The following is a 115,343-nucleotide window of genomic DNA, read 5'->3' on the forward strand; positions in this document are numbered from 1 at the left end:
AAAAGACATAAAAGAATATATTGACTACTACAATAGAGAAAGAATCAAACTCAATTTAAACGGGATGAGCCCGATAAATTATCGGGCTCATCATTACAATTAATTTTTAAATTCGTCCAACTTTTGGGGTTCAGTCCAAAATATAGGGCTCTTTTTATTGCGCCTGATTATTAGGTTGGTTTTCGTTTGAAATTAGCGTATGACTAAAAATAAAGCGAAATTTAAAAAGGCAAAGTAAGCAACCCATAATTCAATATTGCATATGAACGTACAAGAGCAAATCGAAGAGTATATTACCGGCCAGCCTGAACCAAAACGAAGTGATATGCAAGAGCTGCACCACCACATACTTCAAGTTTTACCGGATTGCAAATTATGGTTTGACAGTGGCAAAAACAGCGAAAATAAAACGGTTAGCAACCCTAACATAGGCTATGGATTTTACACCATAAAATATGCTGATGGAAAGACCAGGGACTTTTTTCAAATTGGGTTGAGCGCAAACACAACCGGAATCTCCGTTTATATCCTCGGCATCAAGGATAAGACCTATTTAGCCCGAACGTATGGAAAAGAACTGGGTAAGGCAAGCGTGACCGGTTATTGCATTAAGTTCAAAAATTTAAATGATATAAACATTAATATACTTGAAGCGGCAATACGTTATGGGGTTGGGGTTACAAGTGAAAATTAAATTTCAAGCTGAGACACTACCGATTATTGAAAATTATCGAAATTTAATCCATAAACTTGCAGGCCCAATAATTACGCAAGCTAATAAATCATGATCATCTTAGTTTTTTTTCTGTGCCACTGGTTCCTGTCGCTTTTTTTCCAGACGTTCTTTCAGCACAGGTACGCATCGCACAAAATGTTTAAGATGGGTCACTTCTGGGAGAAAACATTTTACTTCTGCACCTTTATTTTCCAGGGGTCTTCATTTCTAAATCCCCGCGCATATGCCATTATGCACCGTATGCATCACGCCTATAGTGATACAGAAAAAGACCCGCATTCGCCGCATTTCATTAAAGATGTGTTTGGCTTGATGATGAAAACCAAGAATATCTATCTCGAATACCAAAGATATAAAACGGAGCCCGAGCCGCAATTCCGCGACCGCTATCCTACATGGAGCTTTGTAGATAACATTGGCGACCATTGGCTGACCCGCATCTCATTCGGGGTATTATATACCTTATTCTATGTAATTTATGCAACACATTGGTGGATGGTTCTGCTATTGCCTATACATTATCTGATGGGGCCGATACACGGCGCAATAGTTAACTGGTGCGGGCATAAATACGGTTACTCTAATTTTAACAATCACGACCACAGCAAAAATACCCTGCCGTTTGACTTCCTGATGATGGGAGAATTGTTCCAGAATAATCATCACAAGAAACCAAATGATGCGAACTTTGCCAAGCGTTGGTTTGAATTTGATCCATCGTATCCGATCATCAAACTAATGCATGCTTTGAAAATTATTAAACTGAGAAAGACTTAAGACCTCTATTTAATCAGGGATAATGCTTTTTGCAGGTCGCGATCTCTTTTGCTGATGATATCCTCAGGACTATAGTCAACCTCGCTATCAGGTACAATACCTCGCCCGAAAGTTGATTTTTTTGCTGCAGAAACTACACGCATCCATGGGAAATCGATAACGATTTTTGTATTGGGTAAAGTTAGTTTTTGAATGGTCATCCCGTTGCAACCTTCCTCTGCACCGGCAGTTTCACGACCAATGAACTTTACATTCCTGCGCTGCGCTTTAAGAGCTGAGGTAAAAAGCGCTCCAGACGAAAAAGTAGCACCATCGATCAAAACGAATAGATTACCTTCAAAGTGGTCTGTTTTGGAAAGCGGCAACGACCCGTATACTTTTCCGAAAACAGGCTTCGTATCGACATGATACCATGTTCCTTCCTTATTTCCCGCCTGAAAACCCTGGTTAAAGCCTCCTGTTCGGGACGTATCAAAATACTTTGCAAAATGATTCAGTGCCGGATTGGGAATCCTCGATTTCGCATCATTTATGATATTGTATGGGGCATCGGCCAGGTATGATAATAATTGGATAGCAATCCGGATATCGCCGCCGGTATTATGCCTGATGTCAATTATCAGATTTTTTATCACCTTGTGGCGAATTTGCCTAAATGCTTCTTTATAAATAAGCGTATCTCCGTATTCAAATGTCTTCACTGTAAATAACGCTGTAGACGAATTATTCAGAAAACGCAGTGGTAAACGGCCGGTATTTTTCGCTTCGGTCCAATCAGCATAATTATCAATTTGTTTGACGGCTTGAGTTTGTGAAGAGTTGCCGGTTATCGGATTTGCAGTGATCGCTTTTACTTCGCCTTGTTTTGTGCGCAATGTAATTTGATAAGGGCCGGTCCAATGGTAATATTTATTGCAGGCATCCTCAAAACCATCATACTCGCTCAAAAATAGCTCCTTAAAGGTTTCATTATATCCGTCGCCGCAATACAAATCATACCCGTGGCTGATCACTTCTGAAACCGGAATATTATTTATCTTAACTATTTCATCACCTGTAACAAGCTCGGGTGTTTGGCTGGTTGTTATCCATGCTCTGTGATGTTTTACCAGCACTTCAAATGGCAAGTGCGCAGCAGATACAGCCTTATAGCCGGCAGAGTGCTCTATTTGAGTATGCCCGCACCTGAGTTGACATAAGAAAGGATAAACATGATCAACAAATTCAGCCTCAGAAAGCGGAGCATTGATGGAGTTATAAGTTTTATTATAAACTTTTTGCAATGTGTCTGGCGGAGTATAAATGCCATATCCCGGATGCAGCTCTTTAATTGCCGACCAAAGGACAGAAAGGTCGTCGTGCATATCTTTAACAGCTATCTTTTGTGTAACTGTATCAGGATTTACTACTTTATTATCGATGGGAGTTTTGCAGCTCGTAATTAAAAAGGCGATCGGCGCATAAAGTGCGGCTTGAAAAATAATTCTCTTTTTTTGTTTCATTATGTATGTAATAAGATTTGAAGATTTATCTATTGCTCCCTAAACCTGCTGAAGAAGACAAATGCGGTAAAGCATAATATAAATCCGCAAACACAGCTTAGACGCAACCCCTGGTCATGCCCGGGGTCTTTGCCATATATAGTGAGAAAAGCAAACGCTGCGATACCAAATGTTTGCCCCATCTTAACAAACAGGTATTTGACGGCAAAGAACATCCCTTCGCGATTCTCGCCCGTTTCCTTCGCATCGTTTTGAGCTATTTCGGCCAAAATTGCATTTGGCAGAATGCCCAACGCCGCCAGTGGGAACGAGGTGCAAAGTACCAATGCATAGGCCTGCAAATAGGGTGATGCTGGAAATCTCCCTAAAAAATACATCGCAATAAAAATCAGGCTTTGCAAAGCGAATGCAAATAAGACCAAAGGCTTTTTTCCTATACGCCTTGACAAGTAATTGATAAGCGGATAAAAAACCAACGACAGAACCACCATTGCACCCATTAACGCTCCACCAATAGATTCGGGCAGATTGAGCAGAACCGTAACAAAATAAAGCATGCCACTTGAAATAACACTCAGCGACATATAAAATGAAAAATCTGAAATAAGATAATATTTAAAGTTGTCATTACTGAACGTCTTCCTGATCGCAGTTAAGATTGGAAGATGCGACGGCTTGCTGATAGAATATTTCTTCTCATCAATAGCTAAAACTGGTATCAACATCACTATACCTGCTAACCCAGCCAGACCCCAGATGGTGTATTGTACGGATTGGTCGCGGTTAGTTATATGGAAAACATGCTCTACTACATCTGCATAATTATTTACAGATGCTGCGATGATGATGCCCAATACAAAACCCGCCTGCTGGAAAGAGGCTAGCTTTACTTTTTCTTCGGCAGTGTCAGTTAATTCGGGCAGTAAAGCATTGTATGGGATAACATATGCCGTTACGCTCATGAAAAATAAGGTCATTGTGATAGTCAGCCATTCTGCATTTGTAATGCTCTGTTTCATCGCTAGCGGATAAAAAGTGAGACAACAGAATATTATCGCAGGGACAATGGCCCATTTCATAAACGGTATACGCCGTCCTTTAGGATTTTGGCTTTTATCGCTCAGCGAGGCAATAAGCGGGTCGAATACGGCGTCAATAAAACGCCCGGATGCTGCGATAACAGAAAGGATATTCACTACCCCGAAAAGCAACAGTTGCGGAACCAGTGGTACAAGCCCGGCATTGGAAGGAGGCAGGTAAAAATAGGGCAACATCACGATAATAAGGTTAGTCATGATACTCCAGCCCACCATTCCGCAGGCATAGGCTATCTGTTTGCTCAAAGGTAGTTTTGCAGCAGGCATTTACTGCAAGATGCGAAATATTTTTGGCTGAACGGTGGGGTTAACGCCCCAAAAATCAAATGTTTTTGCGGTAAACCACAAAGCCGGATTTCTCGGCAACCTTGTCGTAAAGAGCCATCGCAGTTGAGTTTGTTTCGTGCGTTTGCCAGTATACACGGCTTGAGCCTGCTAACCGGGCTTGTTCGTATACTTCGGTGATCAATGCTCTTGCGACACCCTTTCCACGTGCTGATTCTGTTGTAAATAAATCCTGCAAATAGCAATTGGGGCCAATAGCAATAGTCGTCCTGTGAAAAATGTAATGCGTTAAACCGATTAGTTTCCCTTCACTTTCCGCAACTAAACAATGAACAGGTTCATAACCGTCAAAAAACCGGCCCCAGGTTATTTTGGTAATTTCTTCGGATAGTGCGGTTGGCCCGGAGCGGCCATAAAAGGAGTTATAGCCTTCCCATAGCGGGAGCCATTGATAGTAATCCTCGCGGGTTACAGGACGGATGGTGAAGTTGATTGACATTTTGCAAAGAAATTTAATGCAAAATGCGAATTCTGTTTGAAATAAATTCCCTGCTTGGAATGGGGTGCGGCTGAATCGTGAAGTGGCAGGGAGGGGTTTCTACGTCTGGTAAATTCATTAGCCCCTACCTTCCCTTCCCCTAGAAGGGAATCACACTTCCCATTCCACTTTAAAATTTTCAATGCAACCTACAACCCCGAATAATAATCATACCCCTGTTCGGCCCAGTAATCGCGCGGGCGGGAATTACTGAAGGTGATAGTACCAATGCGTTTTAAGTTTTTGATGCCATATTTCACCGGGATGATTAGCCGGAGCGGTTGTCCGTGGTTGCCATTCAATAACTCATCGTTCATTTGGTATGCGAGCAAAGTTTGCGGGTGAATGGCGCTCGGCATATCAATACCGACATAGTATTGCTTGTCGGGAGTTTCAAGACCCACATAGCCCATATTCGCTTCCGCATCGAGCTGGTAATGTTTCATAAAATCGCGAAAACTCACTCCTTCCCAATGCGATATCTGGTCCCAGCCTTCCACGCATTTAAAATCGTAGGTGATCTCTGTTTTGGGCAATTTCATCAACTCATCCAGGGTGATCTGCAACGTTTCGCCGTTAGCCTTTTTTACCTGTAATTTCCAGTTTTCAGGCGGCAGTTTCCCTTCAGAGCCAATATCACTGTTATGACGTATCTTTTTAGCTGCCATTTCACGCGGATAGGTTTTTACCAGGTGATTTTCATTAAACGTCAGCCGCCTGAAAAACAGCTCAGTTTTATTTAATGCCTTCCTTAAAGGCTGATGGGCTCCGGCTGTAATGCCGGGCGTTTCATCAGGTGATTTATACAGCCAGCGCCATCCGCCATAAGCGGCCGCGGCATAGGCGCCAAAAATGGTAAACGAGATGAAATTTCTGCGCTTTATCTTTTGCTCTGTGGTCAATTCTGTCTTAGACTTTTTCATCTTCATTGCTATTATTTTCTACAACAGGTTGAGGTTGCTCATTCACCACTTCAAAACCGGAAATAACCGACCGGAAATTGTTCCACCCAGCCAGGATTACCTGTACAACATGCACCAGGAAAAATAAAACATAACCAATGGTAAGCACAAAATGCCATATACGGGCTAAATGATAGCCCCCGCACAGCCAACACAACCAGTTGAATTGCACAGGTTTATAAATCGCCAGCCCTGTAATTAGTGAACCAACGCCCATGATGATAATAGCCGTATACGCAATGCGTTGAGCCGCATTATATTTATCCTGTGGTGGTGCGGTTTTGCGGATATGAAGATCGTGCAGCAATACCAGCCATGCTTCTTTAAATGAGTGCCGGTTGGGCACCAATTGCCTCCACTCGCCCGAGATAATGGTGTATAGCACATAGAAAAATCCGTTCAGCGCAAAAAACCACATAAACAGGAAATGAAAGGCCATTCCCTCAGCTAGTCGCTGTGGTATGTGCAGCCATTGGTAATACCAATCCGGGAAGAAACGCACATAGGTATGCCCAAACAGGGTGATGCTGTACTCGTCATTTGCCCAGTAGATCAGCATACCGCTCCATATCATTATGGCCAGTATCGGGAAGTTGACCCAGTGGGTCCATCGCATTACCAAAGGGTGCTTTTCTTTGATGACTTTCATAATTTATTTAGAGTTTAGCACTAACATTGGAAGGGAACTGCGCTTTCGTTGCTCCTGTAATCTCCCCATTCGATGTATATTGTACAAATCCGATTAACTCAAATTTCTGCGGATCAAAACCATGAGGCAAAGCTATAGTTTCGGTACCAATTCCATTGTTTTTTAATGAAACGCTTTTTAGTAGGGTTACTATTTGAACATGCGCCAAAGTACGCCCGCCGTTCTCGCCGCCCTTAACTTTGCTGACCGCATTTTTTTCTATCAGGGCAATCAATAATGCGGAATTGTTGTTCGCTCCATTAGTGTGGTATTGTATAGTGGCTTTATCACCTTCAACTTTAACATTATTAAAGCTGAGCTCTGTTTTTGCAGATTTTTCTAATCCCGAGGCTATAGCATTGCGTAAACTCTTTTCATCCGACCCTAAAGATTCCGTCCGTCCGTTTACAATAACCTGCGGCGTATACACCTCTGATTTCAGCCACCTGCTGTATTGGTATTGACGGCTGGAATAATCATGGTTGCTAAAAATATCCTTCCAACCCAAACGGTTCCAGTAATCTACATGGAATGCTAAAATGTAAACCGGCTTATCAGCGCTTTCTTTTTGCACCTTGGCTACCAGGGCATCGGCAGGGGGGCAACTTGAACAGCCTTCGGAAGTAAAGAGCTCAACTACAGCAAAACCCTTTCCCGTAGCTTCAGGTCTATTGATATCCTTGTTTGTTATGGCGATAAATGCTTCCGTTAATAACCCTGTCAACCCGAGACAGATCAATGCGATAAATATTCTGAAAGATCTCATTTTTTTGTTTTTAAATTAGACTGATATCTCATTTACGCAGTTAGTCGGCATGTGATTTGGTTCCTTACAATAAATTTAAAGTTTTTTACACATACCCGACACAAAAATTTCTGCCGGACAATTGTAAGGATATAAACAGACGCACGACTAACCTGTAATAACCATCAGCATTAATGACAACCAAAATACACCAGCTTGAACCCCGGCACTGGGTAGCAGCACACGCCGATTACCTGTTTACCTATGCAATTGCCCGCATAAATGACGAGGAGCAAGCTAAAGACCTGGTGCAGGAAACCTTCTTAGCCGCACTACAAAAGGTGGCTAAATTTGAAGGGAAAAGCGCCGAACGCACCTGGCTTACTGCGATATTGAAATATAAGATTATCGATCTTTACCGAAAAAAATCATCGGGCCTGGCTATAAATGTCGATGTGCAACAGGCAGAGCAGGAGCAATCTGACTTTTTTGAACCCGAATATGGCCATTGGAACCTGGAGCGTGCACCCCAGTCATTTGGCATTGATGATCACGACCCGGTTGTGAATAAGGAATTCAACAGCATCCTGCAAAAATGTATGCAAAAACTACCTGCGTTGTGGCTGTCTGTTTTTACGATGAAGCACATGGACGACGAAACGACGGATGTGATCTGTTCTGAACTAAAAGTAACCCCGTCGAATTTCTGGGTAATTATCCATCGCGCAAAACTTAACCTGAGGGCATGCCTTCAAAAAAACTGGATCTGACTATGGAAACCTTAAAGAAAATTCAAAACAATTGCCATAAGGCTACCTTTTTGATCGAGAAGAAACTGATTGGTCGTATCACCCTGCGCGAAAAGATCGAATTAAAGATACACCTGTTTGGATGCGGAATATGCCGCACTTACCAAAAGCAAACTATTAAGATCAGCCAAATGGTACGCCGGCTGTTTAGTGACTCGGCAAATTCTGAAAAGCACCTGGACGATACCTTTAAAAAGGACCTGCAGGACAGGATTGAGAATGAACTGGATAAAAATTAAAATTCCCTGTAAGGTTTGTTTTTAGTGCCCGACTAATGGGTAAAAGTATTAGAAACCATTATTAAAACTAAAAACAACAGTATGAAAGCAATTTCGAAATTAGTTATGGCTGCGGCAGTTGCGGCTTGCTTTACCATCAGCGCTCAGGCATCAGTTAAGGGCTTACCAGTTGATACAGGTAAGATGGCCAAAATGGATCATAAAATGGACAAGAAAATGGGCAAGATGGACCACAAGATGGATAAGAAAATGGATAAGATGAAGAAGGGCAAAATGTCAAAAGATACAACCAAGATGTGAGTTGTTTTTGTTTTTTGATGAAGAGGGGGATTTATCCCCCTTATTTGTTGACCATCATGCTGAAGAAAGCCAGTTCTTCCCCGTCCCTGTAAAAATCAGCCATCCGTATCAGTCCGGCCTTTTCCAGTACTTTTTGAGAACCGGTATTACCCAGTGTGGTTACCCCTACAATTTCTTTCGCGTCAGTATGCGTCAATGCATAGCTCACCATAATAATAGCCATCTCGCTGGCAATACCTTTGCCCCAATAATTATGGCGCAGTGAATAGCCGAGTTCTATTCTCCCTTTTTCCTCGTAATAGTTCCTCAGCAGGCACATGCCGATAAAATCGCCATCAACATTGTTGAATATCCCCCAGCGGCCCAGGCTTGCATTTTGCCCGTACCCTTCAATCGCCTTTCTGAATATTTCAATCTGCTCCTTGCGGCTTCTTTTAGGCAGATGCAGGGTTACTCTCGGGTCGTCAAAAAGTGCGAGATAGGTAGCTTCTTCTTCGGGCTTAAAATCACGAATAACAAAACGTGGCGTTTGGGCTATAATGTGCATGTTCCAAATTTATAGCATTTGTCTGAACCCTGATTTCACAGATTAAAGGATTTACATGAGTATGATACATGATTGATTTATTGCAAATATGTACTTTTGCCGAATGGCATCCATCAAACCATCTGTACCCAAAGGCACCCGTGACTTCTCTCCGGCCGAAATGGCTAAGCGTAACCATATTTTTGATACCATTAAAAGCGTATTCCGCAAATATGGCTATCAGCAGATAGAAACGCCTGCTATGGAGAATTTGAGCACGCTGATGGGTAAATATGGGGATGAAGGGGATAAGTTGATATTTAAGATACTAAATAGTGGAAATTTTATTGATCAACGACGAGTACTTGCACTAATAGCAGAAATCCATAAACATATTGATCAGGGTTACTCCAATAGCGACGAGCTGGCAGAGGCGACGAAAAAAGCGCAGGAGAAACCAGAAGTTATTGAGTTAAACGCGCAAATAAGAAATCTCGTAGAGACAGAAAAAGCCCTTCGCTACGACCTCACCGTGCCTTTTGCCCGTTACGTGGTGATGCACCAGAACGAGATCACCTTCCCGTTTAAACGTTTCCAGGTGCAGCCTGTTTGGCGTGCGGACAGACCGCAGCGTGGCCGTTACCGTGAGTTTTACCAGTGCGATGCGGATGTCGTAGGTTCCGATTCATTGCTGAATGAAGCTGAATTTGTGATGATCTACGACGAAGCTTTAGGCAAATTAGGGTTGAAAGATTTCGCCATAAAAATAAATAATAGAAAAATTCTATCTGGAATAGCAGAAATTATAGATAAAAGCGATCATATAATAGATTTAACAGTTGCGATAGATAAGCTCGATAAAATTGGGCTTGATGGTGTAACTAAAGAGCTGCTGGAGAGAGGATTTACGCAAGCAGATATTGAAAAAATAAAGCCGGTAATACTGCTGCAAGGCACAAATGAGGCCAAATTAGCCAGCTTGCGCGATACCCTTGCAAAATCGGAGACAGGCTTGAAAGGCTGCGACGAAATACAGACTGTATTAGATTACATTGCCGACTTCAAACTCAAAACTGCCAAACTGGAACTCGACATCACCCTTGCACGAGGGTTGAATTATTACACCGGAGCGATCTTCGAAGTAAAGACCAACGAGGTTGCAATGGGCAGCATTGGCGGTGGTGGAAGATATGATGACCTGACAGGTATGTTTGGTTTGAAAGGCTTAACAGGTGTAGGTATATCCTTTGGCGCCGACCGCATTTATGATGTAATGGAAGAGCTGAACTTGTTCCCGGGAGCCGCAAGCCAGGGTACTCAGGTGCTTATTTGTTGCTTTGATAAGGAAGGCGAACGGTATGCCTTGCCGCTATTGCAGCAACTGAGGGAGAAGGATGTTTCTGCTGAATTGTACCCCGCAGGTGCCAAGATCAAAAAGCAGATGGAGTATGCCAACAACAAGCAGATCCCTTATACCATCCTGATCGGCAGCGAAGAAATGCAAAGCGGATTGTTAGCATTTAAAGATATGGCAAGTGGTGTCCAGGAAAAATTGCGTGCAGAAGAAATTATTAATCGCTTAAAATAAATGTCATTGCGAGCGTAGCGTGGCAATCGCATGCTATAGGGGGCGGCTATGCATTTTCGCCCTGTAAAGTTCGCGATTGCTTCTTCACCACTCAGGCCGTTCATCGCAATGACAATCTTTTTATTTTTTTTCCTTCCGAATCTACCCGGGAAAGCACGGAAAAATTTCTTCTCTGAGAGGGTGTCACACTGAGGTACTCAAAGTGCAGTGCGTAAAGCCGTTTGCCCGCATACTTCGAGAGCCTCAGTATGACACAGCCCACAAATAAATTTGCTATAACTTAAGTTTTCAGATCTAACTCCACTCCTTCATCAGCTTATCAAAAGCCTCTCTTAACTCGGCAAGCTCCTGCTCCAGTTTTGCAACACGGGCTTCTAATCCGCCACCGGATGATGCTCTCGGCGATTCCTCAAAAGCACTTTCATCACTCCAATCGGTTGAGCCGCCAAGCAGGTGTACATAGCGTTGCTCCTTTTGTCCCGGGCGTCGTGGTAATTGTTTTATAAAAGGATGCTCTCCGGATGAAAGTTCAGTGAGTAGGTCCTGTACTTCCTCGATCGATTCAAATTCATATAGCCTGCCTGAGTTGGTGTTCAGCTCACCAGGGGTTTGAGCCCCGCGTAGTATCAGCAGACAAATAATAGCCACCTGCGATGGTATCACCGGGTAAACAATGGCGAAATTGTGTTTGTACTTTACCACACGGTCAGTACCGCCGGTTGCGGTAGACACCAGGCCGCGTCTTTTCAGCGTATTAAGCGCCAAGACCACTGTTTCTTCAGTATACTGAACGACCGGGTTGCGCGATGTTTTTTGATTACACGCTGCTATCAGGCTATTAACGGTCATGGGGTAATAATCGGGCGTAGTGCGGCTTTTCTCCATTAGCGAACCGAGAACACGCAGCTCTGTATCATCCAGTGCGGGTAAGGTTTGTTGTAAATCCATTGCTAAAGATAAAAACAGCTCAACCTTTTTTCAAATAAAAAAAGCACCACCCTAACTGGATGATGCCTCACTGTAAACCTAAACTAAACCCTAATTTAAATTATTGATAGAAGAAGTATGATTTTGAAACCCCGTCTTCGTAAACGTGCATGTGTTTGGTAACTGATTGGCCTTTAGAAAATGCCTCAACGGTATAATCGCCAGCTTCAAGACTGGTGATCACATATCCTTTTTCGGCAGTGGCTTCTTTTGATACCATGTCTTTGTAAATTAAGTTGTGATCAGCATCGTAGATCATAATAAATGATTTTCCGGCTTCTTCTTTATCCACTCTTACACCGAAACCATTGTCTTTATTCAGTTGAACGAATGACAATTCTTCTGCTTTCTTATCTCCGCCTGTTTTTGGTGTTGCGGCGAAAACGCTTGTACCTAATACTACTAATAGTGCTCCTAATGCGATTGACTTTTTCATGATCTTTTTATTTTTTTATTGTAACCCCCAATATGTTCTGTTAATTGAATGACCAAAACAACAACATCTTCAGGCACTAAAAAAATGTATTAGACCATCGCCCTAAATGCATAGACCAACAGGCGCTTTAAGCAGAGGATGACATATAAATGACTAATAATTAGGCAAATACAGCGCTTATAGCGAAATTTCAGGCACTGGTAGAGCGGATTGTTCTGTTCGTCGATGATTTGAGGGGCAATTGCCGGCTCAAGGCACAAAAAAGCACCATCTTTTGACGGTGCTCAACAGGTAGCGGATCATAGCGCATTAATTAATATCTTCAATCCGTCTTGAACCGTTATTGTAGATGTAGAATCTGGTTTTTACATCATGATCCTTAGAATAAACCTCAACGGTATACTGGCCATCATCCAATTGGGTAGTCAGATACTTGGTTTCATTGAGCATACCATTCTGCAATCTCTGTTTAAAAAATACGTCCCCATTAATGTCAGAAATCATGACCATCGAACTTCCGGGCATATTCTTATCTACCATTAAGGCAAAGCCCCGACTGTGTTTTAGTGGGATAAGACTCACCTGGCCGGTGTTGCGCCTGGCTTGGTGATAAGATCTGACATGGATTGATGCGAAAGCGCCCGTGCTCAGCAGCATAAACAGGGCCATTAATTTAATTGATGTTTTCATGGCATAAATCTTTGTACCTGGTCCGGATATTATCCGAATACTAAGTACCCGGATCAAAGTAGTTGTGGTTAATACAAAAGCAACAAGCTACAATTAAAAAAGTTTCTTCTTTTTTAATATAAATTACTCATAACCAACCAGATATGTGTATACCGTACACTCTGTGACAAAAATAATTTTATAAAATACCGCACAAATCCGGTTAATTTGTAAATCCAATGGCTTTGTTTATCGCATCACTCAATTCGGGCAGCAACGGCAACTGCTATTACATCGGCAACGAGCGGGATGCGGTGTTGATCGATGCTGGCATCTCCTGCCGTGAAACCGAACGGAGGATGCTGCGGCTCGGACTATCCATGAAAAAAGTGCGGGCCATTTTTGTATCGCACGAACATAGCGACCATATCAGCGGAATTACCGTTTTATCCAAAAAATACGACCTTCCCGTTTATATTACACCCGCCACCCTGCAAAGCAGCGGACTGCACCTGGCGCATCATCTGCCCATACCATTTTCCGCACACGAACCCGTGATGATCGGCGATATTGCTGTGCTGGCCTTCCCTAAATTTCATGATGCTGCCCATGCACATAGTTTTATGGTGGAATATAATGACGTAAAGGTGGGTGTGCTTACCGACATTGGTGCCGCTTGTGAGCATGTCAAGAAACATTTCAGTCAGTGCCATGCAGCCTTTCTGGAAGCCAATTACGATGAGGAAATGCTTGAAAAAGGCAGGTACCCTTATCACCTGAAACGGCGGATACGAGGTGGGTTGGGCCACCTATCCAACACCCAGGCGCTGGAGATATTCATCAATCACCGCTCTCCACACCTGAGCCATTTGCTGCTGTCGCATCTTTCGCGGGATAATAACCGCCCCGAATTGGTTCATGAGCTATTCAGTCAGCATGCCAATGGGACAGAGATCATCGTCGCATCGCGGTATGAGGAATCTGCTGTCTATCATATCAGCGGACTTCCATTAGCTGAACAAAAACCTGTTACCATTGAAAACGGGCAGATGCAGTATAGTTTATTTTGATCCATACGCAAAAGTATTCTTCAAGAAAAGCACTTAATCTCATTGATTCTGCTGAAACAGCTTTTCTGCTTCTTTCAGGCAGTCCTTCTCAAACTCTTTACAACAACAGGCGATTTTAATTCCATCCCAGTCTTCTTCAACAATTGGATGGACATCATGGAGGGGGCATAACATATTCCGGATATGCTGCTTCAGAAATTCAGGGGTACTCATAACTTAGGAAATTATAACTCCGCAATATACTGACTAAAACGTCAGTATTATTAAGATTACTTTAATATTAAGCTGAAGCCATTCATTTCATTTTGGGATTTTAAAGCCCCATGTCATTACGACGAACGGCCAGCGCGGTGAAGAAGCAATCGCGAACTGTACAGGGCGAAGATGCTTGGCCGTTCTGTGCAGCATGCGATTGCCACACTACGATCGCAATGTCGTGGAGGACATCCCCCAATAATTTAACATACAACACGTTCTATTTATTTTTATCTTCATACACCTTTGATCTGCAATTGATTTATGACGACGCCACTTAAGAAGATCCTATTTAAAACACTGAAAATAAGCGGGATTGTCATCGGGAGTATTTTACTGCTGATGTTTTTACTGCCACTACTTTTCCCGACAACCATCACCAATAAGATAAAACAACTGGCCAATCAGAGCCTGAATGGCAAGGTGGAATTCTCCGGGACGAGCCTTTCCTTCTTCAAACGCTTTCCTGAACTGACGCTTACTCTGGAGGATTTTTCGCTAAAAGGCAGTGCGCCGTTTCAGCAGGACACGCTGGTTTCGGCAAAGGACATTTCCTTCGCACTCGATCTTACTTCATTGTTGAAAACCAAAATCCAGATCAGCAAAATATACCTGAGCAATGCCTTTATAAATATTGAGGTGGATAGTTCGGGCAAGGCTAATTACCTGGTTTATAAAGCGCCGGCACAAACCGATAAATCGAAGGCGGATACAGCCAGCGCTTCCCTCGGCATAGAACAGATCATTATTGAAAAGAGCCACCTGGTATACGATGACCTTTCCATACCGACACTGATAGACGCCCGCGACTTTAATTACAAAGGAAGCGGCGACTTCACCAAGAACATATTTGACCTCTCATCGCATTTAGAAGTAGGGTCGACGGATTTTATTTATGATAATCAAACGTATGTCAGTAATAAAGTGATCAATGCTGATCTGGTCACGAGCATCAACACTAAATCATTGGCCTTCGAGTTTCAAAAGAATGATTTAAAGATCAACAAACTACCGGTGCAGTTCAAAGGGCGCTTTGCCTTTTTAAAGGACGGATATGATATGGATTTCAGGTTCACATCGCACCAAAGCGACCTGAGCGACATTTTCACGGCGCTTCCACCTGGGTATAACAAGTGGGTGGATAACCTGGATGTGAACGGAACCGGCGTAATACAGGTTGCGCTTACTGGGCAATATATCGCCGAAAAAAACATTCATCCCGATTTTACCTTTAGCATGAAGGCAAAGAATGGCTATATCTCGAGCAACAAAACACCTTCACCGGTGCGCGACCTATACCTGGATATGAACGCCAAGGTTCCTAACCTCGACCCAAACAAACTTTCATTCAGTATTGATTCGCTGCATTTCAGGATAGACCAGGACCATTTTGATTCGAAGTTGACCATCAATGGCTTGCAGGCCCCTAAGATATTTGCACGTATAAATACAGAGATCGACCTGGAGAAATGGAACAAGGCGTTTGGTGTAAGGACCGTCGACTTGAAAGGCCGTTACGCGCTTCATTTACTGGCGGATGGCATTTATTCTACCGGATTGCAAAAACGGGGTTTAAGACATGTGGATACGGTGGTGACCAGCATCCCGAAATTTAGTTTGAAGTCGTCGTTCAAAAATGGCTATGTAAAATATGCGAAGATGACAGGGGCCATAAGCAATATCGGGTTCAATCTGGATGCCAGCTGCCCGGACAACAATATTAAGCACGCTACCATGGCACTCACTAACCTGAATGCCTCGGCATTGAGCAATTTTATTAAAGGCTATTTTAAACTGAGTAATGCTGACGGCCTGGCGATGGATGGCTCGATTCAATCTAAGTTTCATTTGGCTGATCTGAAACAATTGTACCCTATTGATAGCGCCGATGTGCGCGGCGACCTGAGCATCGACGTGAATACCAAAGGCCGCTACATTCCGGAACGGAAAATATACCCGGTTACCAAAGCCTCTATCAACCTGAGCAACGGCTATGTGCAAACCAAATATTACCCTCACCCAATAGAAGATTTGCAGATCAGCGCCAATATCATCAATACAACAGGCACATTGAATGGCATGAAGGTGTTTATTAAACCGGTATCATTGAAGTTTGAAGGGCAGCCGTTCATGGTAAAAGCTGACCTGAAAAACTTTGCCGACCTGCAATACAATATCAGTTCGCACGGCACACTGGATATTGGCAAAATTTACAAGGTATTTGCCCTGAAGGGTTATAATGTAAACGGGCTCATCACTACCAACTTTACCCTGAGAGGTAAGCAAAGCGACGCTACCGCCGGAAGATACGACCAGCTATTTAATTCAGGCACGATGAAGGTGAAAGATCTGGCCTTAACTTCCGACCTGTTCCCGAAACCGTTTATTATCAAAAGTGGCCTATTCAGCTTTAAGCAGGATAAAATGAATTTTGATGCCTTTACAGCCAATTATGGCCAGTCGGTTATTGTAATGGATGGCGCATTATCCAATGTGATCGATTATGCAATGAAACCTAACTCAGCCTTACAGGGCAACTTTAACCTCAAAAGCGGTTTGATTGTAGCAGATGATTTTATGGCTTTTGCAGATGGACCTGCTCCTTCAACAACCGCTACTGCAACCGCCACTGCTAAGGGCTCTGCCTCAGGCGTCATCCTTGTACCAACGAATCTGAATTTGAATTTTACCGCAGATGTAAAGAAGGTGAAATACAGCGGCATGGATATTAACGACGTGAAGGGGCAGATGATCATCAACAAAGGACAGATACAATTAAAACAGGCCGGCTTCAACATCATTGGCGCACCTGTAGTGATGGATGCTACCTATGGCAGCGTGAATCCGCAGAAAGCTTATTTTGATTACCATATTAACGCCCAGGAGTTCGACATCAGGAAGGCTTATAATCAGATCAAACTGTTTCATGATATGGCCTCTTCGGCTAAAAGCGCAGAAGGAGTTGTCGGGCTAGACTACCAACTGAGTGGTAAACTGAACAGTAATATGAAGCCCATCTACCCATCGTTAAAAGGCGGCGGGGTGCTGACCTTAAAGAAGATCAAAGTAAAAGGCTTCAAATTATTTGGGGCTGTAGGTAAGGAGACCGGGCACGATAGTCTGGCTAAACCATCCGATGTATCTAAAGTAGATATCAAAACCACCATCGCTAACAATATCATCACTATCCAGCGTACAAAAATGCGTATAGCCGGTTTCAGACCAAGATTTGAGGGCCAGGTAGACTTTAACGGAAACCTGAACCTCCAATTCAGGCTCGGCTTACCACCATTTGGCATATTCGGTATTCCGATGACCATCACCGGCACACAGGAAAAGCCGAATATCCACCTCGGTCATGGTAAAAAGGAGGATGAGCTGAAAGAAGAAGCAGATGAGGGGCAGTAGGGGCGTGTTGCCAATAAGCTCTTAGTTTTTTCCGAATATTCCGGGTACAAAGCGGAAGGAAGAATAAAATTCACAAAGCAGATAGTTCACCCTACCCGGCCTCCCCTGTGTTCAAGGGAGGAGCTTTTATGAGTTTTATTTATAATTCTCTCCCTAAACTTAGGGAGAGATGTCGAGCGAAGCAAAGACAGGAAGGTAGAAACAAGAGCATAATACTTACTTAACTTGTATTTGTATTTTACGCACAGTTTTTGATTTAGTATTTCACAATTAATATACTGATGACTAAATTGCTGCGATGACCCTAACTGACCGGACACGTCTTGTACAATCGATATCCGACCCTGGAAAGGTATGGGATATTATTGTGGTTGGGGGTGGAGCAACCGGTTTAGGCACCGCATTGGATGCCGCATCGCGTGGGTATCAAACACTTCTGTTAGAACAGGCTGATTTTGCCAAAGGCACTTCAAGCAGAAGCACTAAGCTGGTGCATGGCGGTGTGCGTTATTTGGCTCAGGGGGATATAGGTTTAGTACGCGAGGCCTTGTATGAGAGGGGTTTATTACTCAAAAATGCGCCTCATCTTGTAAAAAATCTTTCGTTTGTTATTCCAAATTACCGTTGGTGGGAAGGTATGTTTTATACCATTGGCCTGGCTATTTATGACCTTTTAGCCGGAAAGCTGAGTTTAGGACGAACAAAACATATTTCGAAAAAACAAATGCTGACTGATCTGCCAGGCATCAACCCAAAAGGCTTGCATGGTGGTGTGGTTTATCACGATGGTCAGTTTGATGATTCACGTCTGGCTGTCAATCTTGCCCAAACCTGCCTGGAGCAAGGAGCAACAGTATTGAACTATTTCCGGGTTATGGGGTTGATCAAAAATGATCAGCAGAAAATAACAGGTGTTAACGCCGTCGATGCTGAAACCGGGGTAACTTATCACCTTAAAGCAAAAGCGGTAGTGAATGCTACAGGTGTGTTTGTTGACGATCTGCTGCAAATGGATAAGCCCGAGGATAAGCCATTGGTACGGCCAAGCCAGGGGGTTCACCTCGTAATCGACAAATCGTTTATGCCATCGGATGAAGCATTAATGATCCCAAAAACATCCGATGGACGGGTATTATTTGTAGTTCCATGGCATGAAAAACTGGTGGTGGGTACTACGGATACACCCATCGATTCGCACAGTCTTGAACCTGTAGCCCTTGAAACGGAGATAGATTTTATATTGAATACAGCGGCAAAATATCTAACCAAAGCTCCGACAAGAAAAGATGTGTTGAGTGTATTTGCAGGACTTCGGCCGTTAGCCGCACCGCAGGATGATTCATCCAAAACAAAAGAAATATCGCGTAGCCATAAACTGATCGTATCACCTTCAGGTATGATTACCATGATTGGCGGCAAATGGACCACTTACCGCAAAATGGGTGAAGATGCGGTGGATAAAGCCATTGACGTTGGGAGTCTGAAGCCGGAAGTCAGCAAAACCAAAGATTTAGCTATTCACGGAAGTATCAGGGGCCTAAGCTGGGATGATCAACTTTATTTCTATGGCAGTGACAGGGATAAGCTGCTTTCCGCAGCGGAGGGGGCACCGGAAGGGAAGGAAAAACTTCATCCTAAATATGATTACCTGCAAGCTCAGATAATATGGGCAGTACGTAATGAGATGGCACGAACAGTGGAGGATGTGTTAGCCCGCAGGATTCGTTTATTGTTTCTGGATGCACAGGCTGCTATCGAAGCTGCACCTGTTACTGCCAGGTTAATGGCTGAAGAACTGAAAAAGGATGCAGGATGGCAGGAAGAACAAGTAAGTGCATTTACCAAATTGGCACAGGCATATTTGTTACATTGAATAGTACAACGTAGATTTATAAACCGATTATTCTTATACAGCCTAAATGGAACAATATATTCTGGCCCTTGATCAGGGCACAACCAGTTCGCGCGCTATTGTGTTTGACCACCAGGGGCAGATCAGGTCCGTGGCCCAAAAAGAATTTACACAGATATTCCCTCAACCAGGATGGGTGGAACATGATCCGAATGAGATCTGGTCGACACAAGCCGGAGTAGCCGCTGAGGCCACGGTGAAAATGGGTATCAATGGTACCAATATCAAAGCCATCGGTATCACCAATCAGCGGGAAACTACCATTGTTTGGGATAGAACTACCGGCGAACCAATTTATAATGCCATAGTTTGGCAGGACAGGCGTACGGCGAGTTTTTGTGATCAATTGAAAATCGATGGCCATGCTGATATGATCCGTTCAAAAACCGGGTTGGTTATTGATGCCTATTTTTCAGGTTCAAAAATCAGGTGGATACTGGATAATGTCCCGGGCGCAAGGGCTAAAGCCGAGGCTGGCGAAGTGGCATTTGGCACTGTAGATAGCTGGCTGGTTTGGAAGTTTACCCGGGGAAAGATTCATGCTACGGACGTAACCAATGCCAGCAGGACTATGCTTTTCAATATCCGCACACTGGAATGGGATAAGGAATTGCTCGATCTGTTCAAAATACCGTTGAGCATGTTGCCTGAAGTGAAACAAAGCAGCGAAATTTACGGAGAAACAGCTACTACCATTTTCGCATCAAAAATTCCCATTGCAGGTATAGCCGGCGATCAGCACGCGGCATTGTTTGGCCAAATGTGTATCGATAATGCAATGGTAAAAAACACCTATGGCACGGGTTGTTTTATGCTGATGAATATCGGCAACCACTTCATCGAATCAAAAAATAATCTTTTAACCACGATAGCCTGGAAGATTGACGGGCAAACCCAGTATGCATTCGAAGGAAGTATATTTATTGGCGGTGCAGTAGTGCAATGGCTACGCGATGGGTTAGGAGTGATCAAAACATCATCTGAAGTAGAACAACTGGCGCTTAGCGTGCCGGATACCGGTGGAGTTTACTTTGTTCCTGCTTTTGCCGGTTTGGGCGCACCTTACTGGGATCCGGAAGCTCGGGGAACGATTGTAGGGTTAACCCGTGGCTCCACATCAGGGCATATTGCACGGGCTGCATTGCAGTCCATCGCATATCAAACCATGGATGTGTTGAAAGCGATGGAAGCCGATGCCGGCATGCCAATTAGGGAACTGCGGGTAGACGGTGGTGCTACGGCCAATAACCTGTTGATGCAGTTCCAGGCAAATTTGTTGAATTGTAGAGTGATCAGGCCGAATGTAGTAGAAACTACAGCCCTTGGAGCTGCTTATTTAGCCGGATTGGCTGTAGGCTACTGGAAAAGCCGGGAAGAGATCCAACAGTTATGGAAAGCCGAGAAGGAGTTTGTTCCATCGGTTACGCCTGAAATTGAAAAAGGTATTAAAGGCTGGAAAAAAGCTGTCAAAGCGGCGCAAGCCTGGAGCGGGGATGGTGAATAGTGAGTGGTTGTATGGGTTGAAGACAAATAATTCACTACTGACTATTCACTATTGACCATTGACTAATGCCTTGATTCTTGTATCTTGACTCTTGATTCTCAAAAATAAACCTATATACGATGTCACCATTCATGGCCGAGCTGATCGGCACAATGCTGCTTATACTGTTAGGCGACGGTGTGGTAGCCAATGTTTTGTTAAATGATACCAAGGGCAACAATAGCGGCTGGATAGTGATCACCACCGCCTGGGGCCTGGCTGTTTTTGTAGGCGTAACCGTAGCCGGGCCGGTAAGCGGTGCCCATTTGAACCCGGCAGTTACCATTGGGTTGGCTATCACAGGCAAATTTGCATGGGCCAATGTCGGCTCTTATATTCTTGCTCAAATGTTGGGGGCCATGCTAGGCGCATTTTTAGTTTGGCTGATGTATTACGACCATTTTCAGAAAACAAATAATCCCGGGTTCGTTCTGGCGGTATTCTGTACCGGTCCGGCCGTGCGCAATTATCTGTCGAACATAATAAGTGAAATTATTGGCGCTTTTGTACTGATATTCGTCGTTTTTTACATCACCGGGGCCGAGATAACGCCTTCTAAAACGCCAATCGGTTTAGGCTCTGTCGGAGCAATCCCTGTGGCGTTTTTGGTTTGGGTGATCGGTCTTTCTCTGGGAGGCACCACAGGTTATGCCATTAACCCTGCGCGCGACTTGGGGCCGCGTATCATGCATGCTATTCTACCCATCAAAAGCAAAGGCACCAGCGATTGGGCTTATGCATGGATACCGGTTTTAGGACCGATCGCTGGAGCAGCAATAGCAGCCTTATTGTATATGAATCTGCATTATTAACTAAAGGACGTCAACGCAATTCTACAGTAATGAAAATCACTGGCTTTGAATAAAAATGGGCACCGTACCATTACTGTTTCTGATGCGTAAAAATACGCGATATTTAGCACGTGTTAATCACAATTGTTCATAATTAATGCTGTAAATGAGCGCATTACACCAATACCTTATCCAACTTTTCTTTACAATGGCCGTATCACTTGTATTGCAAGTAATCAATAAATCCTATTTTTAGTTCAAAAACCCAAAAAACCCTACTATTTATTATGGAAACTCAAGAAAGAACAGCAGTATTAACCGGAAGAGAAGGCGCGGAGATTGATATTAAAGTTGCAACCGAATGGACAAGGAATCAGCGCGAACGTAATCCCGGCGGAGTGATATCACAATTCTTTGGCCGCGAGTTATTAACCAAAATTCTTCAACAACCAGACTGTATAGGTCTTCGGTTCTATTACGCCAACAGTAAACCGGCAAGTGGCTGGCAACGTTTTGTAAATAAATGTTTCCCCAGATCTGAAGGAGAAGTACACCTGATTATTTCCGGAGTAACAAAAGAAGGTATGGACCAGCTGCCTCAACCCGATACTCATATTGAAGCATTCTCATTAAAAACAAGTTCGGCTACCTCAAGCAGCAGCTCCACTTCGGCCATCCTTGGTGAGCAGTCGGTTCCATGTCCCGGCGGCGCCGGTTGCCCTCAAAATACATTGACTGGCGCATAAATAAATTCAGGGAATGTCCATCGCTGAACTGTTAACTAATATTACCGTTGCTTCAGACTTTTTGCCGGTAGCTGCAGCTTTGTATAATTATCGTCGCCTTGATCCGATTTTAAGATTGATGGCCGTTTTTTGTATGCTTTCGGTTATCCCGGATGTCGTCGGGCTCGTTATTTCATATCTACAATTGCGCCACTACAATAATCTGTTTTTGTTCCACCTTTTTGATATGATGGCGGCAATATTCTTTACACTGATCTACCATCGGGCATTCTATAAATCCCTATTCAAGAAAATGACATTGATATTTGGCATCACCAGCGTGGCTGCTATGATATTTAATGTCATTTTTGTAGAAAGTATATGGTCGTACCCCTCTGTTTCCAATACCCTGTTATCAGTATTGCTTATCATTTTATCCCTGGTTTATTTTTATCAGCTACTGAGCCGGCAGGAATTTACCTATATTGAAAAGCAGGGCATGTTTTGGATCAACTCTGGGGTGCTTTTTTACTATGCCATCACTATTTTTTTGTTTATGCTATATAAGAAGATTAACGATGCCGACAGGTCGAATTATTATATGATGCAATCGGTGATGAATATTATAGCTAATTTACTTTATTCAATTGGATTACTTTGCAAGCCACAGAATCAGAAAACAACTTAATACCTATACTGATAACAGGTACAATTGTAGTTGTTATCCTAGTGGTCTTTTTATTCCTCTTTGTGATTATTTACCAAAGAAGAATGATAAGGAACCAGGTGGTATTGCGGCAACTGCACGACGAAAAACAAATTGACCTGTTAAATGCAGTTTTCGAAACCCAGGAGACTGAACGCAAGCGCCTGGCTGAGGACCTGCATGATAGCGTTGGCCAGGTATTGTCGGCTATAAAACTTAATCTTCACAGGCTGGACAAGATCATCGAAAACAATGACCCGAAAAGTTTGCTATCAGATACCCGTAAACTGACGGATGAGTGCATCCAGGAAATTCGCAACATCATTCATAATGTACTACCGCCGGTGCTGACTGATTTTGGATTATTAGACGCCTTGCAATCACTATGTGAGCGTTTGGAGCAAAACACTGCCATAAAGATCACATTCACAAAAGACTTGCCCAATGAGCGTTTTTCTTCTGAAATTGAAGTAACTCTTTACCGCATTGCACAGGAATTATTTGGCAATGCCGTAAAACACTCAGGTGCATCGGCCATACAATTGCAGCTTACAAGGGAAAAGAACACTTTAATGATGTCGTTCAGCGATAATGGCGTTGGATTTGACCCTGACAATGTGAAACATGGCTTCGGATTAAAAAATTTACAAAGCCGTGCGCAATTTATAAACGGCAAAATACATACTTATGCAAAACCTCATAACGGGACGCTCACTACTATTAAGGTGCCTTTACACTGATTATTAATAATATTTAACCTAATTTTAGCCTGTCTATGAAACCGATAAATCTGGCAATAGCTGATGATCACAAAATTTTCAGGAACGGCTTAAAAGCTACACTGGAAGATTGCCCCGACTTTAACCTGGTAATTGAAGCCTCTAACGGTAAAGAACTTATTGGCTTATTGGCCGACCGAAAGCCCGATATAATATTAATGGATATAAAAATGCCCGAAATGGATGGTATGCAAACTACTGCCTATGTGCATGAGCATTTTAAAGACATTAAAGTACTCGCATTGTCTATGCACAACGAGGATAAATATATCGTAGATATGATGAAAGCCGGAGCTTCGGGCTATTTGTTGAAAAATGCGGAGCCGGAAGAGATCATAGATGCTATATCGACAGTTTACAATAAAGGCTTTTATTTTAACGAGCACCTATCTGTAACGCTCATTAAACAACTGGTAGGTCCGGGCAGCCATAGTGAAAGCGGCGGGCAGCATGCGGTCGACCTGAACGACAGGGAAATAGAAATACTACGTTTAGTTTGCCAGGAATACTCCAACCAGGAAATTGCCGATAAAATATTCCTGAGTGTTCGCACTGTGGAAGGTTACCGCGCCCGGTTATTTGAAAAAACAGGATCAAAAAACCTCGTTGGCTTAGTTATTTTTGCAATCAAGAGGGGAATTATTACCGTTTGACCGATGTTTGAAGGTGGAGATCTGATGTCGGGAAAAAATATTTAGTGAAAAATCTTTAACCCTCTGGTTTCCGACTTCCGACTTCAACAGTACCTTTGCCTTATGGAAACTATCACCTGGCACGATTTTGAGAAAGTAGAGCTACGCGTCGGCACGATACTCGAAGTAATTGATTTTCCCGAAGCACGTAAACCAGCATTTAAAGTAAAGGCTGATTTCGGCCCTTTTGGTATAAAATGGTCGAGTGCACAAATCACCAAACATTATACAAAAGAGCAACTGGCGGGACAGCAGATTGTTGGCGTGATCAATTTTCCTAAAAAACAGATTGCTACTTTTATGTCCGAGTTCCTGGTTACCGGCTTTGCTGATGAAAATGGAGACATCGTTTTAACCGCCGTTAAGCACCCGGTGCCAAATGGCAGTAAATTAATATAATGCGTTATTATACATTTGACAAAGAAGAACCCGCTATATCGCCTGATGATTTTTTCATGAACGAGGCGTTAAAAGAGGCTAAACTGGCCCTGGCTGAAGACGAGATCCCCATAGGTGCGGTTGTGGTTTGTAATGGAAAGATAATAGGTCGGGGGCATAACCTTACCGAACGGTTAAATGATGTTTCTGCCCATGCCGAAATGCAGGCACTTACTGCGGCAGCTAACTTTTTAGGAGGCAAATACCTGCGCGATTGTACGCTTTATGTAACTCTTGAGCCCTGCGTAATGTGCGCAGGTGCCTGTTATTGGTTTCAGCTGAGCAGGATCGTTTTCGGAGCCTACGATACCCGAATGGGGTTCGGGCGATTGAACCAGAAAGTAACCCACCCAAAAACGTTGATCACGGGCGGAATCCGAGAAAATGAATGTGCAGAATTGGTGCGGTCCTTCTTTAAAAGCAAGCGGGCCAAATAGCCAAAACTCAACCTAAAATTGACAATATTTTAGAACAATTATCATCCTTATACCTTTATATTTGTACCTCAACGAACGTTAACCTTTAAAATAAAACATTATGGCATTCACACTACCGGCATTGGCCTATGCAACTGATGCACTGGAACCTCACATTGACAAAATGACAATGGAGATCCACCATGGAAAACACCACCAGGCTTATGTTACCAATTTGAACAAGGCACTTGAAGGAAAGCCCGAAGCAAACAGCAGTATCGACGATATCATCAAAAACATTTCAAAATTCCCGCCGGCGGTACGCAACAATGGCGGTGGTCACTACAATCACAGCTTATTCTGGACCTGGTTGTCACCAAGCGGCGGCGGCGAGCCTGCAGGCGCTCTGGGCGATGCTATAAAAAGCACTTTCGGTTCATTTGCCGATTTCAAAACTAAACTATCTGAGGCTGGTGCTACCCGTTTCGGTTCAGGTTGGGCGTGGTTGATCGTTACTGCTGATAAAAAGTTAGCTATCACATCAACTCCTAACCAGGACAACCCGTTAATGGATATTGCAGAGGTAAAAGGCACCCCGATCTTAGGTATCGACGTTTGGGAGCATGCTTACTACCTGAAATATCAGAACCGCCGTCCTGATTACTTAGCTGCTATCTGGAACGTGATCAACTGGAACCACGTATCTGAACTGTACACTAAAGCTATCGGTTAATTCCGGGCATTAAATAAATTTGAACGGCAGGATGATTATTCTGCCGTTTTTTGTTCACCCTAATTTTATTCCTATGAAAGCCGTAGTCCTTGAAGCCGCTGATAAGCCGCTCGTATATAAAGAGGTTGATACACCAAAACTGGCAGCCGACGAAGTTTTGGTGCAAATAAAAGCTGCTGCCCTTAACCGCCGCGATTACTGGATCACCGTAGGAAAATATGCAGGTATAAAATACCCGTCGATATTAGGGTCTGACGGATCGGGTGTTGTAGCGCAGATCGGAGACGATGTTGACAAATCCTGGATGAAGCAGGAAGCAATCATTAACCCCTGCCATAACTGGGGACCAAATGCCGATTATCAGAACCGTGATTTTACTATACTGGGTCTCCCTGAGAATGGCACCTTTGCTGAATATGTGAAAGTAAAAGCTGAATATTTATATCATAAACCCGCGCATCTTAACTGGGAACAAGCTGCCGCATTGCCACTTGCAGGATTGACCACATACCGGGCCTTATTCACCAAAGGGCAGGCAAAAAAGAGCGATACCGTATTGATAACAGGAATTGGAGGTGGCACAGGCACTTTCGCGCTGCAGTGGGCTCTGGCAGCAGGCTGCAGAGTCCTTGTCACTTCCGGATCAGGCGAGAAAATACAACGTGCGAAAGAACTGGGGGCATCTGCTGGAGTATGCTATAAAGCGCAGGACTGGGCGCAGGAATTGCAGCATTTCTCTGGTGGCTTTGACGTCATCATCGACAGCGCTTTGGGAAATGGTTTTGAGAAATTATTGGATTTAGCCAAGCCAGGAGGTCGTATTGTATTTTTCGGAGGAACAGCCGGAAATATTCCACCATTGAATGGCCGTAAAATATTTTGGAAACAGTTACAAATTTTAGGTACTACTATGGGTTCGCCGGATGATTTTAAGTGGATGGTTGACCTGGTTAACAAACACAAGATCGTACCAGTGATTGACGAGATATTTCCGTTGGCCAGCGCTCAAAAGGCAATTGACAAGATGGAAAATTCGTCTCAGTTTGGTAAATTGGTGTTGACTGTTTGAATCAATAATTAGTGCCTGGATTACCCCACAGGTATCAAATGCCTACAGGATAACCAGGACTTTAATTTGTTGCCAGTCGTGCGTGTGTTTTGTGATGAGCGATTTCCTTTAGTTTGGTGTTCTTTTTTGGTTTCTTACGTTTCCTTGTCCATATGATAAAGCCTGTTATGGGTAAGCTCGCACAAACCAGGCTTGCTAAAAAAGCAATGATCTTTCCCGGCAAGCCTAATATCTGCCCAACATGAATGTCGTAATTCATGTCATTTATTTTCATGCCACTGCTCTTTGGGGAATGTGGTAGTTGCTTTAATAATTTTCCGGAATAGTGATCAAAATAATATTGGTCGCTTTTATAGAAATGAAGACTTTTGGCATAAGCAGTCACTCCTATTGACTCCTTTTTTCCTACCGGATCATAAATTAAAAACATTTGTGCCTGCGGCGAATGACGCTGCGCCTCGTCAAAAGCAATATCGGTCGGACTCCCAGTTTTGTTTGGTAACATCATCGTTGTATCCGATACAGGGATAGTTTTTTCATCGGGGTGAGGATTGCCCAGATTGGCTGCTTTATAAATACCGTGTTGTACCCATTCAAATGCAATGGATAAGCCGGTTATGGCTAAAATGATTGCAATACTTGTTGCATAAAAACCAAGTACATTATGGAGGTCATAATTAACCCTTCTCCAGCGACCGTTCCATTTTATGGTAAAGCTGCGCTTGCGGTCACTTTTACGATTGGGCCACCAAAGAATGATTCCCGTGATCATCAAGGCAAGAAATATTAAAACGGATATACCCACTACCATCACCCCAATTTTTGGCGGCAGCAGCAGGTATAAATGGATATATTCTACCACCACAAAAAAATTAGACTGCAATGATTCCGAGTGAAGTTTCTTTCCATTGTATGGATTGACATAAATATATTTCAGGCCTTCTTTACCCAGGTTGGCAATTACCACCGCCGGGCGATCTTTTCCATAATAGTAAATGTAATTGGCAGTAGCTTTCGGATGATCTTGGAGTGCTATATTTTTTATTACGGAAGGTACGAGATAATCCTTTTGCTGCACTTCTACCTTACGATAGCTATAAATAGCATCTTGAATCTCATCCTGGAAACAAAAAATACAGCCTGTAATGCTCACAACAAACACTACCAGCCCGGATATAAACCCAAGCCAGCGATGTACAAATAGTATAGTTTTCTTGAAGCTCTTCACTAAAACTTATAAGTTAAGCTAAGCACTAATTGTCTCAGCATTTGCGGATTAATCGTTGTATATCCTATCCAATATTCCTTGTTGGTAAGATTGTTTACAGCGAAATTGATGCGATATTTTGGCTGTTCGTAAAATGCTGTAGCATTGAAAACTGTATATGACGGCAGGATAAATACTCCCTGCGATGCACTGTTGATGATCTTATTATCGCTGGCATAATTACCGCCAAAACCAAAGCCCAAACCTTTTAAAGAAGTTTCAGGCAAACGATAACTGGCATAAAAGTTAGCAGTATAAGGTGAAGCTGCGGTAGCAGGTCTTCTCCCTATAACATCTGCATCAGCCTGGGTATATTTTGAATCATTGTATGAAAATCCTCCAATGATATTCAAACCTTTGGCCGGGTTGGCTATTACTTCCGCCTCAATTCCACGGCTCAGTTGGGTTCCATCCTGTATCTGGGCATATTGTGCGGTATTTGTATTATCATAGCGAAGCACATTGGTTAACTGTATATCGTAGTAGCTTAGGGTGCTGCTAAGTTTGCCATCAAACAGATCCAGTTTTATACCGCCTTCAAACTGGCGGGCATTTTGCACTTTTGCGATTTGGGTAACAAAATTATTTGAATTGTTATCCCAGGCAGTGTAAGCCCCCGGATTGATGAAACCATTCTGATAGTTGGCAAATAGTGATACCTGCTTTTCAACTACCTGGTAAATCAAACCAAATTTTGGTGACAATGCAGTTTGGGAATAAGGCGCTGTTATGGCACCACCAATGTTCGATCCTTTGTTTTCAAAATGATCCACGCGTAAGGCTGCCAATGCCAGTAACTGATCAGTAATGTTCAGTTCATCGGCTGCATAGGCGCTATAGGTGTCTTTTTTAAATATATCAGGATAATTGAATAGAATACCACCCTGAGTATTATAAATAGCCTGTAAGTTCTGGTAATTGAAATTGCCATACGCATTCTTTCCAAGCGTAGTTGCTATGTTATCAAAATACCCTCCGAAGAAAAGCTGATTGGAGTTCTGATGCAGATAATCCAGGCCACCTACAAAGCGGTTACGCATATTGTCGATCTTAAAATCGCCATTAAAGTTCTGTTGTACTTCCAATATGCTGTAGGTACTGTTTTTGGTCGATTGGTCGTTTCTAGATATGGTGTCTCTCGCTAATAGGTAGAAGTAGGGATAGAAGCCATTTGAAAAACTAGAACTGTAGCTAAAATCAGTCTGGGAGGTCCATTTATCGCTGATCTTGTAATTTACACGGGCATAATAGTTATTGCTATGGGTGTTTTGGTTGAGGTTATCGTTGGAATAGGTCTGCCGATAGTCTAAATCCAATCCGTCTGCACGATTGGTCCCCAGCGAGGAGACGTTGGTTCCCGGGAAGAAGAAAATGGGCTTACCTGAATTTTTGCCATAATTCAGCTCGGCATCAAATGAGATCGATAGATTATCGTTCACCTTGTACAGCAAACTCGGGTCAATAACCGCGCTTTGACTAAAGCCATTGTTCTGGAAACTTCCCTGGTAGTTTACAGCAGCATTCAGACGGAACATTAGTTTCTTCGACCGATCAAGGGGGGTATTAATATCGGCACTCAGGCGGTTAAGGTCATAGCTGCCAACAGTATAGGTTACGCTGCCACCAAAATTATCATAAGGTTGTTTCGTGATACGATTGATAGCGCCACCGAATGAAGTTAGCGTACTGCCAAATAAGGTCGCCGACGGGCCTTTTAACACCTCAATACGGTCGATATTTACAGCATCTGTAGTATTTGTCTGCAAACCGGCCAATCCATTTCTAAGGGTGCTTTGCAGTATAAAACCACGTGAGTTATAATAACTCCCGCCATCACCACTACGACCAGTTGCATTCCACATGGTTTGCAAACCAGGGGCATTTTTCAGTGCATCATCCACTGTAAGTACCTGCTGCTCTGTAAGCAGACTGCCGGTGATGGTATTATAAACCTGCGGGTTTTCAAGATTATCCAATGGCATTTTGGCCACATCATTGCTTCTTTTCTTTGAAAATTTATTGGTTTTGTTACCCGTAATACTTACACCAGAGAGGGCGTTGGTATTAAGATGAAGAATGATCATCGGCACATCAACTGGTTTACCCTCCTTAACCACAATAGCCGTTTCCAGGGTTTTGAATCCGGTAAAGGATATAATAAGTGTGTAATTCCCGGCCGGAGCCCTGAACAGGAATTCGCCGTCTTCATCGGTAATGGTACCATATTTAGTTCCCTTTAGAGTAACTGATACATTTTCGACAGGTTTATTGTCCTCTGTTAATACTTTACCGCGAATAGAGCCGCGCGGATTATCGGTATCGGTAGCCCGGCTCACAATGGGCAGCAGGCAGATCAATAAGGGGATAAGATGTTTTAGCGATAGGATTTGTTTCATTTTTTATTTAGACTAATTATAAATAACGCCGCAAAACTAAACTCCAGGTTTTAATATTGCAAGTTATTTAGAATAATTCTAAATAATATTCTATAAAAGGGTGGCTTACAGGGTTGTTATTATGCGTAGAAAGAGAAATTAACCATTATACTAAATCCGAAATAGCAGATCTGACTTCTGGAGTCTTAGATTTCCATCACTTCTTTCTTCTTTTTGGTCTTCATTCGTTTGGGTACGAACTCCAGTATTTCATTCTTAAGTGCCTCGATCATCCGGCGTTTCAGGAAATTTTTTTGAATAACGATACTCACCTCACGTGCAGGTTCGGGCGATTTGAAGTAGCGCACTTTATCCAGTTGCTTATCGCTCAGCTCAGCCAAAGCCAGTTCAGGTAAGATGGTAGCGCCGTTGTTCTGATCCACCATTCGTTTCAAGGTCTCGACGCTGCCGGTATTATATTCAAAGTGAAGGAAGCCTTTGGTTGATTTGCGGCGTTGGCAAATGTTCAGTACTTGCTCGCGCATGCAATGACCCTCGTTCAACACCCATATCTCTTCCATGTCAATATCATCAGGGCTAATGTTTTTCTTTTTAGACAGTTTGCTATTTTTCGAGACATAAGCCACAAAATTCTCGTAGAAAACAGGGATCTCGGTCAAAGCAGCCTCACGCAGCGGCGTCGAAAGAATACCGCAATCAAGCGTGCCAAGCTTTAGCTGTTGGATGATTTCTTCTGTGGTTTCCTCCCACACAATCAGTTTTACCTGAGGGTATTTTTGAATAAAGCCGCTAATGATCTTGGGTAGAATATAAGGTGATACCGTTGGAATTATACCTACCTTCAGTTCTCCGGATAATTCCTTCTGCCTGTCAGTAATAATTTCCCTGATCTTTTCACTTTCAGCAAGCAACACTCTGGCCTGCTCAATAATCTCGGTTCCTATCTCAGTAGGGGTTACCGGCTGTTTACTACGGTCGAATATTTTTACACCAAGTGTATCTTCCAACTTTTGCACCTGCATGCTCAGTGTAGGCTGCGTAACAAAGCACTTTTCGGCAGCCACTACAAAACTCCGATAGGTATCAACTGCCACGATATATTCAAGCTGGGTAATAGTCATATAGGTAGTATTAAGCACCAAGAATCAAGAGTCAGGAACCAAGCGTTTTATTACTGGCTCGAGGCATATAGATCAAATCTATTCAAATATAACAAAATAATTGATTTTTTCTATTCCGTCAATTGTACGCTAGTAAAAAGGTCAATAGCGTTGAACTATTGACCTTTATTTTTTCTGAAATTCTTCCAAGTTTGCCACTTCCTACTCACTATTCACTGCCTCGCTATTCCACCGTTACCGATTTAGCCAGGTTTCTTGGCTGATCGACATTACAGCCGCGCATTACAGCAATATGGTAGGATATCAATTGTAGCGGAATAGTTGCGAGCAGCGGAACAAAAGCCTCATCTGTTTGTGGTATCTCGATCACGTAATCAGCCATTGCTTTTACGTCGGTATCGCCTTCTGTAACAATAGCAATTACTTTCCCTCCCCGCGCTTTCACTTCTTGTATGTTACTGATCACTTTTTCGTAGGATGAATGCTTTGTTGCTATAAACACCACCGGCATTTCTTCATCTATCAACGCAATTGGACCATGCTTCATTTCAGCGGCCGGATACCCTTCGGCATGGATATAAGAAATCTCTTTTAACTTTAATGCACCTTCCAGCGCTACTGGAAACGAACTTCCGCGACCCAGGAAAAGGCAGTTACGTGAATCCTTAAATTTAGCTGCAATTTCCTTTACGTGATCATTTGATTGCAGTGCTTTCTCAACCAATTCGGGTATTTCATTTAATTGGGTCAGCAGTTCAATCAGTTTGCTTTGCGTTATTGTTCCACGTTGTTGGGCAATATAGAAAGCGATCAGCGTAAGAACGGTTACCTGAGCAGTAAATGCTTTAGTTGAAGCCACGCCAATTTCTGGTCCGGCGTGAGTATACACACCTGCGTGGGTAATCCGCGGAATGGAGGCACCAACCACATTGCATACGCCAAAAATAGTTGCGCCCTTTTCCTTAGCCAATTCAATGGCCGCCATAGTATCGGCGGTCTCTCCTGATTGCGATATAGCAATCACCAGGTCCCTTTCGGTTATTATAGGGTTTCTGTATCTGAATTCCGACGCATACTCTACCTCAACCGGTACACGCGCATATTCTTCTATAAGGTATTCACCAACCAAACCGGCATGCCAAGATGTTCCGCAAGCTACTATCAAAATACGATCTACATTTTTCAGCTTGTCAGTATATTCTTTTATCCCCCCCAATTGAACTTTCCCGATTTTGGGGTAAATACGGCCCCTCATGCAATCCCTGATAGAACGCGGCTGCTCATATATCTCCTTCAGCATGAAGTGATCGTAGCCTCCTTTTTCGAGCATCTCCAGCTTCAGGTCAAGTTCATGGATGTACGGGGTTTGTACGGTATTGTCAATGTTCTTTATCAGCAGGTCATCCCGGCGTATATATGCTATCTCGTTATCATTAAGATAGATTACATTTTTTGTATATTCCACTATGGGGGTTGCATCCGACGCAACAAAATATTCCCCCTCTCCAACACCAATCACCAGGGGGCTACCTTTTCTTGCCGCTATCAATTGGTCGGGTTCATCTGAACTCATAATAACAATTGCGTAAGCACCTATTACCTTGTTCAGCGCTACACGTACAGCCTCGCGAATATCAAGGCCTGTTTCTTTTTGAATATCTTCAACCAAATGAATCAGCACCTCGGTATCTGTATCGCTCAGAAAAACATGACCTTTTGCTAACAAAGCTTCTTTGATCACCGCATAATTCTCGATAATTCCGTTATGTATGATAGTAAGCCTACGATCACCGGAAGAGTGCGGGTGAGAATTACGATCGCTGGGAGCACCATGTGTGGCCCAGCGTGTGTGGCCCATACCAATTGTGCCATGCAGATTAACTCCTTTGACAAATTCCTCAAGGTCGCTAACCTTGCCAGCCTTTTTATAAACTTTAATATCTTTATCAATTAGCGCGACACCTGCGCTATCGTATCCACGGTATTCTAAACGATGTAAACCCTTGATTACTATAGGATATGCATCTCTATAGCCAATATAACCAACAATACCACACATAAGTAGAAGTTTTTAAATTTAAAAAGAAACAAAAATAACCAGCTATTCGATATAATCAACACCGATCGTCATTATTAGTTGTAGTAAATAAAAAAAGGCCTCCGTGAGGCCTTTTTTTATTTGTTTACCTTGGTATATATGATATTCAACTTTATACGGGAGTCGTAAAGTGCGGAATTTTTCGCCTGAGTGCCTACTGCAATTAACCTGGCAGCTGTTTGTGTTGTGGGGGCGACATCGATAGATGATTTATTTATTGTATCAACAGGCGCCAAAAAAGTGCCGTAATCTTTTACCCGGCCATCAATCAGATCTTGTATATAACCTGTTATAACAAAATGGTATGCATTACCTTTACTTGTCTTAGCATAGTAACCGCCGAATACACCCGGTGAAATGTAACGGGGATCAGCCGTGCTTGCATCTTGTAATTCTATTATTTGCTTTGACAAATCATACCTATACATTGTTATTTTGGGCAACGGGTTTGCATAAATAGGCACAGGAAATTTCTCGCTGGGCGTAATAACCAATTCTGCTCTGTTCACAATAATTTTCCCCAGGGAGGCAGTAAGATTCTTAAGATAGGGAAACTTGATTCTGACTTTTGTCCCGGCCATACCTTGAAGGTATATGAGATTTCTTGAGCTGATGGTATCCGAAAACTCTGACCTAAGAGTCTGCGACGATGTGTTTTTTATCTGAGACGCATGTGTAGTTATCGGAAGTGTCACCATCGCAGTATCGATCGTTGTACCATTGGTTGTATGATAGTATACGTTTAGTGAGTCCGCTGAACCAAACATAATAGTGCCCCCGGCACCTGTTGATCCCGTTTTATCTAACGTGAGGTAAAGTCCCTTTACATTATTTAGAAATACTACATTAGAAGCCAGCTGTGCACTTGGCGCATTAAAGAGAATATTGTTAATAAAGTTATTATTGATACGTATCCTCAGCTCGGGCGGGACCTTTTTTACCGAATCCGGTTTTCCACGAATGATAGCAGCTATTTTGACGCTATCATGGGTAAGTGCAAGAAATGAATGAGTACCAAGAATACTACTACTTTGATAAGCAAAGGTGTTAGTGTTGTAATAAAACGCACCGCTTTTCAAACGGTTCGATAGTTGATATACATTTATTTTATACTTTGAAGTTACTGAATCTCCGTAAAAACCGTCAGCATATGGCATAACCAAAACTGCAGAATCAACTACAACAGAACCCGTCGGAAGTGAATAAGCTCCCTGGCCTGGCAAGTTTAAGGTTAGCGCCACATTAGATTCGACCGTGCCAAATACCGGATCATTAAAAAACCCGAATGGCATTTTGGTAATCCCGGACGTAACAATCGAATCCTGAGATAACGGGTTGCCTATATCGGGCAAGGTATTTACTACGATTGTACACGTATCGATCAGGGAACCATTTAGTTGTGTAGACGAATCCACTCCCAACCCAATCGTATCCTTGTTTTTGCAGCTATTCAAAATAAAAAGACTTATTAACAGGGTCAATAAGTCTAATCGGAAAAATTTCATATATGATCTCAAAACTTATGCAACATGTACCAATTCCTCATTGGTAATTTCGTCGTAAAAATTGTAATAATTTTCGAAATCAGAAGTGGAATTAAACTCTAAAACCGATTTATTGCTGTTTTTAACATTATTTAACACTTCATCGTCAATATTTTCGCTGCCCAAAACTATTCCGTCCGAATAGTGAATGGCGCCCGCATACAACGCTGAATTGGAACCTGGTTTATAAACGTCGGTGTGTTGTTCGGTCATATCGGCCATAACCGCCTTGTGTGTAAAATCAGGATTCAACTGACCATTAAAATCATTCTCATAAATAGAATAAACTATTTTCGAATTTTTAAAGGTCGGGTCGTCCTTGTAGGTAGTTTTTAAATAAGCCGGCACTAATGCGCTCATCCAGCCGTGGCAATGAATGATGTCAGGCGCCCAGCCCAATTTTTTTACTGTTTCTAATGCGCCCTTGCAAAAGAAAATAGTTCTCTCATCATTGTCAGCATAAAATTTCCCATCCTTATCAGCAAACACATGCTTACGCTGAAAATATTCTTCGTTATCTAAAAAATATACCTGCATACGCGCTGCCGGGATGGACGCAACTTTGATGATCAAAGGATTATCATTATCATTAATAATGATATTCATACCCGATAAACGTATCACCTCATGAAGCCTGTTCCTGCGCTCATTAATATTTCCGAAACGTGGCATCAGGATACGTATTTCGTAGCCTTTTTCCTGCATAGCCTGAGGCAGTTGACGCGTTATTTCGGAAATTTTAGAGAGTTCGAGGAAAGGTGACATTTCATGTGTAATGAACAGAAGCTTAGATTTACCCATCTCTAATCAGTATTAAAATTATGTAAAGAAGTCAAAAAATTTGAGTCTGCAAATATAAGCATTATCTTATGAATTATCAATCTATTATGCAAGTAAGTTTTGGTTATTTTTAATCAATTGCACAACTTTGCCCGTTTTTCACTAAATCCCCGCCAATTGAAGATTTTCACCACCAAGGAAAGCCTGACCAAATATTTGGAAGATTTGCGCAACAATGGCAAAAGCATAGGCTTTGTGCCAACTATGGGCGCTTTACACCAGGGACATTTGTCTCTGCTGGCTCAGTCACAGCAACAAACGGATCTATCTGTATGCAGCATTTTTGTGAACCCAACACAGTTTAATGATCCCAGGGACCTGGAGAAATATCCACGTCCCATTGAATCAGACATAAAAAAACTGGAACAGGCGGGGTGCGATGTTCTGTTCAATCCGGAAGTAAGTGAAATGTATGCCGGCAATGAGCAATGGCATTTGGATCTGGGCGAACTTGAACATTTGCTTGAAGGAAAATTCAGGCCGGGGCATTACCAGGGAGTAACGCAGGTGGTATTTAAACTCTTTAATATTGTAAAACCGGATATGGCATTTTTTGGCCAAAAGGATTATCAGCAGTTTATGGTAATACAAAAAATGGTCGATTTGCTGCATTTGCCGGTAAAACTGGTAATGTGTCCTATTTTGCGGGAAACGGATGGTCTGGCTATGAGCTCGAGGAATATTCATTTATCACCGGATGACCGACAGCATGCCCTTATATTATCAAAGACCCTTAACTGGCTGAAACAAAATTTTAATGCAGATGAGATAGCTTCACTATCAAAACATTGTGAGGATATGATCAAGGCTGAAGCCGACATACAACTGGAATATTTTGAAATTGCAAATGGCGAAACCTTGCATAATGCAGATCAGAAGAGCAAACAAATAGTAGCATTGGTTGCTGCTAAAGTAGGCAAGACCCGGTTGATAGATAATATGATTATTCGTTCATAGATCATCGGTAATAGTTCATAGCGATTAACTATCGGGAAACATTTTACATGGCTATGAACCATGAACTATCGACTATGATCTAAGAAACACTAACTTTGCACCATGATTATAGAGGTATTAAAATCCAAGCTTCACCGCTGTAAGGTAACACAGGCTGAACTGAATTACGTTGGCAGCATAACGATAGACGAGGATTTGATGGATGCAGCTAATATTATAGCTAACGAGAAGGTACAAATCGTAAATAATAATAACGGTGCCCGCTTTGAGACCTACGTAATAAAAGGCGAGCGCGGCACAGGTACAATATGTCTAAATGGCGCAACGGCACGCCTGGCCCAGGTTGGTGACATCGTGATTATTATGTCATACGCCTATATGGAAATGGATGAAGCGCGTAATTACAAGCCAATATTAGTATTCCCGGATGCGGATAATAAATTGATAAAATAAAATTTCTATTTGGGTGCCGGGTAAGCTGCAAGTCCCAATACCACATGTACACTTGCATCCGTTTTCGAGGCGTTGCGTACTTTATAAGTCATTCGTACCCGTATCTGCGGCTCGCGGACCAACTCATCAAGCATGTTTGAATTATCGATGTCCAGCACTACATCATTACCTACATTAGCGCCGATATCGCTGCGCGATGCTACCATAACCTCATCCTGACCTTCATGATTAGAAAGATATATTCTAACTTCAGACAGGTTGCCAAGATTGTAATCCGAAGGTTCAGTCGACATAAGCCTGGCTGAAACAATCCTCACCATTTTGATGCGGTCGGCGTTATTTTTCCCAAAGTTTTGATCAAAGCTCGTTGCCGTGCTGATTGCCGACCCTATGCTTCCCGGTTTTGATGATGCCGGTACCACAAGTGTGGAAGTGTATGGGAAAGACGATTTAACGGCAGACTGGAACATAGCGCAGCCGCTAAGGGCAATAAATACCCCTGCGAAAATCAGCAGTCGTTTATTCGTAAAATACATGGCGTTGGTTTATGTAAAGCAATTTAATAAATTTTATTGTTAGTTGTCACTATTTATATCCATTACAACGCAACCATATTAAAGTTTTTCGATATCAAAAGCTGCCAAATATTTACAATGAAAAAATGCTTTAAAGCCATCTAAATATTGCGTTTTGACCCCGTCCACAAGGCTTAGATACTATTTTAAAATAATCAAAAAAAAATCCTTTTCAAACTCTATCTTTGCATCCCGACACTGAGGTCGGGATTTCCACTTTCAGTGCATAGTTTTCAAGTCCTTAGCCGACAGATTTAGCCGTTTAAAGGGTGCGGTCAAGACGTGGGACTCAACATTTAAGATTCAAAAAAGACTATGCCCAAAAATACTTCCATCAAATCCGTTCTAATTATTGGTTCAGGCCCTATTATTATTGGCCAGGCGTGTGAATTTGATTACTCTGGTTCGCAGGCTGCCCTGTCTTTAAAAGAAGAAGGGATCACCGTTTCAATTATCAACAGCAATCCGGCTACCATCATGACGGATAAAGTGATCGCAGATCATGTTTATCTGTGGCCCTTGGATTGTGACAGTATAGAGAAAATACTTCAGGAGCAGAATATTGATGCTGTGTTGCCTACAATGGGCGGCCAAACTGCGCTGAACCTGTGCAAGGAGGCTGAAGAACGCGGAATTTGGGAGAAATACAATGTGCGCGTAATAGGTGTAGATACTGCTGCTATTGAAAAGACCGAGAACCGCGAGGCTTTCCGCCAGTTGATGGTGGATATTGGTGTTGACGTGGCAAAATCAAAGATCGCTAATTCTTTCCTTGAAGGAAAAGAGGCTGCGCAAGACATCGGTTTCCCGTTGGTTATCCGCCCCAGCTACACCTTAGGCGGTAAAGGTGCTGGCTTTGTACATAAAAAAGAAGATTTTGACCAGGCATTAAGCCGCGGTTTGCAAGCCTCGCCAACACATGAGGTTTTGGTAGAGCAGGCTGTATTTGGTTGGAAGGAATATGAGCTGGAGTTGCTGCGCGACAACCGGGACAATGTGATCATCATTTGCTCGATAGAGAATTTCGATCCGATGGGTATCCATACCGGCGACTCGATCACCGTAGCGCCGATGATGACGCTGAGTGACCGTTGCTACCAGGAAATGCGTAACCAGGCCATTAAGATGATGCGCGCCATAGGCAACTTTGCCGGCGGTTGTAATGTGCAGTTTGCGGTAAACCCGGCGGACGAACAGATCATCGCAATTGAGATTAACCCTCGCGTATCGCGTTCATCAGCACTGGCATCCAAAGCAACCGGGTATCCAATCGCAAAAATAGCCGCCAAACTGGCTATAGGATATAATCTTGACGAAATAGAAAACCAGATCACCAAAACCACCTCGGCTTATTTTGAGCCAACGCTGGATTACGTGATCGTAAAAGTACCGCGCTGGAACTTTGATAAGTTCAAGGGCGCAAATAAACAGCTCGGCCTGCAGATGAAATCAGTAGGCGAGGTGATGGCCATTGGCCGCAGCTTTATTGAGGCTTTGCAGAAGGCCTGCCAGAGCCTGGAAATTGGCCGCGCCGGCTTAGGTGCCGACGGCCGCCAGAGCCGCAACCTCGACGAGATCATGAACAGCCTGGAAAACCCAAGCTGGGACAGGTTGTTCCACATTTACGATGCGTTAAGCCTGGGCGTTCCGATCGAATCAGTAAGAAAAGCTACAAAAATTGATCGCTGGTTCCTTAATCAAATACAGGAAATAGTGAATCTGGAAACAGAGCTGCGTCGTTACTCGTTAAATAACATTCCCGAAGAGTTCCTTTACACTCTCAAACAAAAAGGGTTCTCGGATGTGCAGATTGCACACGTGCTGGGTAATGTGAGTGAGGAAGATGTATATCAGCGTCGTCAGCGCCTGGGCATTCGCCGGGTATACAAGATGGTGGACACTTGTGCAGCTGAGTTCCCTGCTAAAACGCCTTACTATTACTCTACTTACGAAGGAGAGAACGAATCAAAAGTATCGGACAAGAAAAAGATTATTGTATTAGGCTCTGGCCCTAATCGTATCGGACAAGGCATTGAGTTCGACTATAGCTGTGTTCACGGCTTATTGGCCGCAAAAGAAGCCGGATACGAAGCGATTATGATCAATTGCAATCCGGAAACAGTATCCACTGACTTCAACATGGCCGATAAGCTTTACTTCGAGCCGGTATTCTGGGAGCATGTTCGCGAAATCATAGACCTGGAACAACCCGAAGGGGTTATCGTTCAGTTAGGCGGTCAAACCGCCTTGAAGATGGCTGAAAAACTGAATGAACATGGTATCAGGATCATCGGAACCTCTTTCGATGACATGGACATCGCTGAAGACCGTGGCCGTTTCTCAGATCTGCTGAAAGATTTAGATATTCCATATCCAAAATATGGCGTAGCTGAAAATGCGGAAGAAGCTATTGAAGTAGCACATAAGGTAGGTTATCCGGTACTTGTTCGTCCAAGTTATGTATTAGGTGGACAAGGCATGAGTATCGTAATCAATGATGAGGACCTGGAAAAAGCAGTAGTGAGCCTGTTGCGTAACCTTCCAGGTAACAGGGTGTTGATCGACCACTTCCTCGACCGCGCTGAAGAAGCCGAGTCAGATTCAATCCATGATGGTGAAGATGTTCATATCATTGGCTTGATGGAACACATCGAACCTGCAGGTATCCACTCAGGGGATTCAAGCGCTGTATTGCCACCATTCAACCTATCGGCGAACGTGATCAAACAGATGGAAGATCATACCATAAAGATTGCCAGAGCCCTGAACGTGCGTGGTTTGCTGAATATCCAGTTCGCAATCAAAGACGAAAAGGTATATGTCATCGAAGCTAACCCGCGTGCGTCACGTACAGTTCCGTTCATTGCTAAAGCTTATGACGTACCTTACATCAACATCGCGGCCAAAGTGATGCTGGGTGTAAATAAACTGAAAGACTTTAAAATCGAGCGCAAGTTATCAGGATATGCCATCAAAGAACCGGTGTTCTCATTCGATAAATTCCCTGAAGTAAACAAGGAGCTTGGCCCGGAAATGAAATCAACAGGCGAAGCTATCCGCTTTATACCAAACCTGGAAGATCCATACTTCAGGCACCTGTATAAAGAGAAATCAATGTATTTGAGCAAGTAAATTCGGAATTGGCATAGAAAGTGCCTTATTACAGGCACAAAGCGACATGGATAAGGAATTTATTAATTTCAGAAACGTTGATTTATCGGATATATGCGACGTTTTAACAAAAATTGAAAAATCTTTCAATATCAAACTAGATAACCAGGGCCTGGAAAAAGCAAATACTTTTAAGGGTCTGTGTGAATTGGTTATCAGCAAAATTGACCTTGAGCATGAAGAAACCTGCACCACGCAGCACGCTTTTTACATGTTGCGTAACGCTATCGCCAATGCGAGTGGCATTAACAAATACGATATTTCAACCCATACTAAGCTTTGTAAGCTATTTCCAAAAGAAGGTCGTTTAGAGGCAATTTCAAAGGTTGAAGATGAACTTGGGTTCAGAATCAACTTGCTTAAACCCAGGCAATGGGTCGTAACTATTTTTTCACTTACGCTTATCGCATCCGGTATCGTTTGTTTCTTTAATTTATTTGCCGGTCTGGCAGGGCTTTTGTCATCGGCTATCGCCCTAAAACTAGCGGGGAAATTTGGGAAAGAAATGCATCTGAAAACTGTTGGCGATCTGGCCTGCAAAATTTCGCGTGAAAGTTATTTAAAAGTACGCCGTAACAATACTATAAATAAAACGGAGGTGGAACAAAAACTACGTGAGTTGTTTGTGAACGATTTGGAATTGGAACCTGTCACGTTAACCCGCAGAACGAGCTTCTGATCTTACACCTACTCCACCATTAAGCCGGTCACTTCGATGCTCAGTTTGTTGGTGGTTTTATCACTGGCTTGTTTCTCTCCGGCAAGAGGCTGTTGACTGGTCAATGCTGATTGCCTTTGCACAATGCCTTCAACAACAACAGTACACCCCTTAAGGCCAGCTGGTATTTCTACATCATATTTTGCAAAGTGTGCAGCTATGGTTTTCCCGTTGCCCGCATCAATCGTAAACCATCCTCCTTTTTCCTTTACCACATTGAGTACTTTTCCTTTTATGGTCGTTTCTTTGCGTGACCTCTCTCCGAGATAAGATTCGAGCTTATCGGCATCTACAATGGCAGCGCCCGGCTTGTTTCCATATACTTTTCCATGCAAAGGTTTATCCTGTGCAGACAGCGAAAAAGAAAATAAAAATAGCAACAGTAATAAATAGATCGTTTTCATCGTAATGGCTATTATATCTGTAACAACCTTTTTTTTGTAATGGTTTTACCCATGCCTGGTTTGTTAATATTTGTTAAATCCGTTTAGAAAGTAACTTTTTTGAATTACTATTGAAATCTGTTAGACATTAGGCTGATTTAAACTAAGTTTGCAGAAAATATAAAATCGGAATCCATGGATAGTGAAGGAGGTTTCGGTTGCATTAAAAAAAACAAAAATTATTAAATGAAAACACCCCTACTTGCTGTAATTCTTTTTCTATCTGTTGCTGTTTTAAATACGGGATGTAAAAAAACCCACACCGACACCAATAATTCAGCTCCCACGGTTACAACCAATGATGTAATATTGGATGTGACCTCTACTACAGCGCAAAGCGGAGGCACTATTACTTCTATCGGCACATCAGTTATTACAGAAAATGGCGTATGCTACAGCACATCGAACCAAACCCCCACTATAAGCGATACGAAGAAAGCTTCAGCTCTTATTTCCACTTCATATTCGTTTACAAATGATTTAACTGGTTTAACGCCAAACACAACATACTATTTGAGAGCCTATGCAACCAATCAATATGGAACGAGTTACGGAAGTGTAGTGACATTTACAACGAGCTCAACTTTGTCATCAGTAAATGGTTCAGTTACTACGTTTGCAGGAAGCACCAATGGTGGTTATGGTGATGGCCTGGGAACAGCCGCACTTTTCAGTAATCCTGCGGGTATAGCTTCTGATGCAAGTGGCAATCTTTATATATCGGATTCATTTAACAACAGGATTCGCAAAATAGCTCCCGATGGCACGGTAACTACTGTTGCAGGTAACGGCAACGCAGGATATAATACCACAGACACGCCGGCAGCGGATGCAGAGTTCTATGGCCCACAAGGTTTAGCTGTGGATGCGCAGGGAAATATTTTCGTAGCAGACTTTGGTAACAATGTTATCAGGGAAATCACTACCGCAGGTGTCGTAAAAACTGTTGCGGGTAGCGGAATTGCTGGCTATGCCGACGGTGCCGCCCTTACAGCTGCTAAATTCAGAAGTCCGGTGGCTGTTGCCGTTGATCAGAGCGGAAACCTATTTGTGGCCGACCGTGATAACAATATGATACGCAAAATCACTTCAGCGGGAGTGGTTAGCACGATTGCCGGCACCAAAACGCCGGGGTACGTAAATGGCACGGTAAATACAACAAACGGAACTTATGCATCATTCAGAGATCCAAGCGGATTAGTAGTAGATGCCCAGGGTAATATTTATGTTGCCGATTTGGGCAACAGCGCAATCAGAAAAATCACTCCGGCAGCGGTAGTTACTACCATAGCTGGCGGCCCGGGCCAAGCCAGCCTGGTAGGTAGTCCTACAGGAATATCGATGGATTCGCAAGGTAATTTCTTTATCACAGACGAGTCGGGCAGAATCATCGAACTGACCTCAGCTAAGGTTCTTTACGACCTGGCGGGTTCAGCAAATGTGACAGGCTTCGCAGATGGATCTGGCACAGCAGCCAAGTTTAACACGCCGCTAGGTATTTGTGTTACTCCGGCGGGCGGTATCTTTGTAGCTGACTTTAATAATAACAGCATAAGAAAGGTAGTTGTTGTTAGTACCAACTGATTGTAAAATCAAATAACTAACAAAAATCCCTGTAGAATAATATTCTGCAGGGATTTTTACTTTAACCGAATAACATACTAAATACTTCTTCGATGCTTCCTACCGTTTTTATCTCGATTTTATAACGGGACAGGTCTATACGCTTTTTATCCTTTCCGCCCGATGCCAGGTTGTACTTGGAAATAAAAATTTGTTCAAATCCTAATTTCTGTGCTTCGGCTATGCGTTGTTCAATGCGATTTACCGCCCGTACTTCACCTGATAACCCTAATTCCCCTGCAAAACAGGTTTTGAAAGGTATGGGTATATCCTCGTGCGATGAAATAATGGCAGCAGCCAGGCCAAGATCGATAGCCGGGTCTTCTACCCGTATACCGCCGGTAATATTCAGGAATACATCTTTTGCTCCAAGTCTGAAACCACAACGTTTTTCGAGTACAGCCAGCAGCATGTTCATACGACGTGTATCAAAGCCAGTAGCTGTACGTTGAGGTGTCCCGTAGGCTGATGTACTTACCAGAGCCTGTGTCTCAATCAGCATAGGGCGCAGACCTTCTAACGTGGCCGATATTGTAACGCCACTCAAGGGTTCGTCCCGTTGTGAAAGTAATATTTCAGAAGGATTGGATACTTCTCTTAAGCCTTCGCCCATCATTTCATAGATGCCTAATTCGGATGCTGAGCCAAACCGGTTCTTCACTGCCCTTAGAATACGGTAAACGTGGTGCCTGTCGCCTTCAAACTGCAAAACAGTATCAACCATATGTTCCAGTATCTTGGGGCCTGCAATCATGCCGTCTTTGGTTATATGACCGATCAGGAATACCGGCGTAGATGATTCCTTGGCAAAGCGCAGCAATTCGGCCGTGCACTCCCTCACCTGGGATACACTACCAGGCGTAGATTCTATATGAGAAGAATAAAGCGTTTGTATCGAATCGATCACCACCAAATTAGGCTCCAGTTGTTCAATTTGCTTAAAAATGTTTTGTGTCGAAGTTTCCGTCAAAATAAAACATCCGCTTCCGACTTCCGACTTCTGACCTCCGATTTCCGAAAGTCGCTCCGCTCTCATTTTGATCTGCCGCTCACTTTCTTCACCCGAGACATACAGCACCTTCATTTGAGGCATGTTTAACGCTAATTGCAACATCAAGGTCGATTTGCCTATACCCGGCTCACCACCAATCAATACTAGTGATCCTGCTACAATACCGCCGCCTAAGACGCGGTTAAATTCCTTATCAGGAGTGAGCGTGCGTTGCTCTTCATCAAAAGTAATTTCTGATACCTGTACCGGCTTGTTGGAACGCTGTGTTGAGGTTGAATTACTTTTCCAGGTCGGAACGGCAACATTTACCTTCTCGATGATCTCCTCAACAAACGTATTCCATTGCTGGCACGACGGGCATTTACCCAGCCACTTAGGAGATTCGAAGCCACAGCTCTGGCAGAAATATGCAACTTTAGATTTAGCCAATTTAATTTACGATTTATGAGGTACGATTTACGATTTTTTTACCAAATGCTAAAATTAATAGCAAAATAAAACAGATTTACGACTGACCCATAAGTGAATCAATCGTAAATCTAAATTCGTAAATCGTAATTAAAGTTTTATTTCTTCGTCTTTAGATGAGAAGAAGTGGAATTCGGTAATCTGGTAGGATGGGTTGGTTTTCACCTTTATCCACTGGCCGTATTTAAAATACCATTTCCATTGACGGTTAACTAACCCTTTTTTGATATAGGCCTCTATGTAGGGGTGTACTATTAGGGTAATGTTTTTTTCGTTCTGTTCAACCAGGATATAGTTGAAGTTGTTTTCGATATCATCCAGCAAAAGGATAGTCGGCCTTATGGTTCCTGTACCGTGGCAGGTAGGGCACACTTCGCTGGTTACAATGTTCATCTCAGGGCGCACACGCTGACGGGTAATCTGCACCAAACCAAACTTACTAGGTGGTAATATGGTATGCTTCGCCCTGTCGTGCGACATCTCATTTCTCAGAAAATCAAAGAGATCCTTACGATTGTTCGGCTTGTGCATATCAATAAAATCGATCACCACAATACCGCCCATATCGCGTAAGCGCAATTGCCTTGCAATCTCGCGTGCAGCCTCTTTATTTACCTGGAAGGCGTTCTCCTCCTGGTTTTCTTTATTGGCTGTACGGTTACCACTGTTTACGTCTATTACGTGCAGCGCTTCGGTGTGTTCAATGACCAGGTAAGCGCCGCCGGCAAGATTGACTGTCTTTCCAAAGGCCCCTTTTATCTGCTTATCTACACCATAGTGTTCGAAAATAGGGTCCTTATGCTTATGCAGGCGAACTATATTTTCCAGGTCAGGTGATATCTGGTGCACATAACTGCGTATCTCTTCGTAAATGGAATTGTCATTTACATAGATATGCTGAAAATCAGGGTTAAGGATGTCACGCAATAACGTCGAGGTACGATCAATCTCGCCTAAGGCTTTTTTTGAAGGCTCGATAGCTGGCAAACGGGTAATAAAAGTTTCCCATTTCGAGATCAGGTCAAGCAGATCCTGCTGCATTTCGATAACGCCCTTACCTTCTGAAACGGTACGGATGATTACACCAAAATGCTTCGGCTTAATGCTCTCAACAATTTTACGAAGACGGTTGCGCTCGGTATTGCTCTTGATCTTTTTAGATATAGAGATGGCCTCTGAGAAAGGCACCAAAACAACATACCGGCCTGCAATCGACAGGTCGGAACTCAGGCGTGGTCCTTTTGTTGATATCGGTTCTTTGGCAATTTGTACCGGTATAAGCTGATTTTTGGTTAATACTTCCGATATCTTACCGGATTTATTAATATCAGCCTCCAGTTTAAAATTGTCCAACAACTTCGACTGGTAACCACCGCTGCGCACTTGTTTGGTCAGCTTCAGCAGGCTCTGCACCTGCGGACCAAGGTCCAGGTAATGCAAAAATGCATCCTTCTCGTATCCCACATCAACAAATGCAGCATTTAAACCAGGCATAATCTTTTTGATCCGGCCCAAATAAATGTCACCAACAGTATAATTGTTAGTCGCCTGCTCTTTATGAAGTTCTACAAGTTGTTTATCCTGTAATAACGCAATGGTAGCCCCGTTCGGGGTTGAATCGATAATTAATTCTTTTATCAACTGCTACTCCATTTCTTAAAGCGGCATATAAAAGCCGCTTATCATAAGAGGTAAAACAATAACTAAGTATAGTTAAATGGTTGATTACGTCAGAATAGGCCGATTGGTTATCTAAAAACAATAACTTAATCAACCATTCACATAATCAACCAAATCACTTACTTCTTCTTATGTCTGTTTTTTCTCAAACGTTTTTTACGTTTGTGGGTAGCCATTTTGTGTCTTTTACGTTTCTTACCGCTTGGCATAATGATAATTTTTTAAATGTGCGTTTACTTAATTCTGTAATTCCTTAATATATTGGTCCATCTTCTGTTGCACGACAGGCTCAGAAACCATGTTTTTGCATTTTTGATAAGCTGCAATTGCTTCCTTTTTCATACCCAACTGGCGGTAACATTCTGCCAAATAAAAGTTTGGCTCAAGTTCGTCCTTTTGGGCTATCATGTTTTTAAACCTGGCAACCGCTTTCTCAAACTGTCCGGATTTCATCGCGAACATGCCGAGATTCAGGTTTGCGTTCCAGTTTTTGGGGTCTTGTTTCACCACATCAAGCAGCAGCATAATACCTTGCATCGGCGAACCGCCGTTAGGGTCGGTAATGCCCAGACTTGTCTGGTTAACGTAAGCTACACCTAAACCTGTTTTTGCATCCAGGTCCTCTGGTTTCAGTTTGACCGCGTTCTTGTACGCATCAATCGCATTTTCAACAAAAGTGGGCTGCACCGCCGTGTCAGTGGCGCTTTTGTAAGCTTCATTGAAATGATTACCTGCATTCATCCAGTTTTCAAAAGTATTCTCTTTTTGAGCTACTGCCTGGTAGTAGAATGCTGATGGAGCGGGCTGATTGTCATCGTCCCATTGTTTTGCCAGTTGCTTTTGCAAGCTTAGCTTAGCTGCATCGGAACCGGCGGTTTTTAACTGGCCTTCCAGATCGTTTATTCTTGCAGCTAATGCCGCTCCGATTGCTGTTTTAGCCGGGACGGATACATCTTCAACAGTTACATTATTTGCAACTGCGGGTCGCGATCCTGAAACAACACCCGAGGTAGCTTTCGCCACCTTGGGCTTTATTAAACCTTTAACAGGCAAGGAATACAAATAACCGGAAATAGCCAAAACTATCAGAATAACGATTATCTGCTTCCCCTTCATGTTATAAAATTATTTTACGGCTTTTGTCGCTTTGTTACCAGTTTTAACTTTCTCAACAAAAGTTTTAGCTGGTTTAAAGCTTGGTACAAAGTGCTCAGGGATAATTATAGCGGTATTCTTTGAAATGTTACGCGCCGTTTTTTTCGCTCTCTTTTTAACAACGAAGCTACCGAAGCCTCTTACGTAAACATTCTCGCCACTAACCATTGAGGTTTTCACAACCTTGAAGAATGCCTCTACAGTTTCTTGAACGTCAACTTTCTCGATACCTGTTTTAGATGAGATCTCAGCTATAATTTCTGCCTTAGTCATATCAGATTTTATTTATTTTTTTTTGTAAATACTTAACTGTTTTGGGGTTGCAAAAGTATTTGTTTCTAACCAAAGATTAAAATAATTGGCCGATTTTTTTTTGTTAACCCATAATTAATACATAAACGTTACAAATCTCATGTAATTGCACACGCTTAAAACTACATTTGAGGCACATGAACTTTTCTGACGAACTGATACAGTGGTACTTTAAAAACAAACGCGACCTGCCCTGGCGCAATACAACCAACGCCTACACTATTTGGCTTTCGGAGATCATTTTACAACAAACAAGGGTAGAGCAGGGCATGCCTTATTTTCACCGCTTTCTTGAAAAATACCCTAACGTAAGGGCTTTTGCCGCTGCTGACGAGGATGATATACTAAACCTTTGGCAAGGACTTGGTTATTACTCCCGCGGACGTAACATGCTGAAAACAGCACGTCAGGTAGTAAAAGAGTTTAATGGAGAATTTCCGGCGGTGTATGACCAATTGATCCACTTGAAGGGCATAGGCGAGTATACCGCTTCAGCAATCTCTTCTTTTTCAACCAATCAGGCTAAGGCCGTTGTAGACGGGAACGTTTTCAGGGTCCTGGCGCGATATTTTGGCATCAGCGAACCCATCAATATCACCAAAGGGAAAAAGTTGTTCCAGGACATTGCTAATGACATCCTGAACAAAGATAACCCAGGGTTGCACAACCAGGCTATGATGGAATTTGGTGCGATGCTTTGCAAGCCCAAAAATCCCGATTGTGAAATATGCCCGGTAAGATCGGGCTGCTATGCCTTCAACAATGATGCAATTGCCGATCTGCCTAAAAAACTTAAAAAGACCAAAATAAGAGAGCGTTTTTTAAACTATATCGTGGTGACTGATGGTGATACTATACTAATGAATAAGCGGGATGATAAAGATATCTGGGCCAATATGTACGATTTTCCATTATTTGAAAGTACGCACAGACTAACCACGGAACAGGTCTTATCACTTCCTGAATTCAAAAGTTATTTTGGAGAAAACAGCCGGGTTATCAATACTTACCCTATAAAAAAGCATGTATTAACCCACCAGCATTTGCATGCGCAGTTTATTCATATCAGCAACAAGCCAATTAAATTAGAACAAAAATGGTTTTACAATTATGTAAATAACTTAGAAAAAATAGCTATGCCAAAAATCATTTTTATATTTATAAATAATTTATTTAATTTGTAAATAAAAATCTGTTTTAGTTTAAACTATGTCTGGTATTAATAAAGTGATTTTGATCGGCCACTTAGGCAAGGATCCCGAGATGCGTTATTTGGAGGGTGGCGTATCTGTAACGAGCTTCCCTTTGGCAACCTCGGAAACATTTAATAAAGATGGTCAGAAGATGGAGCAAACCGAGTGGCACAACATTGTAATGTGGCGCGGTCTGGCCGATGTGGCCGGGAAATTTTTGCAAAAAGGGAAACTGGTATATATCGAGGGTAAATTAAGAACCAGATCCTTCGAAGACAAAGAGGGTATAAAAAAATATACGACCGAAGTAGTGGCCGAAAACTTTACCATGCTTGGTCGGAAAAGTGACTTTGAAGAAAATGGAAACCGTCAGCCGGGGAAAAGTGCTCAGGCCAATAATACTATTGGCGGTGAAAGCACCGCTGACGATCTTCCTTTCTAAAACCTAAGTCTTATAAAGATGAAAGCCTCCTGATCGTTAATCGGAGGCTTTCATCTTTATAATCGAAACCGAATCTTATCTGCCCCCGGGTGGACAATGCTCCTTCAGGTATTTGGTAAACAATGTACGCAGGTGTAAGGTGGTACCCTCGCCTTCATATATGCCGTGCGAGCGGTTTGGATATGACATCAGTTGGAACTGTCTATTGTATTTTATCAGTTCGTTGATCAGCAATTCTGCATTCCTGTAATGTACATTATCATCGCCTGTACCGTGGATGTATAATAAATTACCACGCAGATTTTTTGCATAAGTAACCGGCGATCCTTTGATGAAAGGCTCTCTGCCCGCTTCATCTGTAGGCACACCCATATAACGTTCCTGGTAGATGTTGTCATAGGATAACTGCCATCCCACCGCTGCTACGGCAATACCGGTTTTATAAATATCAGGATATTGGAACAGCAGGTTAAGGGTCGTTGAACCGCCGCCACTCCAGCCATGCACCGCTATGCGGGTCGAATCGACAAATGGCCATTTCAGTATTTCTTTGGCAGCCATTGCCTGGTCACGGATGTTGATGATACCGATATTCTTGTAAATTGCCTTGCGCCATGCAGCACCTTTTGGAGCCGGTGCGCCACGCCCCTCAACCGCCATGTAGATGTAACCATCATCAGCCATACTGCCTACATATAAGCCGTTGTGGCCTGCACCATAGCTATCTACTACAGTCTGTCCGGCAGGTTCAGCATAAACAGTAAATACTACCGGGTATTTCTTGTTCGGATCAAAATTGGTTGGTTTTACCATCCATCCGTCCATTTCTATCCCATCGGCAGTTTTAACTTTAAAGAATTCAGGTTTGTTCTTGACCTCCTTATTGATAGCCAGGGTTACACCGCTAATGTGCTTATTATCGGGCAAAGTGATTGTTTCGGTTTGTGGCTGTGTATAGCTGTTTGAGAAATTATGAATCGCAATTTTAGCGCTTGGAGAAATATCATAATTATGTGTACCCGGAAGATCATTTGGTGTTAAACGCTCAGGCACTTTACTCGATCCGTTCAGCTTTACACGAAAAAGATATTTTTGAGTAGCATTATCAGGTGATGCAGTAAAATAAACGTAACCCCCCACTTCGTCAATACAATTCAATTTAATGATGTCATACTTGCCCCTGGTGATCAAGGTTTCCTTACCATTTTCCCCTATGCGGTAAATGTGGCGCCATCCGTCTTTCTCGCTTACCCAGATAAACTCCTTACCATTTTTAAGCCAATCCCATCCAACAGGATTGCCATCGTTCCAACGCGCTTTGCCGTCTATCCAGGCGTTATCCGTTTCGGTGTGAATCACACGAGTAGTGCCGTTAGACGCATTCCCCACAAATATTTTGCTCTCGTTCTGTGCACGGTTCAGTTGCTCCAGAATAATCTCATTTGAATTGGTGGTCCATTCCATACGCGGTATATAATGCTGAACATTATCGCCCGGTATATCTATCCAGGTAGTTTTTGCATCACCAATGTTTACTACACCTATTTTACATGAGCTTGGGTCTTCGCCTGCAACAGGATATTCAACCGGAATGGTGTATGGATAAATAGAATCTGTAGTGTTCAGCATCAGATAGTTCTTGATCTTGCGGGCATCGATCTGCCAGTAAGCGATAAGCTTGCTATCCGGCGACCAGCGGAAACCGTCGCGGCAATCAAATTCTTCCTCGTAGGCCCAGTCAAAAGTACCATTGATCAGCCTGGTAGTGCCATCAGTTGTCATCGGTTTGATTTCACCGCTTGCCAGGTCTTCTACATAAATATTGTGGCCGCTTACATAGGCTGCTTTGGTGCCATCCGGAGATATTTTTGCAAACATCAGGGATGATTCAGGTTTACCACGGCCCAGTTGTTTCAAAGTTTTAGCGGTTATGTCATACACCCAATAATCGCCCCGGGTATTGTAACGCCATACACGTTTGGTATTGGTAAAGATCAATACCTTATTACCATCATCCGAAAAAGAAAAACCTCTTATTGCCAGCGGGGCCTTGCCCTGTGGTGTAAGCATGTCTTTGGTTACGATGATTGTCTTTTTGCTGGCGTCACGGGCATCCAGCTCGTCGATACCGCTCCCGTCTACTTTGTAATATTGATAGCCGTCTTTGGCCCAAATGGTTCCGCTGCGTTGCGCATATACTTTTCCCTGGAAAGAAAGCAATAAAAAAATGGTCAGGATAGCAAACCCTGAGTGGTAAAACCTGGTTTTCATTTAATCAATTTTAGTGTTCAGTAATTTGAGATTTTGCACTCAATCGTTAACTTTTGCGTTATTTTAGCACGAGATAATGCCCCGCAAATTAATAATTCCTTATGAAAAAGCTATATCTGCTACTAACTGGTCTCATAATCGTTACGTCTGTTGCCCGGGCGCAAAAAACAGACCGCAGCAAGTTTATTTCTGACAGCCTGGATATCTATATCAACCGGGCCCTGACTAACTGGCGCATACCGGGGGCTGCAGTTTGTATCGTTAAAGACAACAAAATTGTTTTGATGAAAGGCTATGGCATTAAGGAACTAGGGCTGAACAACAAGGTGGACGAAAATACCCTGTTTATGATAGGCAGCAATACCAAGGCCTTTACGGCCACCGCGTTGGCTATGCTGCAAACACAAGGGAAGCTTGCATTAGATGATAAGGTAACCAAATATCTGCCTGAGTTTAAGCTGGAAAATAGGTTTGCGGGAGAGGAGGCTGTTATCCGCGACTTGCTGTGTCACCGCATTGGCTTCCGCACTTTCCAGGGCGATTTTACATTTTATAATACTGATCTGACCCGCGAGCAGGTGATCCAGAAAATGAGCCTGGTCAAAGCGGCATACCCGTTCCGGACCAAATGGGGATATACGAACTCGGCATTTTTAACAGCCGGGCAGATCATTCCAAAGGTTACGGGCAAGCCGTGGGAGGTTTATTTAAGGGAAAACATCTTTGCACCACTTGGTATGATGAATACCCTGGCATTAAGCGCCGACATTCCTAAGTCATTGAACCGCTCCGTTCCGCATACTCTTGTTAATGGCCAGCTTACTGCTATCCCTTATTGCCAGATAGATGGCATCGCTCCGTGTGGTTCTATCAGCTCATCGGTAAATGATATGAGCAAATGGGTGCTTGCCCAGTTAAATGATGGTAAGGTTGGCCAAAGACAGATAATACCGTCCTCCGCTATTGAAATAACCCGTCAACCCCAGGATTATGTGGGTAGCATAACCTACCTGAGTGGCGAAATGAGCTATGAGTTATACGGACTAGGCTGGTTTTTGCAGACTTATGATAACCGGCAGATCGTGTCGCACACCGGCGGCGTAAACGGTTATGTATCATCGGTGACTTTGGTGCCAAAAGAACATTTGGGCATCGTCATCCTAACCAATACTGACGCGAATAACTTTTATGAGGCGATGAAGTGGGACATCATTGATGTTTATTTAAAGCAGCCTTTCAGAGATTACAACCAGAGATATCTGAACTATTTTAAAGCCAATCAGCAAAAAGAAGGCTCCGATGATAAAAAACTTCGCGATAGCGTAGCATTAAACCGTCTGCCTGCATTACCTGCGGCACAGTATACCGGTAAATACGCAAATGAATTGTATGGCACTATGACAGTTACGCAAGGCATGGGCAACGATCTGGAAATGCGTTTTGAACATCACCCCAAAATGTATGCGCACTTGCAACCGCTTGGCGGCAACCGCTTTTATGTGACTTTTTCAGACCCGGTATTGGGTAAGGCTATTTTCCCTTTTGCAGTGATTAATGGTAAGGTCACAGGAGTGCGTGTAAAGGTGGCTGATTTTGTAGAATATGACCCATATGACTTCAAAAAGGTGGAATAAAAAAAGCCCCCTCTCACTCGCTGATTGGGGACTTTTACCTAAACCTTATCACATTGTAACAATGATGTTACTTTGTAAAAGCAAATATACAAAAAATATTAATTTTTCAAGCCATTGCGTGCATCAGACACAAATATTTTTTTTATTTCTTACTAATAATAAATTAGTTATGAATAATTTCCCGCTTTTCAGGGGTAATAGGGCGGTTTATTATTTTATAAAAAAATATTCCACCGGTCAGATACAGAATTACATCCAACCCATCCCCTGTGTAGGTCCTAGAGTAATTAGGCAGAGCTAGTTCAAATAATACGGAAACATAGACAACAATAAATGCTACATGCCAGGGTGATAATACATAATAATTATTCCGGATAACGAATGTTCTTTGGAACCATAAACCCAGGTTGGCAATCACCGGTATGGCTACCAAATCGTCGATATATCCGTTTAATACAGGTAAGGGGTGCCCACTTCTTCGCATAATGGCCACTACAAACCATATTAAACACCCGCCAATAAACCATTTGTTGAGCAACGTTTTCATTTATGCGGCCATAAAGGCGAGTAAGACCAATAATGTGGTGATGAAAATAAAAAATGCTATCTCGAAATAATAAACCAGCCAGCGGAATGAATTGAAAAAAATTTTGACTTCACGCTTAAAACGCCCATCTGTTGGTTTTAAAGCGAAGTAATCGTTTTCCCTTTTTACCTGCGTAACAATTTTCTTTTCTATATCGCGCGAAAAGCGCTGTGGCTCCAGGAAGGAATCGCAATAAAGGCACCGATCGTCCATCTCACCTTTCCAAAGGGTCCAGTTGCCGCAATTCGGGCACTTTATTTCGCAAACCTGGCTCATTTCTAAACAATAATATATCTATCCGCCATCCTGAGAGGCTGCAGAGAACCGCGACATATGTTTTTGAAACAGGGGAATTACAGGGCTATCAGGCCAATTATAAAAATTATAGCTGCCATGATCAGGAAAAACAACATCACCGAATAATACGCACTCCAGCGTATTGCGTTTGCAAAGATCTTATAGATCTGGGTGAGCTGTTCATCATTTTCACTTATCGTTAAGTAATAACCTTGATTTCGGGATTCTGCAAGCTTTACTTCTTCATAATGTGCTACACGTTCCGGTTCAAGCAGAGCGCCACATTTCACACACTTCGCGTCAACCATTCCAGTCGACGGACTCCATGCCCCGCAGTGAGGGCATTTAATTTCACTAACTAGACTCATAATAGACGGTTTATACCCAAATTTAATTAAAAAAGAGCGGATATTATCAAACTAACAAATGTTTATTTTAAAGGTAGTCTGCTAAACTGATTCTCAATATTTCTATTAATTCAGGGTCCTCAAACTGGTAATCATCGGGGACTTCCAACACAACGACCGGCTGATTTGAAATGATATAACGTTCTCTGATGATATCGCGGTGCTTGCGCTCCATCACGAACAGCACATCTGCCCAGTCGATCATTTTCTGGTTAACACGAACACGGGCATTGTTGTTTGTTCCGGCAGAGCGAGCCGAATGAAGAGGATGATTTTTAAACAGCAACTCAGCAGTGGGACTGCGCCATTGATTTTTACTACAAATGAAAAGGAGGTTAGGCAATACTTACATTCCTTTCCTGGCCACCCACACCTGGCTTTTGATGAGCCAATGACCGTTTACTAAACGGAATATAAAAGTAAATGCGCCTTCTTCATCAAAACGGTCGCCTTTGATCTCGCCGGTATAATCAACGGGTACTACCACATATATGCTTTCATCGGTTTGCAGGTAAACGCTGATATCCCGTATTTTGGCGTTGAAGTTCTTCATCTTGTAATCTTTGCAGGTCTTTTCAACGGTGCTGATCCATTGCACACCGGCCGTCGGACCGTTCCATGAGAACGGCGGCTCCTCGTCGGCGACTACTGCATTGGGTGTATAAAGATCGGTTACCGCATTCACATCAAAAGTACTCGAGGCTTTTATAACAGTGTTGATGATTTTTACCACCTCATTCCGGTTAGAAGCCGAGTCAGCAATTTGTTTTCCGTGAATATGCAGTACAATGCTATTGCCGTATGCGACTTGCACCATCAATACGGACCCCAAGCATGATATGAAAAAGGCAAGAATTTGTTTGTTCATAATCGGTTGATTCGCAAATGTATCAATATTTTATTTACTGTTTTGCAGCCATATAATCTAAAGTTAAATTACAAAGGGTTTTAACCCCGAGCGGAAAGGCGCCCTCGTCAATATAAAAATCAGGCGTATGGTTTGGCGCGACTGTTTTCGGATCAGCGCCTTTCGGCATGCCGCCCAGGAACACAAAAAGCCCGGGTACCTTTTCCTGGTAAAAACTGAAATCCTCTCCACCAGTAACAGCAGGACCAGCAATAACGTTTGACGCTCCCGCGGTTTCCTGTAAAACGGGTAACATTTTTGCTGTCAATTCAGGATCATTATAAGTAACCGGATAATGCACGCTGTACGGGATCTTCACATCGGCCTCGGCTCCATTGGCCTCAGCAATTTTGGTGACGATCTGTTTCACTCTGGTAATCAGTAATTGCTCGTCTTCATTACTCAAAGCACGAAGCGTCCCTACCATCTCGACTTTTTCGGGGATGATATTGTGCCTGGTGCCACCGTTTATTGCCCCAATAGTTACTACAGCAGGGTTTTCAGTAATGTTGACATTGCGGCTTACTATGGTTTGCAAATCGGTGATGATCTGCGCAGACGTAACAATCGGGTCCACACTGAACCACGGGTAAGCTCCGTGTGCCGATTTTCCCTTTATCACTATTTTCATATCATTCACGCTGGCCATTACCCCGCCGGAATGATACCTGAGCGTCCCGACAGGAATATAAGAAAATATATGTAAACCGAATATCACATCTACTTTAGGGCTCTCCAATACGCCTTCTTTGACCATTTCTTCGCCACCACCAGTCTCACCCGCCTGAACGCCTTCTTCGGCTGGCTGAAAAATGAATTTCACTGTGCCATGCAGCTCGCTTTTCATGGCCGTAAGTATTTTGGCGGCAGTCATCAGCATCGCCATATGCGAATCGTGCCCGCAGGCATGCATTACACCTACCGGCTGACCATTATATGTTGACGTAACCTTTGAAGCAAACTCAACAGGAGTACGTTCGGTAACCGGCAACGCATCCATATCGGCACGCAGGGCAACTACCGGACCAGGTTTGCCTCCTTTTAATATCCCTACCACTCCCGTTGTGGCGATACCTGTTTTTACCTCTAAACCAAGCGACTTTAAATAAGCAGCGATAATACCAGAGGTACGCGTCTCGTGATTACCCAACTCCGGATGCTCGTGAAAATCGCGGCGCCAGGTTACCGTCTGGTTAAACAGGGAATCGGCTTTTTTTGCCGCAACCTTTTTCAGATCGTTGGTTTGAGCAAATGCCTGAGTAACAATCAGTGAAAACAAAAGCAGGTAAATTTTTTTCATCCCAATAAGATTCGTTTATCGAAATAAATATAAATAATAAAGGACGAATTGAATAATCCGTCCTTTACAGCTTAACCTTTGTAATATGATTTATACAGTAGTCTTTATTTTCAGCTCATTCAACTGCTCATCAGCAATAGTTGAAGGCGAATCGATCATGATATCGCGGCCCGAGTTGTTTTTAGGGAACGCGATCACATCACGGATTGAATCCAGTCCGGCAAAGATGGAGCACAAACGGTCAAACCCGAAAGCGATGCCGCCATGCGGAGGAGCGCCATACTCAAAAGCATCCATCAGGAAGCCGAATTGTTTTTGTGCCTCTTCCTTGCTGAAGCCAAGATGTTTGAACATCAGGGCCTGCAATGCACGGTCGTGGATACGGATAGAACCGCCGCCTATTTCGGTACCGTTGATCACCAAATCGTATGCATTAGCACGCACATTTTTAGGATCGGTATCCAATAATGGAATATCTTCAGGTTTTGGCGAAGTGAACGGATGGTGCATAGCGTGGTAACGTCCGGTTTCTTCGTCCCACTCCAGTAATGGGAAGTCAAGCACCCAAAGTGTAGCAAACTCGTCTTTTTTACGAAGACCCAATTGGTTGCCCATTTCCAGGCGAAGCTCGTTCATTTGCTTGCGAACTTTGTCGGTTTGCCCGGCAAGAATCAGCATTAAGTCGCCTTGTTCTGCTTCAAATGCAGCCGCCCAGTTGGTCAGCTCATCTTCGCTGTAGAATTTATCTACTGATGATTTTAACGTACCATCGGTATTATAACGGCAATAAATCAAACCCGTAGCGCCAATTTGCGGGCGTTTAAGCCATTCAGTTAGCTCGTCTATTTGCTTACGGGTATAGCCAGCACAGCCTTTGGCGTTGATGCCAACAACCAATTCAGCGTTATCAAATATGCCGAAGCCCTTGCCTTTTACAATATCATTCAGCTCCACAAACTGCATTCCGAAACGGATATCCGGTTTGTCAGAACCATACAAACGCATTGCATCTGCATATTGCATGCGAGGGAATTTATCAAGGTTGATGTTCTTTACCGTTTTAAACAGGTGACGGGTCAACCCCTCAAAAATATGCAGGATGTCTTCCTGTGTGATGAACGATAACTCGCAGTCTATTTGGGTAAACTCAGGCTGACGGTCCGCTCGCAAGTCCTCGTCCCTGAAACATTTTACGATCTGGAAGTAACGGTCGAACCCGCTCACCATCAGCAATTGCTTAAATGTCTGCGGCGACTGCGGCAGGGCATAAAACTCGCCCGGGTTCATACGGCTTGGTACCACAAAGTCGCGCGCACCTTCTGGGGTTGATTTGATCAGTACCGGAGTTTCCACCTCGATAAAGTTCAATCCATCTAAATATCTACGTACTTCCTGTGCCATTTTGTGGCGGAGCACCATGTTATTGCGGATTGGGTTACGGCGCAAGTCAAGATAGCGGTATTTAGCACGTAGTTCCTCACCACCGTCGGTTTCATCCTCGATCTGGAACGGAGGAGTTTTGGCCTCATTTAATATTTGCAGTTCAACTACCTCTATCTCAATCTCACCGGTAGGTATCCTTGTGTTTTTGCTTGCGCGTTCAATCACTTTTCCATTTACCTGGATCACAAATTCACGGCCAAGCGAGCGGCTTTTATCGCGTAATGCTCCGTCACTATCTGCATTAAATACCAATTGTGTTAAACCATAACGGTCGCGCATATCAATAAAAGTTAGTGCGCCAAGATCGCGTGATTTTTGTACCCATCCGCATAAAGTAACCTGTTCACCTAAATGGCTGATATTTAATTCGCCGCAAGTATGTGTCCGTAGCATAACGTGTATTTATAAAAGTTTGCAAACTTAGGGTTTTAGTCCGAAAGTCCGAAAGACGGGAAGTCGGAAAGTGTAAAAGAAGTCCGTAAAAATGAAAAATAATCTAACGGGCTTTCGGACTTTTCCGACTTCCGGACAAAAAAGCGTATGTTTGCCTCATAATTCTCAAGGGGTGCCTTGCTTTGAGCGATCAAACTGAAAGACAGGCTGAGATCAAACCCATTGTTGTGAGTTGTGAATAGTGAATGGTGAATTAAGTTTTACAAAACTAATGACCATTGACTACTGACCAATGACCAACATACACCTGATCCGGGTAATGCCGGCGTAGGGAGAGGTAAAAGTTAAGTGTACTGCGCATTCCAACCCTGGTGTGCAGATGGTTTAACAAGTTTTATTTATTCACATTTTGAAAAATTTATTTGCGGCGTTATTCGCCCTGTTGTTGCCTGTCCTGGCAACGGCCCAGTTTTCCATTTCAGGAAAAATCACCGATCTGCAAACCGGAGCTACTTTGCCCGGAGCCACCATTTCCATTAATCCTGCATTAACTACCGTTTCAGATGCGCAGGGTGTTTACAAGTTCGGCAACGTTCCAAACGGCAACTATGTGCTTAAAGTTAGCTATATCGGGTATCAGACAGTCGAGAAGCAGATTGCATTAAGTGCCAATCTTACACTGAATATCACGTTAACTACCAGCAGCCAAATGACCGAAGAAGTTACGGTAAGCGCAACACGCGCGTCAAACAATTCCCCGACTGCCTTTACCAATCTGAACAAGAAGGATATCGAGAAAAACAACTCAGGCAGAGGCTTCGAGTATTTGCTGGAACAAACGCCATCAACCGTAGTTACATCAAATGCAGGTGCCGGGGTTGGTTATACCAGTATCCGCATACGAGGGTCAGACGCTACCCGGACAAATGTTACATTGAATGGCATACCACTGAATGATGCAGAAGATCAAGGTGTATACTTTGTCGATCTGCCTGATTTGGCATCGTCAGTTGATAATATACAAGTACAACGTGGTGTAGGCACATCTACCAACGGTGCAGGCGCATTCGGGGCCAGTATCAACATTCAGACCACAACCCGCCATGATACTGCTTATGCTGAACTGAATAATTCTGCCGGATCATATGGTACAATTAGAAATGCCGTTAATGTGGGCACAGGCTTGCTTGGCGGCCATTTCAGTTTTGACGGGCGCTTGTCGAGAATGAATTCAGATGGTTATATCGACAGGGCGTTTTCTCATCTTAAATCCTATTTCCTGAGTGGCGCCTATTACGGTAAGAATAGTGTTGTTCGCCTAAACGTCTTCTCAGGTTATGAGCAAACTTACCAGGCCTGGGATGGTGTAGCAGAAGATATTCTAAAGGCTGGAGACCGCAGATACAATGAACTGGGTGCCATTAACTCAAGCAATAGCTTTTATAAAAATCAAACCGATAACTACACCCAAAACTATTACCAGTTGCTTTACGACCAGCAGCTCGGCAGCAAGTTTTCATTTAGCGGAGCTTTGCACTATACCAAAGGCTCCGGTTATTACGAGGAATATAAAAATGCCGATTCGCTGAAAAATTATGGCATAACCCCGGTTACCATTGGCGGTACTACCATTGAGACTACCGACTTGGTGCGTCGTTTATGGCTGAATAACGATTTTTATGGGCTCACCTATAATTTAAATTACAAGCCTGACGACAAGTTAAAAATGACACTTGGCGGCGCTTATAATGAGTACAAAGGGGCACATTATAACAATCTTGAATGGACCCAGGAAAGCACCAACGTTCCGCCCGATTATGAATATGAGCGTGATAATGCTAAAAAAACCGACTTTAATATTTTTGGCCGTGCAGAGTATCATGTTGGCAAAGTGCTGTTTTATGGCGATCTTCAATACAGGCATATCTATTACTCTTTCTTAGGCTTTGATGCGACCTTGAACAGTGCGCAGCAATCAGTCCAGCTTAATTTCTTCAACCCGAAGGCGGGTATTACTTATGAAATCGATCAGCATAGTAACGTTTATGCCTCAATCGCAGTCGGGAACCACGAACCTAACCGCAGCGACTATACTGGCTCATCGCCACAAGACCGCCCTAAGCCGGAGAACCTGAAAGATCTGGAGATAGGATACCGCTACAGCGAGCCAACCTTCAGCGCCAGCATCAACGGTTTTTATATGCTTTATAAAAATCAACTGGTACTGACTGGTAAACTTGATACTGTTGGGGAAGCTATCCGCACCAATATAAAAGACAGCTACCGGGCAGGTATTGAAGCCAGCGCCAGAATAAAAATTGCTGAGCCCCTAAGCTGGTCGGTAAATGCGACCATAAGCACTAATAAGGTAAAGAATTTCCCGCAGTATCTTCAAAACGATGCCGGAACAATTGATCTTATACAGTACAAAAAGACTGATATCGCCTATTCACCTGATTTTGTAGGATCAAGCGTGATCAGCTACCGGCCCGTAAAAAACGCCGAGATCGCTTTTATCAGCAAATATGTAAGCAGGCAATACCTGGATAATACTTCAACGTTGAGCCGTTCATTAGATGCATACTTTGTAAACGATGTCCGCCTTAATTATAACTTCAGTATTAAAGGCATTAAGAATGTTGGCGTGGGATTGTTGATTAATAATATATTCAGCAAAAAATACGAGTCGGACGGCGCAACCTATCCTGATATAGAAGGCGGCAAGGTAGTGAACTATAATTACTTTTTCCCGCAAGCGCCGATCAACTTACTGGCTTCGCTGAATCTTAAATTTTAAGGTTATGCATCACTGGATAACACTTTTTGAAGAACAAATAAAGGAGACCACCTGGCTGCAGTGGGCAGCGGTTGTGCTTGGTGTAGCCGAAGTGTTGTTTGCCCGCGTGAACAATATCTGGTTGTATCCAACGGGTATTGCGGGTACAGTAATCTCCATTTACCTGTTACTGGCAGTACAATTATATGCCGAGTCTGCGCTCAATTTGTACTACCTGCTGATGAGTATTTATGGCTGGATCCATTGGATAAATAAGAGAAACGAACCACCGGTAAAAATTACCTGGTGCAAGGGTAGGGAATGGACAATCAGTCTCGCTATAACATTTGTTGGCTGGCTGGTATTGTATCTGCTGCTTAAAAACTTTACACCATCAAACGTTCCGGTTTGGGATGCATGGGTTTCATCAACTGCCTGGGCAGGGATGTGGCTGCTAGCTCGCCGAAAAATAGAGAATTGGATATTTTTAAACATCTCTAATCTGTTCGCAATCCCTTTATTGTTTTATAAGGGGCTGCCGATGTTCGCCGTCCTTACCTTGTTCCTGTTTATTGTTGCTTTTTGGGGATTCTTTGAATGGAAGGGCATCCTTAAGAAAGAGAAATCAACTTTATCTGTTAATCCGGTAATAGCAGCGTAAAATGGAAATCAAACACCCTTCATTTTATTTAGAGCCTGATTGGGTAAAGATTATCCGTGACAGAGCCTCCGAAGCAGAAAGCATGGCCATGCTCCATCCCGATCAATTAGCTATCATCTATGATCAAGCTTGGTTTAAGATATTAGTACCCGCCGTGTATTCAGGCCGTGAGCTATCTATTCCCGAACTTGTCCGTCTCGAAGAAAGTATCAGTTGGGCAGATGGCAGTGTGGGTTGGGTAGTTACGCTTTGCTGCGGTGCAGGTTGGTTCGGCGGTTTTTTACACCCAGACAAAGCTAAGGCTATTTTTAATAACCCGCTGGTTTGCTTGGCTGGAAGTGGCGCAGCAACCGGCACCGCCACTATCGCAGATAACGGCTATGTCATCAATGGCACCTGGAAATATGCCAGCGGTGCACATCACGCTACTCATTTTACAGCCAATTGCATCATCAAAAAAGGTAATGAAACCGTATTAGATAAAGGAGGCAATCCTTTAATTCTGCCCTTTATATTTGATTGTAAAGACGTAGAAGTTTTCCCCGCATGGAAATATGTAGGGATGATGGGTACAGGAAGTGATGCTTTTAGGATTACCAACCTTGCGGTACGTGCTGATTGTTGCTTTAAGATCGATCCTGAGGCGGCAGTTGGACAAGGCCCCTTATATCAATATCCATTCCTGCAATTGGCTGAGGCAACTTTAGCCGCTAATATTTCGGGCATCGCGATCCATTTTATGGATCTTTGTGCAGACGTCTTCAATAAGAAACAAGGTGAAGACAGGTATTCTGAAGCTCAAAAAGCACTCCTAAGCCAAATGCTGAAGCAATTGACTAATGATCTGGAAAGCATCCGCCGCGTGTTTTACGCAGCGGTGGACCGCTCATGGGCGATACTCCAAAATGGTGATAGCGATAACCAGGCGTGGCAAGATGTAAGTTCGACCAGCCGCAAACTGGCTAAAACAGCCCGTGAATGTGTGGATCAGCTCTATCCTTACTGTGGATTGCAGGCTGCTAATCCGGAATCTGAGATCAACAAAACCTGGCGGGACATCCATACAGCAAGCCAGCATTCACTGCTCACTTTTTCGGTTTCGTAGACAGAAATTTTAAGTTGTCGTAACGCAAATATCACATTGAATTTTAATTGCTTTGTTGATATTTGCGTTTTCATTAAACTGACCACAGATGAAGCTAAAACATCTATTTTTAATACCCCTGGCTGGTATCACGATTACCCTATCAGCACAAACTCACAAAAAGAAAGCAGCTACTGCCCCTGCAACTGCTGCTACCACATTACCTCGCCCAAAACTGGTAGTTGGTATAATGGTGGATCAAATGCGCTGGGACTACCTGTACCGTTATTATGACCGCTATCAAAGCAATGGCTTCAAGCGTTTGCTCGGTGAGGGCTTTAGCTGCGAAAACACCCTGATTGATTATATCCCAACGGTAACCGCCGCGGGACATACCTGCGTTTACACCGGATCGGTACCGGCTTTACATGGCATTGCCGGCAACGATTTTGTTATTCAGGCTACAGGGCAATCGGTTTATTGCACGCGTGATACTACCGTTAAGGCAGTAGGATGTCCTCCGGCTGTAGAAGGGCAAAATTCGCCGCGTAACCTGCTGACAACTACCGTTACAGATGAGCTTCGCCTTGCAACTAATTTCAGATCAAAAGTGATTGGTATTGCATTGAAAGACCGTGGTGGTATCCTGCCCGGCGGACACACTGCAAATGCTGCTTATTGGTTCGAGGATAAATCCGGCAACTGGATAACCAGCACTTATTACATGAATGTTCTGCCGCAATGGCTCAAAGACTTTAATGACCAGAAACTGCCTGAGACCTACTTAAAGCAGGATTGGATACCGGCCTATGCATTAGATTCATACGTTCAAAGTACAGCCGATATTAACCGTTATGAAGGTAAGTTTAAAGGCACCGATACGCCAAGCCTGCCGGTTAAAACATCAGCGTTGTACAAAAACAACCTAGGCTTAATCAGATCGACTCCTTATGGTAACACTTTGACATTGGATATGGCAATAGCAGCCATCAACGGCGAAAAATTGGGCCAGGGTGACGTAACCGACTTCCTGGCGGTGAGTTTCTCGTCTACTGATTATGTAGGGCATCAGTTTGGACCAAATTCTATTGAGATAGAAGATACTTACCTTAAACTAGACCGGGATTTTGCTTCTCTATTTACCTTTTTAGACGCAAAATTGGGTAAAGGTAATTACACTGTGTTCTTAACAGCCGACCATGGTGCAGCACATAATCCTAATTTCTTAAATGATCATAACATTCCTGCCGGGATGTGGAGCAGCAATACGGTAAGAGCCGAGCTAAATAAGTATCTATTGGATAAGTATAAAGTAGAAAACCTGGCCATTAGTTTTGGTAATTACCAGGTTAGCCTTAACAATGCTTCCATAAAATATGCAAGGCTTGATGAGGACGCAATCAAAAAGGATTGTATTGACTTTTTAAGTAAACAGGAGGGTGTAGCTTATGCCATCGATATGGCAAAAGCGCAAACTGCCAATATCCCTGATGAATTACGTACGCGTATCATTAACGGTTACAATGTGGAGCACAGCGGCGTTATACAGATCATTTTAAAACCGGGATGGTACGATGCTTACAGCAAAACCGGCACCACGCACGGCACCTGGAACCCTTACGATGCACATATTCCACTGGTATTTATGGGCTGGGGCATACCACATGGCCGTTTAAACCGCGAAACACATATGACTGATATTGCGGCTACTGTTGCTGCGCTGTTGCACATACAGGCGCCAAATGGATGCATTGGTAAGCCGATAGTGGAAGCATTAAAATAAACTCAAATCCCCCTCCAGGTCAGGAGAGGGATTTGAGTTTTATACTAACAGGTTGAATATTAATACCAAACTATTTACTTAATTTTCGGTTGAAAAGAAACTGGCCACCGATCACTGATTAATAAGTCACTGAACCCCATGTCCTCTCATCATATCGTCCGCGAAAAGCAGGAGCCTGCACTACTGGTGCTGGGATTGGACACGTTTCCAGCCGAGATGCTTGGACAATTGCTGGAATGGAACCCCACGGTTATCACCACAAGGGAGACTGCTCAACAGTTAATCGATTTCGGCATTAAGATCGACTGGATCATTACTGATAATCCACATGAGAATATTCAATCAAACGTAAAGTTTATGCCGGTAGGTAATGACACACCTGCTGAGGCAGCTTTAAAATACCTGGTTACGCATAATTATCCGGCAGTAAATGTCATTTGTGATGATCTGCAATTAAAAGATTACCTGTTTTTTGCAGACAAGATCAACCTGGTAATATTTCATAATGAACAGAAGATTTATCCCGTTCATTCCGGTTTTAGTAAGTGGAAACCTGCCGGCGATAAAATCGAAATATTGACCCATCCACATGAGGTCCGCTACAGTGGTTTGGAATCTTTGGGCAACCATCAATTTACCACCATGCATGATGGTTTTTTCAGTCTGCGGTTCGATGAGCCGCCTTTCCTGTTCATCGCTGAAAGAATTTAAAAAAATCAGCTTTGCTCTTCACCTATTTGTTAAAACAACACATTGTTTAACGTAAATTAAAAAGAATCCCAACTTGTTTATTATATTTACGTTTTACAAAAGGTCATGGTGTAAACCTCTTTTTTGTAAAAGGCAACTTTTTGCTGATTTTTTTAACTGACTCATTAAACCTTTAATAATTAACTTAGTCAAATAAAGTAACTAAGCCGAACCCCAGCGCAGTTATCAAAAGGATAATCATTCAAAATCATGAAAAAGACATATAAATATTTGTTTACCCTGGCTGTAAACGGCTTATTATGTTCGTTTATAGCACTCTCTGCTAATGCTCAGCATAGGAATAGCAGCAGCGGTAGCAGTTCATCCAGCGGAAGCTCATCAGGTGGAAGCTCACGCCCATCCACCAGCAGTTCGTCCGGTGGTGGAAGTCCAAGTTTCAGGCCTTCGTCAAGCAGCACACCAAGCAGTAGTTTTCATCCGTCAAACGGCGGCTTTGTACAGCGCCAATCAAATAATAATGGAGTTAACAGACCCGGTATTGGCAACGGCGGTTTTGTACAGCATCCGTCAGGTGTTGGGTATGCAAGACCGGGGGTCAATCCCAACAGCCGCATTGCCATAGCTCCGCAGCGTTTTACAAATCCGGGGTACGGTATTGCCTCTACACATCGGGTTGGTATTGTTAACCCTGGCGTAACAGCTTATGGAGGCTCCAGCACTGCACGCAGCTATGTGGGCACCCGTGGCTACATCGGTGAAGGTGGTCGTGCTTCGGTAGGTGTTGGCGGTCATGGTTTTTATGGCCCTTCTTATTGGAGAACACGTGGTTATTACCACTATTATCATGGCTATTATGGCACTTACTATGCTCCACGGTTAGGTTTCAGCATTGGATTTTTACCATATGGATATTATCCATTCTATTATGATGATGCTGAGTTTTTCTATAGCGGCGGTTTGTTCTATCAATATGATAACAACGAATACACCGTAGTTGAACCGCCGATTGGTGCTGAAGTAACCACCCTGCCATCAAATGCACAATCTATTGTAATCAACGGCGAGCAGTATTATGAAGCTAATGGGGTTTATTATCAACCCATTACCAAAGATGACGGCAGCATTAGCTACCAAATAGCTGGTAAAGACGGCGAGTTAAATACAAATAATCCAAACGGGGATATGGAACAGCAATTACCTCAGATTGGTGATATCGTTCTGTCACTACCTCCAAATTGCCGTAAGATCAGCCTGAATGGAGAAAAGTATTATGTATCTGAAGATGGTTACTACTACCAGGAAGCACGCGACAATAACAATAATAAAGTCTATAAAATTGTCGGCACACCAGACGACGGTCCTTCTGATCAGCAGTAATCCAACCAAATAATATTTAAAAAGGGATGAGAATGTTTTCATCCCTTTTTTGTGCTTGACCAATTCTTATTCGAATCGCAGGATCAGATTGGGATCTGGAATATTTTGCAGATAATTCTCTCTCTCTGAATAATAACCCACACCCGGATAATCCCCCCGTTTGCCTTCCATATCAAACATCAGCTGAAAATGCAGGTGAGGCGGCCAGTGCCCATTCACTTCCTGGTTGCCAAATACGGCTATTTGTTCGTCTTTGGCTATTGGTTTTCCAACGGTCAATTCAACAATGCTTTCACGGTTTAAGTGGCCATAAAGCGTATACAATGTTAGGCCGTCCAAATCATGTTGCAGAATGATGGTCGGACCATAGTCTCCAAAATTGTTATTGTTCTGAAAGCTGTGTACTATACCCTTTAGTGGTGCATAAACCGGCGTTCCTGCATCCGCCCAGATATCGACGCCTAAATGTAGCCGGCGGGGCTCGTCTTCTGTATTAAATAACTCACTGCGGGCATATAGCGTACGATGCTCCATATAACCACCGATACCGTAACGACAATTATTTTCCGATAATTTGGAATTTACCCAGGCACTAAATCTTTGTGTATCAAGAATATCCTCCGGACTTAATTCAGTATTGGACGCCGAGAAATCGAACTGAAAAAGGCGGTCTGTTTGAGGGTTGTAGTCGACTACTATGCCTACCCTTTCGGGGTACGATTGGATATAGTTTGATAATAGGGCGTGCTTATCCATTAAGCATTACTATTACTCTGTATCCGGCTGTCTTTCTTCCCTGCTTATTTTATCGAAGATCTTATCCATGCGCTCAACGTACTCACTGGTATCGTCGACAAAAAATTCCAGTTGAGGGATGATACGTGCCTGGTCTTTTATGCGGGCTCCCAGTTTATAGCGGATCTCTGAAGCATGCGCTTTAATAGTATTCAACGCCAGTTTGGTATCACTAATATTAAAAAAACTTAAAAAAACACGTGCGATCGCCAGATCGGGTGTCACCCTTACTTTGGTAATGGTGATCAATGTATTTGGCAAAAGGTTTAAGCCTTCACGCTGAAATATAGCTGCTAAATCCTGTTGTATTACTCCTGCAAATTTCTGCTGACGTTTCGATTCCATGTGTTTTAAGCTCTAAATTCTAAGTACTAAACTCTAAATCTCTAATTCTGTTTTACTCTCGCCAACTGCCTTTCGCCTTGCGTCAACCAAATTTACAATTCCTCTTTGATCTCTGCGAGTCTTTTAACACTTAATCGCGCACTAATCCCGGATGCTATTGCACCTATGGCGGCTACGGTTAAAAACACCAAAATAAAATCGGTGAATTTCATTGCAACCGGGTAGGCATCAATGGCGGTAAGGTTGTCACCAAATTTGATAAAACCAAACTGTTCCTGCAAAATACAGAAGATCAAACCTACTGCCATACCTGCAACGCAGCCAATAACAGATATCATCATCCCCTCGAAAAAGAAAATGCCCTGTATCAGTTTTTTATCGGCACCAAGACTTGTTAATATGGCAATATCCTTCTGCTTATCAATCACCAGCATGGTGAGTGAGCCAATAATGTTGAATATGGCAATGATCAGCACAAATACGAGGATCATAAAAATAAACCAGCGTTCGTAGTTCAAAGTCTTGTACAGATCGGCATTTTGTTCGTACCGGTTTCTGACGGTGAACTTTTCACCTATTTTATCTTTTATCTCGCTTTGTACTGATTGCAGATCGGTGCCGTTCTTATAGTTAAGGTCGATGTGCGAAACATTAGTGGGCTCATTGAGCAGGTCGCGCATAAAATCGATAGGCGTGATGATCAAACCGTTAAAATCCTGCTGAATATTGAATATGCCCGACGGGTAAATATATCGCACCTCAAAAGCGCTCAATGGGTCCGCCCCGCTGGATGCATTTCTGCGTGGCGAATAGATCTGTAGCGGCGAAAGCTGATCGTGAATATTGACAGACAATTTACCCTGCACTGTTGCACCTATCACAGCGTAATTGTGCCCATTATCCTTAAGCGTAAACGAGCCTTTTTCGACCGTACTATCCAGTTGCTTATTGTTCAGGAATTCATCGCTTACGCCCATTACCGTCCCTATGAACTGCCCGGTAGTTCCATAACGGATCAGCGCTTTTTCTTCAAGTACCTCGGTATAAGAGAACAGTTTGGCATCCTTATGCAAGGCATTAAAATAAGCTGTATTCGGGTTGAACGTCTTACCCTGTTTTGGTTCGATCTTTATTTCGGGCGTGAAATTGCTGTACAGGTTCAGGATCACCTTTTCAAAACCATTAAATACTGATAGAATGATCACCAAAGCGGCACTGCCAATAAATGCTCCCAACATAGATACTCCGGAGAGAATATTGATGGCATGCATCTTCTTCCTCGAAAAAAGGTACCGTTTTGCTATGTAGATCGAAATATTCACTTTTGGGTAGTACGGTGCAGGTTATACGTAGTGCGTTTTGTTAATTCATTATAATTGCGCATGCTATTTTACGTAAAACATATCATGTATAACGTAAAACCTACTAAAAAAATGGATTATGCTTTTTCTCAAATCCGATAGTAGTTTCAGGACCATGTCCCGGATAAACCACGCAATCATCAGGCAGGGTGAATAGTTTTTCTTCGATATTACTGATCAATTGGTCATAGTTTCCTCCCGGCAGATCGGTACGGCCTATGCTTCCCCTGAACAATACATCCCCTCCAATCAAGATATTGTCCGGTTCGTCATAGAAGCAAAGATGTGCAGGCGAATGACCCGGAGCGAATATCAATTGCAGCTCGGTATTACCAAAAGAAATGGTTCCGGTTTCGGGTAAGTAGTGGTCGGGCAACGGCGAGGGTTCATACCTGAAACCCATTTGCGGCGCGTAAGCCGGAACCGAAGCCAGCACATAAGATTCACCTTCGTGAAACTGGGGCTTTAATCCATACTGGTCGAATATGAATTTATTGCCCAACACATGATCGATATGACAATGGGTATTAAGCAGCAGAACGGGTTTCAGCTGGTTATCCCTTATAAAATTCACTACTATGTTCTGCTCAGAAGCAGTGTACATTCCCGGATCGATGATTGCACATTCGCGGGTTTCATCAAATAAAATATAAGTGTTCTCCTGGTAAGGATTATTGACGAATGATCGGATTTTGGACATTTTTATTTCGAATTACTTCCACCTAAACGTTTTGATCATGGTATCGATATCCTTCTTCACAAATTTCAGCACAGGTTGTATCGAATCCAGACGTGGGGTATTGTTGAAATAGAGCGCACCACGCATATAATTTTTTACGCTATCGGTAATAAAAAATTGTACTGACGATGCAGCATTGCCATCGATAGTATAGTAGATGCCATAAACCTTCCTTTCGGTATTGTGAATGATAGCCTGGTCGATTGAAGTGGCTTTTACCGAGTGTTTAAAAGCAAAATTCCGGGCATCCTCGGTCAGCTCGTCAAATACCTTTTTTGAGGTAATGCTCTCATAGCTCAGGTGAAGTGTACCGTTAAACTGCGGGAACTGCATATTGAGCAGGTATTTCATGTTAGACAGTTTCTTATCCTTTCTTTCCGGAGCAACATTAGTATCCTTTTCTATCGCCGCATATTTAGGGTAAATGAAGGTAAAAGGGTATCGACTGTTATATTGCTGGTATGCCTTCTCAGGAAAAACGATACGGAAATAGCCACGTGGTTTTGGTGAATAGTCATGGTTGCCGTTACAGGCTGCCATCAATAACAAAACAGGTAGAAACCATACTAATTTCTTCATGGATATATTTTTTTTGAATTCCATATCTCCCAGGATCTTTCAGCCTGCAATACTAACATTTCGTATCCATTTTTTGTAGTGGCGCCCATTTCGGCTCCCTTTTTCAAAAATAAGGTTTCTTCAGGATTGTAGATCAGATCGTAAAGCAAGTGATCATCTGTAATTGCTTCGTATCTTATAGGAGGGCACTCATCCACTTTAGGCGACATGCCGATAGGCGTTGTATTGATAATAAGTCTGTGCTGCTTGATATGATGCGGTTTTAAATCGCTGAACAAAATATGCCCGGGCGCAGGCTTCCGCGTAACCACTTTAAAATTGATACCCAGGTTATCTAATGCACATTTAACCGCTTTAGCGGCACCCCCGTCGCCCAAAACCAATGCCTCATCGTGGTGGCGCCTCAATAAAGGTTTTAACGAATGTTCAAATCCGTAGATATCGGTATTGAAGCCTTCCAACCTGAAATCGTGACCTTTTATACCCACTTCGCCAGTAAAAGCAGCGGTGACCGGACTCTCAGCTGTGATCCGGATACAATTGACTGCACCTGCTGTGCGGGCATCATGCTCAATCCAATCCAGATATTTAAGTACATTAATCTTATGCGGAACGGTAACATTCAGTCCAAGCAAATTTGGATGGCTTTGCAACAAAGCAGGCAACTCGCTAATATGTTCTATCGGAAAAAGATCGTATTTCGTTTCTGTTATTCCTTCCGCTTCGAACTTGGCAGTGAAGAATTTTTTTGAAAATGAGTGAGAAAGGGGGAAGCCGATAAGGCCGTACTGTTTCATTTTAAAATATGAGATTTGTGTATAGGAGTATGGGACCACATCATGCTGTAATATTAGTAAAATAATAAGAAAGGATTGGACTTTATTCCTAAGAGTCGGTTAAATTCACTACTCTCTGCTCGCCATTCATTGTACCCTGATCACTAATCTCCAATCTTTAAGCTCTATTTCCCAAATATTTAATAGTTTCGCGGCATGCTTACTGTTGAGAAGATCGGTGGCACCTCGATGAGTGCGCTTGCCGAAGTATTGAATAACATTATTTATTACGAGCGCCAGGGCGAAAGCCTGTATAACCGTGTGTTTGTGGTGTCGGCGTTCTCGGGCGTTACTAATTTGCTGCTCGAAAATAAGAAGACGAAAGAACCGGGTGTTTACCACCGTATTGCCAATAACGAGGATTTTCACGATCTATTGAACCAACTGGTTGCCCAACTAAAGGAGATCAACAAAAAATACGAAACGCTGGGTTTGGACGTTGCCGTTGCCGATGCTTTTATTGAGAAGCATGTGAAAAAGGCAGAGACGTATCTGGAGAATTTGGTAGATGTACTGGCGTCGGGCTATGTGAGCCGAGAGGGTATTTTGCAGGCAGCACGAGAGATCCTGGCGTCGATAGGCGAAACCCATTCGGCTTTTGATTTGTCAAACATACTGCAAAACAAGGGCGTAAATGCAAAGTTTATTGACCTGAGCGGATTTGACGATATGCGCCCTTTTACCATCGATCAGCGTATCCGAGACGTATTTTCGGGTATCGATCTGGCATCATGCATCTGCATTGTAACCGGATACGCCAAAGGTACCGAAGGTATTATGCGCGAGTTCGACCGCGGTTATTCGGAGGTGACCTTCAGTAAAATTGCACAGATATTGAAGCCTGAGGAGGCTATTATTCATAAGGAGTACCATCTTTCAACCGCCGATCCAGGTCTGGTTGGGGTGGACAATTGCAAGCCTGTAGGTTTTACCAATTACGACATAGCAGATCAGCTGGCCGATGTAGGTATGGAGGCGATTCATCCAAAAGCATCCAAGCCTTTGGAAATCAATGGGATCAACCTACGCATTAAAAATACATTCGAGCCGGCCCATCCGGGTACATTGATCACTCAAGATTATGTGTCGACCCTGAAGCGTGTAGAGGTGATAACGGGCTACGACAAGATGCTGATTATCGATGTATACGATCCGCTGATGGTAGGCAACGTGGGCAGCGACTTACAGATAATGCAGGTATTTTATGATAACCGTATCAGCTATACATTTAAGGCTACCAGCGCCAACAGTATTTCGATTGTGATATGGGAGAGCGACTTCTCGCAGAAGCTGATCGACGACCTGGAAGCCAAATTTGAGAAGATCACGGTGGAGAAGGCAGCCTTAGTATGCTTGCTGGGCACCAATATGGATCAGCCCGGATTACTGGCGCGCAGCACAGAGGCATTGGCAAAGGAAGACATCAACATTATCAGTGCCGGCATGGCCCTGCGCAAAGTGAACATTCAGTTCCTGATAGCACGCGAGCATTTTAAAACGGCCATTATTGCACTGAATAAGGCGGTGGGGCAGTAGTTCAGTGGGCAGTTAGAAGTTGGCAGGTTTTTTATAATTCTGTTATGCAAGCTGCCAACACAATTACAACACCTTATACAACACCCAATCCCCCGTCTCATAAACCTTTTGGAGGCTCAGGCGGCTGTCGGATTTTCTGATGGCAGGCAGGTAGCGGCTGTTAAGTTGGGTGTAGCCGGTAAGGATATTCTGATCCGTAGCTACAAGAATATAGTTTACGTAATGCTCCGGAGATTCGCTCGAGCTTAGGTACGATTCCTGGTAAGGCATGGTTAGGCGTCTCACATGATGCGTAAAGGCAACTACCTGGTAGGCAATGGCGTCATCCACCATAATCTGTGCGTTTGTTGGCAGGGAGTTGATATAATCCGCCATTTCCATATTATCGCTTTGCTGATCGACAGGCATAGGGTTGAATAATACCTTTACAAAATCCTGTTCCTCTACAAGGAAAGATTTTTTCAGGAAGAAATAACCGGTCACCAATTGGAACAACACCAGCAAACTCAGTAATATTTTCATTCTGATCTGATGTTTTGATTCATGCACTTTAAGCGTCACGCAAAGCATAGCCAATACCAGGAAGATCAGGAAATATTCCTGGGAAAGAAATATCTTGTCGTATTTGATCTGCAAAAACTCCACAAAGGCAAATGGTGCCGCTATAGTCAATATCTGATAAGAGCTTTTTCTAAAGAGATAAATCGCCAGTAATATCATCGGACAAAACAGAGCTATACTGGCAGTCACAATCGGCGATAACTGAGATGAGTGATAGTGCGCAAAACTGGTTGCCTGTTCAAAGTTGATCTTATCTGCCAATACGGTCCAGGTAGCGTATGGGCTTTCAATAAAATAGTTCAAGTCATTGGCGTGTGTCAGGTTCAACATTTTGTAGATCATGATCGACGCCAATGGCAGAATAAACAGGATGATATAAATAGCAAAGGTCTTGTTCACCAGTTTACGGCGTAACGCCGGACTATTGAAGCTTTGGTATAGTCGGAAAATGGTTTCTTTTTCGCCCAAATTAAGGCTCTGGGTAGCAATAAACAATACTAGTGGTATAAAAAACAGGTTGAGCCAGATAAACTTATAATCGCAAAATACCAGTATCACCAGACAAATACTCGCGATAGAAATATGGAAAGTAGTATTTGACGAGTAGAACCTGATGATATGAAAAAAGAATAAATAGAAGAACAGCAGTACCATGTAAATAGACTTACCTGAACAAGCGCTGTACAATAATCCCGGATGAAACAGGAATAGCACAATGAGCAGCAGCAGGTAAAAGTCGTCATTCGTACGTTTTATCAGCGTAGTGCACATCACATAAAAGAGTAACGCAGTACCTAATGCCGATGCTATTACAGGGGCCAGCTGCGAATTGATCCACGAGAAGCAAACCGTTCCGTAAAAAGGCAATATAGGCGTTGTGAGGCCCATTACCTTCAACCGGTTACCCAATCCTTCAAACAATATCTTGCTCTTTTCGATAAAGAAAAGCGATTCATGATTATAATAGCCCAGCCTGTTCAGGTAAATGCCCATAAACAAGTAGTACACCGCGATAAATACCGTGATCAGAATAAGATATAATTTTCTTCTGTTCCCCATTTAGTTGATTACGTTGGTGGCGCTATTAATTTTACTCAAACCATGAGTGGTTTTTTCCCAATAAAACGGCTTCACTATCAATTGATACAAACCCATGTATGCCGCTGCAGAGTGCATTAGCCAATAAACCGGGTTGGCAATGGAAAACAGGATCAGCTCGTAAAAACGGCGCTTAAATACTGCCATCATATTTACATAGATCATCAATATATTCCCTACCATCAGGTTGAATATGGACATGAACAATACCCAGTCTGGGAATAATGTCTTAATAGCTGCGAGGTTGAACACCACATAGGCTAAGAATATAAACAGTAGTATAGGATATACCAAAAAAGTGATCGGTGTAGCGCCAACAAAGAAATTGAACCCTATAAATCCCCTGAAACCAATTTTCTTGATCAGTTTTAGTGGATTACGCATATGCACCAGGTAGGTTTGCATATACCCCTTAATCCAGCGTGAACGCTGTCGGATCCAGTTAAATGGTTCGTTGTTGGCTTCCTCGTATGTGGTCGAGTTTACAATAGCTACTTTGTATCCTTTTGCATAGGCCCGCACACCCAAATCGGCATCCTCGGTCACATTAAACGGATCCCATGCGCCTAATTCGATCAGGTTTTCCATTTTAAAGTGATTACTGGTCCCGCCTAACGGAATAGGGATATCCAGTGTATCCAGTCCGGGCAGCATATAGTCAAACCAATAGGAATACTCAAGAGTAAACATTCTGGTCAGGAAGTTCTCGTTACGGTTAAAGTAATTTAATGCGCTTTGCACACAGATATAGTTATCCGGCAATTTATTAAACAGGGTAACTACCTTTTTAAGCTGGTCGGTATCCGGGATATCTTCTGCATCGTAAATAGTAAGGTATTTACCACGGGCAAAGTGCAAACCGTAGTTACATGCTTTGGGCTTGGTTTTGGGCATGTGAAACGGCACAACAATAACTTCGAAAATTGCGGGGAAGTCTAAACCGCGAACCGCATTCAATGTCAAATTATCATCCTCTTCAATCAGTAGTTTTATATCCAATTGCTCGCGCGGATAATCTAAACTTTGGAGGTTCCAGATCAGTTTTTTGATCAGCTTATCTTCTTTATAAACGGGTAACAGGATAGTGTAAACCGGGAGCTCTTCGTCTTTTATATTCCGCACTTCTTCGCGCCCGACGGCCTGAAACAATTCAAACCTTGAGCCAACCAGTGAAAGGAAAAGCTTAAAGATGATAGCAATGAGGAAGAACAAACTCATTGCCACATTCACTATAATAGTAACGCTCTTGAAGTTCAGCACCAAACCCGTAGCCAGCGCACCTATGATAAGGAAAATGAAAACCAATTGCCCGGTAGTAAAAGTTGTAAGGGCCGAGCTCTCTGCATCATGGTTTAATAATTCAAATACAGATGATTTAACATAGTCCTGTCCCAGCAACTTATGTATCATCCAGGTGATTTCCAGGTCGTCAGCTACGATTACCTGCGGCTCCATATTATAGGTCATTCTGATAAAATCGAGAAACAACTGATCAGTTGGATCAGCCATCAGGGTGACGACCCTTTTTTTCTCTATTCGTAGTGGTATGGCAAGGTGGGCGTCGGCAAATGAAAGCTCGATCTTATCCAATATCTCTTTATCAAATTTCTCTTGTCTAACGGGCTTAAAATCAAGCCCCGCATTGGCCATCGAACGCTCATAATTTTTGCGGGATATATAACCATGGGTAAGCGCTATTTTGATAAAGGATAGATCTGTTTTAGCAGAAAATTTTTCAATCTTTTCCCGATCACCTGGCGTAACAAAGCCATCATTAACCAAAAGTTCAGGAATTGATATCTTCATTTTATAGGTATAAAAGGTATTCGTTTTATTGAGTAACCTCAGATAGTATCGCTCTAAGGCTACTCAAATTAAATTCAGGCGCTCTTGTCTTATTTAAGCAACTCGCAATTATTCGTTAAACAACTCCTGCGATTTTTGAACTTTTGAGCGTACATATAGGAATGACATTAATATCAGCACAAGTATGCCGAGTAATATGTACAGGTTATAATTTTCCCAGAAACGTGTTAAGGCGCTCTTGGTATCTACATACTCCAGGTTCTCGCTTGATTTGTTGATATTGAATAAGTATTTATTACCGTTTACGTCAGCCACACACACATTGCTCGACAAGGTCGATAACTGTTCGGTGATCGATTTGGAAGCTGCTGTAAATGCATCCGCTTTTTCTTTACCAGTAGCAGTAAGCACCAGTACGGCATTATTGCTGCGACCGTAGAATATCTGTGCCAAACCGTTTGATACAGAGTCGGAGAGTGAGTAAACCGGTTTGTTGTTCTCGTTGTTGTAAAGGCGGAAGTCCTTTTGGAAACTGATCGGCGCATCAGGGAATTTGTCTAGCATCTGGTCGTGCTGAGATAAAAGGGCAACGATATTGTATTTCTTAAGATCGGCATCCTTCATATCATCCGAATAAACAAACTCAGGAAAATTATTTGAGTTGATATTGTTGTTCAATTCGTAAATAATCTCGCCCATTGCCGTAGCAGCATACTTAGCATATTCCTTGGTTACCACAATACGGGTAGTACCGGTATTGAACGCTTCGGGATACTGATAGAAACTCAAATCGTTGGTGATAAAAGGATTCTTTGATTCAAGGAATGATTTATCTACATCGATCTCGGCAAAGAAGTTAGTAAACGAGTTGATACAGTTGCCGCTGCTTGGATAGATCCTGAACTCAGCCTCTATGGTATTGTATTTATGGTGCTGATAACGGTTGATAGTTACTGATGTATTCAGTTTACCTGATGCATCCAGCCTCTCACTACTGATGAGGGCTCCGTTCAGATAAACATTAAAGTAACCACGGTCGCCAGGAGAAAGGCTGCTGTAGTTTGCCACAAAATGTATATCAACTTCCTTTGGGGTAAAGCTAAAATCGCTGTTTTTGAAGCTGTATACGTTGGTTAACGAACCAATACCCGACATGAAGTTTGGTGCACCACCAACCTGCCTTAAGGTCAGCTTCGAACGGTTTTCTTCAACAGTTTTGAAGTAGTTATTTTGAGCATTGTCGATCAGGATATACTGACCGAATGATGAATTCAGAATATTCATATTACCCAGTGCGGTAATGGTTTTTTCGTAACCATTATCATCAGCGCCGGTCACAAACAGCACTTCACCCGGCTCAGTAATCTTCGCATCAGATTTCGCAGTGTCTTTATAGGTTACCAATGCTTTGCTCAAGAATAATAAACCCTGGTTAGCTTTTGGTGTAACGGTGATCAATGATTTTTTACCGGCAGACAGGCTGCTCCAGTTACCTACTTCAATATAATTTTTAACCGTATCAGGAAGCTGATCAGCAGGATAAACCTTGATATCCTTGTTCATTGCTTTTTTAAGCCTTGAGTATGCCCATGCTACCGCCTTTAAGTCCTTCAGCGACGGATTCGGAGGGTAAACAATCGCTTTTTTTGATTCAAAGCAATTGCTCAGGTTTACATTTTTAAAGAAATTATCATTTGTTTTTATCAGTGATAAGTATGAATAGTTTTTCACCTTTACCCACATCGCCGGGTTATCAAGGTCTTTACACTTATCATCTGATACGGTGAGCAATGTTTTTACCTGTATCTTCAGGAACTTGTCCGATGAAAGATCTTCGGGGGTTAAGTTGATCGATATTTTTTGGATCGTGTCTTTGTTAAGACGGGCGCTATAGGCCGGACGATCGTTAATAACGATGTTCACAAAAGAATGATCTTTTATTAAAGCCTGGGAAGGCTCGATATATAATACCAGCTTGCTTCCCCTCATCTCAACAAGTGGGCTTACTTTTAAATAGAATGAACTCGCTCCGATCATTCCATATATTGACTCATCGTCATGTCCCATTGCCTTGAATGATACAATGCTTTGCGCTATTGATGCCGTACTTAACAGTAATGCAAGAGCTAAAAGGCTTAAAAATTTATTCATTTGTTCTAGTATTAATTGATCACGTTGAATTCTACTCTAAAATAATTTCCGTTTTCGTCGCTCCTGTAAGCCAGCTCGCCACCCATTTCCTGGGTCATCAGCTTAGCTATTGACAAACCCAGGCCTAAGCGACTTTCTACATTGCCGGATGCGTCGTTTAATGTTTTTAGTTTGTTAAACATCATATCCAGCTCTTCCTGGCCTATAGCAATCCCTTCATCCACAATTTCGAAGATGAATTTTTGACGCTGAAGGCTGGTAATTACCTTGATGCTATTATTTGTTTGGGAAAATTTAATGATGTTGGATAGTAAATTCTGGAATATCTGACCTGTAAATACGCGATCGAGTTTTACATTGAGGGGGAGTTTTAAGATGTTGTCGATCAGGTGAATATTTTTCATTTGGGCGGTTTCAACCAGGCCCCTGTATACATGCTGTACTTCTGTATTGATGTCGAATATTTCGAGGTTGAATTTCATTTCAGGCGCTTCGATTTCGCGTACATCCATCAATTTATTCAACATATACTGCATTTTTTCAGCCGATTCGCCTATGTAGCCTACAAACTCTTTCTGATCGGTGCTTAGCCTGTCTTCTTCCTCTTTCACCATGTTGTTACTCATAATGATTGAACCTATCAGGTTTTTAAGATCGTGACCCGCAATATTGATAAAGCTGTTTTTTTGCTCGTCGAGCTTGCGCAGTTTTTCATACTGCATATCGATAATGTTGTTTTTCTCAGATATATCCCTGTTCTGTTCTTTTAACTGCTCGTTTGATTTTTCAATCAGTATCTGGGAGCGTACTTCACGTAAAATTACTTTATAACGGGCATTAGGGATAAGGCAAGAGATAATGGCGACTATGAAAAAGTATTGCCCTCCGTTATTGATAAATATATCTGCACCATAATCGGCAAACAAATTAAAGAATAGTGTAAGCAACAATATGGCTACCAAAGTTTCAGCCACCGAGTTAATGGGCTCCCAGAATACCTGCAGGTTGAAGAATAAAATCACTACAGAGTACAAAAGAAAGTATACATTCAAATCCTGCGGGCTAACCAGTGTACACAATAGGGCAGAATTAGCCGAAAGCAGGAAAAAGGCCACGTGTAACAACAACCGGTAATTATTCCCTTTGCTTTGGTAAAAATTAAACAACATGTAAATTACCAGAACAATGATGAGGCGAACAATAAAAAACTGAAGCCAAAGGCCGGGAGTATAAATGAAATCAATTATGCTGAAAAGAGGGAAAAGGAATATAATGGACCAAATAACTATGTTAGTCTGATACCAGGCCTTTTTGGTTATCTCTTTTAATAATTCGTCTTTGTTGATCTGAACAAACATTATAATTAGTTTTCTTAATTTATAATAAGATTAAACCAGTTGTTAATTTAGTACGCTAATAAAATAAAATTAAGTGAAAATATTGCCGTATTCAACATTGTTTATTAACAGGCTGTTAGGAATGGTCTCACTTTTAACGTTATTCATAGCAATTGGTTGCGAGGCGCAGTCGTCTAATAATCAGTCCGCTGTATTTAAAAGAGCTCAATCTCTTGATAATGGTGTAAGCATTCCCTGGCTCGAGCAAACGTGGAACAAGAACATATTAGATAGCAACGTTATCTCAACATCCGATTTCCGTTTATTAAAACAACTAGGCTTCAAATGCATCAGGCTTCCTGTAGCCTTCAGATATTTCCAAACCAATAATTCCTTCGACCCAAAGCTATTTGAGCGTATTGATCAAATCATCAGGTTGTGCCATTTATACGGGTTCAAGGTAGTCATTTGTTACCATTCGGGGAATTTAGATGAAAACACCTATGCATCTGAAAGTCAAAGCATTATTTCTTTATGGAAAATGCTTGCAAAAAAATATTATCTGCAAAGTGCGGACGATCTCTTCTTTGAGTTGTATAATGAGCCGCCCCATATGAACCCTGATACATGGCAAAATGCAGCAAATGAGATTATTAAAGCCATAAGGAAAGTCGATGCGAAACGCACCTTAATAGTAGGCGCATCTAACTTCAACAGCATTTATGAATTGAGTCGCAGCACTCCGTTGAATGATGATAATATTATCTATACTTTCCATTTCTACGAACCATTCTTCTTTACTCACCAGGGAGCTGAATGGATAGGCGACCAGGTTGCTACTACCGGAGTACCATTCCCATACAATGCTGAAAATTTTCCGCCGCTAAACCCAAAGGCAAAAAATACCTGGGGCGAAACCAATTATTACCAGTACCGCACGGACGGCAATGAACAGTCAGTAAAAGATAAATTACAAATTGTAAAAAACTGGGGGCTAAAATATAACGTTCCTTTATTATGCGGAGAGTACGGTGTTTATAATAAATATGCCGATCCGGACAGCCGCTGCCGGTATATTAAAGCGGTAAGGCAAACTTTAAAAGTGTTGCACATACCCGGAATATTATGGGATTATAATAGTAATTTTTCCATTTTTAATGGTAAACCTTCCTTATCAGATCTGCCTGATTGTATGAAAGATGCATTAAATTACAACCGGAAAAACTAAAATAAATAGTTCACGCTTTACTTATTATAAATAGTTACCTTTGCAAACTATATTATAATCATGAAATTTTTTGAAGAGCAGCGCAGAGAAGTTATGAAGCATATTGAAAAATATATGCTCCAAAAAATTAACGAGTATCTGAAGCCCGTGGAAACTATCTGGCAACCGTCTGATTTTTTACCCGACTCAACCCGCGAAACCTTCTTTTCAGAAATCAAAGAGTTACAGGAAAGTGCTGCTGGTTTATCTTATGACCTGATTGCCGTTTTAATCGGCGATACGATTACCGAAGAAGCTTTGCCTACCTACGAATCATGGCTAACCATGGTTGAGGGTGTTTCAAAAGATGAAGAAGGCGGCTGGATGAAATGGACCCGCCATTGGACGTCAGAAGAAAATCGCCACGGCGACTTGTTAAATAAATATTTATACCTTTCGGGCCGGGTAAATATGCGCATGATGGAGGTATCTACCCAATACCTGATTGCCGATGGCTTTGACATCGGTACCGGCACCGACCCATACCGGAATTTTATTTACACATCGTTCCAGGAACTGGCAACCAATGTTTCGCACCGACGCGTGGCTTCACAGGCAAAAAAAGATGGTGATACACTGCTGTCAAAAATGTGCGGCGTTATTGCCGGTGACGAAGCACGTCATGCCAAAGCTTACAAATATTTTATCGAAAAAGTATTTGAGGTCGACCCAAGTGAAGCCATGATAGCTTTTGAGGATATGATGCGTAAAAAGATCGTGATGCCAGCCCATTTCCTGCGTGAAGTAGGCTTAAAAGTTGGCCAAACCTTTGGTCATTTCACCGATGCAGCCCAGCGTTTAGGTATTTATACCGCTATCGACTATGTAGATATCCTGAAAGAGTTGATTGAAGACTGGCACATCGAAAGCGTTAAGGATTTGAACGAAAGCGGTGAAAAAGCACGTGACTATATCGTAAATCTTCCTGCACGTTTACTGCGCGTAGCCGAAAGAATGAAGAACCCAATGCTGGAATATAAATTCAGCTGGATAAACGGGTAATCTTTTAAAGTCTTAAGTTCTGAGTTGCAAGCCTTAATGTCATTAGTCATTTTTGATCTTATTTTCTGACTTCGGGCCTCCGACCGCTGACTTCCGACTTCAAAATCATCCTTCCAAAATCAGGTCTGTCCCCGCTTTACCTGCAATTATTTTGAACAGGTCATTCAGGATGGATTCCACTGTTAATGAATTCACATCATCAACATAATGTTCGCTGCGAGTAATGTGCAGCTCATCCTGCTTTACTTCAATGTGATATAAAATATCTCCCGGATACAAATCGGGTTGAGTAATTTCAATCGCATTATCTGAACGCGTAACGGTAAAATTCAGTTCCGTTTTTCGTTGTTTGCGGAAAAGAGGGTTGAGTTGCTGCCGAATCAGTTCAAATAACTCATCGGTGTTAATTCTTTTATGCAGGGTGATGACTTTCATAGCTGCAGATGTTATATAAAATACCTACAATCCGTACTCTACTTTGTTTCTCTTTTACCTTTGATGGCAGCTGCCCCGAGCGTTTTTTTTGAAAATTATTCAGCTATCTTTAGGCATGAAAGTAAGGACCGCTATTGAGCAACTTATAATGATCATTCTGGGCATTCTATCTGCGGGAATGGGATTAAAAGGCTTTCTTCTTTCCAGCCATTTTATTGATGGAGGCGTAACAGGCATTTCTATGCTGGTAGCCGACATAACCAACTTGCCCATATCCATACTGATCTTTGTGATCAATATGCCTTTTATCTTTTTAGCCTACAGGCGGCTGGGGCTTTCTTTTGCAATTAAAAGCGCAGCAGCCATAGCAGGCCTTTCGCTTTGCCTGGCATTTTTGAATTATCCCGATGTAACACACGACAAACTACTTACTGCTGTGTTTGGCGGATTTTTCATTGGTGTCGGCATAGGATTTGCCATAAGAGGCGGCGCTGTGCTTGACGGAACAGAGATAGCAGCATTGTTGGTAAGTAAAAGGTTCCAATTGTTTAAGGTGAATGACATAATATTATTACTTAACGTGATCATCTTTTCAGCGGCGATGTTTTTCCTGGGTGTCGAGTCAGCACTGTATTCTATTCTTACTTATTTGTCGGCCTCTAAAATGATAGATTTTATTTTAAATGGTATCGAGCAGCATACTGGTATTACAGTGGTATCGGGTAAAGGAGAGGAAATCAGAAAGGCCATAACAGACATGGGACGCGGTGTAACGGTATATGAAGGAAAAAGTGGGTATGGAAAGGACGGGTATGTTAATGATACGCGGGACATCATTTTTACTGTTGCTACCCGGCTGGAAATACCATCGATAAAACAAAAGATACTGGATATTGATCCTTCGGCATTTATTGTCCAGCACAGTATTGATGACACAACAGGCGGATTGCTCAGAAGAAAGGGACATCACTAGTTTTGATGGTCTGCTGACAGTTTGCTGGTACCGATAATATAAATTTACCTTCGTTAAAACAGTAGCATCAAATGAATTATAAATTATTAGGCCGTTCGGGTCTTAAAGTTTCGGAATTATGTCTGGGCACCATGGGCTTCGGTACCGAAAACGGCTGGGGCGCGGATAAAGAAGACAGCTTTGCTATTATGGACGCCTATGCAGAAGCGGGTGGCAATTTTTTGGACACGGCTAATATGTACAAACTTGGCACCAGCGAAAACATCATTGGTGAATATCTGTCTAATCATGACCGTGACTATTTTGTAGTGGCTACCAAATATTCACTAAAGGATAATACCACCAATCCCAACGCATCAGGCAACAACCGTAAAAATATGATGCGCAGCGTAGAAGAAAGCCTGAAACGTTTGAAAACTGATTTTATCGACCTGCTTTACCTGCATATCTGGGATGACCTGACCCCGATTGACGAAGTATTGCGCGGTATGGATGATTTAGTTAGGCAGGGTAAAGTAAACTATGTAGCGATAAGCGATACACCAGCCTGGATAGTATCAAAAGGAAATACTTTAGCCGAATTGATGGGCTGGAGCCAGTTTGTAGCCCTGCAGGTTGAATATAGCCTGATTGCCCGCACGCCGGAACGCGAACTGATCCCAATGGCAAAACATTACGGAATGACCGTTACTCCATGGGCACCTCTGGGTGGTGGTGTATTGACTGGAAAATATATCCGCGGAGAGCAGGGCCGCATTAAACCCGAAAGTAAGCGGCGTAACGATAATGCCATGGAAATCGCAAAAGCAGTGGTATCGGTTGCCGATGAATTAGGTGTATCGCCAGGCAATGTTGCCTTGAAATGGACCATGCAACAGGGTTTCCATTGTATTCCAATTGTGGGAGCCACTAAACTATCTCAATTAGAAGACAACCTGAAAACCGTTGAAGTTTCCTTAAGCGAAAAGCATATCAAACGACTCAACGATGCGAGCTCTATTGAATTAGGCTTTCCGGGAGAGTTTTTTAGAGAGGATGCTGTGAAGATGAACACATTCGGCGGATTTTATGATAGGGTAGAGAAGAGGGGATAAAACATATTTGCTGCTTCAGCTAGCATTACACCGCTCAATTGCCGCGGACAGAACATTATGTAGACCGATGAATAATGAAGAGCCCCTCCTGTATCAACAGAAGAGGCCCTTTTATGTAATGATAAATTATTTCGCTGCTTCTTTCGATGCTTCTATAAAAGGAGTTTCATCATAATAAGAAATCTCCCTGGCTATTTTCCCATCTTTATTAAATTCATCAAATTGAACCATATAAACCTTAGCCGTTTTCTTAGTCTTTTTATTGACCGCACTTATTGTCCACCATGACTGCACGGTAAACGGATCTTTATCATATTGCAACCCATCAGGATAACCCTGCTTGGTGACCGTAATTTGTTCCCATCCATTGTAAACATCCACCCAACCCTTTTTTGCGGCTTCCAGATTGACCGGTTTGGCACTCGAAGGGTCATAAAACTTAACCGTATCTGAATACAGTTTTGCCATGCCGTCCCAATCTTGTTTCAAAAAAGAAGCCATAGAATTATTTACAACAGTGATGTAGGGGTGCTCTTTGAAAATAGTCCCGTTTTTTTGGGAGTCCTGAGCGAAAACGTTGCAAGTGAGCAGCGTAAATACTGCGATCAATAGTTTTTTCATAACGTTTAAAGTTTAATTGGTGAAGAGAAAGAATGTGTATTACAATATATGAAATTTATATCATTATCATATATTTAATATGTTCTTTTTGAGAAAGTTACAGTATTTAACTACAATATTTACAGCGGTGAAATTTTTGTAATACAAACGATATTATTAAATCAATAATATGACTGAAAAACTTACTCGCCGATATAAGGGTCTTTAATTTTCTGATTGGAATAGGTAATATTTGTAAAAATTACCTTGCAATTTTTACCCGTTGGCGACTGTGCCAGAAATCCCAATTTAATAGGTTTTGATGTATTAAACTGCAGGTGCCTGATCAGGAACCATTTCTTACCTTCGACGGAATAATAAAGCGTGATCACATTATCTGCTTTGGCAATTTTATAGAATACCTGGTTGCCATCAAGAGCTACCGAATTGCAGTCATCCGAAATATCTTTGGTCACTACGCTCACTACCCGGTGCATGCCAGTATAGTCCTTTTCGAAGCAAAATTTTATCCAGTTCAGTTTATCAGCTTCTAGCATAATAGCACCGCCGTCCCATTTATTAATGAAATCGTGATGTATCTCTGCTGTCAGTACAAAGTTTGGGTCAGCTGTAAATGATAACCTGGGAGCGTTATCCGTATTGTAAGTCACATTGGGGTCGCGGAACATATCGGTCTTCTCACCTGCTTCAATAAAAATGCTTTCCGGGTTTATTTTATAGCTGATAGGTTTGTTTATCCATGATAGTGGATGCGGGATCTTTGAAAATTTAAGCGGTTGCGCTTGTGAAGTGATATTGACAACCGACGCCAATAAAATAACAGTGATGATTTTAGCGAGTTGATTTTCCATAATATCAAAATATAATCAATCAAACCTTCTCAAATATTGTGGCGTAACCAGGTCTCCATACCATATATTGGTGATCTTATCCATAGTAAACCAGCATTGCCCCTGGTCATATTGCAGCACCTGCAGATTCTGCGCGGGCATGAAGCTTTGCGCCAGCAGGAACTGCTTTTTATGCTGACTGTTCTCAACCACATCCATTACAATAAAACAGTGCCCAGGCGAGCCCCCATGTATAAACACATCTCCGGCTTTTAAATCATCTGGATCGGCTACTTGGTGTAACTCCTTTTCCAATGACAAAGTCCCGGCATAAGAAAACACCAGTTCCATATACCGCATAAAGGTCGGATAGCTATAATCCTTTTTAGCTTGAAGAGCCCAATGGTCATTATGATAACGGTATCCATTTGCGTAATGCATATAATCGCACTTAAAACCGCTCACAAAATTAAAGCTGATCTCATTGTACCTTTTTGCCTGGTATAAATACTCGCCACGAAGCCGCATCACCACGTCCGCACATTGCTGTAAGTCTTGCTTTCCCACACTAATGTCTACCACAGCTGCAGTTTCAATATCTGTGTGTGCTATAGCACCGCTGTAGGTTTTGGTGTGAGTGCCTGCAGGTTTAAGTGGAAGCATTTGCAGCCATGCGGCAAAGCTGCCGGGTACTACTTTTTGCTGGGTGTACCTGTCAGGTGTCTTAAAACGGGCTAATACATTATCCACAGGGGTGAATGACGAGAACAGACCAAGGGCTAGGACGACTAAAATAAGTCTCATGATTTGAGGTTTGATATACTAATTTATCAATTCCGGGCGGTATTCAAAATGCATCGTATCAAAATGATACCACTTGCCACCCCATATAAATCCGTACTTCTCAAATATATCCACGATGGTTTGTGGTATCCTGTTTTTATATAAGAAAGTAGCATCCTCATTCGTGCATTTACAGGCCCATTGCCAGTAATCGGAATATGTCGTATTAATGTCGATAGTCATCCCAAAGCTATGCATGCTGTGCCTGTTGGTTCCAGCAATATTCCGCCAGGCAAAGGTACCCCCAATGTTCATCAGATATTTTTTCAGTTCCGGATGTACATCCAGTTCTTTTGATATTTGTACTAAGTTTTTGTCAATGCCATTGACAGTCGTCACTTTTATCTTTTGTCCTACCAATTTAGGGCACCATGTAATTTCGGTTAAATGTTGACTTACTTGCTTTGCGGTCGAACCATAAATCTTCATAAAAAAAGCCTCATTCCTGACCCTGCCCGGATCAAAATTCTTACCAGGTGGCGAATTTAATTTTCCAGTTGAATATGGCTGCCCGAACATATCTTTCAGGTCAGGCTTTTCAAGCAGGTCTTTAAATGATTTATTCTTTAAGCCATCATTCCAAAGCAACTGCGTGCCATCTTTAAACAGCAAATGGTTGTTTGAGAAGCCAGAGACCCAATTACCATAGTATTTGATCAGTTTTTTTGCAGCAGGAGGTATGGAGTCCTGCGCGGATGCACATAGAAAAGGAAAAAGAAAAATTAAGCCGAATGATATTCTTCTCATGGTAGAGAATAAAATTAGGTTTTTTGCATCAGTATGATGTACTTAATCTAAGTATCATTTTATTTCGATATATTTTGCTTTCTACGCCGATTGATTAATTTTAATCGATGGCGCATAACGACCTGCAAATTGAACATTACTCAGCATCAGAACAACTTAAGCCTTATGTGAAAACGTTCTTGTTTATAAACAGTATCGATGGAGCTGATAACAGGCTACTACCCGATACATCCATTGTTCTCGCCTTCCGAATTAAAGGCAATATCATTGATCAGTCGCAGGATGAGGCCCGAAATTTGCCCCAGTCAGTTATTACGGGTTTGCGCAAATCGCCGCGATTTCTGTCCTATGCCGTATCAACAGCCTGTCTGCTGGTAATTTTTAAAGAAGGTGGCGCAGCAGCCATCTTTAAAGAACCGCTGCACGAGCTTTTCAGTAGAAGCATGTCATTAAATGAGATCATCCCGGTAAGTCAATTAGAACTAGTAGAAGAGCAATTAATCGAGGCGGAAGATAATAAACAAAGGGTGGGTATTGTTGAGCGTTTTCTGCTTTTGCGATTAGACGAGCGACGTGCAGACCAGATGGTTGTCCGGGCTATACAAAAAATAAAACAGACAAGCGGCACTATCAAAGTAAGCGCCCTGGCCAGCGACATGGCGATTAGCCTTGATCCATTCGAGAAACGTTTCAGAAAAGTAACCGGGATATCGCCTAAACAATTTGCCGTTACGGTGAGGTTCAGAAACCTGATCAATCAATTTTCTGCAACCGAAAGCTTAACCGAACTGGCACTTACAGCCGGGTATTTTGACCAGGCACATTTTATTAAAGACTTTCGCACGTTCACGGGCATGTCGCCACGGGAATTTTTCAAAACGGAAGCCTGGTGGTAAAACAAAAACCCCGTCAGTATTCACCGACGGGGCCTTCTTATCTTGAAAGAAGATCGATTATTCCTGTTCTTCTTCTTTAGGCTTTTTGTTTTCGCCTTTTTTTGTTTTGTCAACCACTTTGATCTGATCTGCTTCCTTATCGTAATCCACTTCCATGGTATCACCCTCAACTAGTTCGCCTTTCAGTATTTCTTCGGCAATTGGATCTTCCAGATATTTCTGGATAGCGCGTTTCAACGGACGGGCACCGAACTGTGAGTCGAAGCCTTTGTCGGCGATGAACTCTTTTGCATTGTCTGTAAGTGCAATCTTGTAACCAAGCGTATTTACACGGCCAAACAATGAAGCCAGCTCGATATCGATGATCTTGAAGATCTCTTCTTTGCCCAGCGAGTTGAACACGATCACGTCATCAATACGATTCAGGAACTCCGGTGCGAAAGCACGTTTCAAAGCGTTTTCAATGACGCCTCTTGAGTGCGCATCAGCCTGATTAGTTTTGGCTGCTGTGTTGAAACCAACACCCTGACCGAAATCTTTCAACTGGCGTGCGCCGATATTAGAGGTCATGATGATAATTGTGTTTCTGAAATCTACCTTGCGGCCCAATGAGTCGGTTAGCTGACCTTCGTCCAATACCTGTAACAGGATATTGAATACGTCGGGGTGAGCTTTTTCGATCTCGTCCAGCAGGATAACTGCATATGGCTTACGACGAACTTTTTCAGTCAGCTGTCCGCCTTCTTCGTATCCAACATAACCCGGAGGCGCACCAACCAGTCTTGATACAGCGAATTTTTCCATGTATTCGCTCATATCGATCTGTATCAGGGCATCCTCGGTGTCAAACATAAAACGTGCAAGCTCTTTTGCCAGTTCGGTTTTACCTACACCTGTAGGACCAAGGAATATAAATGAACCAATAGGTTTCTTAGGGTCTTTTAATCCGGCACGTGTACGTTGTATTGCACGTGTCAGTTTTTTGATCGCTTCTTCCTGTCCAATGATCTTGCTTGAGATAGTTTCAGCCATTTGGAGCAGTTTCTGGCTGTCGGCCTGTCCTACTCTCTGAACCGGTATACCGGTCATCATAGCTACTACTTCGGCAACGTTTTCTTCAGTTACGGTATAGCGTTTTGATTTGGTCTCAGCTTCCCAAACTGCTTTAGCCTGTTCCAGTTCTTCCAGCAAGTGTTTTTCGGTATCGCGTAGTTTTGCGGCTTCCTCATATTTCTGGCTTCGAACAACTTTGTTCTTTTCAATTTTGATCTGCTCGATCTTGGCCTCCACATCCAGGATGTTCTGTGGAACATGGATATTGGTCAGGTGCACACGTGAACCTGATTCGTCCAGTGCATCAATAGCTTTGTCTGGTAAGAACCTGTCGGTAATATACCTTGCAGTTAAACTAACGCAAGCGTTAATTGCTTCAGGAGTATAAGTTACGCCATGGTGCTCTTCGTATTTATCTTTAATGCGGGTCAATATCTCGATGGTTTCATCCGGAGTAGCCGGCTCAACCATTACCTTCTGGAAACGACGGTCCAAAGCACCATCCTTCTCAATATACTGACGATATTCGTCTAAGGTAGTAGCGCCGATACATTGAATTTCGCCCCTTGCCAAAGCAGGTTTGAACATATTTGACGCATCGAGTGAACCTGAAGCACCACCAGCACCAACAATAGTATGTATCTCGTCGATAAATAAAATTACGTCAGGTGATTTTTCCAGTTCGTTCATTACCGCCTTCATGCGCTCTTCAAACTGGCCGCGGTATTTTGTACCGGCAACCAAGGAAGCCAAATCAAGGGTAACTACACGTTTGTTAAACAATACGCGTGATACCTTACGCTGAACGATACGCAGTGCGAGTCCTTCAGCGATAGCTGATTTACCAACACCGGGCTCACCGATCAGGATCGGGTTGTTCTTTTTACGGCGTGATAATATCTGCGATACGCGTTCGATCTCTTTCTCACGACCAACGATAGGATCCAAACGGCCATCTTCGGCAGCTTTGGTCAGGTCGCGACCGAAATTATCGAGTACAGGTGTTTTCGATTTAATATCAGATACTTTTTTAGGCTGACTGAAAGAATCTTCTTCCTTGAAATCATCCTCGCCACCGGTTGGTGAGCCAGGCATTTCGTCGGTCACATCATTTTTGTGGGATTCTACTTCACCCTTAAATATTTCGTAGTTAACATTAAACTGCAATAAGATCTGCGATGCTATATTATCCTCGTCGCGCAGAATAGATAACAAGAGGTGTTCGGTACCGATTACATCGCTCTTAAATATCTTGGCTTCCAGGTAAGTGATCTTTAATACTTTTTCCGCTTGTTTAGTCAGCGGAATACTTCCAATGTGGACATTGGTTCCGATGGTGCCCTTAACGGCATCTTCAACGGCACGACGTAGTTTGGCGGTATCAACATTCAATCCTTTCAGCAATTTAATTGCAATACCGTCGCCGTCGCGAATTAGCCCAAGCAAAAGATGTTCGGTACCAATATAGTCGTGTCCAAGGCGTAAAGCCTCTTCCCTGCTATATTGAATAACATCCTTAACCCGCGGCGAAAATTTAGCTTCCATATAATACCTTTCCAAAATTATGTACGTCCTAATTTAACAATTAGTTTGCTTGAACATTAAGACGTCTGTTTTATTCTACATTTTATGACAACAATATTGCCAATAATCATTTTGCTTTAAAAACAGACACTATTATGATTCGCAATCTATCAAAGAAAACTTTTATTACAAGTATATTTTGATAAAAAACTGTTATAACAGCCATTAATCATCGTATTCCTGCACCTTAACTTATTGACAATGAAATCACCAAAAAGTTTAACTTTTCAAATCCACCTTTAGTATAAAGAACAGCTAAAAACAAGAAATTTCGTCACACAATGTCTGCCATTTAGGCATCCATCTATTTTCACTATCCCAATCTTGTATTTTCTTTATACGTGCCCTATTCAAAAATGATCTTTATTTTATCAAATATCTTCACCTATTTTTCAAGTTTTCCACAAGAATATAGCTTTAAACCTATTCAATGGCCTATCCCGTCAAATCAAACTCAAAAACCGAGGCTTTATTACATAGACGATAACCAGGTTTAGAATGTTACATTCCTGCAGTTGATTAAGTTGAGTGAGAGAGAGGTTGATTAAATTCTGAAAAGATAACTCAATCAATTTATTCAACTGAATCAACCTAATCAACAAATTGCTAAATCCACTACAAATGAATTGCTATTATATCAAATTTAAGCATATTTGTGACCCCGAAGAAATTTAATTAATGATTTAGTGAATTATTAGATGGCTGAATATCTTTTCACATTTGATAACCACTTTAAAATCACTAATTCACTAACTCAATCATTCACAAATTAAAAATATGGCAGACGAAAAGATCATTTTTTCAATGGCCGGAGTGAGCAAGATATATCCTCCGCAAAAACAGGTTTTAAAGAATATCTATTTATCATTTTTTTATGGTGCCAAGATCGGCGTGATCGGTCTAAACGGTTCTGGTAAATCTTCTTTGTTAAAGATTATAGCCGGGCTGGATAAATCATTCCAGGGCGAAGTGGTGTTTTCGCCGGGATATACGGTAGGTTATTTGGCCCAGGAACCGGAGCTTGATCCGAATAAAACGGTTAGAGAAGTCGTAGAAGAAGGCGTGGCTGAGATCACCGCTATATTAAAAGAATACGAAGACATCAATGAAAAATTTGGTCTGGAAGAAGTTTACAGCGATCCGGATGCAATGGATAAGCTGATGGCTCGCCAGGGTGAATTGCAGGATAAGATCGACGCCGTGAATGCCTGGGAATTGGACTCTAAGCTCGAAAGGGCAATGGACGCGCTGCGTTGTCCGGAGCCGGATACCAAAATAGCCGTACTATCAGGTGGCGAGCGCCGCCGTGTGGCCATGTGCCGACTGCTTTTGCAGGAGCCCGATGTGTTGTTATTAGATGAGCCAACCAACCACCTGGATGCCGAGTCAATAGACTGGCTGGAGCAGCACTTAAAACAATATAAAGGAACCGTTATAGCCGTAACGCACGACCGTTATTTCTTGGACAACGTTGCCGGATGGATTTTAGAGCTTGATCGCGGTGAAGGTATTCCGTGGAAAGGCAATTATTCATCATGGCTGGATCAGAAGGCGAAACGTCTGGCCCAGGAAGAAAAGACGGAGAGCAAACGCCAGAAAACTTTGGAGCGCGAGCTGGAATGGGTACGGATGGCGCCAAAAGCACGTCAGGCTAAAGGCAAGGCGCGTTTATCAAACTATGAGAAACTGGCTTCTGAAGAAACTAAGGAACGCGAAGAAAAACTGGAGTTATTTATTCCACCCGGACCACGTTTGGGTAATGTGGTAATAGAGGCCAACGGCGTCAGCAAGGCGTACGGTGATAGGGTGTTGTTCGAAAACCTGAGTTTCTCGCTGCCGCCTGCGGGTATCGTAGGTATCATTGGGCCAAACGGTGCAGGTAAAACAACTTTGTTCCGATTGATCACAGGCCAGGAAAAACCGGATGCGGGTACTTTCCGTGTTGGAGAAACGGTTGCACTTGGTTATGTTGACCAATTGCATGATGACCTTGACCAGAATAAATCCGTTTGGGAAAACATTACCGGCGGGTTGGATAACATCCTTGTAGGTAATAAACCGCTCAACTCAAGGGCTTATGTATCCAAATTCAATTTTAACGGTGCCGATCAGCAGAAAAAAGTTGGCATACTGTCTGGTGGCGAACGCAACCGTGTACACCTGGCTATCACACTGAAAAAAGGGTCAAATGTATTATTGCTCGATGAGCCGACCAACGATATAGACGTGAACACCTTACGTTCTCTGGAAGAAGCCCTGGAAAATTTTGGCGGCTGCGCCGTGATCATCAGCCACGACCGATGGTTCCTGGATCGTGTTTGTACACACATCCTGGCATTTGAAGGAAACTCGCAGGTTTACTTCTTTGAAGGTGATTATACCGCATACGAAGAAAACCGCAAAAAACGAGTGGGAGATGTGACGCCGCATAGGATAAAATATAAGAAGTTGGTGGGTTGATGTGCAGATGTGTAAATAATAAGATCATCTTGAAGGTTTGACAACTTTTGGAAAGTTGTCAAACCTTCATTGAAATAACCTAACCTTACCACAAAAAATCATGAATCTGTCGGAAAGAAACATTGACATCGAAATAACTGATGATCTAATAAAATGCAACCAGGAAGATCCATTCGGTTGGTCAGAATGGAATATTAGGCTGTTAGAAGACAGACTAATATTCAGCAAAAAACGTAAAGAAACCGTTTTCTTAATTTACGATGTAAAGGAATTTGAATTCGAAATGGAAGGCGGCGACACCCGAAAATTTCCACACACTCACGACAGGGCCGTTGCTTATGTAGTGCTTAAAAGCGATCCGGACCCTCAGGATTTTTTTTCGTTTAATGCATGGCAGGAAGAGTATGCGCTTTCGAGCAAAACCAAAACGTATGAGTTTTGCAATGAGATCATGAAATTCATCAGTTCGAAATATAGTATCCCCTATTCCTATAAAATCTCAATTGAGACAAAAAAGAAAAATAATCGGCTTGGGTTAATTATAGTAATTATCATTCTTCAGGTATTAGCAATGATGCTTGTCGTTTATACTCATAGAAAATAATCTCCTCAAATACCCCAGAGTTTAATTTAAAGGTTATAAGAAAAGCTACCTGTTCGGGTGGCTTTTCTTATTTAATATCATCTATAGCCAAAGTCAGCATGTATTTAATCTTACAGAAATAACCTATATTTGAATAACAACCTGTTGATAATTAGCAGACTGTTAACAAATAAATGACAACCGCTTAACGTTTATATGAGAGCTTATCGCTTATTTTTATAGACCTGAAACACAGGTCAGTTAAAATTAACCTAAAAAAATTTTATGACCTGGAGAAAATTTAGCGGCGAAATCATTCATTCGCCAATCCTCGAAGAAGTAGAACTAGCCATTGAACGAGAGAGTCTGCTGGGTAACAAACTGAAGGTTTGCATTGGTACCGACTCGCAGGTAAAAGGCAATGTCACCGATTTTGCAACTGTAATCGTATTCCTTCGCGAAGGCCGCGGCGGCTTTATGTTCATCCACCAGGAACGTACCGGGCAAAAGATGAGCATCAAAGAGCGTATGCTTAGCGAGGTACAAAAATCCATCGACATTGCTTATAAACTGTGCGACTTGCTGGATCTGTATGATGTTGACCTGGAAGTTCATGCTGACATCAATACCAACCCAATGTTCAAATCAAACCAGGCTTTGCACGAAGCTATGGGTTACATTCTGAGCATGGGTTTTGTATTCAAGGCAAAACCTGAAGCCTTTGCCAGCTCGTACTGTGCCAATAAAATAGTGCAGTAAGGCCGGTAAAATAGTTGCATTTGGCGGCGCATTTATATCTTTGAAGATATAAATACAGATACCATGTCGCCATTAATTGAGATTGAAGAACTAAGGTCTGAAAAAGGCCCTATCATACTTATCGACGCTCGTGCCGGGGCTGATGCCCGTCAGCGTTATGATGCAGGTCACCTGGAAGGCGCACAATTTGCCGACCTTGATAAAGATCTCGCCCTCCTGCCACAAGACGCCGCCAACGGCGGACGCCACCCTTTGCCTCCTATTGAAAACTTTGCTAAAAAATTAGGCGGGTGGGGAATAACACCCGATAGCCATGTTGTAGTTTATGACGATAAAGCTGCTGCTTTTGGCGGTGCGAGGCTTTGGTGGATGCTGCGTGCCATTGGCCATAAAAAAGTGCAGGTATTGAATGGTGGTTTAAAAGCGGCTGTTGATGCGGGCTTGCCTTTGAGCACCGAGCCTTATGCAATATCCGCTGTTGCTCCGTACCCGGTACCAGCAAATTTTGCGGGGACAGTAGATATCGAAGAAACCGGTAAGGCTGCAAAAGAGCGCCACAAAATGGTGATTGACGTGCGGGAAACACCGCGTTACCTGGGACAAATGGAACCTATCGACCTGATCGCGGGGCATATTCCGGGAGCGGAGAATTTGCCTTATACGCTTAACCTGGATGAGAAGGGAAAATACAAGTCGCCGGAAGAATTAGAGGCCGCCTATACGAAATTATTGGGTGATGTTAAACCGGATGATGTGATCGTTCATTGTGGTTCGGGAGTTACTGCCTGTCATACCTTATTGGGGATGGAGTATGCGGGCATCAAAGGCCCAAAAATGTATGTAGGCTCGTGGAGCGAGTGGTCGAGAAGGGATTTACCAATAGCGACTGATCAAAAATAAATTAAACACCTGTAACTTTCTTACCCTTTTTTTGCTTGCAATAGAGAGGGTGGTCGAGCGAAGCAATGACCGGGTGAGTCGACTATACAAGCTGCATTGACACTGATTTACTCACCCCAACTACGCTGCGCTGGTCGACCCTCCCTTCCGTTAAACGGAAAAGAGGAAGAAGAAATCCGTTTTTCTTAGTTTAATGACATTGCAGATATGGCACAGATTTTTATAAAATAATGGAGCAGATCATCACCCGTGCAGCAACACTTTCCGATCTTGACATCTTACTGGAGTTTGAGCAGGGAATAATTCGAACCGAGCGCCCGTTTGACCCAACCTTAAAGGATGGGCACATCAATTATTATGATATTGCGGCAATGATCGGAGCGCCCCATGTTGAAGTGGTGGTAGCCGAATTGGATTCGGAGGTCATCGGCAGCGGGTATGCGCGTATTGAGGATTCGAAGGTCTACGTAAAACATCCAAAGCACGCTTATCTGGGCTTTATGTATGTAAAACCTGAATATCGGGGAAAAGGCGTGAACAAAAAGGTAATAGCCGCATTGCAGTACTGGGCAACGAAGCAGGGAATAACCGAATTCAGGCTGGATGTTTATGATGACAATCTGCCCGCGGTGAAGGCTTATGAAAAAATAGGTTTCAAAAAACATTTGATCGAAATGCGGATGGAACTGCCTGGCAACGATCAATAACCTCAAAAACCATATTCCGCAAGATACCGTTAGTCCTATTGTGAAAAGCTATACCCTCAAATACGAAACTTTTATTCCAACCACATTGGATCAGGCTTGGGATTTCTTCACTTCGCCACTAAATCTGGTGAAGATCACTCCGCCCGATATGAATTTTGTTGTCACCTCTGAGTATAATGATAAGGATAAAGTATACCCAGGAATGATCATTACTTATTTTGTTTCGCCATTGTTTGGAATAAAGCTGAGATGGATGACGGAGATCACTCACGTAAAAGAAAAAGAATATTTTGTAGACGAGCAGCGCTTTGGCCCCTATGCTTTATGGCATCATCAACATCATTTTAAACAGGTGGAAGGTGGGATAATGATGACAGATATCGTTAATTATGCCATTCCGTATGGATTTATTGGGCGAATAGCGAACAGCCTTTTTGTTAAGAAAAAACTTAAGAATGTGTTTAGTTTTCGGGAAGCGACGATTGGGATTTTGTTTGGAGCAACATCAGCTTCTAAATAACTTTGTCATTGCGAACGTAGTGCGGCAATCGCGAACAGTGCATGCCCCCTATGCATTTTCGCCCTGTATAGTATACGATTGCTTCTTCAGCGCTTAGGCCGTTCATCGCAATGACACAACGGACAATCTTCGGAATTAATGACAATACTTCTTCAACGCATCTGCAGCAGCTTTTGAACCGAGCTGCAGGGCTTTATTCATATCAGCACAAGCTCCGGTATTATCTCTGCCAACTTTTGCCAGTCCGCGGTTAAGGTATGGCGATGGGTCCTGTGGGTCTAAAGCAATGGCGGAGTCGTAATCCTTTATAGCTCCGGAGGCATCTTTCAAGTTGAATTTCGCCTGTCCCCGCAGATTGAAAAAGTCTTCATTTTTAGGGTCGATACGCATAACTTCGCCGAAATCAGCATTGGCGCGTTCGGCATCGTTCAGGTAGCTTTCGGCAAGCCCGCGATAGGCGAAAACTTTGGTATTGGTGACGTCAATATATAACGCGCTGTTATAGTCATCAATTGCGCCTTCATAGTTCTTAAGGGCCACACGTACATTCCCGCGTACAAAATAAGCCTCGCCATCTTCCTCCTTACTGATTTTTATAGCCTGGTTAATATCTTTCAGCGCACCGTCATAGTCTCCCCTGGCCAGTTTGGCATTTCCGCGATTATAATAAGCCGAACCAGAGGCAGTATCCAAACGCATAGCTGTATCATAATCGGCAATCGCCTCATTAATGTTACCCAGGTTCTGTTTAGCTACGCCACGTTCTACATAAAAATCGGCGTTTTTGGGATGGGTTTTGATCAATTTGTCATATAGGTCCAGAGCCTCTTTGTAAAACTTAGCGTCGATCAGAATTTTACCCAATTCCACATATAAACGTTGGAATCTTGAGTTGAGCCCGATCATTTCTTTCGTATCCGCCAAAGCGCCTTTCCTGTCGCCAAGTTTTATCCTGCCCTTAATTCGTCGCAGGTAATATTCAGCATTTGATGCGCCGAGCTCTATCATTTTGTTATAATCAGCCATCGCAGCATTATAATCCTTAAGCGAGTATTTCATATCGCCGCGAATGGCATAGGCATAGTCATTTTTCGGAGCTACTTCAACCGCCTTATTCAGGTCGGTCATGGCACCGGTTGTGTCGTGCTGTGCTGCCTTTGCCCGTGCAAGCGTGATGTAGGCATAACTGTTTTTAGAGTCTAACTCTATTGCTTTATTTGCATCATCGGTTGCTCCTGTATATTCTTTTAAGCCCAACCTGGCGTCGGCACGACTTTGGAACGCATCCGAGTTTTTAGGGTCGAGCTCGATAGCTTTATCAAATTCGGTGATGGCCTCCCTTTTCCGGTTCATATTGCTTTTTACCAGGCCATCATAAATGTATAACTCAGCATTGTTGGGGTCTTTCTTTATCTGATTACCGAAATAATCCAGTGCTTCTTGTTCGTTGTCATCGTTAGCCAATGCATTTGCCAGGTACTTATATACGTTTGGCATTTTCGAATCCATTTCGATGGTCTTCTTATAATCAGCAATGGCAGCTTTATAATTACCAAGATTACCCTCTGCATTGCCCCGATAAAACACCGCATGTGCATTTTTAGGATCAAGACTGAGTGATGTGTTGTAATCTTCAATCGCACCTTTAAAATCCCCTATATTACCTTTTGAATTGGCGCGGTAATAGATCAGTTCTGCATTTTTCGGATCAACCTTTGCCGCCTTATCATAATCAAGAATAGCCTCTTTATCCTGGTGTAAATTGGCTTTGGCAACTCCGCGGTATTCATATAACTGAGGGTCATTCGGGGCGATTTCCATTGCTTTGGTAAAGTCTTCCACTGCACCGCTATAATCACCCAGGTTAGATTTGGCATTAGCACGATAATGGTACATATCCGCATTTCGCGAACTCATGGAGATTGCCTTATCAAAATCAGCAATGGCGCCTTTGTACTCTTTTATCGCATTTTTTGCGTTAGCGCGATAGAACCAAGCGTCGGTGTTGTTTGGGTCGATCTCTATAGTTTTGGTATAGTCTGCAATGGCAGCACTATTATCATCAATATTTCCTTCGGCGTTGCCACGATAAAAATAGGCCTTTGACGCCCTGTCATTTAACTGAACGGCTTTGGTAAAGTCGGCAATAGCACCTTTGTAATCTTTATGATTGCTTTTCTCGTTACCTGATTGTATAAACTTATCAGCCGTTTGCGCCAAACAGTAAAAAGGTAAAAGAAATAATATGATGAGTAACCTGGTCATTGTTAATGTTTATGTCTTAAAACGGCCTCAGAACCAGCGAAACCGTGCCACTTGCACCGTCGCCCGTATTGCGTCCGTTTATAAATTTACCTCCGGTTAAAAATATAGAGAATTCCCTGCTAAATGAATGTCCATAGCTAAGTGAAACCTGATTGAATGAAAAATCTTTGTTGGCGTACTGGATATACGAAAACTTCTTGTTAGTACTGGTTGAATAAAATCCGCCCAGCGAAACTGAAATCTGATTCTTGAATTGTTTATCCAGATTCAAACCAAATGTGCCGCTATATCTATCCTGGAATGGGCCAGTACTACCGATATATTGCCTGAAACCATTTTCAAGCGAAAAGTATCCAGTGGTTCCCAGCATCTTCATACTTCCTGAAAACATTAGTTTCAACTCACCACCGGTTAACCCATAGCCTAAGCTTGGATTATTTACATATAAGGGCGTAATAACTGTACCTTGAACCATAAAATAAAAGCGGTAGTCGATGTTTGCTGCATACCAGCGTATACCGGTCTCCAGATCGGCCAACCCGGATGCTGAAGCTTTGTAACCGGTTTGCTCAAAGGTGTTGGTTACATATGGAAGCTGGGCGACTATCGTAAAACGTCTGCTCAAGCCATATTCAGCATATAACTGGTAAGTAACAGACGAGAAATGACCATTGTTAGGGAAAGAAGCCAGATGCCCAACCGAATCCCATGCCTTATTCGCATAAAAATAACTTATCGATGGCGATAGCAGCAAACTATGCGGCCTTACCGGGAAACCACCAGCGTAACTGTTGTTGCGTAATGCTCCAATCAACATAAATGCGATCAACAGCGGCTTCAATTGTATCTGTGTAAATTTCTTTGTCATATTTTAAAATAATGCAAAGGCGTCGCGCATCCACCTGCCTTCTAATTCTTTGTACTTCGGACTGATTTCGTGTGACAAATCCTTAAAGATCATTATGCGTTTCCTGCCGGGGATTAGGTTATACGTTGCAAACTCGTTATTTGGCGGTGCAAACGGGTCGAGCAAACCGATACCCATTATAAAAGGGCATTTCACATTTACCGCGAAGTTTCTGCCGTCAAAATAATCAAGATTGTGTAATACTTTTTCCAAGGTCAGCCCAGGCTGTGTTGCGGCATATTTTTTAAAGCTGGTGATGGGCCAGTCAACCTCACCTACCAGTCCCCGTATATCGCACAAGATTGGATTTTGAGCCGATGATAGGCTTACACGGCTATCCACTCCAGCAAGAGCTATAGCCAGGTAGCCACCCATACTACCACCAGTTGCCAGGATATTATCGTGCCTCAAATTTGGCTGACTATAGATAAAATCAACGCAGCGAACGCAATCCATTATCACGCCACGCATAACGTATTTCTCTCTGTTTTCAATGCGATATGTGAGAAACTCATCACGACGAGTATCTATCTCACCGCGACTGGTGCCCTGCCCCCGTGTGTTAAGAGTAATGATCGCCAGGTCCTGATCCATACCAACCATTGGTGCCAAATCGACCTGGTACCCGGGCAGGCCTAATAGTACCGCAAATTTCCGGCTCTTATTTTTTGTCTTCGGTATTGTCAGGTAGCCTTTAATCAGGTAGTTATCCAGCGAGCGCATCTGTATCTCAAATACCTCGCGGTTCTCGGTATTCATTTTTGGCAATGGAGTAACTTTAAAATCAGGCTTTACTTTGGCAAGTTCATCTTTTGTTTTTTGCCAGAACTCATCAAAATCAGCAGGGCGTGAGTAAACAGATTGAATTTCTTTTGCCCTGATACCGAAAGCGCGACGGGTGGTATCATCATAATCACTTACGTTGATCATGAAATTGATCTTGTAAAAGCCGGTTTGTAGGTCGGGGATACTGAAATCATAGCTTTCAGAACTATTTCTGCCAATCTTCACATTGATCTTTTTCGAAGTTACCTTTTCGCCTTTTTCGGTAGTCACCAGATACGAGACCGAACCGGTCTGCTCATTGTCCAATGTGTTTTTTACAGAAAAGGTGAACGACGCTGTTCCACTAAAAAGACCATCGCCATCGTGAATTTTGACTTCGGTGCTTACCTCACCACCCACCCGGAATTTTACTCCGCTGGCAACTGCCTTATTAAAGGCAAGCAGGGAAAGCAATCCGCAAATGATAACTAAAAATCTACCTTTTTTCACTGTCAATATTTTTATTCCTAAGAAAGTATTTAAAAATAAAGTATATATTATTATACCGTTGGTTTATTTATAAGAAAATTTGATTTTCGTATGTAGTGGTTCAAAGGTTCTTCAATAAACTTAAATAATAGTACTGAAATACAGTTTAATACGATAAAAGCATACAACAGGTTTAAACTATCGTTTTCAAATGGCGAATGCCAGTCTACGGCCCATTGATCGTATAATGCAAACACCTGGTCGTTAAGCCAATTAAAAGTATGATGTATCATGCTATACATATATCCCAGGTGCACCAGGTAAAATATGTATGAGCTTTTACCCAGCAGCTCAACAAAAGGGTTTGCCAAGACTTTTTTAAGATTGCTGCCTTCGGTGATCAATCCGTAAAAAAACATCGCGATAAATACCGGCAGCACATAATTGTTGGTGATAATACCAAGCGGATTGTGCAAACCAGCAGACCAGCCCATTGGAATAGTGTATCTTGACATCGCTGCTATGCAGGCAAAAATCCCTGCAAAACCCAGGTAAGTAAATCTGATATTGTTGGTGCGCTCCACCCCGTGCTGGCGAACAAATAATGCCAGTTTGATACCCACAAAAAACTCGAAGCAACGGCCAAAATAAGTATACAGCGTCATGAAGGTGAAGTTGCCAAAGAACCCATACCAATCTACATTACGGAATATAAGCACCATCAAAAAGCCGAAACCGGTAACGGAAAGTATTTGCAGGTAGAACTTGTTATATTTTTTAATGATAAAGAATGCAATAGGCGCCGAAAAGTAAAAGCATTCCTCAACCGTAAGTGACCATCCCGGCCCGATACCTGTAAAATTCAAGTCGTAGAAAAAGCCGCGCACAAAAGTGATGTGCATAAAGAACAAGCCGATTGCACTCGGGAATTTACCCACAATTGCGGGCTCACGGGTAAAGAAATAGTATATGAATGCGCCTCCTGTCAGCAAAAAATACATCGGATAAATACGTGCCACACGGTTTTTAAGGTATTGTTTGAACCAATCACCGGTGAGGTGAAAATTATCAAAATACCGGAAAGCGATCAGGAAACCCGAAAGCACAAAGAAGATGGTTACCCCGATATGAAACTCGTTAAAAAAACGCTGAAATGCGTGCGGCATACCGCCATCAAAAATATACGCGTAATGCGAAATAAAAACAAGGTAGGCAGCTAGTGCACGTACGCCCGTTAAGGCCGGAATATAATTTTTCAGGTCGATGCGCGGCAAAACTTTTTATTTGTTTTTAACGGGGCTTTTGGCCCCAAAGTTTTGATAACATGCTAAAATAAAGCATTATTATTGAATTATATAAAGGCCGAGCCTTGTATAATACCGCGATCGGAAATGGTTTTATCGATATAGTGCTGAATCTCAGACTTCTTCAATCCCCAATTGGGCGCAATTAATAATTCCATATCTGAGAGGCCGAACAACCGTTGTATCACCACTTCCGGGCGGACAAGCGGCAATAATTCGCATAAGAAATCGGTATATTCCGGCAAACTGAACAGTTTGAAAGGCTCCCGTTTATACTTTACCCCCATTACCGAGCCTTCAACAATGTGCAGGTGATGGAACTTAACAAATTTGATCTGCGGGTGGCGGTTGATCTCATCTGCGTATTTTAGCATCATCTCCTTAGTTTCCCATGGGAAACCAAATATGGTATGCACGCAAACATCAAGCGGACTGTTCTCAACCAACTTCAAGGCATTCATTAAATCCTCATGTGTGCAGCCCCGGTTGATCTGGGAAAGTGTGTCATTATAAATAGACTCCATACCCATTTCCAAATCCACATCAAAGCGGTCGGTATAGCTTTCGAGCAGGGCAATTTTTTCGGCATCTATACAATCAGGGCGGGTCCCGACAGATAATCCTACAATATCTTCTGTATGATAGCTCAGGGCCTCATCATACAACATCTTCAGGTAGTGAGCCGGAGCATAGGTATTGGTATTCGGTTGAAAGTAGATGATGAATTTATCAGCCTTATTGCCTTTGCGGGCCCGCTCAACGCCCTGTATTACCTGCTCGCGGACCGAGGGATTATTACGGGATACCGAAGGTGTAAACGAATCGACGTTACAATAAGTACAGCCACCATAGCCTTTTGAGCCATCGCGATTAGGGCAAGTGAAACCACCGTCAACAATTACTTTGAACACTCGCTGCCCTTTGTATTTTTCGCGCAGCCACGCACCATAGTTGTTGTATCCCTTTATTCCCTGCTGTAATGCTGATTCCACTGTACTTTGATTACACCGATGTGCTTATGATTTCACCGATTGGGCAAAGATACAATTTTGGGATTACACCGAACGCTGCTTGATTGCAAGGATCGCACACTTAAGTAGTTTTACTTACGGTTGATACGCAAAAAATACCGTTAAAAAACGATTGTGGCGCACAATTATTTAATCCACCTTTGACTCATTCAAAAACCTAAATATTAAAAACAATGACAACGTACACTACAAGAGTTGAATTGGTTAACCCCGATCCGGATGATTACGAATTGCTGCACCAGGAAATGCGCGACAAGGAATTTTATCGTGCCATAAATTTTTGCGGAGTTTGGCATGATCTGCCTACGGCAGAATACGACCGCACTTCGGCCGCACTATTATCACAAATTTACAGCGACGCCGGAGCAGCTGCACAGGCTGTAATTAACAACAAGCCTGTAAATAATAAACAGGAGAAAAAGGATTACTATCTGCTGGTTACCGAAGCAGTAGAAAGGGCTTATACATTACCTCATACCACTGATGTTGCCAAACTACCTCCCGGAGCAAGTCTTTAATTTAGTGCATCAGCTCATGTGACAAGAGTTGATTGTATCCATCAGTGGACATGCCGCAGAAATAAAAACCACGCCACTTTTTTGAGAATTCGAAGTCCGAAACGTAATTAACTATTGCATAATTATTTAAATTAAAATTAAATTAGATATCAATAAAGTCGCATCAGGGCATAGTTTTAATGCGTGTATAGGCAATTAACCAAAATGTTAACCTTTTAAATTTTTTAGTTATGCCTACCACAAAAAATCCCGAAAGTACAAGGGAAAATGAAAACTCAAGAAGAATGGGAGGACAAACATCTTCAGGTTCATCGGGTAACAGCAGTCGCCAAAAAAGTACTGAAAAAAGCGACCAAAACAGGCAACAGGGTAATCAAAACTCAAGGAGCCACCGGTGAAATGGTTAAGAAACAGCAGTGATGCTGTATAACAGTATGGATCATTAGATCCAAAACGGGACCTGTAATTTACAGATCCCGTTTTTTGTTACTGATTGTCAGCTTTTAGCCTGCGAAGTGACCCCATCGGCCAAACATTTTCTTTACCTTTTGGTTAAACACATATTACAAAACATTAATAATCAACACTATGAAAAATCACATTAAAGTATCATTCCTTGTAGCGGCTGTATGTTTTTCGGTAGCGGCGTGTAAAGGAAACAGTTCAAGCTCAAGTTCTGATTCGACCAAAAGCGTAGATTCATCTACTACTAAAGTAAGCACAGTAGACACTACCAAAAAAGACACGGCAATGAAAATGGGCGCCGACACCTCGAAAAAAGTAGACACCGTAAAGAAGAGCACGGTTACGACTGAAAAGAAAAAGACTACTAAGAAGACGGAATAAGATAGTTTTACAATCTTTTTTGACAGAGGCAGGCATAGTCCTGCCTCTGTCTTGTCACCTCATACCACCCATAAATAATATCGCCATAACCGGTCATATTATCAATAATTAACGGTACATTACTTTTTGTTTAAATTCCAGATTTTACAACCATGGAAAATTTCACAACGAGAGTAGAATTACTCAATCCTGATGAAGGTGACTATGACTTACTGCATCATGAAATGCATGAAGCATTGTTTTATAGAGCCATTAATCATCTGGGTACATGGCATGATCTGCCCGCTGACGAATATGATTGTTTATCGGATTTAACGACCACTTTTATTTACAACCTCGCTTATACCACAGCACAAGCTGTAATTGATATTAAACCGGTCAACGATCAGCATCAGTTAAAAGATTTCTGGATCATTGTCACAAAGGCCGACGGGGACAGGGTATATAAACTTCCCAAAACAACCGAAATATCCAAACTGCCTCCGGGTGAAATACTTTAGCTTTTCCATATTCGCACATTTGCGCATCCAATATTATGCAAGCATAGCTTTTAACTATTTTGCTTAGCTTTGTGGTATAAACACCGCAAATGGAAACCATTGCACCCTACCATTCTAAAAATAAGATACGTTTTGTAACTGCTGCCTCTCTGTTCGACGGGCATGATGCGACTATCAATATTATGAGGCGCATTTTACAGTCGTCGGGGGCTGAGGTGATCCACCTGGGTCATAACCGTTCGGTGGATGAGGTAGTGAATTGTGCTATTCAGGAAGATGTGCAGGGTATTGCGTTAACCTCTTATCAGGGCGGCCACATGGAATATTTCAAATACATGTACGATCTGCTGAAAGAGCGCGGTGCGGGGCATATCAAAATATTTGGCGGTGGCGGCGGTGTGATATTACCCGAAGAAATAACGGAGCTTCAGAACTACGGTATAGCACGCATTTACTCGCCAGACGACGGTCGCAGGATGGGTTTGCAGGGCATGATCAACGACATGCTGCAACAATGCGATTTTCAGACGGTAGCTAAACTCAATGGTGAGTTAAAACATTTACCGGAGAAAGATGCGAAAGCAATTGCGTCGCTGATCACACTAGCCGAAAATCAGCCTGAACAGTTTGCGAAGGTGAGTGGCTCGGAGAGCAAGGCGTTCGGGATTCCTGTTCTGGGCATTACCGGAACGGGCGGAGCAGGTAAGTCATCATTAGTAGATGAGTTTGTTAGACGTTTTCTGATGGAGACGGATAAAACGCTGGCTATTATTTCTGTAGACCCTTCTAAACGGAAAACAGGGGGGGCGCTATTGGGTGATCGCATCCGTATGAACTCCATTAATAATCCACGAGTATATATGCGTTCGCTGGCTACACGGCAGGCTAACCTTGCCTTGTCCAAATATGTCCAGGAATCGATCGACATATGCAAAACTGCGGGCTTTGACCTGATCATTGTAGAAACATCGGGTATCGGTCAGTCGGACACCATGATCACCGATTATTGCGACCTGTCGCTATATGTAATGACGCCGGAGTTCGGTGCCGCAACACAGTTGGAGAAAATCGACATGCTCGATTTTGCCGACATCGTTGCATTGAACAAATTTGATAAACGCGGTGCTTTGGATGCCTTACGTGATGTGCGCAAACAATACAAACGCAATCACCATTTATTTGAGGCGAATGATGAAGATCTGCCTGTGTTCGGCACCATGGCATCCCAGTTTAATGATCCGGGTATGAACAACTTGTTCGAAGCCCTAATGCGAACCGTTAAAGCCAAAACAGGTGTCGATTTTATAGGTAAAAAATATGATGTAGCCGCACTTCACTGGGGTGAATCGGAAAAGATATTTATTATTCCTCCTGACCGTACGCGTTATCTTGCTGAGATTGTAGAAAGCAGCCAGGCCTATGGTGACTGGGTGAACGAGCAGTGTAAGATTGCTCAGCAGATGTACCAGGTGAGCGGGACGATAGGATTATTAAATGAATCTTCGTCAGAGACGCAAAGCATTGCGTCTCTACAAGATATTTACAAACACCTTGAAGGCCATTTGCATCCTGAATGCAAACGATTATTGAATGAATGGCCGGAAACGGTAAAAAAATATAAGGCTGATGATCTGATATACAAAGTCCGGGACAAGGAGATACGTCAGCCACTCCATTACACTTCGCTTTCGCAACTAAAGGTACCGAAGATAGCCCTGCCGCGTTATCAGGCATGGGGCGATATCCTGCGCTGGCTACTGACCGAGAATGTGCCGGGAGAATTCCCCTACACGGCAGGGGTGTTTCCGGTGAAGCGCGAAGGGGAAGACCCAACCCGTATGTTTGCCGGCGAGGGTGGTCCGGAGCGTACCAACAAACGTTTCCATTATGTTTCATTGGGGCAACCTGCGCACAGGTTATCAACTGCGTTTGATTCAGTTACCCTTTATGGCGAAGACCCGCATACCCGGCCCGACATTTACGGAAAGATCGGCAACTCGGGTGTAAGCATTGCAACCCTGGATGATGCGAAGAAACTTTATAGCGGTTTTGACCTGTGCCATTCATCCACTTCGGTATCCATGACCATCAATGGCCCTGCACCAATGTTGCTGGGATATTTTATGAATGCAGCGATCGACCAGCAGTGTGAAAAATACATCCATGAACACAAACTGGAGCATTTGATGGAAGCGAAGTTTAAAGAATTGTATGATGATAAGCGGATTGCGAGGCCAAACTATTCTGGTGAGACTCTTCCAAAAGGCAATAATGGATTAGGGCTTATGCTGCTTGGCCTTACCGGCGACCAGGTTTTACCTGCTGATGTGTATGAAAAAATAAGGGCCAAAGCTATTGCCACCGTTCGGGGAACCGTGCAGGCGGATATATTGAAAGAAGACCAGGCACAAAACACCTGCATTTTTTCTACGGAGTTCGCCTTGAGGATGATGGGTGATATTCAGCAATATTTTATAAATAACAAGGTGCGGAATTTTTATTCTGTATCTATTTCTGGTTACCATATTGCAGAGGCTGGTGCCAACCCTATTACACAGCTAGCTTTTACCCTCTCCAACGGATTTACCTATGTAGAATATTACCTGAGCCGGGGTATGCACATTGATGATTTCGCGCCAAACCTTTCATTTTTCTTCTCCAACGGGATCGATCCGGAATATTCAGTGATCGGCCGGGTTGCGCGCAGGCTCTGGGCAAAGGCTATCAAGAACAAATACAAGGGCAACGACCGTTCGCAGAAATTAAAATATCATATTCAAACCAGCGGCCGCTCACTGCATGCACAGGAGATCGACTTTAATGATATCCGCACCACTTTGCAAGCTTTGTATGCCATTTATGATAATTGCAACTCGTTGCATACTAACGCTTATGATGAAGCCATCACTACCCCAACGGAAGAATCTGTACGCAGAGCAATGGCGATACAGTTGATCATCAACCGGGAGCTGGGATTAGCCAAAAATGAAAACCCGCTGCAAGGATCATTTATTATTGAAGAACTGACCGACCTGGTGGAAGAAGCTGTACTAGCCGAGTTTAAGCGAATAAATGATCGTGGTGGCGTATTAGGCGCAATGGAGACTATGTACCAGCGCGGTAAGATACAGGAAGAATCATTGTATTATGAAACTCTGAAGCACACGGGTGAATATCCCATTGTCGGTGTAAATACCTTCCTTAATAAGAAGGGCTCGCCGACTATTACTCCCTCTGAAGTGATCCGTGCGACTGAAGAGGAAAAGCAGTTCCAGATATCGGCTTTAGAAGCTTTCCAAAAACGCAATGCTGACAGAACTCCTGCTTTGTTAAAAGAATTGCAGGCAAAAGCCATTGCCGGAGGGAATATTTTCGAAAGCCTGATGGAGGTGTGTAAATACTGCTCGCTCGGGCAGATATCTCATGCTTTGTATGAGGTGGGAGGGCAGTATAGGAGGAATATGTAATCAATGAATATTTACGAAGCTTTGAAAACTTCGTAAATCTCATCCATAGTTTATTCCACCATCCTTTTATAAACACCCCGCTCCATCTGAATATGCAATCGTTTTATAAGCGCTTGCATATCAAAGCCTTGTTGTTTGTAATATTCCGTTACTGATGTGCGCGCGTTTTGAAATGCTTCCTCGCTGGCCCATGTGGCAACGGTTACTATGCGCAATTCATTTCCGTCGTCTTCTTCATAAGCATTATCTCCTACAAAACCGGGTAATGCTTTAATAAATTTGCGGTTGATGTTTGCCCTTTCTAAAAATTCTGATTTGGCCGCCCTTGGCATAACAAAACGGTCGATTAGTATTACTTCCATTTTTGATTTTTTACTTTGTGAACTATTGTCGGGAGACACTTTATTTTGTGCTTGTGCTGCTAAAGCAGTTACGGAGAACAAAAGCAACATCCCAGCCTGACAAATCTTTCTCATCTTTTTGTGATTTGATGATCCAAAATTACCTACCAGGCAAAAGTCGGAATTGTAAAAAATCATTGAATTACAGATTCTGCATTGTAATCTACATTTTACACCCGGGTACTTCCCCAGGTGTTACAAAAATCTATAGTGTATCGTTTTTACCGGGAAAAGCTGTAATAATCATATTAGAAGGAGCGTTTAAATGTTAATGTTAATAAACTTAAAAAATTAATCCAAAGCATTAAACCTTTTTCGCGTATTTTGGTCTTAATAATAGAAAACACAAGTCTTATGAAAAAACTCTTATCTATTTTATGCTGTGCAGTAGTGTTATTGTCAGTATCCTCGTGTACCAAGCAGTATATTACCCCTAATCCGAACAAAACCATATATGCTGATGTTGCAACTTCCGATTGGGCCGCTTATAGCGACGGTAAATCGTATTATGTGCCTATCAGTGTCGCAGAATTGGATGACGCGTCGGTAAAGTACGATGGTGTTGTGGTGTCAGTTTCTTATGACGGCGGGAAAACGTATGAGCAATTGCCTGAGGTGTATAACGACCTCTCATACAGCTTTACCTACAATACAAATAATGTGACTATTTACGCACAAACCTCGGCGGGAACTTTGCCATTAGCTGCACCGGATGCTATTAAAGTAAAAATAGTATTGGTGTATTCTAACTGATTGGACCGGGGTTAAAAAAAATAAAGGTGTACTGGATTGCGGTACACCTTTTTTATTGGATATTTTAAAGTTTTTTTACTTCTCCATTTGCTCAATCACTGACTGGGTCACACCGGTGAAAGAGAAACCACCGTCGTGGAACAGGTTCTGCATAGTAACCATTTTGGTGAGATCAGAGAATAGCGTAACGCAATAATCCGCACACTGATCGGCACTAGCATTACCAAGCGGGCTCATTTTTTCAGCATAATTAATAAAACCATCGAAGCCCTTTACTCCCGAACCTGCAGTAGTGCGGGTTGGCGACTGCGATACGGTATTGATACGCACTTTCTTTTTAGTGCCGTAATAGTAACCGAAGTTGCGCGCAATACTTTCCAACACAGCTTTATTATCCGCCATATCATTATAATCAGGGAATACTCTTTGTGCTGCAATATAACTCAATGCTACCACTGATCCCCATTCGTTGATGGAATCATGCTTTAGTGCTATTTGCAACATCCGGTGTAAGCTCAGCGCTGAAATATCGAAACCCTTGTGAGTAAACTCGTAGTTATTTTCGTAGTAGGGTAGGTTTTTGCGCACATTCACACTCATGCCTATAGAGTGCAGAATAAAATCAACGCCACCTCCAAAATGTTCAATCGTTTTGGTGAACAGGTTTTCCAGGTCATCATTGCTGGTTACATCAGCACCAATAACCGGTGCACTGCATTCGGCAGCAAGGTTGTTCAATTCGCCCATACGCAGGGCAAGAGGTGAGTTTGACAGAACGATCTGCGCACCTTCTTCGTGGCAGCGCTGAGCTACTTTCCATGCGATGGATTGCTCATTCAGCGCACCGAATATGATACCCTTTTTGCCTTTTAATAAGTTATAAGCCATAATGTGGTTGATTTTTATTGAGCGGTAAAGTTATAATTATATTTACGAATTACGATTTACGAATTTAGATTGCCTCTTGACGAAAATCTTGATTCGTAAATATAAATTCATCAATTCCCCAACAATTCCCTTGCATTTTGCAGCGCACTTTCACCGGGTCTGTCGCCGCTTAGCATCTTGGCAATTTCAACTACACGTTCCTGCTCATCCAACTGACGGATACGGGTATAGGTAGTAGCACTTTCGTCGTCTTTGTAAACAAAGTAGTGGCTTTGCCCTTTGCTGGCTATTTGTGGTAAATGGGTGATAGAGATCACCTGTAAGTTTCCAGCCAGGCGCTCCATGATCTGTCCAACCTTGTTAGCTACCTCACCAGAAATTCCTGTATCGATCTCATCAAAAATAATGGTTGGCAGGGCAGTATATCTGGCAATCAATGATTTGATAGACAACATCAGTCGGGAAAGCTCTCCACCTGATGCTACTTTGCTCATTTCAGCTATAGCATGGCCTTTATTAGCGGAAAACAGGAAGCGCACCTGGTCAAAGCCATCCTGTCCTAAATGAGAATCCCCGCCTTTAGCAGGCAGGGGGCTTAATTCTATTTTTAACACCGAATTAGCCATCCCCATTTCGGCTAAAGCTTGTGTCACCTGTTCTTGAATGTCTGGAACGGCTTTGGAACGATTAGCAGATAACTGCGCTGCCAGCTTTTCCAGCTCTTGTTTTTCGGCAGCCATTTGTTTTTGCAGTTTTTCAATTTCCTGATCGCCAAAAAGGGCTTGTTGTATTTTTTCGGATAGCTCGTCCTGCAACTGCCGCAATTCGGCATTAGTACTTAACCGGTGTTTCTTTTGCAGATTATATATTAAGCTCAATCGCTCGTTGATCTCAACCACACGTGCCTCATCGGTATGAGTGCGTTGCTCAATATTCTCAACTTCTGAAGCGATGTCTTTTAGTTCGATTAACGAACTTTTCAGCCTTTCATGCAACTCAGCTATCTGCGGATTGAACTTTTCTAAGGATGACAAATGATGACCCGCCTCGCGCAGTTGTAATAAAGCCGAAGTCTCGCCTTCCTGCATTAAATAATAAGCGCCTAATAAATTCCTTTTGATTTCTTCTGCATTATTGAGGGTATAAAGCTCTTGCTCCAGCTTTTCCTGTTCATCCTCAACTAAATTGGCTTTCTCGAGCTCATCAAACTGAAACTGGTAATAATCAAGATCAGATTTGGCTTTATCGTTTTCGCTGATCAGTTGTTGCAACTTAGCAACAGACTTTCTATAGGCACGGTACTTAAACCGGTAATCGTTTAATAAATCATCATGACCTGATACCGCATCCACCACCAGCAATTGAAAATCCGGGTCATTTATCTCCAGCGTGGCATGCTGCGAATGGATATCGATCAGTTTTTCTCCCAGCTGCTTAAGTATGGTCAGGTTTACCGGAGTATCGTTGACAAAAGCCCTTGACTTGCCATCGGCGGTGATTTCTCTTCTGAGGATGGTTTCTGCTTCGTAATCCAGCTCATTTTCCTCAAAGAAATTTTTAAGGTGAAACCCCTTAATGCTGAATGCCCCCTCTATCACACATTTCTTCTGCTGATTAAAAAAATACCTGCTTTCAGCACGCTGGCCAAGTATCAGCGAAAGCGCTCCAAGTATGATCGACTTACCCGCACCGGTTTCGCCGGTCAGAATATTTAATCCCTTATCAAAGCTGATTTCCAGATTATCAATTAAGGCGTAGTTGCTAATACTGAGCTTTTGAAGCATAAAAATGGTGTTCCTTCCAGGATGCTAAAATATGGTTTTTAGTTGATCGGGTTATCAAACTGGTGAAAAGGAATCGCACTTTCCCTTTTAAATCCTTTGCCATTAAAACTGAAGATGAACATCAATGAAATTTTACCGTCACTGTAACCTCTTTGGGTTTACCATCGGCATTACCTGCCCAGGGCGGGCCGGTACTTATCAGCGAAATAGCTTTCTTATCGGCATCATCACCCAAGCTTTTTACTACCTTAAATTGGCTAAGGGTGCCATCTGACGCAACGGTAAATGAAACTTTTACCTTTCCGCTTTTTCCATCCGATAGCTGCCCGTTTTTCTCTAAATAGTCATTGAAGGACTTCCAGCCATCGCGGGGATGAGCTTCCTGAGCTAAACTATTGTTCTCAGCTTCCTTGACAACAACCACTTCGGCTAATGCACTACCTGTAGGGTCAAGACTGATTCGCATAGAGTCCTGGTCGGCCTTTACC

Annotated in this window: 108 protein-coding genes (1 of these 108 running past the window's edge); 52 read left to right on the plus strand and 56 right to left on the minus strand. The window is 42.7% G+C overall.

Features of this window, described 5'->3' with window-relative positions; translation table 11 throughout:
* The first annotated feature begins 7 nt into the window (after positions 1-7).
* From Q3A68_RS23160 to Q3A68_RS09930, 3 genes are all read left to right on the plus strand, one after another.
* Positions 8-103 carry an IS3 family transposase gene (locus tag Q3A68_RS23160; protein ID WP_368045668.1) on the plus strand — a complete coding sequence of 32 codons (96 nt, stop codon included), beginning with the start codon at positions 8-10 and terminating at the stop codon, positions 101-103.
* Between the two features lie 159 nt (positions 104-262).
* On the plus strand, positions 263-694 hold the full coding sequence (locus tag Q3A68_RS09925; protein ID WP_302900922.1) for a DUF1801 domain-containing protein: 432 nt from the start codon (positions 263-265) through the stop codon (positions 692-694).
* Positions 695-784: 90 nt separating this feature from the next.
* A complete protein-coding gene (locus Q3A68_RS09930; protein WP_302900923.1) occupies positions 785-1,513 on the plus strand; it encodes an acyl-CoA desaturase in 729 nt (242 codons plus the stop codon).
* Between the two features lie 5 nt (positions 1,514-1,518).
* Here the strand turns inward: Q3A68_RS09930 and Q3A68_RS09935 are convergent, their stop codons facing one another.
* The 6 genes from Q3A68_RS09935 to Q3A68_RS09960 all read right to left on the minus strand — a co-directional run bounded on the left by Q3A68_RS09935 (position 1,519) and on the right by Q3A68_RS09960 (position 7,351).
* Positions 1,519-3,015, minus strand: coding sequence for a S41 family peptidase (locus Q3A68_RS09935; RefSeq protein ID WP_302900924.1), 1,497 nt, complete (start codon positions 3,013-3,015; stop codon positions 1,519-1,521).
* A gap of 29 nt (positions 3,016-3,044) precedes the next feature.
* Positions 3,045-4,358: an MFS transporter gene (locus Q3A68_RS09940; RefSeq protein ID WP_302900925.1), complete on the minus strand. Its 1,314-nt coding sequence runs from the start codon at positions 4,356-4,358 to the stop codon at positions 3,045-3,047.
* 76 nt (positions 4,359-4,434) lie between these two features.
* Positions 4,435-4,896: a GNAT family N-acetyltransferase gene (locus Q3A68_RS09945; protein ID WP_302900926.1), complete on the minus strand. Its 462-nt coding sequence runs from the start codon at positions 4,894-4,896 to the stop codon at positions 4,435-4,437.
* 188 nt (positions 4,897-5,084) lie between these two features.
* Complete coding sequence (locus tag Q3A68_RS09950; RefSeq protein ID WP_302900927.1) at positions 5,085-5,858, minus strand: molybdopterin-dependent oxidoreductase; 774 nt, start codon at positions 5,856-5,858, stop codon at positions 5,085-5,087.
* Positions 5,845-6,546 carry a cytochrome b/b6 domain-containing protein gene (locus Q3A68_RS09955; protein ID WP_302900928.1) on the minus strand — a complete coding sequence of 234 codons (702 nt, stop codon included), beginning with the start codon at positions 6,544-6,546 and terminating at the stop codon, positions 5,845-5,847. The genes Q3A68_RS09950 and Q3A68_RS09955 overlap by 14 nt, the downstream gene beginning before the upstream one ends.
* 7 nt (positions 6,547-6,553) lie before the next feature.
* Positions 6,554-7,351, minus strand: a complete 798-nt coding sequence (locus Q3A68_RS09960; protein WP_302900929.1) for a DUF1223 domain-containing protein — start codon at positions 7,349-7,351, stop codon at positions 6,554-6,556.
* Between the two features lie 173 nt (positions 7,352-7,524).
* Between Q3A68_RS09960 and Q3A68_RS09965 the strand changes: the two genes are divergently transcribed.
* The 3 genes from Q3A68_RS09965 (at position 7,525) to Q3A68_RS09975 (ending at position 8,678) form a co-directional block, all read left to right on the plus strand.
* Positions 7,525-8,100, plus strand: coding sequence for a sigma-70 family RNA polymerase sigma factor (locus tag Q3A68_RS09965; protein ID WP_302900930.1), 576 nt, complete (start codon positions 7,525-7,527; stop codon positions 8,098-8,100).
* Positions 8,076-8,378, plus strand: coding sequence for a hypothetical protein (locus Q3A68_RS09970; protein WP_302900931.1), 303 nt, complete (start codon positions 8,076-8,078; stop codon positions 8,376-8,378). The genes Q3A68_RS09965 and Q3A68_RS09970 overlap by 25 nt, the downstream gene beginning before the upstream one ends.
* 81 nt (positions 8,379-8,459) lie before the next feature.
* Positions 8,460-8,678, plus strand: coding sequence for a hypothetical protein (locus tag Q3A68_RS09975; protein ID WP_302900932.1), 219 nt, complete (start codon positions 8,460-8,462; stop codon positions 8,676-8,678).
* Positions 8,679-8,718: 40 nt separating this feature from the next.
* Here Q3A68_RS09975 and Q3A68_RS09980 read toward each other — a convergent pair whose 3' ends face one another.
* The gene (locus Q3A68_RS09980; protein ID WP_302900933.1) at positions 8,719-9,225 is read right to left on the minus strand and encodes a GNAT family N-acetyltransferase; all 507 of its coding nucleotides are present in this window, start codon (positions 9,223-9,225) and stop codon (positions 8,719-8,721) included.
* A gap of 103 nt (positions 9,226-9,328) precedes the next feature.
* Between Q3A68_RS09980 and hisS the strand changes: the two genes are divergently transcribed.
* Positions 9,329-10,792, plus strand: coding sequence for a histidine--tRNA ligase (gene hisS, locus Q3A68_RS09985; RefSeq protein WP_302900934.1), 1,464 nt, complete (start codon positions 9,329-9,331; stop codon positions 10,790-10,792).
* A 294-nt stretch (positions 10,793-11,086) separates the two neighbouring features.
* Here hisS and Q3A68_RS09990 read toward each other — a convergent pair whose 3' ends face one another.
* From Q3A68_RS09990 to Q3A68_RS10000, 3 genes are all read right to left on the minus strand, one after another.
* The gene (locus Q3A68_RS09990; RefSeq protein ID WP_302900935.1) at positions 11,087-11,740 is read right to left on the minus strand and encodes a YceH family protein; all 654 of its coding nucleotides are present in this window, start codon (positions 11,738-11,740) and stop codon (positions 11,087-11,089) included.
* A gap of 100 nt (positions 11,741-11,840) precedes the next feature.
* Positions 11,841-12,215 carry a hypothetical protein gene (locus Q3A68_RS09995; protein ID WP_302900936.1) on the minus strand — a complete coding sequence of 125 codons (375 nt, stop codon included), beginning with the start codon at positions 12,213-12,215 and terminating at the stop codon, positions 11,841-11,843.
* Between the two features lie 309 nt (positions 12,216-12,524).
* Positions 12,525-12,905 carry a hypothetical protein gene (locus Q3A68_RS10000; RefSeq protein WP_302900937.1) on the minus strand — a complete coding sequence of 127 codons (381 nt, stop codon included), beginning with the start codon at positions 12,903-12,905 and terminating at the stop codon, positions 12,525-12,527.
* A 218-nt stretch (positions 12,906-13,123) separates the two neighbouring features.
* Here Q3A68_RS10000 and Q3A68_RS10005 point away from each other — a divergent pair, with 218 nt between their 5' ends.
* Positions 13,124-13,954: an MBL fold metallo-hydrolase gene (locus Q3A68_RS10005; protein ID WP_302900938.1), complete on the plus strand. Its 831-nt coding sequence runs from the start codon at positions 13,124-13,126 to the stop codon at positions 13,952-13,954.
* Positions 13,955-13,993: 39 nt separating this feature from the next.
* Here the strand turns inward: Q3A68_RS10005 and Q3A68_RS10010 are convergent, their stop codons facing one another.
* The gene (locus Q3A68_RS10010; RefSeq protein WP_302900939.1) at positions 13,994-14,167 is read right to left on the minus strand and encodes a hypothetical protein; all 174 of its coding nucleotides are present in this window, start codon (positions 14,165-14,167) and stop codon (positions 13,994-13,996) included.
* A gap of 306 nt (positions 14,168-14,473) precedes the next feature.
* Here Q3A68_RS10010 and Q3A68_RS10015 point away from each other — a divergent pair, with 306 nt between their 5' ends.
* From Q3A68_RS10015 to Q3A68_RS10070, 12 genes are all read left to right on the plus strand, one after another.
* Positions 14,474-17,617: an AsmA family protein gene (locus Q3A68_RS10015; RefSeq protein WP_302900940.1), complete on the plus strand. Its 3,144-nt coding sequence runs from the start codon at positions 14,474-14,476 to the stop codon at positions 17,615-17,617.
* Positions 17,618-17,915: 298 nt separating this feature from the next.
* Positions 17,916-19,490 (plus strand): glycerol-3-phosphate dehydrogenase/oxidase, encoded by a 1,575-nt coding sequence (locus Q3A68_RS10020; protein ID WP_302900941.1) that lies wholly within the window; start codon positions 17,916-17,918, stop codon positions 19,488-19,490.
* A 46-nt stretch (positions 19,491-19,536) separates the two neighbouring features.
* A complete protein-coding gene (gene glpK, locus Q3A68_RS10025; protein ID WP_302900942.1) occupies positions 19,537-21,033 on the plus strand; it encodes a glycerol kinase GlpK in 1,497 nt (498 codons plus the stop codon).
* 119 nt (positions 21,034-21,152) lie between these two features.
* Positions 21,153-21,884, plus strand: a complete 732-nt coding sequence (locus Q3A68_RS10030; protein WP_302900943.1) for an MIP/aquaporin family protein — start codon at positions 21,153-21,155, stop codon at positions 21,882-21,884.
* A 266-nt stretch (positions 21,885-22,150) separates the two neighbouring features.
* Positions 22,151-22,609 (plus strand): hypothetical protein, encoded by a 459-nt coding sequence (locus Q3A68_RS10035; RefSeq protein ID WP_302900944.1) that lies wholly within the window; start codon positions 22,151-22,153, stop codon positions 22,607-22,609.
* A gap of 13 nt (positions 22,610-22,622) precedes the next feature.
* Positions 22,623-23,276, plus strand: a complete 654-nt coding sequence (locus Q3A68_RS10040; RefSeq protein ID WP_302900945.1) for a hypothetical protein — start codon at positions 22,623-22,625, stop codon at positions 23,274-23,276.
* An 83-nt stretch (positions 23,277-23,359) separates the two neighbouring features.
* Positions 23,360-24,034, plus strand: coding sequence for a sensor histidine kinase (locus tag Q3A68_RS10045; RefSeq protein ID WP_302900946.1), 675 nt, complete (start codon positions 23,360-23,362; stop codon positions 24,032-24,034).
* 35 nt (positions 24,035-24,069) lie between these two features.
* Positions 24,070-24,726, plus strand: coding sequence for a response regulator transcription factor (locus tag Q3A68_RS10050; protein WP_302900947.1), 657 nt, complete (start codon positions 24,070-24,072; stop codon positions 24,724-24,726).
* A 102-nt stretch (positions 24,727-24,828) separates the two neighbouring features.
* Entirely contained in the window at positions 24,829-25,164 is a 336-nt protein-coding gene (locus Q3A68_RS10055) for a tRNA-binding protein (RefSeq protein WP_302900948.1), read from the plus strand.
* Complete coding sequence (locus Q3A68_RS10060; RefSeq protein WP_302900949.1) at positions 25,164-25,640, plus strand: nucleoside deaminase; 477 nt, start codon at positions 25,164-25,166, stop codon at positions 25,638-25,640. Before Q3A68_RS10055 ends, Q3A68_RS10060 begins: the two co-directional genes overlap by 1 nt.
* Positions 25,641-25,740: 100 nt before the next feature.
* The gene (locus tag Q3A68_RS10065; RefSeq protein WP_302900950.1) at positions 25,741-26,352 is read left to right on the plus strand and encodes a superoxide dismutase; all 612 of its coding nucleotides are present in this window, start codon (positions 25,741-25,743) and stop codon (positions 26,350-26,352) included.
* Between the two features lie 73 nt (positions 26,353-26,425).
* Positions 26,426-27,421: a zinc-binding dehydrogenase gene (locus tag Q3A68_RS10070; protein WP_302900951.1), complete on the plus strand. Its 996-nt coding sequence runs from the start codon at positions 26,426-26,428 to the stop codon at positions 27,419-27,421.
* 61 nt (positions 27,422-27,482) lie between these two features.
* Here Q3A68_RS10070 and Q3A68_RS10075 read toward each other — a convergent pair whose 3' ends face one another.
* The 6 genes from Q3A68_RS10075 to Q3A68_RS10100 form a co-directional block, all read right to left on the minus strand.
* Complete coding sequence (locus Q3A68_RS10075; protein ID WP_302900952.1) at positions 27,483-28,649, minus strand: PepSY-associated TM helix domain-containing protein; 1,167 nt, start codon at positions 28,647-28,649, stop codon at positions 27,483-27,485.
* Positions 28,649-31,084, minus strand: coding sequence for a TonB-dependent receptor (locus Q3A68_RS10080; RefSeq protein WP_302900953.1), 2,436 nt, complete (start codon positions 31,082-31,084; stop codon positions 28,649-28,651). Before Q3A68_RS10080 ends, Q3A68_RS10075 begins: the two co-directional genes overlap by 1 nt.
* Before the next feature lie 185 nt (positions 31,085-31,269).
* Entirely contained in the window at positions 31,270-32,205 is a 936-nt protein-coding gene (locus Q3A68_RS10085; RefSeq protein ID WP_302900954.1) for a hydrogen peroxide-inducible genes activator, read from the minus strand.
* Positions 32,206-32,428: 223 nt separating this feature from the next.
* Positions 32,429-34,264 (minus strand): glutamine--fructose-6-phosphate transaminase (isomerizing), encoded by a 1,836-nt coding sequence (gene glmS / locus Q3A68_RS10090; protein ID WP_302900955.1) that lies wholly within the window; start codon positions 34,262-34,264, stop codon positions 32,429-32,431.
* Between the two features lie 116 nt (positions 34,265-34,380).
* Positions 34,381-35,757, minus strand: coding sequence for a DUF4270 family protein (locus Q3A68_RS10095; protein WP_302900956.1), 1,377 nt, complete (start codon positions 35,755-35,757; stop codon positions 34,381-34,383).
* 66 nt (positions 35,758-35,823) lie between these two features.
* Positions 35,824-36,648 (minus strand): glycogen/starch synthase, encoded by an 825-nt coding sequence (locus Q3A68_RS10100; RefSeq protein WP_302900957.1) that lies wholly within the window; start codon positions 36,646-36,648, stop codon positions 35,824-35,826.
* Between the two features lie 156 nt (positions 36,649-36,804).
* On the opposite strand from Q3A68_RS10100, the gene panC reads away from it, so the two are divergent.
* Positions 36,805-37,644: a pantoate--beta-alanine ligase gene (panC, locus tag Q3A68_RS10105; protein WP_302900958.1), complete on the plus strand. Its 840-nt coding sequence runs from the start codon at positions 36,805-36,807 to the stop codon at positions 37,642-37,644.
* Positions 37,645-37,746: 102 nt separating this feature from the next.
* Complete coding sequence (panD, locus tag Q3A68_RS10110; RefSeq protein ID WP_302900959.1) at positions 37,747-38,097, plus strand: aspartate 1-decarboxylase; 351 nt, start codon at positions 37,747-37,749, stop codon at positions 38,095-38,097.
* Between the two features lie 5 nt (positions 38,098-38,102).
* Here panD and Q3A68_RS10115 read toward each other — a convergent pair whose 3' ends face one another.
* A complete protein-coding gene (locus Q3A68_RS10115; protein WP_302900960.1) occupies positions 38,103-38,633 on the minus strand; it encodes a hypothetical protein in 531 nt (176 codons plus the stop codon).
* 354 nt (positions 38,634-38,987) lie between these two features.
* On the opposite strand from Q3A68_RS10115, the gene carB reads away from it, so the two are divergent.
* Both carB and Q3A68_RS10125 read left to right on the plus strand, forming a co-directional pair.
* Positions 38,988-41,804 carry a carbamoyl-phosphate synthase large subunit gene (carB, locus tag Q3A68_RS10120; protein WP_302900961.1) on the plus strand — a complete coding sequence of 939 codons (2,817 nt, stop codon included), beginning with the start codon at positions 38,988-38,990 and terminating at the stop codon, positions 41,802-41,804.
* A gap of 46 nt (positions 41,805-41,850) precedes the next feature.
* Positions 41,851-42,522: a hypothetical protein gene (locus Q3A68_RS10125; protein WP_302900962.1), complete on the plus strand. Its 672-nt coding sequence runs from the start codon at positions 41,851-41,853 to the stop codon at positions 42,520-42,522.
* 8 nt (positions 42,523-42,530) lie between these two features.
* On the opposite strand, the gene Q3A68_RS10130 is transcribed toward Q3A68_RS10125, so the two are convergent.
* The gene (locus Q3A68_RS10130; protein ID WP_302900963.1) at positions 42,531-42,965 is read right to left on the minus strand and encodes a DUF4920 domain-containing protein; all 435 of its coding nucleotides are present in this window, start codon (positions 42,963-42,965) and stop codon (positions 42,531-42,533) included.
* A gap of 225 nt (positions 42,966-43,190) precedes the next feature.
* Here Q3A68_RS10130 and Q3A68_RS10135 point away from each other — a divergent pair, with 225 nt between their 5' ends.
* Positions 43,191-44,588, plus strand: coding sequence for an NHL repeat-containing protein (locus Q3A68_RS10135; protein WP_302900964.1), 1,398 nt, complete (start codon positions 43,191-43,193; stop codon positions 44,586-44,588).
* A 61-nt stretch (positions 44,589-44,649) separates the two neighbouring features.
* Here Q3A68_RS10135 and radA read toward each other — a convergent pair whose 3' ends face one another.
* From radA to Q3A68_RS10155, 4 genes are all read right to left on the minus strand, one after another.
* Positions 44,650-46,068 (minus strand): DNA repair protein RadA, encoded by a 1,419-nt coding sequence (gene radA / locus Q3A68_RS10140; protein ID WP_302900965.1) that lies wholly within the window; start codon positions 46,066-46,068, stop codon positions 44,650-44,652.
* A 129-nt stretch (positions 46,069-46,197) separates the two neighbouring features.
* A complete protein-coding gene (locus tag Q3A68_RS10145; RefSeq protein ID WP_302900966.1) occupies positions 46,198-47,748 on the minus strand; it encodes an Rne/Rng family ribonuclease in 1,551 nt (516 codons plus the stop codon).
* Between the two features lie 276 nt (positions 47,749-48,024).
* Complete coding sequence (locus Q3A68_RS10150; protein WP_302900967.1) at positions 48,025-48,903, minus strand: tetratricopeptide repeat protein; 879 nt, start codon at positions 48,901-48,903, stop codon at positions 48,025-48,027.
* 9 nt (positions 48,904-48,912) lie between these two features.
* On the minus strand, positions 48,913-49,215 hold the full coding sequence (locus Q3A68_RS10155) for an HU family DNA-binding protein (RefSeq protein WP_302900968.1): 303 nt from the start codon (positions 49,213-49,215) through the stop codon (positions 48,913-48,915).
* A gap of 176 nt (positions 49,216-49,391) precedes the next feature.
* On the opposite strand from Q3A68_RS10155, the gene mutY reads away from it, so the two are divergent.
* Together mutY and Q3A68_RS10165 are read left to right on the plus strand one after the other, a co-directional pair.
* Complete coding sequence (gene mutY / locus Q3A68_RS10160; protein WP_302900969.1) at positions 49,392-50,438, plus strand: A/G-specific adenine glycosylase; 1,047 nt, start codon at positions 49,392-49,394, stop codon at positions 50,436-50,438.
* A gap of 25 nt (positions 50,439-50,463) precedes the next feature.
* Complete coding sequence (locus Q3A68_RS10165) at positions 50,464-50,889, plus strand: single-stranded DNA-binding protein (RefSeq protein WP_302900970.1); 426 nt, start codon at positions 50,464-50,466, stop codon at positions 50,887-50,889.
* 75 nt (positions 50,890-50,964) lie between these two features.
* On the opposite strand, the gene Q3A68_RS10170 is transcribed toward Q3A68_RS10165, so the two are convergent.
* A complete protein-coding gene (locus Q3A68_RS10170; RefSeq protein ID WP_302900971.1) occupies positions 50,965-53,160 on the minus strand; it encodes a S9 family peptidase in 2,196 nt (731 codons plus the stop codon).
* A 101-nt stretch (positions 53,161-53,261) separates the two neighbouring features.
* Between Q3A68_RS10170 and Q3A68_RS10175 the strand changes: the two genes are divergently transcribed.
* Positions 53,262-54,794 (plus strand): serine hydrolase, encoded by a 1,533-nt coding sequence (locus tag Q3A68_RS10175; protein WP_302900972.1) that lies wholly within the window; start codon positions 53,262-53,264, stop codon positions 54,792-54,794.
* Positions 54,795-54,957: 163 nt separating this feature from the next.
* On the opposite strand, the gene Q3A68_RS10180 is transcribed toward Q3A68_RS10175, so the two are convergent.
* From Q3A68_RS10180 to aspS, 7 genes are all read right to left on the minus strand, one after another.
* A complete protein-coding gene (locus Q3A68_RS10180) occupies positions 54,958-55,341 on the minus strand; it encodes a hypothetical protein (RefSeq protein ID WP_302900973.1) in 384 nt (127 codons plus the stop codon).
* On the minus strand, positions 55,342-55,656 hold the full coding sequence (locus tag Q3A68_RS10185; RefSeq protein WP_302900974.1) for a hypothetical protein: 315 nt from the start codon (positions 55,654-55,656) through the stop codon (positions 55,342-55,344). It lies immediately after the preceding gene.
* A gap of 77 nt (positions 55,657-55,733) precedes the next feature.
* Positions 55,734-56,045, minus strand: a complete 312-nt coding sequence (locus Q3A68_RS10190) for a hypothetical protein (RefSeq protein WP_302900975.1) — start codon at positions 56,043-56,045, stop codon at positions 55,734-55,736.
* Between the two features lie 67 nt (positions 56,046-56,112).
* A complete protein-coding gene (locus tag Q3A68_RS10195) occupies positions 56,113-56,427 on the minus strand; it encodes a low molecular weight protein tyrosine phosphatase family protein (RefSeq protein ID WP_302900976.1) in 315 nt (104 codons plus the stop codon).
* A 3-nt stretch (positions 56,428-56,430) separates the two neighbouring features.
* Positions 56,431-56,952, minus strand: a complete 522-nt coding sequence (locus tag Q3A68_RS10200; protein ID WP_302900977.1) for a nuclear transport factor 2 family protein — start codon at positions 56,950-56,952, stop codon at positions 56,431-56,433.
* A gap of 34 nt (positions 56,953-56,986) precedes the next feature.
* A complete protein-coding gene (locus tag Q3A68_RS10205) occupies positions 56,987-58,291 on the minus strand; it encodes an amidohydrolase (RefSeq protein WP_302900978.1) in 1,305 nt (434 codons plus the stop codon).
* A gap of 90 nt (positions 58,292-58,381) precedes the next feature.
* Positions 58,382-60,127, minus strand: a complete 1,746-nt coding sequence (gene aspS / locus Q3A68_RS10210; protein WP_302900979.1) for an aspartate--tRNA ligase — start codon at positions 60,125-60,127, stop codon at positions 58,382-58,384.
* Positions 60,128-60,536: 409 nt separating this feature from the next.
* On the opposite strand from aspS, the gene Q3A68_RS10215 reads away from it, so the two are divergent.
* The 6 genes from Q3A68_RS10215 (at position 60,537) to Q3A68_RS10240 (ending at position 68,519) form a co-directional block, all read left to right on the plus strand.
* On the plus strand, positions 60,537-62,924 hold the full coding sequence (locus Q3A68_RS10215) for a TonB-dependent receptor (RefSeq protein ID WP_302900980.1): 2,388 nt from the start codon (positions 60,537-60,539) through the stop codon (positions 62,922-62,924).
* Between the two features lie 4 nt (positions 62,925-62,928).
* Complete coding sequence (gene pnuC / locus Q3A68_RS10220) at positions 62,929-63,564, plus strand: nicotinamide riboside transporter PnuC (RefSeq protein WP_302900981.1); 636 nt, start codon at positions 62,929-62,931, stop codon at positions 63,562-63,564.
* 1 nt (position 63,565) lies between these two features.
* A complete protein-coding gene (locus Q3A68_RS10225) occupies positions 63,566-64,669 on the plus strand; it encodes an acyl-CoA dehydrogenase family protein (RefSeq protein WP_302900982.1) in 1,104 nt (367 codons plus the stop codon).
* 88 nt (positions 64,670-64,757) lie between these two features.
* Entirely contained in the window at positions 64,758-66,431 is a 1,674-nt protein-coding gene (gene pafA / locus Q3A68_RS10230) for an alkaline phosphatase PafA (protein WP_302900983.1), read from the plus strand.
* 138 nt (positions 66,432-66,569) lie between these two features.
* Positions 66,570-67,142 (plus strand): thiamine diphosphokinase, encoded by a 573-nt coding sequence (locus tag Q3A68_RS10235; RefSeq protein WP_302900984.1) that lies wholly within the window; start codon positions 66,570-66,572, stop codon positions 67,140-67,142.
* Between the two features lie 249 nt (positions 67,143-67,391).
* Positions 67,392-68,519, plus strand: coding sequence for a DUF6515 family protein (locus tag Q3A68_RS10240; protein WP_302900985.1), 1,128 nt, complete (start codon positions 67,392-67,394; stop codon positions 68,517-68,519).
* A gap of 66 nt (positions 68,520-68,585) precedes the next feature.
* On the opposite strand, the gene Q3A68_RS10245 is transcribed toward Q3A68_RS10240, so the two are convergent.
* The 6 genes from Q3A68_RS10245 to Q3A68_RS10270 all read right to left on the minus strand — a co-directional run bounded on the left by Q3A68_RS10245 (position 68,586) and on the right by Q3A68_RS10270 (position 73,135).
* Positions 68,586-69,275 carry a peptidoglycan DD-metalloendopeptidase family protein gene (locus Q3A68_RS10245; RefSeq protein WP_302900986.1) on the minus strand — a complete coding sequence of 230 codons (690 nt, stop codon included), beginning with the start codon at positions 69,273-69,275 and terminating at the stop codon, positions 68,586-68,588.
* A 12-nt stretch (positions 69,276-69,287) separates the two neighbouring features.
* Entirely contained in the window at positions 69,288-69,659 is a 372-nt protein-coding gene (rbfA, locus tag Q3A68_RS10250; protein ID WP_302900987.1) for a 30S ribosome-binding factor RbfA, read from the minus strand.
* 92 nt (positions 69,660-69,751) lie between these two features.
* The gene (locus Q3A68_RS10255) at positions 69,752-70,981 is read right to left on the minus strand and encodes an ABC transporter permease (RefSeq protein WP_302900988.1); all 1,230 of its coding nucleotides are present in this window, start codon (positions 70,979-70,981) and stop codon (positions 69,752-69,754) included.
* Positions 70,982-71,084: 103 nt separating this feature from the next.
* The gene (locus Q3A68_RS10260; protein WP_302900989.1) at positions 71,085-71,720 is read right to left on the minus strand and encodes an MBL fold metallo-hydrolase; all 636 of its coding nucleotides are present in this window, start codon (positions 71,718-71,720) and stop codon (positions 71,085-71,087) included.
* A 12-nt stretch (positions 71,721-71,732) separates the two neighbouring features.
* Positions 71,733-72,338, minus strand: a complete 606-nt coding sequence (gene gldD, locus Q3A68_RS10265; RefSeq protein ID WP_302900990.1) for a gliding motility lipoprotein GldD — start codon at positions 72,336-72,338, stop codon at positions 71,733-71,735.
* Positions 72,335-73,135, minus strand: a complete 801-nt coding sequence (locus Q3A68_RS10270; RefSeq protein WP_302900991.1) for a shikimate dehydrogenase family protein — start codon at positions 73,133-73,135, stop codon at positions 72,335-72,337. Before Q3A68_RS10270 ends, gldD begins: the two co-directional genes overlap by 4 nt.
* Positions 73,136-73,330: 195 nt before the next feature.
* Between Q3A68_RS10270 and Q3A68_RS10275 the strand changes: the two genes are divergently transcribed.
* Positions 73,331-74,710: an aspartate kinase gene (locus tag Q3A68_RS10275; protein WP_302900992.1), complete on the plus strand. Its 1,380-nt coding sequence runs from the start codon at positions 73,331-73,333 to the stop codon at positions 74,708-74,710.
* Between the two features lie 63 nt (positions 74,711-74,773).
* On the opposite strand, the gene Q3A68_RS10280 is transcribed toward Q3A68_RS10275, so the two are convergent.
* From Q3A68_RS10280 to Q3A68_RS10295, 4 genes are all read right to left on the minus strand, one after another.
* Complete coding sequence (locus Q3A68_RS10280; RefSeq protein WP_302900993.1) at positions 74,774-76,330, minus strand: hypothetical protein; 1,557 nt, start codon at positions 76,328-76,330, stop codon at positions 74,774-74,776.
* Complete coding sequence (locus Q3A68_RS10285; RefSeq protein WP_302900994.1) at positions 76,331-78,175, minus strand: glycosyltransferase; 1,845 nt, start codon at positions 78,173-78,175, stop codon at positions 76,331-76,333. It abuts the gene before it with no gap.
* Positions 78,176-78,283: 108 nt separating this feature from the next.
* Positions 78,284-80,326, minus strand: a complete 2,043-nt coding sequence (locus tag Q3A68_RS10290; RefSeq protein ID WP_302900995.1) for a cellulose biosynthesis cyclic di-GMP-binding regulatory protein BcsB — start codon at positions 80,324-80,326, stop codon at positions 78,284-78,286.
* Between the two features lie 11 nt (positions 80,327-80,337).
* Positions 80,338-81,684 (minus strand): sensor histidine kinase, encoded by a 1,347-nt coding sequence (locus tag Q3A68_RS10295; RefSeq protein ID WP_302900996.1) that lies wholly within the window; start codon positions 81,682-81,684, stop codon positions 80,338-80,340.
* Between the two features lie 121 nt (positions 81,685-81,805).
* Here Q3A68_RS10295 and Q3A68_RS10300 point away from each other — a divergent pair, with 121 nt between their 5' ends.
* Positions 81,806-82,891 (plus strand): glycoside hydrolase family 5 protein, encoded by a 1,086-nt coding sequence (locus Q3A68_RS10300; RefSeq protein ID WP_302900997.1) that lies wholly within the window; start codon positions 81,806-81,808, stop codon positions 82,889-82,891.
* A gap of 60 nt (positions 82,892-82,951) precedes the next feature.
* Positions 82,952-83,932, plus strand: coding sequence for an acyl-ACP desaturase (locus Q3A68_RS10305; RefSeq protein WP_302900998.1), 981 nt, complete (start codon positions 82,952-82,954; stop codon positions 83,930-83,932).
* Between the two features lie 105 nt (positions 83,933-84,037).
* Here the strand turns inward: Q3A68_RS10305 and Q3A68_RS10310 are convergent, their stop codons facing one another.
* On the minus strand, positions 84,038-84,367 hold the full coding sequence (locus tag Q3A68_RS10310; protein ID WP_302900999.1) for a hypothetical protein: 330 nt from the start codon (positions 84,365-84,367) through the stop codon (positions 84,038-84,040).
* 115 nt (positions 84,368-84,482) lie between these two features.
* On the opposite strand from Q3A68_RS10310, the gene Q3A68_RS10315 reads away from it, so the two are divergent.
* The gene (locus tag Q3A68_RS10315) at positions 84,483-85,340 is read left to right on the plus strand and encodes a YitT family protein (protein WP_302901000.1); all 858 of its coding nucleotides are present in this window, start codon (positions 84,483-84,485) and stop codon (positions 85,338-85,340) included.
* A gap of 71 nt (positions 85,341-85,411) precedes the next feature.
* The gene (locus Q3A68_RS10320; RefSeq protein WP_302901001.1) at positions 85,412-86,434 is read left to right on the plus strand and encodes an aldo/keto reductase; all 1,023 of its coding nucleotides are present in this window, start codon (positions 85,412-85,414) and stop codon (positions 86,432-86,434) included.
* 126 nt (positions 86,435-86,560) lie between these two features.
* Here Q3A68_RS10320 and Q3A68_RS10325 read toward each other — a convergent pair whose 3' ends face one another.
* From Q3A68_RS10325 to Q3A68_RS10340, 4 genes are all read right to left on the minus strand, one after another.
* The gene (locus tag Q3A68_RS10325; protein ID WP_302901002.1) at positions 86,561-87,055 is read right to left on the minus strand and encodes a nuclear transport factor 2 family protein; all 495 of its coding nucleotides are present in this window, start codon (positions 87,053-87,055) and stop codon (positions 86,561-86,563) included.
* Between the two features lie 182 nt (positions 87,056-87,237).
* Positions 87,238-87,906, minus strand: a complete 669-nt coding sequence (locus tag Q3A68_RS10330; RefSeq protein WP_302901003.1) for a DUF1349 domain-containing protein — start codon at positions 87,904-87,906, stop codon at positions 87,238-87,240.
* A 15-nt stretch (positions 87,907-87,921) separates the two neighbouring features.
* Positions 87,922-88,689 carry a DUF4846 domain-containing protein gene (locus Q3A68_RS10335; protein WP_302901004.1) on the minus strand — a complete coding sequence of 256 codons (768 nt, stop codon included), beginning with the start codon at positions 88,687-88,689 and terminating at the stop codon, positions 87,922-87,924.
* Positions 88,690-88,707: 18 nt separating this feature from the next.
* On the minus strand, positions 88,708-89,475 hold the full coding sequence (locus tag Q3A68_RS10340) for a M15 family metallopeptidase (protein WP_302901005.1): 768 nt from the start codon (positions 89,473-89,475) through the stop codon (positions 88,708-88,710).
* A 107-nt stretch (positions 89,476-89,582) separates the two neighbouring features.
* Here Q3A68_RS10340 and Q3A68_RS10345 point away from each other — a divergent pair, with 107 nt between their 5' ends.
* Complete coding sequence (locus Q3A68_RS10345) at positions 89,583-90,371, plus strand: helix-turn-helix domain-containing protein (RefSeq protein ID WP_302901006.1); 789 nt, start codon at positions 89,583-89,585, stop codon at positions 90,369-90,371.
* A gap of 57 nt (positions 90,372-90,428) precedes the next feature.
* Here Q3A68_RS10345 and Q3A68_RS10350 read toward each other — a convergent pair whose 3' ends face one another.
* A complete protein-coding gene (locus Q3A68_RS10350; protein ID WP_302901007.1) occupies positions 90,429-92,969 on the minus strand; it encodes an ATP-dependent Clp protease ATP-binding subunit in 2,541 nt (846 codons plus the stop codon).
* 816 nt (positions 92,970-93,785) lie between these two features.
* On the opposite strand from Q3A68_RS10350, the gene ettA reads away from it, so the two are divergent.
* From ettA to Q3A68_RS10380, 6 genes are all read left to right on the plus strand, one after another.
* Entirely contained in the window at positions 93,786-95,468 is a 1,683-nt protein-coding gene (ettA, locus tag Q3A68_RS10355) for an energy-dependent translational throttle protein EttA (protein WP_302901008.1), read from the plus strand.
* A 100-nt stretch (positions 95,469-95,568) separates the two neighbouring features.
* Complete coding sequence (locus Q3A68_RS10360) at positions 95,569-96,072, plus strand: hypothetical protein (RefSeq protein WP_302901009.1); 504 nt, start codon at positions 95,569-95,571, stop codon at positions 96,070-96,072.
* A 264-nt stretch (positions 96,073-96,336) separates the two neighbouring features.
* Positions 96,337-96,810, plus strand: a complete 474-nt coding sequence (locus Q3A68_RS10365; RefSeq protein WP_302901010.1) for a ribonuclease H-like YkuK family protein — start codon at positions 96,337-96,339, stop codon at positions 96,808-96,810.
* 63 nt (positions 96,811-96,873) lie between these two features.
* Positions 96,874-97,710 carry a sulfurtransferase gene (locus tag Q3A68_RS10370; protein WP_302901011.1) on the plus strand — a complete coding sequence of 279 codons (837 nt, stop codon included), beginning with the start codon at positions 96,874-96,876 and terminating at the stop codon, positions 97,708-97,710.
* 230 nt (positions 97,711-97,940) lie between these two features.
* Entirely contained in the window at positions 97,941-98,417 is a 477-nt protein-coding gene (locus Q3A68_RS10375; RefSeq protein WP_302901012.1) for a GNAT family N-acetyltransferase, read from the plus strand.
* Positions 98,418-98,457: 40 nt separating this feature from the next.
* A complete protein-coding gene (locus Q3A68_RS10380) occupies positions 98,458-98,937 on the plus strand; it encodes an SRPBCC family protein (protein ID WP_302901013.1) in 480 nt (159 codons plus the stop codon).
* 135 nt (positions 98,938-99,072) lie between these two features.
* Here Q3A68_RS10380 and Q3A68_RS10385 read toward each other — a convergent pair whose 3' ends face one another.
* From Q3A68_RS10385 to mnmL, 5 genes are all read right to left on the minus strand, one after another.
* Complete coding sequence (locus Q3A68_RS10385; RefSeq protein ID WP_302901014.1) at positions 99,073-101,202, minus strand: tetratricopeptide repeat protein; 2,130 nt, start codon at positions 101,200-101,202, stop codon at positions 99,073-99,075.
* A 16-nt stretch (positions 101,203-101,218) separates the two neighbouring features.
* Positions 101,219-102,070 (minus strand): hypothetical protein, encoded by an 852-nt coding sequence (locus tag Q3A68_RS10390; RefSeq protein WP_302901015.1) that lies wholly within the window; start codon positions 102,068-102,070, stop codon positions 101,219-101,221.
* A gap of 3 nt (positions 102,071-102,073) precedes the next feature.
* Complete coding sequence (locus Q3A68_RS10395) at positions 102,074-103,384, minus strand: acetylxylan esterase (RefSeq protein ID WP_302901016.1); 1,311 nt, start codon at positions 103,382-103,384, stop codon at positions 102,074-102,076.
* A 50-nt stretch (positions 103,385-103,434) separates the two neighbouring features.
* Positions 103,435-104,637, minus strand: coding sequence for an acyltransferase family protein (locus Q3A68_RS10400; RefSeq protein ID WP_302901017.1), 1,203 nt, complete (start codon positions 104,635-104,637; stop codon positions 103,435-103,437).
* Between the two features lie 77 nt (positions 104,638-104,714).
* Positions 104,715-105,659: a tRNA modification radical SAM protein MnmL/YtqA gene (gene mnmL / locus Q3A68_RS10405; protein WP_302901018.1), complete on the minus strand. Its 945-nt coding sequence runs from the start codon at positions 105,657-105,659 to the stop codon at positions 104,715-104,717.
* Between the two features lie 212 nt (positions 105,660-105,871).
* Here mnmL and Q3A68_RS10410 point away from each other — a divergent pair, with 212 nt between their 5' ends.
* The 5 genes from Q3A68_RS10410 to Q3A68_RS10430 all read left to right on the plus strand — a co-directional run bounded on the left by Q3A68_RS10410 (position 105,872) and on the right by Q3A68_RS10430 (position 111,029).
* The gene (locus Q3A68_RS10410; protein WP_302901019.1) at positions 105,872-106,216 is read left to right on the plus strand and encodes a hypothetical protein; all 345 of its coding nucleotides are present in this window, start codon (positions 105,872-105,874) and stop codon (positions 106,214-106,216) included.
* 267 nt (positions 106,217-106,483) lie between these two features.
* On the plus strand, positions 106,484-106,636 hold the full coding sequence (locus tag Q3A68_RS10415; RefSeq protein ID WP_302901020.1) for a hypothetical protein: 153 nt from the start codon (positions 106,484-106,486) through the stop codon (positions 106,634-106,636).
* Between the two features lie 168 nt (positions 106,637-106,804).
* Entirely contained in the window at positions 106,805-107,062 is a 258-nt protein-coding gene (locus Q3A68_RS10420; protein WP_302901021.1) for a hypothetical protein, read from the plus strand.
* A gap of 152 nt (positions 107,063-107,214) precedes the next feature.
* Positions 107,215-107,562 (plus strand): hypothetical protein, encoded by a 348-nt coding sequence (locus Q3A68_RS10425; RefSeq protein ID WP_302901022.1) that lies wholly within the window; start codon positions 107,215-107,217, stop codon positions 107,560-107,562.
* An 89-nt stretch (positions 107,563-107,651) separates the two neighbouring features.
* Entirely contained in the window at positions 107,652-111,029 is a 3,378-nt protein-coding gene (locus Q3A68_RS10430) for a methylmalonyl-CoA mutase family protein (RefSeq protein ID WP_302901023.1), read from the plus strand.
* Between the two features lie 50 nt (positions 111,030-111,079).
* On the opposite strand, the gene Q3A68_RS10435 is transcribed toward Q3A68_RS10430, so the two are convergent.
* Entirely contained in the window at positions 111,080-111,505 is a 426-nt protein-coding gene (locus Q3A68_RS10435; protein ID WP_302901024.1) for an antibiotic biosynthesis monooxygenase family protein, read from the minus strand.
* Between the two features lie 279 nt (positions 111,506-111,784).
* Here Q3A68_RS10435 and Q3A68_RS10440 point away from each other — a divergent pair, with 279 nt between their 5' ends.
* Entirely contained in the window at positions 111,785-112,183 is a 399-nt protein-coding gene (locus Q3A68_RS10440; RefSeq protein ID WP_302901025.1) for a hypothetical protein, read from the plus strand.
* Positions 112,184-112,258: 75 nt separating this feature from the next.
* Here Q3A68_RS10440 and Q3A68_RS10445 read toward each other — a convergent pair whose 3' ends face one another.
* The 3 genes from Q3A68_RS10445 to Q3A68_RS10455 all read right to left on the minus strand — a co-directional run.
* Positions 112,259-113,071, minus strand: coding sequence for an enoyl-ACP reductase FabI (locus tag Q3A68_RS10445; RefSeq protein ID WP_302901026.1), 813 nt, complete (start codon positions 113,069-113,071; stop codon positions 112,259-112,261).
* Positions 113,072-113,181: 110 nt separating this feature from the next.
* Positions 113,182-114,855, minus strand: a complete 1,674-nt coding sequence (gene recN, locus Q3A68_RS10450) for a DNA repair protein RecN (RefSeq protein ID WP_302901027.1) — start codon at positions 114,853-114,855, stop codon at positions 113,182-113,184.
* 121 nt (positions 114,856-114,976) lie between these two features.
* Positions 114,977-115,343, minus strand: partial view of a TonB family protein gene (locus Q3A68_RS10455; RefSeq protein WP_302901028.1) — the 3' portion only. It continues 956 nt past the right edge of the window; the window shows 367 of its 1,323 coding nt (coding positions 957-1,323); the start codon falls outside the window, past its right edge — the gene reads right to left on this strand; its stop codon occupies positions 114,977-114,979.

Origin of the sequence: Mucilaginibacter tolerans (genome assembly GCF_030519375.1) — a bacterium.
In the GTDB taxonomy this organism is placed as follows: domain Bacteria; phylum Bacteroidota; class Bacteroidia; order Sphingobacteriales; family Sphingobacteriaceae; genus Mucilaginibacter.

What these genes read in the sequence shown, in the direction of transcription:
- Q3A68_RS09925 (WP_302900922.1), top strand. Translation starts at nt 263, where the DNA reads ATGAACGTACAAGAGCAAATCGAAGAGTATATTACCGGCCAGCCTGAA.
- Q3A68_RS09930 (WP_302900923.1), top strand. Translation starts at nt 785, where the DNA reads ATGATCATCTTAGTTTTTTTTCTGTGCCACTGGTTCCTGTCGCTTTTT.
- Q3A68_RS09935 (WP_302900924.1), bottom strand. Translation starts at nt 3,015, where the DNA reads ATGAAACAAAAAAAGAGAATTATTTTTCAAGCCGCACTTTATGCGCCG.
- Q3A68_RS09945 (WP_302900926.1), bottom strand. Translation starts at nt 4,896, where the DNA reads ATGTCAATCAACTTCACCATCCGTCCTGTAACCCGCGAGGATTACTAT.
- Q3A68_RS09950 (WP_302900927.1), bottom strand. Translation starts at nt 5,858, where the DNA reads ATGAAAAAGTCTAAGACAGAATTGACCACAGAGCAAAAGATAAAGCGC.
- Q3A68_RS09955 (WP_302900928.1), bottom strand. Translation starts at nt 6,546, where the DNA reads ATGAAAGTCATCAAAGAAAAGCACCCTTTGGTAATGCGATGGACCCAC.
- Q3A68_RS09960 (WP_302900929.1), bottom strand. Translation starts at nt 7,351, where the DNA reads ATGAGATCTTTCAGAATATTTATCGCATTGATCTGTCTCGGGTTGACA.
- Q3A68_RS09965 (WP_302900930.1), top strand. Translation starts at nt 7,525, where the DNA reads ATGACAACCAAAATACACCAGCTTGAACCCCGGCACTGGGTAGCAGCA.
- Q3A68_RS09970 (WP_302900931.1), top strand. Translation starts at nt 8,076, where the DNA reads ATGCCTTCAAAAAAACTGGATCTGACTATGGAAACCTTAAAGAAAATT.
- Q3A68_RS09975 (WP_302900932.1), top strand. Translation starts at nt 8,460, where the DNA reads ATGAAAGCAATTTCGAAATTAGTTATGGCTGCGGCAGTTGCGGCTTGC.
- Q3A68_RS09980 (WP_302900933.1), bottom strand. Translation starts at nt 9,225, where the DNA reads ATGCACATTATAGCCCAAACGCCACGTTTTGTTATTCGTGATTTTAAG.
- hisS (WP_302900934.1), top strand. Translation starts at nt 9,329, where the DNA reads ATGGCATCCATCAAACCATCTGTACCCAAAGGCACCCGTGACTTCTCT.
- Q3A68_RS09990 (WP_302900935.1), bottom strand. Translation starts at nt 11,740, where the DNA reads ATGGATTTACAACAAACCTTACCCGCACTGGATGATACAGAGCTGCGT.
- Q3A68_RS09995 (WP_302900936.1), bottom strand. Translation starts at nt 12,215, where the DNA reads ATGAAAAAGTCAATCGCATTAGGAGCACTATTAGTAGTATTAGGTACA.
- Q3A68_RS10000 (WP_302900937.1), bottom strand. Translation starts at nt 12,905, where the DNA reads ATGAAAACATCAATTAAATTAATGGCCCTGTTTATGCTGCTGAGCACG.
- Q3A68_RS10005 (WP_302900938.1), top strand. Translation starts at nt 13,124, where the DNA reads ATGGCTTTGTTTATCGCATCACTCAATTCGGGCAGCAACGGCAACTGC.
- Q3A68_RS10010 (WP_302900939.1), bottom strand. Translation starts at nt 14,167, where the DNA reads ATGAGTACCCCTGAATTTCTGAAGCAGCATATCCGGAATATGTTATGC.
- Q3A68_RS10015 (WP_302900940.1), top strand. Translation starts at nt 14,474, where the DNA reads ATGACGACGCCACTTAAGAAGATCCTATTTAAAACACTGAAAATAAGC.
- Q3A68_RS10020 (WP_302900941.1), top strand. Translation starts at nt 17,916, where the DNA reads ATGACCCTAACTGACCGGACACGTCTTGTACAATCGATATCCGACCCT.
- glpK (WP_302900942.1), top strand. Translation starts at nt 19,537, where the DNA reads ATGGAACAATATATTCTGGCCCTTGATCAGGGCACAACCAGTTCGCGC.
- Q3A68_RS10030 (WP_302900943.1), top strand. Translation starts at nt 21,153, where the DNA reads ATGTCACCATTCATGGCCGAGCTGATCGGCACAATGCTGCTTATACTG.
- Q3A68_RS10035 (WP_302900944.1), top strand. Translation starts at nt 22,151, where the DNA reads ATGGAAACTCAAGAAAGAACAGCAGTATTAACCGGAAGAGAAGGCGCG.
- Q3A68_RS10040 (WP_302900945.1), top strand. Translation starts at nt 22,623, where the DNA reads ATGTCCATCGCTGAACTGTTAACTAATATTACCGTTGCTTCAGACTTT.
- Q3A68_RS10045 (WP_302900946.1), top strand. Translation starts at nt 23,360, where the DNA reads ATGATAAGGAACCAGGTGGTATTGCGGCAACTGCACGACGAAAAACAA.
- Q3A68_RS10050 (WP_302900947.1), top strand. Translation starts at nt 24,070, where the DNA reads ATGAAACCGATAAATCTGGCAATAGCTGATGATCACAAAATTTTCAGG.
- Q3A68_RS10055 (WP_302900948.1), top strand. Translation starts at nt 24,829, where the DNA reads ATGGAAACTATCACCTGGCACGATTTTGAGAAAGTAGAGCTACGCGTC.
- Q3A68_RS10060 (WP_302900949.1), top strand. Translation starts at nt 25,164, where the DNA reads ATGCGTTATTATACATTTGACAAAGAAGAACCCGCTATATCGCCTGAT.
- Q3A68_RS10065 (WP_302900950.1), top strand. Translation starts at nt 25,741, where the DNA reads ATGGCATTCACACTACCGGCATTGGCCTATGCAACTGATGCACTGGAA.
- Q3A68_RS10070 (WP_302900951.1), top strand. Translation starts at nt 26,426, where the DNA reads ATGAAAGCCGTAGTCCTTGAAGCCGCTGATAAGCCGCTCGTATATAAA.
- Q3A68_RS10080 (WP_302900953.1), bottom strand. Translation starts at nt 31,084, where the DNA reads ATGAAACAAATCCTATCGCTAAAACATCTTATCCCCTTATTGATCTGC.
- Q3A68_RS10085 (WP_302900954.1), bottom strand. Translation starts at nt 32,205, where the DNA reads ATGACTATTACCCAGCTTGAATATATCGTGGCAGTTGATACCTATCGG.
- glmS (WP_302900955.1), bottom strand. Translation starts at nt 34,264, where the DNA reads ATGTGTGGTATTGTTGGTTATATTGGCTATAGAGATGCATATCCTATA.
- Q3A68_RS10100 (WP_302900957.1), bottom strand. Translation starts at nt 36,648, where the DNA reads ATGGGTAAATCTAAGCTTCTGTTCATTACACATGAAATGTCACCTTTC.
- panD (WP_302900959.1), top strand. Translation starts at nt 37,747, where the DNA reads ATGATTATAGAGGTATTAAAATCCAAGCTTCACCGCTGTAAGGTAACA.
- Q3A68_RS10115 (WP_302900960.1), bottom strand. Translation starts at nt 38,633, where the DNA reads ATGTATTTTACGAATAAACGACTGCTGATTTTCGCAGGGGTATTTATT.
- carB (WP_302900961.1), top strand. Translation starts at nt 38,988, where the DNA reads ATGCCCAAAAATACTTCCATCAAATCCGTTCTAATTATTGGTTCAGGC.
- Q3A68_RS10125 (WP_302900962.1), top strand. Translation starts at nt 41,851, where the DNA reads ATGGATAAGGAATTTATTAATTTCAGAAACGTTGATTTATCGGATATA.
- Q3A68_RS10130 (WP_302900963.1), bottom strand. Translation starts at nt 42,965, where the DNA reads ATGAAAACGATCTATTTATTACTGTTGCTATTTTTATTTTCTTTTTCG.
- Q3A68_RS10135 (WP_302900964.1), top strand. Translation starts at nt 43,191, where the DNA reads ATGAAAACACCCCTACTTGCTGTAATTCTTTTTCTATCTGTTGCTGTT.
- Q3A68_RS10150 (WP_302900967.1), bottom strand. Translation starts at nt 48,903, where the DNA reads ATGAAGGGGAAGCAGATAATCGTTATTCTGATAGTTTTGGCTATTTCC.
- Q3A68_RS10155 (WP_302900968.1), bottom strand. Translation starts at nt 49,215, where the DNA reads ATGACTAAGGCAGAAATTATAGCTGAGATCTCATCTAAAACAGGTATC.
- mutY (WP_302900969.1), top strand. Translation starts at nt 49,392, where the DNA reads ATGAACTTTTCTGACGAACTGATACAGTGGTACTTTAAAAACAAACGC.
- Q3A68_RS10165 (WP_302900970.1), top strand. Translation starts at nt 50,464, where the DNA reads ATGTCTGGTATTAATAAAGTGATTTTGATCGGCCACTTAGGCAAGGAT.
- Q3A68_RS10170 (WP_302900971.1), bottom strand. Translation starts at nt 53,160, where the DNA reads ATGAAAACCAGGTTTTACCACTCAGGGTTTGCTATCCTGACCATTTTT.
- Q3A68_RS10175 (WP_302900972.1), top strand. Translation starts at nt 53,262, where the DNA reads ATGAAAAAGCTATATCTGCTACTAACTGGTCTCATAATCGTTACGTCT.
- Q3A68_RS10180 (WP_302900973.1), bottom strand. Translation starts at nt 55,341, where the DNA reads ATGAAAACGTTGCTCAACAAATGGTTTATTGGCGGGTGTTTAATATGG.
- Q3A68_RS10185 (WP_302900974.1), bottom strand. Translation starts at nt 55,656, where the DNA reads ATGAGCCAGGTTTGCGAAATAAAGTGCCCGAATTGCGGCAACTGGACC.
- Q3A68_RS10190 (WP_302900975.1), bottom strand. Translation starts at nt 56,045, where the DNA reads ATGAGTCTAGTTAGTGAAATTAAATGCCCTCACTGCGGGGCATGGAGT.
- Q3A68_RS10200 (WP_302900977.1), bottom strand. Translation starts at nt 56,952, where the DNA reads ATGAACAAACAAATTCTTGCCTTTTTCATATCATGCTTGGGGTCCGTA.
- Q3A68_RS10205 (WP_302900978.1), bottom strand. Translation starts at nt 58,291, where the DNA reads ATGAAAAAAATTTACCTGCTTTTGTTTTCACTGATTGTTACTCAGGCA.
- aspS (WP_302900979.1), bottom strand. Translation starts at nt 60,127, where the DNA reads ATGCTACGGACACATACTTGCGGCGAATTAAATATCAGCCATTTAGGT.
- pnuC (WP_302900981.1), top strand. Translation starts at nt 62,929, where the DNA reads ATGCATCACTGGATAACACTTTTTGAAGAACAAATAAAGGAGACCACC.
- Q3A68_RS10225 (WP_302900982.1), top strand. Translation starts at nt 63,566, where the DNA reads ATGGAAATCAAACACCCTTCATTTTATTTAGAGCCTGATTGGGTAAAG.
- pafA (WP_302900983.1), top strand. Translation starts at nt 64,758, where the DNA reads ATGAAGCTAAAACATCTATTTTTAATACCCCTGGCTGGTATCACGATT.
- Q3A68_RS10235 (WP_302900984.1), top strand. Translation starts at nt 66,570, where the DNA reads ATGTCCTCTCATCATATCGTCCGCGAAAAGCAGGAGCCTGCACTACTG.
- Q3A68_RS10240 (WP_302900985.1), top strand. Translation starts at nt 67,392, where the DNA reads ATGAAAAAGACATATAAATATTTGTTTACCCTGGCTGTAAACGGCTTA.
- Q3A68_RS10245 (WP_302900986.1), bottom strand. Translation starts at nt 69,275, where the DNA reads ATGGATAAGCACGCCCTATTATCAAACTATATCCAATCGTACCCCGAA.
- rbfA (WP_302900987.1), bottom strand. Translation starts at nt 69,659, where the DNA reads ATGGAATCGAAACGTCAGCAGAAATTTGCAGGAGTAATACAACAGGAT.
- Q3A68_RS10260 (WP_302900989.1), bottom strand. Translation starts at nt 71,720, where the DNA reads ATGTCCAAAATCCGATCATTCGTCAATAATCCTTACCAGGAGAACACT.
- gldD (WP_302900990.1), bottom strand. Translation starts at nt 72,338, where the DNA reads ATGAAGAAATTAGTATGGTTTCTACCTGTTTTGTTATTGATGGCAGCC.
- Q3A68_RS10270 (WP_302900991.1), bottom strand. Translation starts at nt 73,135, where the DNA reads ATGAAACAGTACGGCCTTATCGGCTTCCCCCTTTCTCACTCATTTTCA.
- Q3A68_RS10275 (WP_302900992.1), top strand. Translation starts at nt 73,331, where the DNA reads ATGCTTACTGTTGAGAAGATCGGTGGCACCTCGATGAGTGCGCTTGCC.
- Q3A68_RS10280 (WP_302900993.1), bottom strand. Translation starts at nt 76,330, where the DNA reads ATGGGGAACAGAAGAAAATTATATCTTATTCTGATCACGGTATTTATC.
- Q3A68_RS10285 (WP_302900994.1), bottom strand. Translation starts at nt 78,175, where the DNA reads ATGAAGATATCAATTCCTGAACTTTTGGTTAATGATGGCTTTGTTACG.
- Q3A68_RS10290 (WP_302900995.1), bottom strand. Translation starts at nt 80,326, where the DNA reads ATGAATAAATTTTTAAGCCTTTTAGCTCTTGCATTACTGTTAAGTACG.
- Q3A68_RS10295 (WP_302900996.1), bottom strand. Translation starts at nt 81,684, where the DNA reads ATGTTTGTTCAGATCAACAAAGACGAATTATTAAAAGAGATAACCAAA.
- Q3A68_RS10300 (WP_302900997.1), top strand. Translation starts at nt 81,806, where the DNA reads ATGGTCTCACTTTTAACGTTATTCATAGCAATTGGTTGCGAGGCGCAG.
- Q3A68_RS10305 (WP_302900998.1), top strand. Translation starts at nt 82,952, where the DNA reads ATGAAATTTTTTGAAGAGCAGCGCAGAGAAGTTATGAAGCATATTGAA.
- Q3A68_RS10310 (WP_302900999.1), bottom strand. Translation starts at nt 84,367, where the DNA reads ATGAAAGTCATCACCCTGCATAAAAGAATTAACACCGATGAGTTATTT.
- Q3A68_RS10315 (WP_302901000.1), top strand. Translation starts at nt 84,483, where the DNA reads ATGAAAGTAAGGACCGCTATTGAGCAACTTATAATGATCATTCTGGGC.
- Q3A68_RS10320 (WP_302901001.1), top strand. Translation starts at nt 85,412, where the DNA reads ATGAATTATAAATTATTAGGCCGTTCGGGTCTTAAAGTTTCGGAATTA.
- Q3A68_RS10325 (WP_302901002.1), bottom strand. Translation starts at nt 87,055, where the DNA reads ATGAAAAAACTATTGATCGCAGTATTTACGCTGCTCACTTGCAACGTT.
- Q3A68_RS10330 (WP_302901003.1), bottom strand. Translation starts at nt 87,906, where the DNA reads ATGGAAAATCAACTCGCTAAAATCATCACTGTTATTTTATTGGCGTCG.
- Q3A68_RS10335 (WP_302901004.1), bottom strand. Translation starts at nt 88,689, where the DNA reads ATGAGACTTATTTTAGTCGTCCTAGCCCTTGGTCTGTTCTCGTCATTC.
- Q3A68_RS10340 (WP_302901005.1), bottom strand. Translation starts at nt 89,475, where the DNA reads ATGAGAAGAATATCATTCGGCTTAATTTTTCTTTTTCCTTTTCTATGT.
- Q3A68_RS10345 (WP_302901006.1), top strand. Translation starts at nt 89,583, where the DNA reads ATGGCGCATAACGACCTGCAAATTGAACATTACTCAGCATCAGAACAA.
- Q3A68_RS10350 (WP_302901007.1), bottom strand. Translation starts at nt 92,969, where the DNA reads ATGGAAGCTAAATTTTCGCCGCGGGTTAAGGATGTTATTCAATATAGC.
- ettA (WP_302901008.1), top strand. Translation starts at nt 93,786, where the DNA reads ATGGCAGACGAAAAGATCATTTTTTCAATGGCCGGAGTGAGCAAGATA.
- Q3A68_RS10360 (WP_302901009.1), top strand. Translation starts at nt 95,569, where the DNA reads ATGAATCTGTCGGAAAGAAACATTGACATCGAAATAACTGATGATCTA.
- Q3A68_RS10365 (WP_302901010.1), top strand. Translation starts at nt 96,337, where the DNA reads ATGACCTGGAGAAAATTTAGCGGCGAAATCATTCATTCGCCAATCCTC.
- Q3A68_RS10370 (WP_302901011.1), top strand. Translation starts at nt 96,874, where the DNA reads ATGTCGCCATTAATTGAGATTGAAGAACTAAGGTCTGAAAAAGGCCCT.
- Q3A68_RS10375 (WP_302901012.1), top strand. Translation starts at nt 97,941, where the DNA reads ATGGAGCAGATCATCACCCGTGCAGCAACACTTTCCGATCTTGACATC.
- Q3A68_RS10385 (WP_302901014.1), bottom strand. Translation starts at nt 101,202, where the DNA reads ATGACCAGGTTACTCATCATATTATTTCTTTTACCTTTTTACTGTTTG.
- Q3A68_RS10390 (WP_302901015.1), bottom strand. Translation starts at nt 102,070, where the DNA reads ATGACAAAGAAATTTACACAGATACAATTGAAGCCGCTGTTGATCGCA.
- Q3A68_RS10410 (WP_302901019.1), top strand. Translation starts at nt 105,872, where the DNA reads ATGACAACGTACACTACAAGAGTTGAATTGGTTAACCCCGATCCGGAT.
- Q3A68_RS10415 (WP_302901020.1), top strand. Translation starts at nt 106,484, where the DNA reads ATGAAAACTCAAGAAGAATGGGAGGACAAACATCTTCAGGTTCATCGG.
- Q3A68_RS10420 (WP_302901021.1), top strand. Translation starts at nt 106,805, where the DNA reads ATGAAAAATCACATTAAAGTATCATTCCTTGTAGCGGCTGTATGTTTT.
- Q3A68_RS10425 (WP_302901022.1), top strand. Translation starts at nt 107,215, where the DNA reads ATGGAAAATTTCACAACGAGAGTAGAATTACTCAATCCTGATGAAGGT.
- Q3A68_RS10430 (WP_302901023.1), top strand. Translation starts at nt 107,652, where the DNA reads ATGGAAACCATTGCACCCTACCATTCTAAAAATAAGATACGTTTTGTA.
- Q3A68_RS10435 (WP_302901024.1), bottom strand. Translation starts at nt 111,505, where the DNA reads ATGAGAAAGATTTGTCAGGCTGGGATGTTGCTTTTGTTCTCCGTAACT.
- Q3A68_RS10440 (WP_302901025.1), top strand. Translation starts at nt 111,785, where the DNA reads ATGAAAAAACTCTTATCTATTTTATGCTGTGCAGTAGTGTTATTGTCA.
- Q3A68_RS10445 (WP_302901026.1), bottom strand. Translation starts at nt 113,071, where the DNA reads ATGGCTTATAACTTATTAAAAGGCAAAAAGGGTATCATATTCGGTGCG.
- recN (WP_302901027.1), bottom strand. Translation starts at nt 114,855, where the DNA reads ATGCTTCAAAAGCTCAGTATTAGCAACTACGCCTTAATTGATAATCTG.